The 112914-nt window shown below is 61.6% G+C and carries 105 protein-coding genes, 2 tRNA genes and 3 pseudogenes (2 of these 110 cut by a window edge); 64 read left to right on the forward strand and 46 right to left on the reverse strand.

The window, feature by feature from the left end; all coding sequences use genetic code 11:
• Window positions 1-329, reverse strand: the 5' portion of a protein-coding gene (locus tag ACS3WA_RS11035) for a DUF721 domain-containing protein (protein WP_438278571.1). It extends 154 nt beyond the left edge of the window; the window shows 329 of its 483 coding nt (coding positions 1-329); it begins with the start codon at window positions 327-329; its stop codon lies off the left edge, out of view.
• Window positions 330-505: 176 nt separating this feature from the next.
• On the opposite strand from ACS3WA_RS11035, the gene mutY reads away from it, so the two are divergent.
• Window positions 506-1666, forward strand: a complete 1161-nt coding sequence (gene mutY, locus ACS3WA_RS11040) for an A/G-specific adenine glycosylase (RefSeq protein WP_438278572.1) — start codon at window positions 506-508, stop codon at window positions 1664-1666.
• 81 nt (window positions 1667-1747) lie between these two features.
• On the opposite strand, the gene ACS3WA_RS11045 is transcribed toward mutY, so the two are convergent.
• Together ACS3WA_RS11045 and ACS3WA_RS11050 are read right to left on the reverse strand one after the other, a co-directional pair.
• On the reverse strand, window positions 1748-2434 hold the full coding sequence (locus ACS3WA_RS11045; RefSeq protein ID WP_438278573.1) for a glutathione S-transferase family protein: 687 nt from the start codon (window positions 2432-2434) through the stop codon (window positions 1748-1750).
• Between the two features lie 165 nt (window positions 2435-2599).
• Window positions 2600-3730, reverse strand: coding sequence for a site-specific DNA-methyltransferase (locus tag ACS3WA_RS11050; RefSeq protein ID WP_438278574.1), 1131 nt, complete (start codon window positions 3728-3730; stop codon window positions 2600-2602).
• A 504-nt stretch (window positions 3731-4234) separates the two neighbouring features.
• Between ACS3WA_RS11050 and ypfJ the strand changes: the two genes are divergently transcribed.
• From ypfJ to ACS3WA_RS11075, 5 genes are all read left to right on the forward strand, one after another.
• Window positions 4235-5152 (forward strand): KPN_02809 family neutral zinc metallopeptidase, encoded by a 918-nt coding sequence (gene ypfJ, locus ACS3WA_RS11055; RefSeq protein ID WP_438278575.1) that lies wholly within the window; start codon window positions 4235-4237, stop codon window positions 5150-5152.
• A 124-nt stretch (window positions 5153-5276) separates the two neighbouring features.
• Window positions 5277-5834 (forward strand): molybdenum cofactor biosynthesis protein B, encoded by a 558-nt coding sequence (moaB, locus tag ACS3WA_RS11060; protein ID WP_438278576.1) that lies wholly within the window; start codon window positions 5277-5279, stop codon window positions 5832-5834.
• Window positions 5835-5882: 48 nt separating this feature from the next.
• Entirely contained in the window at window positions 5883-7046 is a 1164-nt protein-coding gene (locus ACS3WA_RS11065; RefSeq protein WP_438278577.1) for a PA0069 family radical SAM protein, read from the forward strand.
• A 301-nt stretch (window positions 7047-7347) separates the two neighbouring features.
• A complete protein-coding gene (locus tag ACS3WA_RS11070; protein WP_438278578.1) occupies window positions 7348-8079 on the forward strand; it encodes a ribonuclease HII in 732 nt (243 codons plus the stop codon).
• Between the two features lie 141 nt (window positions 8080-8220).
• Entirely contained in the window at window positions 8221-9729 is a 1509-nt protein-coding gene (locus ACS3WA_RS11075) for a glycosyltransferase family 39 protein (protein ID WP_438278696.1), read from the forward strand.
• Window positions 9730-9739: 10 nt separating this feature from the next.
• Here the strand turns inward: ACS3WA_RS11075 and ACS3WA_RS11080 are convergent, their stop codons facing one another.
• Window positions 9740-10573 (reverse strand): uracil-DNA glycosylase, encoded by an 834-nt coding sequence (locus ACS3WA_RS11080; protein ID WP_438278579.1) that lies wholly within the window; start codon window positions 10571-10573, stop codon window positions 9740-9742.
• A gap of 187 nt (window positions 10574-10760) precedes the next feature.
• Here ACS3WA_RS11080 and ACS3WA_RS11085 point away from each other — a divergent pair, with 187 nt between their 5' ends.
• From ACS3WA_RS11085 to ACS3WA_RS11095, 3 genes are all read left to right on the forward strand, one after another.
• A complete protein-coding gene (locus ACS3WA_RS11085) occupies window positions 10761-12422 on the forward strand; it encodes an electron transfer flavoprotein-ubiquinone oxidoreductase (RefSeq protein WP_438278580.1) in 1662 nt (553 codons plus the stop codon).
• A gap of 188 nt (window positions 12423-12610) precedes the next feature.
• Window positions 12611-14392, forward strand: a complete 1782-nt coding sequence (locus ACS3WA_RS11090) for a tetratricopeptide repeat protein (protein ID WP_438278581.1) — start codon at window positions 12611-12613, stop codon at window positions 14390-14392.
• 52 nt (window positions 14393-14444) lie between these two features.
• On the forward strand, window positions 14445-15362 hold the full coding sequence (locus ACS3WA_RS11095) for a 4-(cytidine 5'-diphospho)-2-C-methyl-D-erythritol kinase (RefSeq protein WP_438278582.1): 918 nt from the start codon (window positions 14445-14447) through the stop codon (window positions 15360-15362).
• A gap of 186 nt (window positions 15363-15548) precedes the next feature.
• On the opposite strand, the gene ACS3WA_RS11100 is transcribed toward ACS3WA_RS11095, so the two are convergent.
• The 3 genes from ACS3WA_RS11100 to ACS3WA_RS11110 all read right to left on the reverse strand — a co-directional run bounded on the left by ACS3WA_RS11100 (window position 15549) and on the right by ACS3WA_RS11110 (window position 17567).
• Entirely contained in the window at window positions 15549-15881 is a 333-nt protein-coding gene (locus ACS3WA_RS11100; protein WP_438278583.1) for a cytochrome c, read from the reverse strand.
• A 12-nt stretch (window positions 15882-15893) separates the two neighbouring features.
• Entirely contained in the window at window positions 15894-17102 is a 1209-nt protein-coding gene (locus ACS3WA_RS11105) for a molybdopterin-dependent oxidoreductase (RefSeq protein WP_438278584.1), read from the reverse strand.
• Between the two features lie 216 nt (window positions 17103-17318).
• Entirely contained in the window at window positions 17319-17567 is a 249-nt protein-coding gene (locus ACS3WA_RS11110) for a hypothetical protein (protein ID WP_438278585.1), read from the reverse strand.
• A 366-nt stretch (window positions 17568-17933) separates the two neighbouring features.
• Between ACS3WA_RS11110 and ACS3WA_RS11115 the strand changes: the two genes are divergently transcribed.
• Window positions 17934-19550 carry a glycosyltransferase family 39 protein gene (locus ACS3WA_RS11115; RefSeq protein WP_438278586.1) on the forward strand — a complete coding sequence of 539 codons (1617 nt, stop codon included), beginning with the start codon at window positions 17934-17936 and terminating at the stop codon, window positions 19548-19550.
• A 1-nt stretch (window position 19551) separates the two neighbouring features.
• On the opposite strand, the gene ACS3WA_RS11120 is transcribed toward ACS3WA_RS11115, so the two are convergent.
• The 3 genes from ACS3WA_RS11120 to ACS3WA_RS11130 all read right to left on the reverse strand — a co-directional run bounded on the left by ACS3WA_RS11120 (window position 19552) and on the right by ACS3WA_RS11130 (window position 23312).
• Window positions 19552-20604 (reverse strand): YcjF family protein, encoded by a 1053-nt coding sequence (locus ACS3WA_RS11120; RefSeq protein WP_438278587.1) that lies wholly within the window; start codon window positions 20602-20604, stop codon window positions 19552-19554.
• The gene (locus ACS3WA_RS11125) at window positions 20601-22070 is read right to left on the reverse strand and encodes a YcjX family protein (protein WP_438278588.1); all 1470 of its coding nucleotides are present in this window, start codon (window positions 22068-22070) and stop codon (window positions 20601-20603) included. The genes ACS3WA_RS11120 and ACS3WA_RS11125 overlap by 4 nt, the downstream gene beginning before the upstream one ends.
• 387 nt (window positions 22071-22457) lie before the next feature.
• The gene (locus ACS3WA_RS11130) at window positions 22458-23312 is read right to left on the reverse strand and encodes an FAS1-like dehydratase domain-containing protein (protein ID WP_438278589.1); all 855 of its coding nucleotides are present in this window, start codon (window positions 23310-23312) and stop codon (window positions 22458-22460) included.
• A 182-nt stretch (window positions 23313-23494) separates the two neighbouring features.
• On the opposite strand from ACS3WA_RS11130, the gene ACS3WA_RS11135 reads away from it, so the two are divergent.
• The gene (locus ACS3WA_RS11135) at window positions 23495-24973 is read left to right on the forward strand and encodes a methyl-accepting chemotaxis protein (RefSeq protein ID WP_438278590.1); all 1479 of its coding nucleotides are present in this window, start codon (window positions 23495-23497) and stop codon (window positions 24971-24973) included.
• A gap of 115 nt (window positions 24974-25088) precedes the next feature.
• Entirely contained in the window at window positions 25089-26264 is a 1176-nt protein-coding gene (locus ACS3WA_RS11140) for an isovaleryl-CoA dehydrogenase (RefSeq protein WP_438278591.1), read from the forward strand.
• Between the two features lie 132 nt (window positions 26265-26396).
• Here ACS3WA_RS11140 and ACS3WA_RS11145 read toward each other — a convergent pair whose 3' ends face one another.
• Both ACS3WA_RS11145 and ACS3WA_RS11150 read right to left on the reverse strand, forming a co-directional pair.
• Window positions 26397-27206, reverse strand: coding sequence for a DUF2927 domain-containing protein (locus ACS3WA_RS11145; RefSeq protein WP_438278592.1), 810 nt, complete (start codon window positions 27204-27206; stop codon window positions 26397-26399).
• A gap of 175 nt (window positions 27207-27381) precedes the next feature.
• A complete protein-coding gene (locus tag ACS3WA_RS11150; protein ID WP_438278593.1) occupies window positions 27382-27945 on the reverse strand; it encodes a L,D-transpeptidase in 564 nt (187 codons plus the stop codon).
• Between the two features lie 220 nt (window positions 27946-28165).
• Between ACS3WA_RS11150 and ACS3WA_RS11155 the strand changes: the two genes are divergently transcribed.
• The 3 genes from ACS3WA_RS11155 to ACS3WA_RS11165 all read left to right on the forward strand — a co-directional run bounded on the left by ACS3WA_RS11155 (window position 28166) and on the right by ACS3WA_RS11165 (window position 30906).
• The gene (locus ACS3WA_RS11155; protein ID WP_438278594.1) at window positions 28166-29713 is read left to right on the forward strand and encodes an acetolactate synthase large subunit; all 1548 of its coding nucleotides are present in this window, start codon (window positions 28166-28168) and stop codon (window positions 29711-29713) included.
• A 176-nt stretch (window positions 29714-29889) separates the two neighbouring features.
• The gene (locus tag ACS3WA_RS11160; protein ID WP_438278595.1) at window positions 29890-30603 is read left to right on the forward strand and encodes a metallophosphoesterase; all 714 of its coding nucleotides are present in this window, start codon (window positions 29890-29892) and stop codon (window positions 30601-30603) included.
• Between the two features lie 45 nt (window positions 30604-30648).
• Window positions 30649-30906 carry a hypothetical protein gene (locus ACS3WA_RS11165; protein ID WP_438278596.1) on the forward strand — a complete coding sequence of 86 codons (258 nt, stop codon included), beginning with the start codon at window positions 30649-30651 and terminating at the stop codon, window positions 30904-30906.
• Between the two features lie 55 nt (window positions 30907-30961).
• Here ACS3WA_RS11165 and ACS3WA_RS11170 read toward each other — a convergent pair.
• The 3 genes from ACS3WA_RS11170 to ACS3WA_RS11180 all read right to left on the reverse strand — a co-directional run bounded on the left by ACS3WA_RS11170 (window position 30962) and on the right by ACS3WA_RS11180 (window position 33293).
• Window positions 30962-31036: transfer RNA gene (locus ACS3WA_RS11170), tRNA-Val, on the reverse strand.
• 216 nt (window positions 31037-31252) lie between these two features.
• Window positions 31253-32518 (reverse strand): hypothetical protein, encoded by a 1266-nt coding sequence (locus ACS3WA_RS11175; RefSeq protein WP_438278597.1) that lies wholly within the window; start codon window positions 32516-32518, stop codon window positions 31253-31255.
• 145 nt (window positions 32519-32663) lie between these two features.
• Window positions 32664-33293: a DUF1134 domain-containing protein gene (locus tag ACS3WA_RS11180; RefSeq protein WP_438278598.1), complete on the reverse strand. Its 630-nt coding sequence runs from the start codon at window positions 33291-33293 to the stop codon at window positions 32664-32666.
• A 113-nt stretch (window positions 33294-33406) separates the two neighbouring features.
• Here ACS3WA_RS11180 and ACS3WA_RS11185 point away from each other — a divergent pair, with 113 nt between their 5' ends.
• Window positions 33407-33913: a YHS domain-containing (seleno)protein gene (locus ACS3WA_RS11185; RefSeq protein ID WP_438278599.1), complete on the forward strand. Its 507-nt coding sequence runs from the start codon at window positions 33407-33409 to the stop codon at window positions 33911-33913.
• A 22-nt stretch (window positions 33914-33935) separates the two neighbouring features.
• Here the strand turns inward: ACS3WA_RS11185 and ACS3WA_RS11190 are convergent, their stop codons facing one another.
• Entirely contained in the window at window positions 33936-34712 is a 777-nt protein-coding gene (locus tag ACS3WA_RS11190; protein ID WP_438278697.1) for a 3'(2'),5'-bisphosphate nucleotidase CysQ family protein, read from the reverse strand.
• Window positions 34713-34916: 204 nt separating this feature from the next.
• Between ACS3WA_RS11190 and chpT the strand changes: the two genes are divergently transcribed.
• The 6 genes from chpT (at window position 34917) to ACS3WA_RS11220 (ending at window position 41589) form a co-directional block, all read left to right on the forward strand.
• Entirely contained in the window at window positions 34917-35564 is a 648-nt protein-coding gene (gene chpT / locus ACS3WA_RS11195; protein ID WP_438278600.1) for a histidine phosphotransferase ChpT, read from the forward strand.
• A 313-nt stretch (window positions 35565-35877) separates the two neighbouring features.
• A complete protein-coding gene (locus tag ACS3WA_RS11200; RefSeq protein ID WP_438278601.1) occupies window positions 35878-38589 on the forward strand; it encodes a hybrid sensor histidine kinase/response regulator in 2712 nt (903 codons plus the stop codon).
• Window positions 38590-38600: 11 nt separating this feature from the next.
• Window positions 38601-39071 carry a chemotaxis protein CheW gene (locus tag ACS3WA_RS11205; protein ID WP_438278602.1) on the forward strand — a complete coding sequence of 157 codons (471 nt, stop codon included), beginning with the start codon at window positions 38601-38603 and terminating at the stop codon, window positions 39069-39071.
• A 68-nt stretch (window positions 39072-39139) separates the two neighbouring features.
• Window positions 39140-39505 carry a response regulator gene (locus ACS3WA_RS11210; protein WP_438278603.1) on the forward strand — a complete coding sequence of 122 codons (366 nt, stop codon included), beginning with the start codon at window positions 39140-39142 and terminating at the stop codon, window positions 39503-39505.
• Window positions 39506-39574: 69 nt separating this feature from the next.
• A complete protein-coding gene (locus ACS3WA_RS11215; protein ID WP_438278604.1) occupies window positions 39575-40726 on the forward strand; it encodes a protein-glutamate methylesterase/protein-glutamine glutaminase in 1152 nt (383 codons plus the stop codon).
• Window positions 40723-41589 carry a CheR family methyltransferase gene (locus ACS3WA_RS11220; RefSeq protein WP_438278605.1) on the forward strand — a complete coding sequence of 289 codons (867 nt, stop codon included), beginning with the start codon at window positions 40723-40725 and terminating at the stop codon, window positions 41587-41589. Before ACS3WA_RS11215 ends, ACS3WA_RS11220 begins: the two co-directional genes overlap by 4 nt.
• 163 nt (window positions 41590-41752) lie before the next feature.
• Here the strand turns inward: ACS3WA_RS11220 and ACS3WA_RS11225 are convergent, their stop codons facing one another.
• From ACS3WA_RS11225 to ACS3WA_RS11245, 5 genes are all read right to left on the reverse strand, one after another.
• On the reverse strand, window positions 41753-42910 hold the full coding sequence (locus ACS3WA_RS11225) for a glutathionylspermidine synthase family protein (protein WP_438278606.1): 1158 nt from the start codon (window positions 42908-42910) through the stop codon (window positions 41753-41755).
• A gap of 27 nt (window positions 42911-42937) precedes the next feature.
• Window positions 42938-43333: a hypothetical protein gene (locus ACS3WA_RS11230; protein WP_438278607.1), complete on the reverse strand. Its 396-nt coding sequence runs from the start codon at window positions 43331-43333 to the stop codon at window positions 42938-42940.
• Between the two features lie 2 nt (window positions 43334-43335).
• A complete protein-coding gene (locus tag ACS3WA_RS11235; RefSeq protein ID WP_438278608.1) occupies window positions 43336-43740 on the reverse strand; it encodes a DUF350 domain-containing protein in 405 nt (134 codons plus the stop codon).
• Window positions 43741-44025: 285 nt separating this feature from the next.
• The gene (ctrA, locus tag ACS3WA_RS11240; protein WP_412772022.1) at window positions 44026-44727 is read right to left on the reverse strand and encodes a response regulator transcription factor CtrA; all 702 of its coding nucleotides are present in this window, start codon (window positions 44725-44727) and stop codon (window positions 44026-44028) included.
• Window positions 44712-44879 carry a hypothetical protein gene (locus tag ACS3WA_RS11245; RefSeq protein ID WP_438275318.1) on the reverse strand — a complete coding sequence of 56 codons (168 nt, stop codon included), beginning with the start codon at window positions 44877-44879 and terminating at the stop codon, window positions 44712-44714. The genes ctrA and ACS3WA_RS11245 overlap by 16 nt, the downstream gene beginning before the upstream one ends.
• Window positions 44880-45095: 216 nt before the next feature.
• On the opposite strand from ACS3WA_RS11245, the gene fliI reads away from it, so the two are divergent.
• Both fliI and fliJ read left to right on the forward strand, forming a co-directional pair.
• The gene (fliI, locus tag ACS3WA_RS11250; RefSeq protein WP_438278609.1) at window positions 45096-46421 is read left to right on the forward strand and encodes a flagellar protein export ATPase FliI; all 1326 of its coding nucleotides are present in this window, start codon (window positions 45096-45098) and stop codon (window positions 46419-46421) included.
• A gap of 105 nt (window positions 46422-46526) precedes the next feature.
• A complete protein-coding gene (gene fliJ, locus ACS3WA_RS11255; RefSeq protein ID WP_438275316.1) occupies window positions 46527-46949 on the forward strand; it encodes a flagellar export protein FliJ in 423 nt (140 codons plus the stop codon).
• A gap of 281 nt (window positions 46950-47230) precedes the next feature.
• Here fliJ and ACS3WA_RS11260 read toward each other — a convergent pair whose 3' ends face one another.
• The gene (locus ACS3WA_RS11260; protein ID WP_438278610.1) at window positions 47231-47431 is read right to left on the reverse strand and encodes a hypothetical protein; all 201 of its coding nucleotides are present in this window, start codon (window positions 47429-47431) and stop codon (window positions 47231-47233) included.
• A 322-nt stretch (window positions 47432-47753) separates the two neighbouring features.
• Window positions 47754-49988 carry a flagellar biosynthesis protein FlhA gene (gene flhA / locus ACS3WA_RS11265; protein ID WP_438278611.1) on the reverse strand — a complete coding sequence of 745 codons (2235 nt, stop codon included), beginning with the start codon at window positions 49986-49988 and terminating at the stop codon, window positions 47754-47756.
• Window positions 49989-50315: 327 nt separating this feature from the next.
• Between flhA and ACS3WA_RS11270 the strand changes: the two genes are divergently transcribed.
• The 4 genes and pseudogenes from ACS3WA_RS11270 to ACS3WA_RS11285 all read left to right on the forward strand — a co-directional run bounded on the left by ACS3WA_RS11270 (window position 50316) and on the right by ACS3WA_RS11285 (window position 54136).
• On the forward strand, window positions 50316-52424 hold the full coding sequence (locus ACS3WA_RS11270; RefSeq protein ID WP_438278612.1) for a TonB-dependent receptor plug domain-containing protein: 2109 nt from the start codon (window positions 50316-50318) through the stop codon (window positions 52422-52424).
• Window positions 52425-52604: 180 nt separating this feature from the next.
• Window positions 52605-52680 (forward strand) — tRNA-Ile (locus ACS3WA_RS11275).
• Window positions 52681-52827: 147 nt separating this feature from the next.
• Window positions 52828-53613 (forward strand): annotated as a pseudogene (locus ACS3WA_RS11280) (efflux RND transporter permease subunit); the annotation flags it as partial.
• A 103-nt stretch (window positions 53614-53716) separates the two neighbouring features.
• Window positions 53717-54136: a hypothetical protein gene (locus ACS3WA_RS11285; protein WP_438278613.1), complete on the forward strand. Its 420-nt coding sequence runs from the start codon at window positions 53717-53719 to the stop codon at window positions 54134-54136.
• 326 nt (window positions 54137-54462) lie between these two features.
• Here ACS3WA_RS11285 and ACS3WA_RS11290 read toward each other — a convergent pair whose 3' ends face one another.
• The 4 genes from ACS3WA_RS11290 to ACS3WA_RS11305 all read right to left on the reverse strand — a co-directional run bounded on the left by ACS3WA_RS11290 (window position 54463) and on the right by ACS3WA_RS11305 (window position 58143).
• Window positions 54463-54858, reverse strand: coding sequence for a response regulator transcription factor (locus tag ACS3WA_RS11290; protein WP_438278614.1), 396 nt, complete (start codon window positions 54856-54858; stop codon window positions 54463-54465).
• A 65-nt stretch (window positions 54859-54923) separates the two neighbouring features.
• A complete protein-coding gene (gene fixJ, locus ACS3WA_RS11295; protein WP_438278615.1) occupies window positions 54924-55538 on the reverse strand; it encodes a response regulator FixJ in 615 nt (204 codons plus the stop codon).
• The gene (gene fixL, locus ACS3WA_RS11300; RefSeq protein WP_438278616.1) at window positions 55528-57063 is read right to left on the reverse strand and encodes a sensor protein FixL; all 1536 of its coding nucleotides are present in this window, start codon (window positions 57061-57063) and stop codon (window positions 55528-55530) included. Before fixL ends, fixJ begins: the two co-directional genes overlap by 11 nt.
• 351 nt (window positions 57064-57414) lie before the next feature.
• Window positions 57415-58143, reverse strand: a complete 729-nt coding sequence (locus ACS3WA_RS11305; protein WP_438278617.1) for a CBS domain-containing protein — start codon at window positions 58141-58143, stop codon at window positions 57415-57417.
• 179 nt (window positions 58144-58322) lie between these two features.
• Between ACS3WA_RS11305 and ACS3WA_RS11310 the strand changes: the two genes are divergently transcribed.
• The 6 genes from ACS3WA_RS11310 (at window position 58323) to ACS3WA_RS11335 (ending at window position 63552) form a co-directional block, all read left to right on the forward strand.
• Window positions 58323-59159, forward strand: coding sequence for a universal stress protein (locus ACS3WA_RS11310; RefSeq protein WP_438278618.1), 837 nt, complete (start codon window positions 58323-58325; stop codon window positions 59157-59159).
• Window positions 59160-59277: 118 nt separating this feature from the next.
• Entirely contained in the window at window positions 59278-59748 is a 471-nt protein-coding gene (locus tag ACS3WA_RS11315) for an Hsp20/alpha crystallin family protein (RefSeq protein WP_438278619.1), read from the forward strand.
• A gap of 89 nt (window positions 59749-59837) precedes the next feature.
• A complete protein-coding gene (locus ACS3WA_RS11320) occupies window positions 59838-60278 on the forward strand; it encodes a CBS domain-containing protein (protein ID WP_438278698.1) in 441 nt (146 codons plus the stop codon).
• A 242-nt stretch (window positions 60279-60520) separates the two neighbouring features.
• The gene (locus ACS3WA_RS11325) at window positions 60521-61657 is read left to right on the forward strand and encodes an MlaE family ABC transporter permease (RefSeq protein ID WP_438278620.1); all 1137 of its coding nucleotides are present in this window, start codon (window positions 60521-60523) and stop codon (window positions 61655-61657) included.
• Between the two features lie 2 nt (window positions 61658-61659).
• Window positions 61660-62439 (forward strand): ABC transporter ATP-binding protein, encoded by a 780-nt coding sequence (locus ACS3WA_RS11330; protein ID WP_438278621.1) that lies wholly within the window; start codon window positions 61660-61662, stop codon window positions 62437-62439.
• 3 nt (window positions 62440-62442) lie between these two features.
• Window positions 62443-63552: an ABC-type transport auxiliary lipoprotein family protein gene (locus tag ACS3WA_RS11335; protein ID WP_438278622.1), complete on the forward strand. Its 1110-nt coding sequence runs from the start codon at window positions 62443-62445 to the stop codon at window positions 63550-63552.
• Window positions 63553-63743: 191 nt separating this feature from the next.
• Here ACS3WA_RS11335 and ACS3WA_RS11340 read toward each other — a convergent pair whose 3' ends face one another.
• Together ACS3WA_RS11340 and ACS3WA_RS11345 are read right to left on the reverse strand one after the other, a co-directional pair.
• Complete coding sequence (locus ACS3WA_RS11340) at window positions 63744-63959, reverse strand: hypothetical protein (protein ID WP_438278623.1); 216 nt, start codon at window positions 63957-63959, stop codon at window positions 63744-63746.
• Between the two features lie 79 nt (window positions 63960-64038).
• A pseudogene (locus ACS3WA_RS11345) lies at window positions 64039-64295 on the reverse strand (c-type cytochrome).
• 250 nt (window positions 64296-64545) lie between these two features.
• On the opposite strand from ACS3WA_RS11345, the gene ACS3WA_RS11350 reads away from it, so the two are divergent.
• Window positions 64546-65379, forward strand: coding sequence for a universal stress protein (locus ACS3WA_RS11350; protein WP_438278624.1), 834 nt, complete (start codon window positions 64546-64548; stop codon window positions 65377-65379).
• A gap of 105 nt (window positions 65380-65484) precedes the next feature.
• On the opposite strand, the gene ACS3WA_RS11355 is transcribed toward ACS3WA_RS11350, so the two are convergent.
• Window positions 65485-66522 (reverse strand): zinc-dependent alcohol dehydrogenase family protein, encoded by a 1038-nt coding sequence (locus tag ACS3WA_RS11355; RefSeq protein WP_438278625.1) that lies wholly within the window; start codon window positions 66520-66522, stop codon window positions 65485-65487.
• A gap of 239 nt (window positions 66523-66761) precedes the next feature.
• On the opposite strand from ACS3WA_RS11355, the gene ACS3WA_RS11360 reads away from it, so the two are divergent.
• The 3 genes from ACS3WA_RS11360 (at window position 66762) to ACS3WA_RS11370 (ending at window position 68879) form a co-directional block, all read left to right on the forward strand.
• Window positions 66762-67457: a helix-turn-helix domain-containing protein gene (locus tag ACS3WA_RS11360; protein WP_438278626.1), complete on the forward strand. Its 696-nt coding sequence runs from the start codon at window positions 66762-66764 to the stop codon at window positions 67455-67457.
• A 53-nt stretch (window positions 67458-67510) separates the two neighbouring features.
• Window positions 67511-67774, forward strand: a complete 264-nt coding sequence (locus tag ACS3WA_RS11365) for a hypothetical protein (RefSeq protein ID WP_438278627.1) — start codon at window positions 67511-67513, stop codon at window positions 67772-67774.
• Between the two features lie 703 nt (window positions 67775-68477).
• Window positions 68478-68879 (forward strand): transposase, encoded by a 402-nt coding sequence (locus tag ACS3WA_RS11370; RefSeq protein ID WP_438278628.1) that lies wholly within the window; start codon window positions 68478-68480, stop codon window positions 68877-68879.
• Window positions 68880-68909: 30 nt separating this feature from the next.
• Here ACS3WA_RS11370 and ACS3WA_RS11375 read toward each other — a convergent pair whose 3' ends face one another.
• Window positions 68910-69551: an AAA family ATPase gene (locus ACS3WA_RS11375; protein ID WP_438275288.1), complete on the reverse strand. Its 642-nt coding sequence runs from the start codon at window positions 69549-69551 to the stop codon at window positions 68910-68912.
• Window positions 69552-70063: 512 nt separating this feature from the next.
• On the opposite strand from ACS3WA_RS11375, the gene ACS3WA_RS11380 reads away from it, so the two are divergent.
• From ACS3WA_RS11380 to ACS3WA_RS11415, 8 genes are all read left to right on the forward strand, one after another.
• Entirely contained in the window at window positions 70064-71122 is a 1059-nt protein-coding gene (locus tag ACS3WA_RS11380; RefSeq protein WP_438278629.1) for a calcium-binding protein, read from the forward strand.
• A 218-nt stretch (window positions 71123-71340) separates the two neighbouring features.
• Window positions 71341-71970, forward strand: a complete 630-nt coding sequence (locus ACS3WA_RS11385; protein WP_438278699.1) for a class I SAM-dependent methyltransferase — start codon at window positions 71341-71343, stop codon at window positions 71968-71970.
• A gap of 179 nt (window positions 71971-72149) precedes the next feature.
• Window positions 72150-74384: a peptidase domain-containing ABC transporter gene (locus ACS3WA_RS11390; protein WP_438278630.1), complete on the forward strand. Its 2235-nt coding sequence runs from the start codon at window positions 72150-72152 to the stop codon at window positions 74382-74384.
• Window positions 74374-75723: an HlyD family type I secretion periplasmic adaptor subunit gene (locus ACS3WA_RS11395; RefSeq protein WP_438278631.1), complete on the forward strand. Its 1350-nt coding sequence runs from the start codon at window positions 74374-74376 to the stop codon at window positions 75721-75723. The genes ACS3WA_RS11390 and ACS3WA_RS11395 overlap by 11 nt, the downstream gene beginning before the upstream one ends.
• Window positions 75723-77765 (forward strand): tetratricopeptide repeat protein, encoded by a 2043-nt coding sequence (locus ACS3WA_RS11400; protein ID WP_438278632.1) that lies wholly within the window; start codon window positions 75723-75725, stop codon window positions 77763-77765. Before ACS3WA_RS11395 ends, ACS3WA_RS11400 begins: the two co-directional genes overlap by 1 nt.
• Before the next feature lie 273 nt (window positions 77766-78038).
• Window positions 78039-80243: a glycoside hydrolase family 99-like domain-containing protein gene (locus tag ACS3WA_RS11405; protein WP_438278633.1), complete on the forward strand. Its 2205-nt coding sequence runs from the start codon at window positions 78039-78041 to the stop codon at window positions 80241-80243.
• A 14-nt stretch (window positions 80244-80257) separates the two neighbouring features.
• The gene (locus ACS3WA_RS11410; RefSeq protein WP_438278634.1) at window positions 80258-81181 is read left to right on the forward strand and encodes a glycosyltransferase family 2 protein; all 924 of its coding nucleotides are present in this window, start codon (window positions 80258-80260) and stop codon (window positions 81179-81181) included.
• Between the two features lie 116 nt (window positions 81182-81297).
• Complete coding sequence (locus ACS3WA_RS11415) at window positions 81298-82425, forward strand: hypothetical protein (protein WP_438278635.1); 1128 nt, start codon at window positions 81298-81300, stop codon at window positions 82423-82425.
• Window positions 82426-82454: 29 nt separating this feature from the next.
• Here ACS3WA_RS11415 and ACS3WA_RS11420 read toward each other — a convergent pair whose 3' ends face one another.
• From ACS3WA_RS11420 to ACS3WA_RS11435, 4 genes and pseudogenes are all read right to left on the reverse strand, one after another.
• Window positions 82455-83423: a hypothetical protein gene (locus ACS3WA_RS11420; RefSeq protein ID WP_438278636.1), complete on the reverse strand. Its 969-nt coding sequence runs from the start codon at window positions 83421-83423 to the stop codon at window positions 82455-82457.
• 351 nt (window positions 83424-83774) lie between these two features.
• A pseudogene (locus ACS3WA_RS11425) lies at window positions 83775-83879 on the reverse strand (IS481 family transposase); the annotation flags it as partial.
• Window positions 83880-84072: 193 nt separating this feature from the next.
• Window positions 84073-84516 carry a hypothetical protein gene (locus ACS3WA_RS11430; protein ID WP_438278637.1) on the reverse strand — a complete coding sequence of 148 codons (444 nt, stop codon included), beginning with the start codon at window positions 84514-84516 and terminating at the stop codon, window positions 84073-84075.
• 249 nt (window positions 84517-84765) lie between these two features.
• Window positions 84766-85110 carry a hypothetical protein gene (locus ACS3WA_RS11435; RefSeq protein ID WP_438278638.1) on the reverse strand — a complete coding sequence of 115 codons (345 nt, stop codon included), beginning with the start codon at window positions 85108-85110 and terminating at the stop codon, window positions 84766-84768.
• A gap of 108 nt (window positions 85111-85218) precedes the next feature.
• Here ACS3WA_RS11435 and ACS3WA_RS11440 point away from each other — a divergent pair, with 108 nt between their 5' ends.
• Window positions 85219-85623, forward strand: coding sequence for a hypothetical protein (locus tag ACS3WA_RS11440; RefSeq protein ID WP_438278639.1), 405 nt, complete (start codon window positions 85219-85221; stop codon window positions 85621-85623).
• A 119-nt stretch (window positions 85624-85742) separates the two neighbouring features.
• Here ACS3WA_RS11440 and uvrB read toward each other — a convergent pair whose 3' ends face one another.
• The 3 genes from uvrB to ACS3WA_RS11455 form a co-directional block, all read right to left on the reverse strand.
• On the reverse strand, window positions 85743-88784 hold the full coding sequence (gene uvrB / locus ACS3WA_RS11445) for an excinuclease ABC subunit UvrB (RefSeq protein WP_438278640.1): 3042 nt from the start codon (window positions 88782-88784) through the stop codon (window positions 85743-85745).
• A gap of 68 nt (window positions 88785-88852) precedes the next feature.
• The gene (locus ACS3WA_RS11450; protein WP_438278641.1) at window positions 88853-89050 is read right to left on the reverse strand and encodes a cysteine-rich CWC family protein; all 198 of its coding nucleotides are present in this window, start codon (window positions 89048-89050) and stop codon (window positions 88853-88855) included.
• Window positions 89051-89190: 140 nt separating this feature from the next.
• Window positions 89191-89994 carry a PAS-domain containing protein gene (locus ACS3WA_RS11455; protein WP_438278642.1) on the reverse strand — a complete coding sequence of 268 codons (804 nt, stop codon included), beginning with the start codon at window positions 89992-89994 and terminating at the stop codon, window positions 89191-89193.
• Between the two features lie 375 nt (window positions 89995-90369).
• Here ACS3WA_RS11455 and ACS3WA_RS11460 point away from each other — a divergent pair, with 375 nt between their 5' ends.
• The 3 genes from ACS3WA_RS11460 to ACS3WA_RS11470 all read left to right on the forward strand — a co-directional run bounded on the left by ACS3WA_RS11460 (window position 90370) and on the right by ACS3WA_RS11470 (window position 93439).
• Window positions 90370-90726 carry a hypothetical protein gene (locus ACS3WA_RS11460; RefSeq protein ID WP_438278700.1) on the forward strand — a complete coding sequence of 119 codons (357 nt, stop codon included), beginning with the start codon at window positions 90370-90372 and terminating at the stop codon, window positions 90724-90726.
• A 149-nt stretch (window positions 90727-90875) separates the two neighbouring features.
• Window positions 90876-91466, forward strand: coding sequence for a GNAT family N-acetyltransferase (locus ACS3WA_RS11465; RefSeq protein ID WP_438278643.1), 591 nt, complete (start codon window positions 90876-90878; stop codon window positions 91464-91466).
• 278 nt (window positions 91467-91744) lie between these two features.
• Complete coding sequence (locus ACS3WA_RS11470) at window positions 91745-93439, forward strand: glycosyltransferase family 39 protein (protein WP_438278644.1); 1695 nt, start codon at window positions 91745-91747, stop codon at window positions 93437-93439.
• 151 nt (window positions 93440-93590) lie between these two features.
• Here the strand turns inward: ACS3WA_RS11470 and ACS3WA_RS11475 are convergent, their stop codons facing one another.
• A complete protein-coding gene (locus ACS3WA_RS11475) occupies window positions 93591-93836 on the reverse strand; it encodes a GlsB/YeaQ/YmgE family stress response membrane protein (protein ID WP_438275369.1) in 246 nt (81 codons plus the stop codon).
• A gap of 273 nt (window positions 93837-94109) precedes the next feature.
• On the opposite strand from ACS3WA_RS11475, the gene ACS3WA_RS11480 reads away from it, so the two are divergent.
• A complete protein-coding gene (locus ACS3WA_RS11480) occupies window positions 94110-94523 on the forward strand; it encodes a rhodanese-like domain-containing protein (protein ID WP_438278645.1) in 414 nt (137 codons plus the stop codon).
• A 130-nt stretch (window positions 94524-94653) separates the two neighbouring features.
• Window positions 94654-95514, forward strand: coding sequence for a 3-mercaptopyruvate sulfurtransferase (sseA, locus tag ACS3WA_RS11485; protein WP_438278701.1), 861 nt, complete (start codon window positions 94654-94656; stop codon window positions 95512-95514).
• 5 nt (window positions 95515-95519) lie between these two features.
• Here sseA and ACS3WA_RS11490 read toward each other — a convergent pair whose 3' ends face one another.
• Window positions 95520-96278, reverse strand: a complete 759-nt coding sequence (locus tag ACS3WA_RS11490; RefSeq protein WP_438278646.1) for a hypothetical protein — start codon at window positions 96276-96278, stop codon at window positions 95520-95522.
• Window positions 96279-96619: 341 nt separating this feature from the next.
• On the opposite strand from ACS3WA_RS11490, the gene ACS3WA_RS11495 reads away from it, so the two are divergent.
• Window positions 96620-97774, forward strand: a complete 1155-nt coding sequence (locus tag ACS3WA_RS11495) for a L,D-transpeptidase family protein (RefSeq protein WP_438278647.1) — start codon at window positions 96620-96622, stop codon at window positions 97772-97774.
• A 317-nt stretch (window positions 97775-98091) separates the two neighbouring features.
• Here ACS3WA_RS11495 and ACS3WA_RS11500 read toward each other — a convergent pair whose 3' ends face one another.
• Window positions 98092-98295 (reverse strand): hypothetical protein, encoded by a 204-nt coding sequence (locus ACS3WA_RS11500; RefSeq protein ID WP_438278648.1) that lies wholly within the window; start codon window positions 98293-98295, stop codon window positions 98092-98094.
• 231 nt (window positions 98296-98526) lie between these two features.
• Between ACS3WA_RS11500 and ettA the strand changes: the two genes are divergently transcribed.
• The 6 genes from ettA (at window position 98527) to ACS3WA_RS11530 (ending at window position 105884) form a co-directional block, all read left to right on the forward strand.
• Entirely contained in the window at window positions 98527-100179 is a 1653-nt protein-coding gene (gene ettA / locus ACS3WA_RS11505) for an energy-dependent translational throttle protein EttA (RefSeq protein WP_438278649.1), read from the forward strand.
• 30 nt (window positions 100180-100209) lie between these two features.
• Window positions 100210-100929 (forward strand): hypothetical protein, encoded by a 720-nt coding sequence (locus ACS3WA_RS11510; protein WP_438278650.1) that lies wholly within the window; start codon window positions 100210-100212, stop codon window positions 100927-100929.
• A gap of 180 nt (window positions 100930-101109) precedes the next feature.
• Entirely contained in the window at window positions 101110-103065 is a 1956-nt protein-coding gene (locus ACS3WA_RS11515; RefSeq protein ID WP_438278651.1) for an AI-2E family transporter, read from the forward strand.
• A gap of 76 nt (window positions 103066-103141) precedes the next feature.
• Complete coding sequence (tam, locus tag ACS3WA_RS11520; RefSeq protein ID WP_438278652.1) at window positions 103142-103912, forward strand: trans-aconitate 2-methyltransferase; 771 nt, start codon at window positions 103142-103144, stop codon at window positions 103910-103912.
• Window positions 103913-104040: 128 nt separating this feature from the next.
• Window positions 104041-104628: a TIGR00645 family protein gene (locus tag ACS3WA_RS11525; RefSeq protein ID WP_438278653.1), complete on the forward strand. Its 588-nt coding sequence runs from the start codon at window positions 104041-104043 to the stop codon at window positions 104626-104628.
• A gap of 23 nt (window positions 104629-104651) precedes the next feature.
• The gene (locus ACS3WA_RS11530; protein WP_438278702.1) at window positions 104652-105884 is read left to right on the forward strand and encodes a lytic murein transglycosylase; all 1233 of its coding nucleotides are present in this window, start codon (window positions 104652-104654) and stop codon (window positions 105882-105884) included.
• Between the two features lie 313 nt (window positions 105885-106197).
• On the opposite strand, the gene ACS3WA_RS11535 is transcribed toward ACS3WA_RS11530, so the two are convergent.
• Window positions 106198-106476: a hypothetical protein gene (locus ACS3WA_RS11535; protein WP_438278654.1), complete on the reverse strand. Its 279-nt coding sequence runs from the start codon at window positions 106474-106476 to the stop codon at window positions 106198-106200.
• 228 nt (window positions 106477-106704) lie between these two features.
• A complete protein-coding gene (locus ACS3WA_RS11540) occupies window positions 106705-107028 on the reverse strand; it encodes a hypothetical protein (protein ID WP_438278655.1) in 324 nt (107 codons plus the stop codon).
• Window positions 107029-107333: 305 nt separating this feature from the next.
• Here ACS3WA_RS11540 and ACS3WA_RS11545 point away from each other — a divergent pair, with 305 nt between their 5' ends.
• Together ACS3WA_RS11545 and bfr are read left to right on the forward strand one after the other, a co-directional pair.
• Window positions 107334-107597, forward strand: coding sequence for a (2Fe-2S)-binding protein (locus ACS3WA_RS11545; protein ID WP_438278656.1), 264 nt, complete (start codon window positions 107334-107336; stop codon window positions 107595-107597).
• Window positions 107598-107773: 176 nt separating this feature from the next.
• On the forward strand, window positions 107774-108256 hold the full coding sequence (gene bfr, locus ACS3WA_RS11550; RefSeq protein ID WP_292613819.1) for a bacterioferritin: 483 nt from the start codon (window positions 107774-107776) through the stop codon (window positions 108254-108256).
• A 64-nt stretch (window positions 108257-108320) separates the two neighbouring features.
• Here bfr and ACS3WA_RS11555 read toward each other — a convergent pair whose 3' ends face one another.
• A complete protein-coding gene (locus tag ACS3WA_RS11555) occupies window positions 108321-110414 on the reverse strand; it encodes a S9 family peptidase (RefSeq protein WP_438278657.1) in 2094 nt (697 codons plus the stop codon).
• 237 nt (window positions 110415-110651) lie between these two features.
• Between ACS3WA_RS11555 and ACS3WA_RS11560 the strand changes: the two genes are divergently transcribed.
• Window positions 110652-110918: a DUF2277 domain-containing protein gene (locus tag ACS3WA_RS11560; RefSeq protein ID WP_438278658.1), complete on the forward strand. Its 267-nt coding sequence runs from the start codon at window positions 110652-110654 to the stop codon at window positions 110916-110918.
• Between the two features lie 38 nt (window positions 110919-110956).
• Entirely contained in the window at window positions 110957-111397 is a 441-nt protein-coding gene (locus ACS3WA_RS11565) for a hypothetical protein (RefSeq protein WP_438278659.1), read from the forward strand.
• Between the two features lie 32 nt (window positions 111398-111429).
• Here ACS3WA_RS11565 and ACS3WA_RS11570 read toward each other — a convergent pair whose 3' ends face one another.
• Window positions 111430-111684, reverse strand: a complete 255-nt coding sequence (locus tag ACS3WA_RS11570) for a helix-turn-helix domain-containing protein (protein WP_438278660.1) — start codon at window positions 111682-111684, stop codon at window positions 111430-111432.
• A 496-nt stretch (window positions 111685-112180) separates the two neighbouring features.
• On the opposite strand from ACS3WA_RS11570, the gene ACS3WA_RS11575 reads away from it, so the two are divergent.
• Complete coding sequence (locus ACS3WA_RS11575) at window positions 112181-112615, forward strand: hypothetical protein (RefSeq protein ID WP_438278661.1); 435 nt, start codon at window positions 112181-112183, stop codon at window positions 112613-112615.
• A 60-nt stretch (window positions 112616-112675) separates the two neighbouring features.
• Here ACS3WA_RS11575 and ACS3WA_RS11580 read toward each other — a convergent pair whose 3' ends face one another.
• On the reverse strand, window positions 112676-112914 hold the end of the coding sequence (locus ACS3WA_RS11580) for a YiiG family protein (protein WP_438278662.1). The gene runs 709 nt beyond the window's last position; the window shows 239 of its 948 coding nt (coding positions 710-948); its start codon lies off the right edge, out of view — the gene reads right to left on this strand; the stop codon is at window positions 112676-112678.

Genomic DNA, 112914 nt, shown 5'->3' on the forward strand with positions numbered 1-112914 from the left:
TGCCGCAAGGCCAGCCGGCCAACCGCGTTCCAGCCGAAGAAGCGATTCACCCGTTGCAGGATGACGTCGGAGGCGTGCTGGATTTCCAGCGCCGCCGGACCTTCGACCCGCAGCACCAGCGTCGCCGGTCGCTCGGGCTGTCCCTCGACGGGGCGGGGCCACTGGATTTTCATCGGTTCGGAATGCGCGGCGATCTCGGGTCCGGCGATTTCCGCCCACCGCGTCACCAGTTCGCGCGTTGCAAAACCCTGCCGCGCATAGGCGTCGGAAAAGACATCGCCGAGCAGCGCGGACAACGGCTTGGCCGAGATCGGACCGGGCTTGGACATCCGCGCCTTATAGCATGTCGGCATCTGGTTTGGGATGCGGTGAAAATATGTCGTCATGGCCGGACTTGTTCCGGCCATCCACGTCTTGCCGGTCCAGAATGAATAAAGACGTGGATGCCCGCGACAAGCGCGGGCATGACGTGGAGAGGATTTCGTCGAACGTCTAGAGTCGATACATGGCGCTGTCCGTGGAAAACAATGAGCGAAGGAGCCGTTCCGCGCGGCTGCTCGCCTGGTACGACCGGAACCGCCGCCGTCTGCCATGGCGCGCGCTGCCCGGCGAAGCCGCAGACCCTTATCGGGTCTGGCTGTCGGAGATCATGCTGCAGCAGACCACGGTGAGGGCGGTCGGGCCGTATTTCGAAAAGTTCCTGGCGCGCTGGCCGGACATTGATGCGATGGCGAACGCGTCGCTCGATGATGTCTTAAGGATGTGGGCCGGGCTCGGCTATTATTCGCGCGCGCGCAATCTTCACGCCTGCGCCGTGGCGGTGCGGTGCGATCACGGCGGCGCATTTCCCGATACGGAAGAGGGCTTGCGCGTGCTGCCGGGAATCGGCGCCTACACGGCGGCGGCGATCGCTGCGATCGCGTTCGGCCGCCGCACCATGCCCGTCGATGGCAACATCGAGCGCGTGGTGTCGCGACTGTTCGTGATGGAGGAGCCGCTGCCGAAGGCGAAGCCGCGCATCCGGGAGCTTGCGGCGACGCTGCTGGGACCCTCGCGGTCAGGCGATTCCGCGCAGGCGCTGATGGATCTCGGCGCGACCATCTGCACGCCGAAGAAGCCGGCCTGCGCGCTGTGTCCGCTGGGCGATGATTGTGTCGCGCGGCTGCGCGGCGACCAGGAGACCTTTCCGCGCAAGACGCCGAAGAAGGCGGGCGAGTTGCGGCGCGGCGCGGCTTTCGTGGTGACGCGCGGCGATGAACTGCTGGTCCGGACGCGGCCGACAAAAGGTCTGCTCGGCGGCATGACGGAAGTGCCGACATCGGACTGGCTCGCCGCGCAGGATGATGCAACCGCACGGAAGCAGGCGCCGTCAATCGGCACCGCGCGCTGGCGGCGCAAGGCCGGCACGGTGACGCATGTCTTCACGCATTTTCCATTGGAACTGGCCGTCTATACCGCGACCGCTGCCGCGCGGACCCGCGCGCCCGATGGCATGCGCTGGACGCCGATCGCAACGCTGAAGGATGAAGCGTTGCCGAACCTGATGCGCAAGGTCATCGCGCACGGGTTGGAGCATGGTGCTGACCCGAAGGGCCGCGCCAGCGCAAAGGGGAAGCCGGTTTTCGGACAAGATCCTGCCCGGTCGAAAACAGGCGAGAAAATCTGACGTCGCCGTCCCGTCGCGCCGCGCAAGCAAAAGGCCCTCCGGCGTGCGCCGAAGGGCCTCGTTGCCGAAGATGAAAGCCGATCAGGCAACCTTGGTCGTCATATGGCGGTACAGGAAACCCTTGGCTTCGTCGTCGTTCTCGGTCTTGAAGGTGAACTTGTCCTTCAGCGCGATCGCCCTCGCCGCAGCCGGCCGCGCCGAGACCTCGTCGAGCAGCCGCTTGAAGTTCGGATATTTGGCAACGCCGCTCTCGCCGATCACGCGAGACGCCATGCGCGCCCAACCCCAGAACGCCATGTCGACGATGGTGTAGGTGTCGCCGACCATGTAGCGACTGCTGGCGAGATGATCGTCGAGAACCTTGTAGTGACGATGCGCCTCGAACAGATAGCGGTTGACCGCGTAGTCCATGCCTTTCGGCGCATAGTCCTTGAAATGGATGGCCTGGCCGCCATAGGGCCCGAGGCCGCTCGCGATGAACATCAGCCACGACAAGAGTTGCGCGCGATTTGCGGGCGTATCGGCCGGCATGAACTTGCCGGTCTTTTCGCCGAGATAAAGAAGGATGGCATTGCTGTCGAATACGAACACGCCGTCGTCATCGATCGCCGGCACCTTGCCGTTCGGGTTCACCTTCAGGAACTCCGGCTTGAACTGGTCGCCCTTGCGGGTATCGACCGGCACCAGCTCGAAGGGCAGGCCGGTTTCTTCCAGAAACAGCGCGACCTTGTTCGGGTTCGGCGCGCCGTTGAAATAGAACTTGAGCATCAAAAAATCCTCTGTTTGTTCTTGAACTGAATGGGGACGCGGGCGGATCGCCGCGATGGGCCATTCCATGCTCGGATTTTTCGAACGATGCAACGGGCGAATTTTATGATCGGCTGTGAGTCGGCTGCACGGCCCAGCCCCGTCAGGTCGATACGATGGGCGGTCTCAGTCGGCCACCATCCGGCTGCGGATTTCGGCGCGCAGCTCGTCGATCAATCTGAGGCCCTTGCTGGTCTCGATGTGCCAGAAGGTCCAGCCATTGCAGGCGCCCGCGCCTTGCGCCACCGCGCCGATGCGGTGGATCGACCCCACCTTGTCGCCGAGCATGATGGCGCCGTCGGCGCGCACCAGGGCGCCGTGCCGCTTTTTCGCATCGACGAGTTTCGCGCCGGGCGAGATCATGCCGCGCTCGATCAGTTCAGAGAACGCCACACGCGGCGCCTGGCGCGCGGTCATGAACGGGGCCAGGGTTGCTTCCGGCAGCGGTTCGACGGCCGCGATGCGTTGCTCGGCGGCGGCGGCATAGGTCCGGTCGCGCTCGAAACCGATGTAGCTGCGGCCGAGACGCTTGGCGACGGCTCCGGTGGTGCCCGTGCCGTTGAACGGATCGATCACGAGATCACCTGGCTTGGACGACGACAACAAAACCCGCGCCAGCAAACCTTCCGGCTTCTGGGTCGGATGCACTTTCTTGCCGTCCTTGCCCTTCAGCCGCTCGTCGCCGGTGCACAGCGGAATCAGCCAGTCCGAACGCGCCTGCACGTCCTCGTTGGCGGCTTTCAGCGCCTCGTAATTGAAGGTGTAGCCCTTGGCGTTCTCGTCGCGCGCCGCCCAGATCATGGTTTCATGCGCGTTGGTGAAGCGGCGGCCGCGGAAATTCGGCATCGGATTGGTCTTGCGCCAGACGATGTCGTTGAGGATCCAGAAGCCGAGGTCCTGCATGATCGCGCCGACGCGGAAAATGTTGTGATAGGAGCCGATCACCCAGATTGTCGCTTGAGGCTTCATGATGCGGCGGCAGGCGAGCAGCCAGGCGCGCGTGAAGTCATCATATGCGGCGAAAGACGAGAACTTGTCCCAGTCGTCGTTGACGGCATCGACGTGCGATTCGTCGGGCCGCTTCAGATCGCCCTTGAGTTGCAGATTGTAGGGCGGATCTGCGAACACCAGATCGACCGATCCGGATGGAAGCTTCGACATCTCGGCGACGCAGTCGCCAACGATGATACGCGAAGCGGGGGAGTCAAATTTGGTGCGGGGCGCCTTTGCAGACGCCCCGCGACGCGACACGACCATGACTCACATACTCTGACTCAGGCGACGCTGTCGGCGACGCGGGACCAAACAACCGACTGGCGCTACAGTGACCTGCCAAAGTAAAAATCGACTTAATTGCAGATGCCTTTCGTTGATTGCAGACGCGTTTTCGCCACGTGGCGCGCAGAGCTTCGCAACGTGATGCGCAGAACCGATATCGTTTTTCACTTATGTGCGCGTTGTGGTCGCAGTCTTCGTCGTCAACATCGTCGGACCGTACGTTGCGTGACGCTCAGACTGAGCGACGAGAAACAGGAGCGGCGGAGGCGTCGCCACCGGGGTTTTCGCAGCCCCGCCACGCGATCATGCGCGAACGCCGCGGTTCGGACTCGTTTTCGATGTTCCAATAGTCGGTCAGGCGAAGTCCGACCTGAACCGCACTAGGCAATTATTGCCGGGCAGGCTATTGATTAATGAAGTGGAAATTTTACGTTGGCGTCGCCGGGTCGCGGTGATGTCGCGATCGAAACGAGGACCGACGCCATGCGTGATGACGATTTTCGCCGCAGCGACAACATCGACGATCGTCGCGACGGCGGCGGTGGCGGATTTGGCGGCGGCGGTGGCTTCGGCCGGGGCGGCCTCGGCATCGGCACCATTCTGATTCTTGGCCTGGTCGGCTACGCATTCGGCATCGATCCGCGCATCCTGATCGGCGGCGCGGAAATCCTGACCGGCGGCGGATCGGCCCCGAGCTATCAGACCGACAACCGCCCTTCCAAGACCGGCGCGCCGACCGATGACATGGGCAAAATGATATCCGGCGTGCTCGGTGAAATCGACGACCGCTGGAGCGAGATCTTCAGGGCCAACGGGCAGAGCTATTCGGGACCGCGCATCGTGCTGTTCCGCAACGCCACCAACGGCGGCCGCTGTGGCATGGCGCAGTCCGCGATGGGCCCGTTCTACTGCCCGCCCGACAAGCAGATATTCCTCGACACCAGTTTCTTCAAACAGGTGGAAACGCGCTTCCATGGCTGTTCGGGCAGCGCCTGCAGGTTCACCGCGGCCTACATCATTGCGCACGAGGCGGGGCACCACATCCAGAACCTGCTCGGCATCCTGCCGAAGGTGACGCGGTTGCAGCAACAGGCCGGTAGCAAGGCCGAGGCGAACGCGCTGCAGGTCAAGGTGGAACTGCAGGCGGATTGCCTGTCCGGCGTCTGGGTCAACCGCGAAGAGAAGAAACGTCCGGGCTTCCTCGAACCCGGCGATATCGACGCCGCGCTGACCACGGCGTCGGCGATCGGTGACGATACCTTGCAGCGGCAGGCGACCGGCCACGTGGTGCCGGATTCCTTCACGCATGGTTCCGCGGCGCAGCGCAAGCGCTGGTTCATGACCGGCTATCAGCAGGGCACCGTGCAGGCCTGCAATACCTTCGCTGCGGATAGTTTGTGAGTTAGAAGTCATCATGTCATGATAGTCATGGCCGGGCGTGTCCCGGCCATCTACGTCTTTTTCGTCGAGAAGATGTTGAAGACGTGGATGCCCGGCACAAGGCCGGGCATGACGGAGCTCCGCCATGCCGTCCATCGACGAGACAAAAACCTTCATCCCGCTCAACATCGCGGTGCTGACCGTATCCGACACCCGCTCACTCGCTGACGACAAGTCGGGTACGACGCTGGCGGATCGGTTGACCGCCGCCGGTCACAAGCTCGGCGCGCGCGAGATCGTCACCGACGATGTCGAGGCGATCCGCGCCGTGATCAAAAAATGGATCGCTGACGCGAATATCGATGTCGTCATCACCACCGGCGGGACGGGGTTCACCGGGCGTGACGTCACCCCCGAGGCCGTCGAGCCGCTGTTCCAGAAGCGGATGGACGGTTTCTCGATCGCCTTCCACATGCTGAGCCACGCCAAGATCGGCACCTCGACGATCCAGAGCCGCGCCACCGCCGGCACGGCGGGCTCGACTCTCATCTTCTGCCTGCCCGGTTCGCCGGGCGCCTGCCGCGACGGCTGGGACAGCATCCTCGCGCACCAGCTCGACTACCGCACGCGTCCGTGCAATTTCGTCGAGATCATGCCGAGGCTCGATGAACACCTGCGCCGGCCGAAGGCCAAGGGCGCTTAGGCGCAGCATTGTTCTTGATTTGTTCTAGTTTGGTGCTATGCTCTCTCAATGAGCAGAGCATCGGCTTCCATACTCAAGCGTCCGCCGGTCACGTTGCCCCCCGGACCGGCCGACGCCGCGTCACCCTTCGTCGAGCTTGAGGTCGCGATCGATCGCGAGCGCAGGAGGGGACGCGGCGCGCAGTCGAATGCCAGCGGCCGATACGAGATCGAAGCGCGCACCGCCTTCGACGACGGCTGGCGGAGCCTCGACGAACTGCCGCCGTTCAAGACCACGGTCGCGATCGACACCGCGCGAAAAGTCATCACCCGTAACGACTCGCCCGACATCAGCTTCGATCGCTCGATCAATCCCTATCGGGGCTGCGAGCACGGTTGCGTCTATTGTTTTGCACGGCCGACCCACGCCTATCTCGGCCTGTCGCCGGGGCTGGATTTCGAATCGAAACTGTATGCGAAGCCGGATGCCCCGGCCTTGCTGGAGAAGGAACTGGCAGCGGACGGCTACGAGCCGAAGATGATCGCGATCGGGACCAATACCGATCCCTACCAGCCGATCGAACGCGACCGGAAGATCATGCGCGGCATTCTCGAAGTGCTGGAGCGTGCGTCGCATCCGGTCGGCATCGTGACGAAATCGGCGCTGGTGACGCGCGACATCGACATCCTGTCGCGCATGGCGAAGCGCAATCTCGCCAAGGTGGCAATCTCGGTGACCTCACTCGATCCCAGGCTGGCGCGCGCCATGGAGCCGCGCGCATCGACGCCCATGAGGCGGCTGGAGGCGCTGCGAATGCTGTCGGAGGCCGGTATTCCGACCACGGTGATGGTGGCCCCCGTGATTCCGGCGTTGAACGACTGCGAGATCGAGCGGATTCTGGATGCCGCGGCCCATGCCGGCGTCAGGGAAGCGAACTATGTGCTGCTGCGCCTGCCGCTGGAAGTGCGCGATTTATTTCGCGAATGGCTGATGGCGAACTACCCCGATCGCTACCGCCATGTCTTCACGCTGATCCGCGACATGCGCAACGGCCGCGACTATGATTCGCAGTGGGGCACGCGGATGAAGGGCGCCGGGCCGATGGCCTGGATGATCGGCCGCCGCTTCGAGATCGCCTGTGAAAAACTCGGCCTCAACAAAAAGCGCTCAAAACTGACGACGGACCATTTTGCCAAGCCTCGAGGCAGCGGACAGCAGTTGAGCCTGTTTTAGAGTCTTCCTGCGTCCGATCGAGGCATCATCGTCATGTTCGGATGTGATCCGGGCATCACTCCCATTCTCCCCCCGCAGGCGGGGGAGGGATAAAGGGAAGGGGATGGATCGCCGGTACCATAGGCAAGCGGAAGCGATGCCGTTCTTCGTACAGGCAAGCGGAAGCGACGCCGTTCTTCGCATAGGCGAGCGGAAGCGACGCCGTTATCCAACGGCTAGGCCCGCGATGACGCACCGGAATTGCGGGCATGGCGTCCGGTTCCTGGTTGCGCCGGCGGGTTGGTTTTCGCACCATCCCCCTATGATTCGGGATCCGTCCAGGGACAAGCCGGGAAAACGGCCGGCTATTGCGCCGCCGAGCTTTCGGCGCGAGCGTGCGCTCATCAAGCGTGGCGTGTGGCCGGTCGCGGGTTGCGACGAGGCCGGCCGCGGGCCGCTGGCGGGACCGGTGGTCGCAGCCGCCGTGGTGCTCGATCCGAAACGAATCCCGAAAGGCATCGACGATTCCAAGCGCTTGACTGCGGCGCGGCGCGAGGAGTTGTTCGAGGAGATCACCGCATCCGCGTCTTTCGCGGTGGTTTCCGCCTCGAGCGCGCGAATCGACCGCGACAACATCCTGCGCGCGTCGCTTTGGGCGCTGGCGCGCGCGGTCCATGCGCTGCCGGACATGCCGCAGCATGTGTTCGTCGACGGCCGTGACCGGATCGAGATCACGTGCGGATGCGAGCCGGTGATCGGCGGCGACGGCCTGGTATTATCGATCGCGGCCGCCTCGATCGTCGCCAAGGTCACGCGCGACCGGCTGATGTGCAAGCTGGCGCAGGACTGCCCGGGTTACGGTTTTGAGTCTCACAAAGGCTACGCGGTGCCCGAGCATCTCGATGCGCTCGACCGCCTGGGGCCGACTCCGCATCATCGCAGCTTCTTCGCGCCGGTCGTGGCGGCGCGCGAACGCCACCGTGCTGTGGCGATCGGGGAAAGCGCCGCCGCGAGCGAGACATCGGCCGGTATATCGATCGAGGCGGCGGTCTGAGACCGATCCCATTTTGCCTGGCCGGTTGCCTGGCCGGCTCACGCGCTTTATCACTCGCAGGCATCGAGAGCTTGGCTTCTGATTCAATCAGAGGCGAAAATGCTCTGGAACCTCGCAAGACCCGCCGCCACCAGGCCCTTCATGCGCTTCACCTCGCTGGTTGTCGAACTGATCCGGGCCCGGCCGCTGCTGGTGTTCTGGATCGTGGTGCTGCTGCAGGCGGCGATATGGCTCACGGTGCCGCTGCTGCTGTATCGAGGTCCACCCGGTGATCTCGCAACCGCGCTGGCGTTCGGCCGCGAATATCAGGTCGGGACGGATCTCGGGCCGCCGCTGGCGTTCTGGCTCGGCGACATCGCCTATCGCGCCGCCGGCAACCACATGTTCGGCGTCTACGTGCTGTCGCAGCTCTGCTTCATCGTTGCATTCCGGGTTCTGTATGAGCTGGCCAGGACCATCGTCGGCAGCCAGCAGGCGGTTCTCGCCATCCTGCTGACCATGACGGTCACCGCGTTCGGAGCGCCCGGCCTGACGTTCGGCCCGCTGGTGCTCGCCTTTCCGTTGTGGGCGTTGCTGTTGCTGCATTCCTGGCAGATCGTCGCCCAGGGCCGCCGCAATGCCTGGTTCGCGCTGTCGATCGAAGCCGGTGTGCTTTTGCTGACCACGCCGGCGGCGGTCGGGTTGTTGCTGGCGCTCGTCGTGTTCGCCCTGGCGACGGAGCGCGGCCGAAACGCCCTGGATTCGGTCGAGCCGCTGTTCGCACTGCTGGTGATCGCGGTGCTTGCATTGCCGTACCTGATCTGGCTGGTGCGGGCCGACGCGCTCGGTGCTCCACCTTGGCCTGACTTTTTTGAACTGCACCTGCGGTTGTTGCGCTGGGGTGAATTGCTCTTCTCTCTCGTGGCGGCGATGGCAGGCCTTGTTCTGCTGGTCGTCCTCAATTCCAAATCCGTCAATTGGAAGCCTGAAGACGCGCCATCGATCATCCGGCCGCCGGTCGATCCGTTGGCGCAGAATTTCGTCTACGTCTTCGCGCTTGCGCCGGCGCTCGGCGGAAGCCTGGTCGCGGCGCTGTTCGGAATCGATCACGTCGTCGGAGGCGCGGCGATTGCGCTGTCGATGTCGGGTCTTGCGGTGGTTCTGCTGTCGGGCGAGGTGATTCATCTGCGCCGCCTGCGTGTGCTGCGCGTGGCGTGGCTCGCCGCCGTGGTGGCTCCGGCGCTCGCGGTGATCGCGACCATCATCGTTCAGCCGTGGTTCGCGAGCACCGAAGTTGCGACATCCATTCCTGCGTCGGCGATCGGTCGTTTCTTCGGCGAGAATTTCCAGCGCCGTACCAGCCGGCCGCTGCAGGCGGTCGCCGGCGATCCGCAACTCGCAGCATTGGTCGCACTTGGTCCGTCGCGGCCGCATCTCCTGCTCGATGCGACTCCCGAGCGCACGCCGTGGATCACCCTGGAGACATTCAACGAACTTGGCGGCGTCGTGGTCTGGCGCGCATCCGATACCGCGGGCACGCCGCCCGATGCCATCGCGCAGAGATTTCCCGGCATCGTTCCGGAGATTCCACGGGCGTTCGATCGCCTCGTCAACGGCCGGCTTCCCGCGTTGCGGATCGGCTGGGGCATTGTCCGGCCGAAAGCGCCATGACGAAAGAAAGCTATGAAGCCGTCTCTTCCAGCGCCTTATCTCCCAGCGCTCTGGCGATCGCGCGCAGATCGAGCCACGCCATGCGCTTGTAGGACGGCGAGCGCAGAAGATACGCCGGATGGAACGTCGCCATAGCGCGGATCGTTCGCGTGCCGGTGTCGTAGTCGAACCATTTGCCGCGGGTCTTCATGATGCCCTCGCGGGTCTGCAGCAGCGTCTGCGTTGAGGGATTGCCGAGCGTGACCAGAACGTCGGGGTTCACCAGTTCGATCTGGCGCCGTATGAACGGCAGGCAGATCTGGGTTTCCTGCGGGGTCGGGGTCCGGTTGCCGGGCGGGCGCCATGGAATGACGTTGGCGATGTAGACGTCGCTGCGCTTGAGGCCGATCGCCGCGATCATCCGGTTGAGAAGCTGGCCTGAACGGCCGACGAAGGGCAGGCCCTCGATATCCTCGTCGCGTCCCGGCGCCTCGCCGACGAACATCAGCCGCGCCTGCGGATTGCCGTCGGCGAACACCAGCCGCGACGCGGTGAATTTCAGCGCGCAGCCCTCGAAGCCGTCGAGCAATGTCCGCAGCGCTTCGAGTGAGGGCGCGGTACGGGCGGCCTCGCGCGCGGTTTCGATGGCGATCTCGGGCGGTGGTGCAATCCCGGCGCGGGGCGCGGCCATGGCCGCGCGGTCGGGCGGTTGTCGTGCCGGAGTGGGGGGCGTTTCGGCGGGCGGAGCGATCGGCCCACCGCTGAACAGGCGATCGACCGGTTCCTCCTCAAGCGCACAATCCACCCCCGCCTCTAGATAAAAGGCGATGAGGTCTCGGACGGTGGGTGCGGGATCGGAGGTCATGAGGCATCCACGTTTTCGCCGGAAACAACACTGGCGGGGGTCCTGCGCCGAAAGCCGGAGGGGGTTTTCCATGGTTGTTCTCAGGCAAAAAATCGGAAACAACAAGGCTTGAAGCATCCAGACTTGAGGCGAATCCAGGCCCTGGATGCACGACGGACGCAGAGAGCGCCGGTTGCGGAAGCAGACCATGAGCAGTAACGAAGTGCCGCCCCGTGAATCCATGGATTTCGACGTCGTTATCGTCGGCGCGGGACCGTCGGGCCTGTCGGCTGCGATCCGGCTCAAGCAACTCAATGCCGATCTCAGCATCGTCGTGGTCGAAAAAGGGTCCGAGGTCGGCGCGCATATCCTGTCCGGCGCGGTGATCGATCCGGCCGCGCTCGACGCCCTGGTGCCGGACTGGCGCGCCGACGCCGACTGCCCGCTGAAGACGCGGGTCAGGGACGACCGGTTTTTCTGGCTGACGCCGCATCGCGCGATCCGGCTGCCCGGTTTCCTCATGCCGCCGCTGATGAACAATCATCGCTGCTACATCGGCTCGCTCGGCAACCTCTGCCGCTGGCTCGCGCAGAAGGCGGAGGCGCTCGGCGTCGAGATCTATCCCGGCTTTGCGGCGACGGATGTGCTTTACGACGACAGCGGCGCGGTCCGCGGCGTCGCGACCGGCGACATGGGCGTCGCGCGCGACGGCTCGCACAAAAGCTCCTACGTGCGCGGCATGGAACTGCGCGGCAAGTACACGCTGTTTGCGGAAGGCGCCCGCGGCAGCCTGTCCAGGCAGTTGATCGCGGGGTTTGGACTCGACAAGGCCTGCCAGGCGCCGAAATTCGGCATCGGCCTCAAGGAGGTCTGGCAGGTCGATCCCGCCAGGCACAGGAATGGACTGATCCAGCACTCCTTCGGCTGGCCGCTCGACAATTCCACCGGCGGCGGCTCGTTCCTCTATCACTACGACGATGATCGCGTCGCGGTCGGCTTCGTCGTGCACCTGAATTACGACGATCCGTACCTGTCACCGTTCGAGGAATTCCAGCGGTTCAAGACGCACCCTTCGATTCGCGGCGTGTTCGAGGGCGGCAAGCGGCTCGCCTACGGTGCGCGCGCCATCACCGAGGGTGGCTATCAGTCGGTGCCGCGGCTGACGTTTCCGGGCGGCGCGTTGATTGGCTGCGCGGCCGGTTTCGTCAACGTTCCGCGCATCAAGGGCGTCCACAACGCGATGGGCAGCGGAATGCTGGCTGCCGAGCACGTCGCCGCGGCGCTCGAAGCGGGGCGCGCCAACGACGAGATCGCCGGTTACGAGAATGCGTGGCGCGAATCCGCGGTCGGCAGGGACCTGTTCAAGGTCCGCAACGTCAAGCCGCTGTGGTCGAAGTTCGGCACCATCATTGGCGTGGCGCTCGGCGGGCTCGACATGTGGACCAACACCCTGTTCGGCTTTTCGCTGTTCGGCAGCTTGTCGCACGCAAGGCCGGACCGCAAGACGCTCGATCCTGCGAGGGCGCACGCGCCGATCGCTTATCCGAAGCCGGACGGCAAGCTGACTTTCGACAGGTTATCCTCGGTGTTCCTGTCCAACACCAATCATGAAGAGGACCAGCCGGTTCACCTGAAGGTCGCTGATATGACGCTGCAAAGGACCTCGGAGCACGACGTCTACGCCGGACCTTCGGGCCGTTACTGTCCTGCCGGTGTTTATGAATGGATCGAGGAGGACGACGGTCCGCGCTTCCAGATCAATGCCCAGAATTGCGTTCACTGCAAAACCTGTGACGTGAAGGATCCCAATGGAAACATCACCTGGGTTCCCCCCGAGGGCGGCGGCGGCCCCAACTACGAGGCGATGTGACCACGATTCCGTGAAGGCCTGACCGCCTTGACTTTTTAAGTGATCCGTTGATTTCCAGCGGTCGCAAAGGCACTCGCGCAAAGCCGATGTGAATGTTAGAAGCGGGCGTTGCGATGCGAGCCGGCGGCTTGCCCGCATCCGAGACCGCCAAAAGGTCCGTCGTGAAACCTGGAGCTGAGCGAATCCCGATGTTGTCCATTCGTTTCAATCGCTTGGCGATCACCCTTGCCGCCGCGTCCTCGTTCGTGCTGTCTGGCCCGCTGGCGGCGCAGACGCCCGACCATCCGACCGATACCGCGCAGTTTCCCAGTGCGCGGGATTTGCGCAGCATGACCAAGGCGGGCAGCTATCTCGCCGCGCGTCATGCCAGTGTGGAGCGCGACGCCAAGTCCGCGGCGGCGTTCTATCGCACGGCGTTGCGCACCGATCCGAAAAACAACGAGCTTCTTGATCGTGCGTTCATCTCGTCGCTGGCGGAAGGCGACATCGGTGCCGCCGTGAACCTGGCCGACCGCATTCTCACCGTCGACAAATCCAATCGCGTCGCCCGGCTGGTCGTCGGCGTTCATAATCTCAAGTTGAAGAAATATGCCGCCGCCCGGAAAAACATCAATCAGTCGATCCGCGGGCCGATCACCGATCTGGTGGCGACGCTGCTGTCGGGTTGGGCCGACTACGGCGCCGGCGATACCAAGCAGGCCGTCGCCAATATCGACGCGCTGACCGGTCCGGAATGGTACCCGATCTTCAAGGATCTGCATTCGGGGATGCTGCTCGATCTTGCCGACCGGGAAAAGGAAGCCGGCGTTCGCCTCGAGCGCGCCTACAAGCTCGACGATTCCGCGCTCCGCGTGGCCGACGCCTATGCGCGTTGGCTGTCGCGCAACAAGGACGATGCGGCGGCGCTCGCGGTGTATGAGTCGTTCGACAAGAAACTGCCGCGGCACCCGCTGATCCTGGAAGGCATCAGGGAGACCAAGGCCGGCAAGAAGCTGCCGCAGCTCGTCAGTTCGCCGCAAACCGGCGCCGCCGAAGCTCTTTACGGCATTGGCGCGTCTCTGACCCGGCGCGGTGGCGAGGATCTGGCGCTGGTCTATCTGCAACTCGCGCTTTATCTCGCGCCCAATCATCCGATGGCGCTATTGTCGCTCGCCGATCTCTATGAATCGGTGAAGAAACCGCAGATGGCCATCGGCGTCTACGAGCGCGTGCCTGCCGATTCTCCGCTGAAGCGAAATGCGCAGGTTCAACTCGCGACCGACCTCGATGCCGTCGATCGCAGTGACGAAGCGATCAAGATTCTCAAGGATGTCATTGAGCAGGACCCGAAGGATCTGGAAGCCATCATGGCGCTCGGCAATGTCGAGCGCGGCCGCAAGAAGTTCGCCGATTGCGCGAAAACCTACACCAAGGGTATCGACGTGATCGCCGAGGCCAAGGACAAGCCGAACTGGGTCTATTACTATTTCCGCGGTATCTGCGAGGAGCGTTCGAAGAACTGGGACAAGGCCGAAGTCGACATGAAGAAGGCGCTCGAAATTCAGCCGGAGCAGCCGCATGTCCTGAACTATCTCGGCTATTCCTGGATCGACCGCGGCACCAATCTCGACGAAGCCATGAAGATGATCAAACGCGCCGTCGATCAGCGGCCGGACGACGGCTATATCGTCGACAGCCTCGGCTGGGCCTATTACCGCATCGGCAACTATGAGGAGGCGGTCAAGACGCTCGAGCGCGCGATCAATCTCAAGCCCGAGGATCCGACAGTGAACGATCACCTCGGCGACGCTTACTGGCGCGTCGGCCGGACGCTGGAGGCGAAATTCCAGTGGTCGCACGCGCGAGACCTGAAGCCGGAGCCGGACGATCTGCCGAAGATCGAGGCCAAGATCGAACATGGCCTGCCGGCGGACGACACGCCGTCTGCGGCATCGGCGGACAAAAAGAAGGAAGACGGCAAGGGCGGTTGAGCGCGGCAAAAATCATTTGATTCGCGCGCGGTTTTTGGATTTGACATCCGCCATGATCGTCACCGGCATCACCAGCATGAAATCGACCGCACCGGCGCTGAGCGCGCGCGCGCGCGCCAAGGTCAACCTGACGCTGCGGGTCCGGGGGCGGCGCGTCGATGGCTTTCACGATCTCGAAAGCGTGGTCGCATTTGCCGATTGCGCCGACCGCCTTACCCTGACGCCGGGCGCGAACCTGTCGCTTGTCGCCAGCGGTCCGCGCGCGCAGGAGTGCGGCGCGGTTGCGGACAATCTCGTGCTCAAGGCGGCGCGGTTGCTCGGCGAGCGGGTCGCACACCTGAAGACCGGCGTTTTCGCGCTGGACAAGCATTTGCCGGTCGCGGCCGGCATCGGCGGGGGCTCGGCGGATGCGGCTGCGGCGTTGCGGCTGCTCGCGGACGCCAACGGCATTGCGCTCAGCGATCCGGCATTGATGGAGGCGGCGCGACTGACCGGCGCAGACGTGCCGGTTTGCGTCCGCTCGGAAGCCTGCGTGATGACGGGCGTCGGCGAAGTCCTGCAGCCGCTGGGTTTGCCGGCGATGCCGGCCGTGCTGGTCAATCCGCGCATTGCCGTCGCAACGAAGGACGTCTTCGCAGCGCTCGGCCTTCGGAACGGCGAACTGCACGCCGGCGCCTCCGATGGGATCGAGGCGATCGCATGGCCGGAGACCGGCGCGTCGATCGGTGACTGGCTCGCGATGCTGTCCGGCGGCTCCAATGATCTCGAAGCGCCCGCGATCCGCATTCAGCCGGTGATCGGGGAGGTGCTCGCGAGATTGCGGGCGACCGGCGCGCGGTTGTCGCGGATGTCAGGCTCGGGCGCGACGTGTTTTGCAATCTTCGGCGACGAGGCGGACGCGCTCCGCGCCGCGCAAACGATCCGGCGCGATCATCCGCAATGGTGGGTCCACGCCGGGACGCTGAGCTAGATTTATAGTGTTTTCGAACGAAGCATACCCTCGAGCTTGATCCCGGCGGTGATTCCGGTTCGCGTGAAGAAAACGCATCAACACAACGATCCAGAGCTTCGCTTCTGAGTCCATCAGAAGCGAAAGTGCTCTCGGGCACGAGCGATCCGCGGAGTCTTGGATTTCCGCTGAATACCGCCCCCGGCATCAATAGGTCGCGGTCAGATAATCGACGATCTTGCCGACGTCGTCCTCGGCGATCGGCGCGCCATACACCTTGATCATCTTGTTCACCTCCGCCTGCCAGAAATCCTTCTTGAATTTCGGGCCGCGCGGCTGGGTCTGGACGTAATCCGCCGAGTGACAGGCCGTGCAGTTGGCCTTCACAACGTCGAGATTGGGTCCGGGCTTGAACTCCGCCGCTTTGTCCGGAAGCTTGTAGGAAATCGGCTTGGCGCCGGCCGCGGTGGGACCGAAAGCGCCGCTGCTCCCGGCCAGTCCGATGGCGGCGGCGAGAGCAAGAAGAACTGGACGCTTCATGACTTTTCTCCCTCAGGCCGCCGTCACGTGGACGGTCTCGATGACGTTGCGCATGTAACCGGCCGGATTCCATGTGGCCTCAGACGGCTGCACCTGGCCGCCGTTGCTGGTCGCGCGGACCTTTAATTCATGCGGACCGGCGGTGAGCTTGACCGGAATCTTCCATTCGCGGAACGAGTATTTGCCGTAGTCGCGGCCGAGCCGCGCGGTCTTCCAGGTTTTGCCGCCATCGATCGACACCTCGACCTTCTTGATTCCGGTGCCGCCGTCGAATGCGATCCCCTTCAGAAGCTTGCCGCCGATTCCGACTTTTGCGCCGTCGGCGACATTGGTGATGAAGGAGCGGACGTTGAACCTGTTGATTGGGACAGTCGCCTTCGGCGCGGTGCCCGGCTCAACGCAGGCGCAGGCGTTGTCCGGAATGCGGTAGGCCGTCTTCATCCAGAAATTGTCGTAGATGCTGTTGATGACGGTGATCTCGTTGAGATGCTTGACCCAGTATGTGCCGTAATATCCGGGAACGACGAGCCGAAGCGGAAAGCCGTTCAAAAACGGCAAATCCCGTCCGTTCATGAGATAGGCCAGCATGACCTCGCCATCACGTGCGTGGTCGATGTCGAGCGCCTTCGCAAAATCCGGCGTCTTGTCGCTGACGGGACCGTCCATGCCGTTGAATACGACCTGCTTTGCGCCTTGCTGGACGCCGGCCTGGTCGAGCACGGTCTTGAGCGGCACGCCGCGCCAGCGCGCGTTGCCCATCGCTCCGTTACCGGACTGTCCGCCGGCGACGCGCGGATTCGAGAATCCGCGGCTGTTGCCCGAACACTGATTGACGGCGACGATCTCCGTCGCCTTCATTTTTTTGATGTCCTTGAGCGACAGCTTGAGCGGATGATCGACCTTGCCCTTGATCTCCAGCGTAAACGTGTCGGGATCGATGTCGAGCGGAAGGCCGGCGAGGTGATAGCGGACAAAGAAGGCGTCGTTCGGCGTGATCGGACCTTCGTTGAAAACGGAGAATGGCGTTTCGAGTTGCGGCGGGCGGCTTGTCTGGCCGATCATCAGGCGTTTCTGCGGATATTTCACCAGCGGACGTTCACCGTTCTCGAACGGCAGGGTCACGCTGTCGAGCGCGAAGGCCTTGAAAGGGGTCAGGCTGGCGGTTGCGCCGAGCGCCAGTCCGGCGCCGACGCGTTTCAGCATCTCTCGTCTGTCGAGCATGGCTTCCTCCGAAGCTTTACGGTCGAGGCCCGTCATCACGGGTCATCGCTCGGCAAAGTTTCGCATCGCCAGACCGCAAGTCAATTGATGCTTTCGAGGGAGAGCACGCCAAATCGACGAGTTGCCCCGCCGTCTGCGCGGGCGGATGATACCGCTGCCGACACCCGAAACCCCGGCTGCCGGGCAGCCGGGGCTTTGACTGAGTTGGACAGCGGATCAATCGCAGACGTTGATGGTGCGCAGACGGAAGCCGAAGGGGGTCGGCACGCGCCGCACCACATAGCAGCCCTCGTCATAGCCACCGATATAGGCGACGCCGAAGCCGTGGCCGTAATGATGACCGAAGTGGCCGAAGTGGTGGTGATGATGCCCGCCCCAACCGTGCGCGGAAGCGGCTGAGGGCGCCAGCGCCATCGCACCAAGGGAAGCAGCGGCAACGAGTCCAAGAGCAAGTCTACGAGACATGATCGTTCTCCTTAAATGAAGCGCGTGATGCGCAGGTTTCGGTTTCAATTCGCGTTCTGGTTTCCAGTTGCGGGCTCGTGCGTGCCCGTCGCAAGTTCGTCGCATGCTTTCAAAATGCGGTTCGAAGAATCCGGCGAAGTAAAACCGACAATTTTCTGAATGGACGTTCAGACGAGCGGGGATTTCGGCCGGACGGGTGTGCGAAATCTCACACAGCGCGAATGCGTTCAAAAAATATGCGCAAACCGGTGGATCCAGCCTCGCCGGGCGCCGGATTGACACCGGAAGCCGAGTGGTCAAAAAAACGAGAAAGCTGTCCGGAGAACCATGCGGGGATGTGCGCTGAGCATTGTCCCCGACATCCATATGACAATCGCAGAACTCGATAAATCGGGGTTGCAACCGGAACGTCCGGCGCGTTCGTCGCTGCTGTGGGTCGTGGCGTTGATCGCTGCGATGACCGTGATGCGATGCATCTTTGCCGCCGCGCTGGATCTGCGCACCGACGAGGCCTATTACTGGACCTGGTCGAAGGAAAGTGCGCTGTCCTTCCTCGATCATCCGCCGATGATCGCGTGGTTCATTCGGTTCGGCACAGCGATCTTCGGCGACACCGATTTCGGCGTCAGGTTCGCCGGACTGCTGGCGATGCCGATATCGCAATTGCTGCTCGCCGATATCGTCCACCGCGTCACCCGCGACATCCGGGCCGCCATACTGGCGGTTCTGATGATGGAAGCGGCGTTGTATTACGGCCTGCTGATGGCGAAGGTTGCGCCCGACGTCGCGTTGATCCCGTTCGAACTGGCGCTGGTGTGGTCGCTGGTGCGGCTCACCGAGAGCGGCGACGCGCGCTGGTGGCTTGCCGCCGGCTTCTTCGGCGGCCTGGCGCTGTTGTCGAAGCTGACTGCATTGATGCTGGTCCCCGCCGTTGTTCTTTTCATTATCGTGCCGGACTGGCGCTCACGCTGGCTGCGCAGTCCGTATCTGTGGGCCGCGCCATTGATTGCGGTTGCGGTATTCTCGCCGGTCCTGATCTGGAATTGGATGCACGACTGGGCCTCGTTCAGGTTTCAGTTCGTACGCGCGACCGCCGCGCATGACGTCACGCTGCGCACGCTCGGCGACTATCTCGGCCTCCAGTTCGGTCAGGTCGGGCCGATCCTGCTGCCCGTGGTGCTGTTTGGCGTGGCGGTCACGGCATGGCGCGGGTTTCGGTATCGTGATCCGGTTTCCGTGCTGCTGTCGGCGGCCGTGCTGGTGCCGTTCGGCTATTTTCTCTGGAAATCGCTGACGCTTCGCGTCGGCGACACCTGGCCGATGTTTATCTGGCCGCTGGGATTCGCCGCAACCGCAATCGACATCGCGAAGCGATCGCGCGAAAAATGGCCGGCGTGGATCGCAAGATCGTCCGCCTTCTGGGTCAACGCCGCGATCGCCTCGGGTCTCGTCCTCGTCGTCGCGGTGTTCCTCTATTACGTCGTCAGCCCCTGGAATTTCATCGGCAAGACCGATCCGATCGGCGGTGAAGCTGGCTTCGCGCAGGTCGCGAGCCGCGCCGAAAGCGAATTGCAGGCCACCGGGGCGACATGGATCGCGACCGACGATTACCGGATCTATGCGATGTTGCGCTGGCATCTGAAGGATCGCGTGCCGGTGATCCAGATCAACGAACGCAGCCGCTTCATGGGTTTTCGCGATCCCGGTTTCGACCGGATTGCCGGGCATGCCGGGCTGTATATCGCCCGCGAGCAGGATGGTGCATCTCTTCTGTCCTCGACCGGCGCGGTGCTGACGCCGTTGGGTCGGGTCCAGCGGACCTGGCGCGGCCGGATCATGGACACCTATGTTCTGGAAAAGCTGACGGGCTGGACGCCTGATCTCTCGCCGCCGCCGGACTCGCGGTTCTACAAATGGCGGCAACTGGCGGAGCGCGAGACAGGTCGTCGTTGTCTGACGCTCGCCGCCATCGTGGAGCGATAGTTCAGTCGTTGCTCCCGCGCTTGCGCAACAAGTCTTTCACGAGATCGCCGAGCGCGGGCCGCGGCAGCGCGGTGAACGGCATCGGGCGGGTGACGTCGATTGCCGCAAGGCCGAGGCGCGCGGTCAATAGTCCGTTGAGGACGCCTTCGCCCAGGCGCGTCGACAGCTTCGCGGCGATGCCATGGCCGAGCATCTGCTGGATCAACGTGTCGCTGGCGGCCATGCCGCCGGTGATGGCGAGATGCGCGATGACGTGGCGTATCAGGCGGATCATCCCGAGCGTGCCGGGCCGTCCGCCATAGAGCCGCGCAAGCTGCCGCACCAGCCGCATCGCCGCTGCGAAAACGAACAGCACATCCACCACCGCGCGGGGACTGACCGCGGTCACGATCGACACGCGCTGCGCCGCTACCGACACCAGTCGGCGCGCTTCCTGATCCAGCGGCGCCATCAGTTCGCGCTCGGCGAGTCGCACCAGGTCCGCGCCGTCGATGATGTCGGTGCCATGGTTTCGCAGCGCGGCCCGCGCCCGCGCAAGATGCGGATTGTCGTGGGCGAGTTTCACCAGATCGCGCACGACCGTTTTCGCTCCGGTGCGATCGTCGGCGGCGATGGCGGCCAGCGCGCGCCGATGCAGGTTCTCGATGGTGGCGAGACGGGCGAGGGCGGCGATCTCGCGCGCTGCGATGACGATCGATGCGACCACGAACAGCGCCGCCAGCATCAGCCCGAGGAAACCCAGCCCCTCGCTGCGTGCGAACAGATCGTGGATCAGGTTGATGGCGCCGAGCACGGTGCCGAGCGCGATGAAGCCGGCCAGCGACGACCAGAACAGCACGCCCCAGCGAAATCCCTTCCGCGCCGGAACCGGAAGTTTTTCCGGCGCTTCCTCCTCCGGCAGCAATATGGGCTCGGGCTCCGGCTCGGCTTCCGGCGTGATGCTGATGCTGCCGCGCGCGGGCCGGCTCGCCGCCTCTTCGGGATCCAGCACCACAACGAGCGGATCGTCGAGCTTGAATGTCACGGGGCGGCGCAGGCCGGAACGCTCACTCATTGCAGTCGGTCTCCGATCAGAAACTGAAGCGCCCGGTCGAGGCGGATATGGGGCAGGGCCGGATCGCCCGTTCCGTTGCCCTGGAGGCGCGGCGGGCGAAAGCGCAGAAAGCGGAAATCAGCCTGGTCCATCGCCGACGTGGACAGCCCGCGGAATGCGCCGTTCCCGCTGAAAAGATCCTTGAGATCGGTCGGCAGGTCGCCCGGAAATGTCGCGACCTCGGTGTTGCCGTCGAAGGTCTGGTCGTTGGCGAATTCGCCGGCCAGGGGGGTACCGAGGATGGACGGCAGGTTCTCGCGACCGCATCGCACCTGCGCCTCGCGAGTGGAGCGGACGGCCGCAAGCGCGACAACGTCGATGGCGGCGCCTGCGACTTCGGCGCGTGCGGCGGCGCGCTCGACGACGCGACGCAGGATCGCCTCGAGCCGGTCATGGCTGGTGTGGTGCAGATGATCGGCCTTGGTGGCGGCGAACAGGATGCGATCGATCCGCGGCCGGAACAGCGTGCTCAGCAGCGTCGAACGGCCGACGCGGTAGCAATCCAGAATTCCGGCGAGCGCGGCTTCGAGGTCGTACAATGCTTCGGGTCCGGCATTGAAGGCGGAGAGCGTATCGACCAGCACGACCTGGCGGTCGAGCCGGGAAAAATGGTCGCGGAAAAACGGCCGGACCACGAGGTCCTTGTAGGCCTCATATCGCCGCCGCATCATTGTCCAGAGCGAGCCATCGGGCGCGATGCCGCCGGCGGGCAGATCGAGTGGCGCGAAGGTGAGCGCGGGCGAGCCTGCGAGGTTGCCCGGCATCAGGAAACGGCCGGGCGGCAGCAGGCTCATGGCGAAGCGCTCGTCGCGGCAGCCACGGAGATAATCGGTGAACAGCCGCGCGGCGACGAGCGTCGCCTGCTCGTCCTCGCGGGCCGAGGGCCGGAGCGTTGCGAGATGCGCGTGCCACGCTTCTGCGAGCCGCGCGCGCGGCTGCTGCCGTGACAGCGCAAGGCTTTCCGCCGACCATTGTTCGTAGCTCTTGTCGAGCAGCGGCAGGTCGAGCAGCCATTCGCCGGGATAGTCGACGATATCCAGCGTCAGCGTCTGGTCCGAGCCGTTTTGCCGCTGATAGCCGATCACGAGCCGCAACTCGCTGATATCGACCGTCGAGTTCGGCCAGCGCCGTTCCGCGACCAGCGTGTGGACGTGTTGCTCATAGTTGAAGCGCGGCACCGCGTCGTCCGGCTGCGGAGCAAGCTGCGCGCGCGCGATGCGACCGCTGGCGAGCGATTCGAAAACCGGAAACCGGCCGCCACGCGACAGACCATGCACCAGCGCGGTGATGAACACCGTTTTGCCGGCGCGCGACAGCCCCGTTACGCCGAGCCTGATCGTCGGGTTGAAGAAATTTTCGCCATAATCCAGCAGCGCGCGGGCCGACAGGCGCGCTTCTTCAACGATATCGGAAAAGCTGGAAGCCATGTCGATGCAATGTCGATCCCGAACTATGGATTGGCGTGCAAATTGCGCCTGCGCAACCGGAAGGTGGCGATTGTCGGTCGAAAATCAAGTTTCGGCACTGAGACGAGCGGTACATCATTTGTGTTCAGATTTCGTTGACGGGTGGACTGGCTTGCATTGTAGCGCCTTTCCGCTGGCGCAAGACACCGAAAATGTAGCCTGGGACAGAATTGGCGGCGTCGCCAACTAGATCAAAAGGCTAAATCAAGAGGCTGAATCAGGCCTCGTTTGCGAACCCAGATGTGAAGATTTGCTTCGCGGGCCTTCGCGCGTCATGGCTGACGATCCTCTTCACCGCTTCCCTGCAAAAGATGCGGCAGTGCGAAGTGAGGGCGGAACGAAAGGGTCTCACCATGTTGCAGTGCCCTTCATGGTGGGCATGCCGGCTGCATTCGCAATCCAGAGCTCCATGCTGTCGCCGACCGCGCCGGCATTGACGCTGAACTCGCCACCGTCGAACAGCGGCTGCAGGCCGCGATAGGTGAAGATCTTCGGCGCTTTGCCGCCGTGCAGCTTCGCGCCGAATTCGATCAGCAGCGAGGCCTGCAGCGGACCGTGCACGATCAGGCCCGGATAACCTTCGATCCGGGTGGCGTAGTCGCGATCGTAGTGGATGCGATGGCTGTTGAAGGTCAGCGCCGAATAACGAAACAGCAGCACCGGATCGGCGACATGGGTTTCGCGGTTTACCGGCGTCGATGCCGGCGCGGGCATTGCCGGCGCGGCGTTCTTGCTGTCTTTCGGCATCTCCCGATAGACGATGTCCTGGCGTTCGCGGACTGCCGGACCGCGCTGCGTTGCAAATACGTGATCGAGCGCCACGAAGCACAAAGTCCCGGTGCCGCCGGTCTTGACCGTCACGTCCCTGATCGTCGAGGTGCGCGTCACGGCGTCACCGACACGCAGCGGCTCGACGAAATTGATTTCGCCGCCCGCCCACATCCTGCGTGGCAGCGGGACCGGCGGCAGAAAGCCGCCGCGCTTCGGATGGCCGTCGGGCCCGACATCGGACATCGCCACCACCGGCGGCGACAGACACCAGTGCATCGCGACCGGCGCGGCGTCGCCTTCCTTGGGAGCGCCGATGTCGAGGAATAACGCCGAGCGCAATCCGGCGGCCAGATGCGCCGTAACCACGTCGGTCTTTTCCTCGGAGCGGCCGATCCACTGCCGCAAATGATCGAGATCGAGCTTTTCGGTCATTTCACCGTCGTCACTGATGCGGCCCCCTCCGGATTGGCACAAGCCCAAGGCATAAATTTACCACCCGATACGCTGTTTGCCCGAAGGCTCGTCACGAGAAAAATCTAACAACCTGAAATTGCAATAAATAATACTTAACTACTTTCCGGATATGTTGCCGCTCGACATGGGGGACGGCTCATATGAAGTTTCTGGCATCCCGCGACGCGCAGGCGCAACTCGACGCGCTCGACAGGTCCCAAGCAGTGATCGAGTTCGATCTCGACGGAACGATCATCACCGCGAACGCGAACTTTCTCAACGCGATGGGATACACGCTCGCGGAAATCCGCGGCAAGCATCACAGCATGTTTGTCGACCAGCAACGCCGCGACAGCCACGAATATCGCGAATTCTGGGACGCTCTGAGACGCGGTGAATATCAGGCTCAGGAGTTCAAGCGCGTCGCCAAGGGCGGGCGGCCGATCTGGATCCAGGCGTCCTACAACCCGCTGCTGGATCGTCGCGGCAAGCCCTTCAAGGTGGTCAAGTTCGCCACCGATGTCACCCAACGCAAACTGCGGAGCGCCGATTGCGAAGGCCAGCTCAAGGCGATTCACAAGGCGCAGGCGGTGATCGAATTCAATCTCGACGGCACCATCATTACCGCGAACGACAATTTCCTGAAGACCCTTGGTTATCGGCTGGACGAGATCCAGGGGCGGCATCACCGGATCTTCATCGAACCCGCCGAACGCGACGGTGCGGCCTACAAGGCATTTTGGGACTCGCTCCGGCGCGGCGAATATCAGGCTGCCGAGTACAAGCGGATCGGCAACGGTGGCCGGACAGTCTGGATTCAGGCGTCGTATAACCCCATCCATGATGCGGAGGGCGCGCTGATGAAGGTGGTCAAGTTCGCCACGGATGTGACGGCGCAGGTTGAAGACCGCATGCGCCGCCTGGACTTGCAGAAATCCATCGACACCGATCTCGGCCAGATCACCGAGTCCGTTGCCGCGACCTCGCAGCGCGTGACCTCGGCGGCCGATGCGTCCACTCAGGCCTCCTCCAACATGCAAGCGGTTGCGGCCGGCGCGGAAGAACTCGCGGCATCGGTCGGCGAGATCAGCCGCCAGGCGGCGGACGCGCTTGCGATTTCCCAGCAGGCCGTTACGCAGGCCAACGAGACCAGTTCCATCGTTTCCGGTCTTTCAACCGCGGCGCAAAAAATCGGCGACGTTGTCCAACTCATCAACAGCATTGCCGAACAGACCAATCTGCTGGCGCTCAACGCCACCATCGAGGCGGCGCGCGCGGGCGAAGCCGGTCGGGGTTTTGCGGTGGTCGCCTCGGAAGTGAAGAGCCTGGCCTCGCAAACCGCCAAGGCCACCGATGAGATCAGCGGCCAGGTGGCCGAAGTTCAGAATACCACCGGCGGGGCGGTCGCAGTCATCGAGGCCATCACCCAGACGATTTCGCGCATCAATGAAATATCGGCGGCCATCGCCGCGTCGGTGGAAGAACAGGCGTCCGTGACGCAGAGCATCTCGTCCAACATGCAGGTCGCGGCCAAGGGAGTTGCGGACATCACCTCGAACATGAGCGAGATCGCCCATGTCACGCAGTCCGTGGATACCGCGACCCGCAAGGTCAAGGATGCATCGCGCGCGCTGGCGTAGCGGCGGCATCGAGCGACGAGCGCTGTCGCACCCTTCTCTCGATGCGATCGCCATGGCATGGTTGCTCCCGGAAAAAGTGCGACCTATCTTTGGTCGCGCGTGAGGGAGAACCTCCGTGACTGGTTTCAACAGCGCTGGCGACTTCAACTTCGACCTCGGCGAAACTGCGGACGCGATCCGCGAGACGGTTCGCGATTTTTCTGTCAACGAGATCGCGCCGCGCGCTGCCGAGATCGACAGGACCAACCAGTTCCCGCGCGACCTCTGGCCCAAACTGGGTGCGCTCGGGCTGCACGGCATCACGGTCGAGGAGGAGTATGGCGGCGCCGGTCTCGGCTATCTCGAGCATTGCATCGTCATGGAGGAAATCTCGCGCGGCTCGGCTTCGGTCGGGTTGTCCTATGGCGCGCATTCCAATCTCTGCATCAATCAATTGCGTCGCAACGGCAGCGAGGCGCAGAAGCGCAAATATCTGCCGAAGCTGATTTCCGGCGAGGACGTCGGGGCGCTGGCGATGTCCGAGACCGGCGCCGGTTCGGATGTCGTGTCGATGAAGACCCGCGCCGACAGGAAGGGCGGTCGCTACATTCTCAACGGCAGCAAGATGTGGATCACCAACGGACCCGTCGCGGAAACGCTGGTGGTCTACGCCAAGACCGACGCCGCCGCGGTCGCGCGCGGCATCACCGCCTTCATCATCGAAAAGGGGTTCAAGGGATTTTCGACTGCGCAGAAGCTCGACAAGCTCGGCATGCGCGGGTCCGACACCTGTGAACTGGTGTTCGAGGATTGCGAGGTGCCCGAAGAGAACGTACTCGGCAACATCAATGGCGGCATCAGCGTGCTGATGTCCGGCCTCGATTACGAGCGTGCCGTGCTCGCCGCCGGACCGCTCGGCATCATGCAGGCCTGCATGGACGTGGTGATGCCCTATGTGCATGAGCGCAGGCAGTTCGGTCAGCCGATCGGAAGTTTCCAGTTCGTGCAGGGCAAGGTCGCCGACATGTACGTCACCATGAATGCGTGCCGTGCCTATGTCTACGCGGTGGCGAAGGCCTGCGATCGCGGCGAGACCACGCGCGAGGATGCGGCAGGGGCTATCCTTTACGCGGCGGAGAAGGCGACGCAGTGCGCGCTGGACGCGATCCAGTTGCTCGGCGGTAATGGTTATATCAACGACTATCCGACCGGACGTCTGTTGCGCGACGCCAAGCTCTATGAAATCGGCGCCGGCACCAGCGAAATTCGCCGTATGCTGATCGGCCGCGAACTGTTCGAGAAGAACGCGTAGCTATTCGTCATTCCGGGGTGCGACGCAGTCGCAAACCCGGAATCCAGCACCGAGGTAAATGTTGTGTTGCTGGATTCCGGATCGCCACTAAAGCGGCGTCCGGAATGACGGGGATTCGCGATAAAAAGCCGATCACTCCAGCGGCAGGTCGTTGACCTTGGCAACCCACGCCCGCACATCGATCATGACCTGCGGCAGCACCGCCCTGGTCTCCTGCACGGTCATGCCGGCCTTGATGCGCGGATCGTAGAGGATGTTGAGGATGTACTGGTCGTAGATGTCGAAGAAGCCCATCTGGACGTCGTCGTTGAACATGGTCCACGGCACGGAACTGGTGTCGTTGATCGGGCCGAGCGACTGCAGCAGTTCCTCGTAGGCGCAGTCGAGGAAGACGAAGTCGCCGTTGTCGACGGTCAGGATCACGTCGGAATGCTCGATCTCGAATGCCTCGTTCTTGCGAAAACCGGAGAGGCATTGGGGATCGAGCGAGGTGTGGATTTCGCGAGCGCGCCTGGCGCCGTAGAGCCCGGCGATCGTGCGATCGAGGTTGCGGTCGCGGACCAGCCGGACGGTGACGTTGGCGGCATCGGTGCTGTCCGCCATGGCGATGTCCAGATGCCGGACGCGCCTTGCGATGTCGGCGACGACTTTCGCCAGTTGCGCCTTCCGGTCGGCACGATTGACGCCCTCTGCGAATACGCGCACCGGCACGTCATATTTGCGGATGCGGTCGACCCGGCCGGCCAGATGGTACTCGGCGCCGAAGGCGATTTTGAAGAACCCGTCGAGAATCTCGCTGTCGGTGAAGACCTTTTTCTCGGCGTGCTGACGCCCGGCAACTCCCGCAAACTCGGCGAGGGCGGGTCGCAAGGGGGCATGCGCGACGCAGACGGCCGCTCCGATCAAGGTGGCGGCAACAAGCCTGAGCGAAGCGATATGCATCGCGGCCAGCCTCCCTCAACCAACCCGCGCGGGGGCGCGCAAATGTCATTCTCGCGCGCACGTCTCTTAGATCCGTGCGGCTTATCCGGGTTACAATGATTCCGGATCGAACCAATTCGGAATCATGAACGCGATCAATTCATCTATCGGGACGTGATGCGGGTAAATCACTCCGCTAGTTATTGACGACGACCGTCGTGCCGACCGACACGCGATCATAAAGATCCTTCACGTCCTCGTTGGTCATGCGGAAGCAGCCGGACGACACGGCCTGACCGATCGTCTCCGGTTCGTTGGAGCCGTGGATGCGATAGAGCGTCGAGCCGAGATACATCGCGCGCGCGCCGAGCGGATTGTCGATACCGCCTTTCATGAAACGCGGCAAATCAGGACGCCGGCGCAGCATCTGCGCGGGGGGCGTCCAGCTCGGCCATTCCTTCTTGGCGCTGATGCGATGGACGCCGCCCCAGCGGAAACCGTCGCGGCCGACGCCGATGCCGTATCTCAGCGCCTGGCCGTTGGGGAGAACGAGATAGAGCCGCCGCTCGCTGGTGCTGATGACGATGGTGCCGGGCGCATACCGGCTTTGGAAATAGACAACCTCGCGAGGGATCGGATTTGCGGAGGTAAAATTGGGACTGAAATCCATGAAGTCGCGCGTATCGACGTATTGCGCGAAAGCGGACCTCGCATTGAAGGCAAAGGCGGCGGCAATCAAAAGAGCCAAAACGCGCGTCATTGTATCCTCATTGATCAATCTCGTTGCGAGACAGGGCACAATTCGTCCGGTTTCGCAAGGCGCAGTCGCGTGAGGAGGATTCTTCCCGCGTAAACGTTGCGAAAAGGTATCAACATCCTCATGGAGTGGATTTGACACGCGGCACCTCGCGAGCCTTTGACGCACGGCTGGAACGATGTTGATCTCGGCTTCGTTCGAAGGACAGGAGCGGAGCGCAAGGATGAACGGTGCTGAAAGCCTGGTGCGGACGCTGGTCCAGGGCGGCGTAGACGTCTGCTTCGCCAATCCGGGCACGTCCGAGATGCATTTTGTCGCGGCGCTGGACCGGGTGGAGGGCATGCGCTGCGTACTCGGGCTGTTCGAAGGCGTGGTCACCGGTGCCGCGGACGGCTATTTCCGCATGAAGGGCGTGCCGGCCTGCACCCTGCTTCATCTCGGTCCGGGTCTCGCCAATGGCCTCGCCAACCTTCACAACGCCGGGAAGGCCGGTTCCGGCATCGTCAACATCGTCGGCCAGCATGCGGTTGACCACATCGGATACAATGCGCCGCTGACATCGGATATCGAGGGGCTGGCGCGGCCGATGTCGGGTTGGGTCCGCACCGCGCCGAATTCGAAATCGGTCGCCTGCGATGGCGCGGCGGCGATCGCGGCTGCGAAAAGTTCACCGCCGCAGATCGCGACGCTGATCCTGCCCGCCGATACCGCGTGGAACGAGGCCGACGGTATCGCCGCGGTGCCCGAGAATTCGCAGCGCCCGGGCTATTCGCAGCCCGCGGTCGATGCCGCGGCGAGGATCCTGCATAGCAACGGCCCAGAGACTCTGCTGCTGCTCACAGGCAGCGCGCTGGGCGAGCAGGGGCTGGCGCTGTCCGGCATGATCGCGGGCAGGACCGGCTGCAAGGTGATGGCGCAGACCTATAACGCGCGCATGGCGCGCGGGCGCGGCCGCTTTTCCATCGACCGCATTCCCTATGTGGTCGAGCAGGCTTTGCGCGTTCTGCAGCCCTTCAGAACCATCATACTGGTCGAAGCCGACGATCCCGTCGCGTTCTTCGCCTATCCGGACAAGCCGAGCCTCTTGAAGCCGGAGGGCTGTTCGGTGCACCCGATGACGGCGCGGGGCGACAATTCAGTGGCCGCGCTGGAAGCGCTGGCGGACGCCGCGGGCGCACGGCGAGCGGATATGAGGCCGCAGAAGCCGGTTGAACTCATAGCGCCCACCGGACAACTCGATCACGCCTCCATCGCGCAGGCGATCGCGCTTGCAATTCCGGAGAATGCCATCGTCGTCGACGAGTCGATCACGACGGGTCGCGGATTCTTCCCGCCGACCGCGACCGCTGCGCCCCATGACTGGCTGCAGAACATGGGCGGCTCGATCGGCTTTTCCACGCCGGTGGCGACCGGCGCGGCTGCGGCCTGTCCCGATCGCAAGGTGGTCTGCCTGGTCGGCGACGGCAGCGCGATGTACACGCTGCAATCGCTATGGACACAGGCGCGCGAGGGCCTCGACGTCACCACCGTCGTTTTCTCAAATCGCATGTATCAGATCCTGCGCGGCGAGTTCGACGGCGTCGGCGCCGGAGAACCCGGCGAGCGGGCGATGGACATGCTGAGCCTCGATCGCCCAGGCCTCGACTGGGTGTCGCTTGCGAGAGGCATGGGCGTGCCGGGCCGGGCCGTGACCACGGCGGACGACTTCAACAAGGCGCTGGCCGAGGCGATGGCGGAGAGGGGGCCGCGCCTGATCGAGGTACGGATGTGAGACGCTGTAGCGCGTCGGTAAAGATCGGCTGATACGACAGAGCTATTCCGGCTTTGATGGAATCAAAGCCGAGCTCTAGCTTTTGTTTGACGCGTTTTCTTCACGCGAACCGGTATCCACTTCGCTTGAAAACGCTATAAACGCGACAGGGACGCGCGTTGCGTGCGAGAGCTCCAATGAGCCTGACCTATGTCATCCCCGACGTTCATGGCCGCTTCGATCTGCTCAGCGAGGCGTTGCACCGGGTTCATGTCCACGCCGCCGGCAACGGCGGCACGCTGGTGATGCTCGGCGATTACGTCGACAAGGGACCGCACAGCAGCAGGGTCATCGCAAGGCTGCGACGCGGAATGCCGGACGGCTGGAGCTTCGTTCCTCTCAAGGGCAATCACGATGCGATGATGGTCGCCGCGTGGCGCGATCCGGCCCAAATGACGCGGTGGCTCGAGCACGGCGGCGACGCGGTTCTGGAATCCTACGGCGGCGATCCCTTTGTGATTCCGGAAGCCGACATCGCCTGGCTGGAGGCGCTGCCGCTGATGTATGTCGATGCGCATCGCATCTATGTTCACGCCGGGCTCGATCCCGGCGTTGCCCGCGAGGCGCAGCCTGAGTCCACGCTGCTCTGGAAACGCTATCCCAAAGGCGATGCAGCCGGCTTCGAGGGCCGCCATGTCGTGCACGGACACAACTCGTTTGCTCAGGGCCCGGAGTTGTATGGAGGCCGCACCAATCTCGACACCAGGGCATGGCGTACCGGTCGTCTGGTGACCGGCGTGTTCGACGACGCGTTGCCCGGTGGCCCCGTCGATTTCATCGTGGTTCAGCTTCCGGCACAGGAACTCCAGGGATCGGGAGGCGCGGCCGGCTTCTTTCGTGGGATACCCTGATCGTTTATCTTGACGGCGGTGCGCAACGCAGGTCTTTCGTGTGACATGGACAAGGTCTCGGACTCGGTCACGAAACTGCAGGCGACGTTCCGCATCAAGGTGAACGGCGAGTCCGTCGCCATCGCCACTGTGGGGCAGGCCTATGATTTCATCACGCGCCTCAGCACCGCCGAATGGGGCGAGTTTAGCGCCCTGCACGAGGAGGCGCGCGCCGCGCTGGAGGCTGCCGCGGACGACGCGATGCTCAGCCGCAAGGCCACCGACGCGCTGCGGGCCCTGTTCGCGCGAACTCATCTGCTGTGAGCGCTCGGGGACCGGACCAAGGCTTGCGGTGCGGCGACAATCCATGCCGGGCAAATGGTGGGCGCACAAGGGATCGAACCTTGGACCTCTCCCGTGTGAAGGGAACGCTCTCCCGCTGAGCTATGCGCCCTGATCGTCAATCGCCGGACCTAGTTTCGGCCGGCCCAGCGACGACCGAAGCCGCGATTTAGGAAATGCGGGGTGGGGGTGTCAAGCGAACCGTGCGCCTGCGCCGGTTGTTTAATCCTGCGATAGCGTATTCAACGAAGCGGATGCTCCCGGTTCGCGCCAAGAAACGCATCAAAAAGCGAGAGCCGGTTTAGATTTCATCAAAGCCGGAATAGCCCTAACGCCCGCCGCGGGAAGCCTGGGATTGCAAGGCCCGGATGCGGTCGGCCAGAGAGTCGGCGGAGGGTATCGCGCCGTTGCCGGCTGCGCCGTTTGCGGCTTTCGTCGTCCTGGCCGGCGTTGCGTCAGCCGCCAGGATGGCCTTGATCGGCGAATCCGGTCCCTCGATGGTCATGGCCAGCCTTGAGACCTCGGCGGCGATGTCGTTGATGCGCTCGCGCAGCAGTGCGTTTTCCATCTGCTCGGCCGTGCCGGAGGATGCCGCCTGCCGCTGGATCACGGTGATGTCGCGCTGAAGCTTGGCCCGCTCATCGTGGGCGGCGCGCAGCGCCCGTTCGGCTGCGATCATTTCGTTGCGCAGTCCGTCGATGAGCGGAGACTTGCCGCCGTTCAGCGATGCGATCTCCTCGCGCAATTCGCTGATCGTGAGTTGCGCCGCCGCATTGGCTTTGCGCAACGGACCGTTCTCCTTGTCCCGCTCGGCCAGGGTCTTGGTCTGCGCGGCAAGCTGGCCGTCGAGTTCTCTGACACGGCTGCCGAGCCGTTCCGCTTCCTTGGTCTTGTCGATGAGCTGGCTGTCGATGGTGACGATGCGCTGGCTCAGATTTTCCACGTGTCTGCGCGCGTCGTCGCGCTCCCGGGCGTTGACGGCGGACACGTCGCGCTGCCGTTCGAGCAGCGCCTGCGTATCGGCGAGTTCCTTTTCGACCTCGCTGATCCGGCCATTCAATCGCTCGACCTGCGCGCGCACCACGAACAGCTCGGCCTGCCGGCTCTCCGCCGTCAGAGAGCGATCCGACAGTTCCTGACGAAGCCGGGCGAGTTCGGCCTGGCTTTGGACGAGGGTCTGCTCGGCGCTCTGCAAAGTTTCGGCCTTTGTGACAAGCTCCTGTTCGGTGGATTGCAGATGCGCGCCGACCTTCTGCTCATGCCCCTCGAGTTTGAATATCGCGGCGTTCTTCTCGCCAAGCTCGACCTTCAGCCGGTTGATTGCGTCGGCCTTTTTGCCGAGTTCGGCGGACTGGCTGGCGGTCTTTCTCTTGAGTTGTTCGACGCTCATTTCCAGTCGCCTTGCCGACATCGCGAATTCGGCGCGCAACTGATCCTTATCGGCCTGGATTTCGGCCATCGACAGCGGCGTCGCCGCTTCGAGACGTTTGGTGGTGAGGCGAACGGCGCGGTTGTGCACGAGCGGCATGATCATCAGTCCGCACAGCATCGAAACCAGAAAACCGATCGCCAGATACATGATCGGCTCGACCATGGGGGGCGCTCCACAAGCCGGATAAGGATTCGGCTACCATGCCATGAGCGGCCGGCAAAACACCAGCGTCACGCCACGCAAGGCATTTTCCGGTCAGGCGGAATCCGGTTGGCCGCAAGAAAACATGGACGCTGGCATCAGGGCGTCAGAACGGGTTCCAGGTCGCCTGCGGCGTAAACTTCAAATAGCCGATATTGGCGCCGAGCCGCAGCCCGAGACCGGAGCGGATCGGCACCAGCACGATATTGTTCGCGGTCAATGCCGTCATGCCGAAGCCGCCGACGATGTAGGCGGAGCCTTCGATGCCCGCAAAGCGCTGATAGATCGCATTGGTGGCCGGCAGGTTGTAAACCAGCGTCATGGTTCGGGCGCCGTCGCCGCCCCAGTCGAAACCGACCGACGGACCCTGCCAGTAGACTTTCAGGTCACCGGCATTCTTGGTGTAGAGGGTGCCCTCGCCGTAGCGCAGGCCAGCGACGAAGGCGCCCGAGCCTTCCTCGCCCAGGATGTAACCGTTTGGCAGGCCCCATTGGCTCACGGCGCGTTCGATGACGGAGGCGAGGCCCCGAGAGACGTTGCCGAAGAACCGGGTCCCGGATTTGAGCAGTTCGTCCGACGAATAGTTGCCTGGGCCGGCGTGCCGTTGCGGCGGCGGCATTTGCTGGCCCGGAGGCGCATCGTAGGGCGGCGCTGACTGCTGGGCGGGTGCCGGCACGATCCAGAACGTCGTCACGGCAGCGAGCGCGACCGCTGCAAGGCGTGAAATCAAAGTCATGGAAGTCCCCCCAAGGTAGCGAAACTTGTCGCTGCGTCTTTAACCCGATGCTGATAGACGGTCGGTATGACGCGGCGATCGTCCCCTCGACTCACACGTTATCCGCATCAACTATGACGGCACGGCGGCAGGAAGGAAACGGCTTGCGCCTCGCGGCAGTCGCGATCGCCTTGCTGGGGTGTGGGTTGGCCGGCGCCAGGCTGGACCTTGCAGCCAGGGCGGCGACCTCGGAGCGGATCGTGGCCGACCGTTATACGGGTCTGGCGATCGGCGGGTTCGATCCCGTGGCTTTCTTTACCGACGGCCGCGCAGTGCAAGGCGACCCCGCCTTCGAGGTGTCGCAGGGCGGTGCCGTCTGGCGCTTCAGCAATCCCGACAATCGGGCGTTTTTTATCGCGAATCCGGATGTGTATAGCCCGCGTTTCGGCGGCTATGATCCGGTGGACATTGCGCGGGGGGTGACTTTCGCCGGAACCGCACGGCTCTGGCTGATTGTCGGCCACCGGCTTTACCTGTTCGGCCATGAGGACACCCGCGCGGCTTTCGCGGCCGATCCGGCGCGCTATCTGCACGACGCGACGCGGCGCTGGGCCGTGCTGAAGGAAACGTTGGCGCAATAGATGCAGGAGATGGCAAGCCGCGTCAGGGAGCGGCGGAGGGGTCGCCCCAGGCGATAAACTCCGGCACCAGAAATCCCTCGTGCGATTGACCGAAACGCAACGGCGCGCCGCTGCCGTCCGTGACCTTGCCGCCGGCGGCGACGACCAGCGCATGACCCGCCGCGACGTCCCATTCGCAGGTCGGGGCGAGACGGGGATAGATATCGGCTCCGCCCTCCGCGATCCGGCAGAACTTGACGGCGGAGCCGAGCGGCCGGCGTACCGCGCCAGGCCGGCCGTCGATGAAGGCGTCCGAGCGGCTGTCGCCGTGGGAGCGGCTGACGGCGGCGATCCATGCTCCGTGGCGAGGATACGGCCGGGTTGTGATCGGCGCGGCCGCGCCGACGTCGCCGTCAACCGTGACCGCGAGGCGCTGCGCGCCATGGCCGACAAGGCCTCGCCAGATCGAACCGAGCGCGGGCGCGCCGACGATGCCCAACAGCGGCACTCCGTCCGTCACGATCGCCAGATTGACGGTGAATTCGTCGCGGCCGGCGATGAATTCCCTGGTGCCGTCGAGCGGATCGATCACGAAGAAGCTGCCGGCATAAGTCGGCGCGGCAGGATGCACGCGTTCTTCCGACAGCAGCGGAATATCGGGACGAAGCCGCGCAAGCCCGTCGGCGATGATCCGGTCGGAGGCGAGGTCCGCCTCGGTCACGGGGGACCCGTCGGCCTTGCCGCTGATCGTCATGCGATCGCGATTGACCGAGAGGATGGCCGCGCCCGCTTTCGCCACCAGCGTGGTGAGTGGGTTCATCAGCGCCGCGGCCGTTTGAGCGTCGATCACCGGCACGTTCGAAGCGTCCTTGCGTGGCGCGGCAAAGCGGCGGCGACCGCCTTTCGGTGGCAGCAGGGGCTCCGGCGGTGTATCAAGCCACCACGATCGTTTGATTCGCCATGTCCGCGCGCTGCAAGTCCGCTTGCTGCGGATTTGCCGAAACGGATCCCAGGAGCAGGTATTATGTCTGGCACGTCGTCTCCCGGTCCCGTTCCCGATACGCTCGAACTCGCAGCACTGCTGTGTTCGCGCGTCTGTCATGACCTCATTAGTCCGGTTGGCGCAATCGTCAACGGGCTCGAGGTGCTGGACGACAATCCGAAGCCGGACGATCGCGAATTCGCGCTCGATCTGATTCGCAAGAGCGCCAAAACCGCCTCGGCGCGGCTGCAGTTCTGTCGTCTCGCATTCGGCGCCGCGGGCTCGGCCGGCGCGCAGATCGATCTTGGCGATGCGCAGGCCATGGCGAAGGGCCATTTCGAGGACGGCAAGATCACGATCGCCTGGAATCTCCCACGCCTGCTGTTGCCGAAGAACAGGGTGAAACTGCTGCTCAACTTGTTGGTGATCGCGCAGCAGATGATCCCCCGCGGAGGCGTGCTGAGCGTCGATCCGCTTGGCGACGGCGAAGCGATGGGCTTTCAGATCACTGCCGCGGGAATGAACGCTCGCGTATCGCAGAGCGTCGTCGATCTTCTGTCGTCTGGCACTACCGGCGCCGTCGATGCGCATGCGATTCAGCCCTACTACACCCGTCTGCTTGCTGAGGCCTGCGGTATCAACATCTCGATCGTCCCCGACGGTGAGAAAGTGATTGTAAGCGCCCGTTGAGTTCGGCGTCGCCTGATAAGGTGAACGAATGGTTTCCGGGTTTGCGGAGATCAGCGTCAGGGTTTTGATCCGTTTACCAAGCGTGTTACTTTTCGCTGCTAAATCAAGGTCAAACGCCTTGTATCCGGATCAGGCAAAATCCTGACGGATGCAGTGACCTCGCTCGAAGGCGTGTCGCGACGAGTCCGCCGCATCGATCGTTGCTGCATTCTTTTCCGCTTGCTCAACCAATATTAAATGCTTTGGGTTGAAACTGGCCCGGCCGCGAAAAGGCGCGACGACGTCGCCCCGGCAGTTCGAGGGCCAGAAGGCAATGGATGATCTCCTCCGCGAATTCCTGACCGAGACCAACGAGAGTCTGGATACCGTCGACAATCAGCTCGTCAGCTTCGAGCAGGATCCGAACAACGCGAAGATATTGGATAATATCTTCCGGCTGGTCCACACCATCAAGGGGACATGCGGCTTTCTGGGCCTTCCGAGGCTGGAGGCGCTCGCCCATGCGGCGGAAACGCTGATGGGCAAGTTTCGCGACGGCATGCCGGTGACCGGCGAGGCCGTGACGCTCATTCTCTCCACCATCGATCGCATCAGGGATATCCTGGGTCAGCTCGAGGCGACCGAAACCGAGCCGGAAGGATCGGATAGCGATCTGATCGAGTTGCTCCATCACATGGCCGAGCATGGCGCTTCCGAAGCTCCCGCTCCCGCTCCCGAGCCCGCCGCCGAAGCGCCCGCCCCCCAGACGGCGGGTACGCTCACTTATCAAATTCTCGAACGTCAGCTTCGTCCGGGCGAGGTATCGCTCGATGATCTCGAGCGCGCGTTCCGGGAGACGGAGGTCGAGTCGGCCGCGTCTGCCGCTCCGCAGCCCGCTCCCGCTCCGCAGCCGGCATCCGGGGCGCCCGCGCCGGCCGCCGCTCCGAAAGCTGCCGTCAAGGCGGCGCCCAAGAAAGCGGAAGACACTCCGGAAAGCGATCGGGTTTCTCACCAGTCGATCCGCGTCAACGTCGATACGCTCGAGCATCTGATGACGATGGTGTCCGAGCTCGTATTGACGCGCAACCAGTTGCTCGAGATCAGCCGCCGCCACGAGGACAATGAATTCAAGGTGCCGTTGCAACGGCTGTCCAACGTCACCGCCGAGCTGCAGGAAGGCGTCATGAAGACGCGCATGCAGCCGATCGGCAACGCCTGGCAGAAGCTGCCGCGTATCGTGCGCGATCTGTCGAGCGAACTCGGCAAGCAGATCGAACTCGAGATGCATGGCGCCGACACCGAACTCGACCGTCAGGTTCTCGATCTGATCAAGGATCCGCTGACGCACATGGTGCGCAATTCCGCCGATCACGGTCTCGAAACGCCGGCGGAACGGCTCAAGGCGGGCAAGCCCGAACAGGGCACCATCCGCCTTCTGGCCTATCATGAGGGCGGTCACATCATCATCTGCATCGCCGACAATGGCCGCGGTCTCAATACCGAGCGCATCAAGGCCAAGGCGATTCAGAACGGCCTCGCGACCGAGGCCGAACTCGAGAAGATGACCGAGGCGCAGATCCACAAGTTCATCTTCGCGCCGGGGTTCTCGACCGCGGCGGCGGTGACCGCCGTTTCCGGGCGCGGCGTCGGCATGGACGTGGTGCGTTCCAACATCGACCAGATCGGCGGCACCATCGACGTCAAGTCGGTGGCCGGCGAGGGCTCGAGCATTACCGTCAAGATTCCGCTGACGCTGGCGATCGTGTCGGCGTTGATCGTGGAAGCCGCGGGCGAGCGTTACGCGATACCGCAGCTCTCGGTGGTCGAGCTGGTGCGCGTGCGCGCGGATTCGGAGCACCGTATCGAACGTATCAAGGAAACTCCGGTCCTGCGGCTGCGCAATAAGCTGCTGCCGCTGATGCACTTGAAGAAGCTTCTGAAGATCGATGATGGCGCATCCAGCGATCCGGAGAACGGTTTTATCGTGGTCACGCAGGTCGGAAACCAGACCTTCGGCATCGTCGTGGACGGCGTGTTCCATACCGAGGAAATCGTGGTCAAGCCGATGTCGACCATGCTGCGGCACATCGGCATGTTTTCGGGCAACACCATTCTCGGCGACGGCGCGGTGATCATGATCATCGACCCGAACGGCATTGCGCACGCGCTCGGCGCATCGGTCGCGACGCAGCAGGAAATCGCCGACGAGCGCGGTGCGGGCGCCAGCGACGCCGAGCAGATGACGTCGCTGCTGGTATTCCGCGCCGGATCGGACCAGCCCAAGGCCGTGCCGCTCGCACTCGTCACGCGACTGGAGGAGATCGGCGTCGACAAGATCGAGATCTCCGACGGTCGCTATATGGTGCAGTACCGCGAACAGCTCATGCCGCTGGTGCAGATGGAGGGCGTTTCGGTCGGGACCGAGGGGTCGCAAGCCGTCCTGGTGTTCGCTGACGAAGGACGGGCGGCGGGCTTGGTGGTCGATGAGATCATCGACATCGTCGAGGAGCGGCTGAACATCGAGGTGGCGAGCAATCAGCAGGGCATTCTCGGCTCCGCCGTCATCAAGGGCCGGGCGACTGACGTGATCGATATCGGTCATTTCCTGCCGATGGCTTTTTCCGACTGGTTCAAGCGCAAGGAGATGCGCGCCGACGCCGCCACGCGGTCGGTGCTGCTGGTGGATGACAGCGCCTTTTTCCGCAACATGCTGGCGCCGGTTCTCAAGGCCGCGGGATATCAGGTGCGCCTTGCGACCAACGCGCAGGAAGGTCTCGTCGTTCTGCGGTCGGGTCAGGAGTTCGACGCGATCCTCACCGACATCGAAATGCCTGACATGAACGGTTTCGAATTCGCGGAGACGGTGCGCTCCGATCGCCGTCTCAGCGGAACTCCGATCATCGCGCTGTCGTCAATGATTTCTCCGGCCGCGATCGAGCGGGGACGTCAGGCCGGCTTCCACGATTACGTCGCCAAGTTCGACCGTCCCGGCCTCATTGCGGCGCTGAAGGAACAGACCGCCGAAACCAACCGGGCAGCGGCATGAAGGATCACGGCATGACCATGGTAAATCAAGGCAGCGAAAGCGCGTTTACCGAATACGTGACCGCGACGATCGGCGGGCAGTTGTTCGGGCTTCCGATCTCGCGGGTGCAGGACGTGTTCAAACCCGAACGCCTGACCCGCGTGCCGCTGGCATCGAACGACGTGGCGGGCGTCTTGAATCTGCGCGGCCGCATCGTCACCGCGATCGAAATGCGCGCGCGACTTGGCCTTCCGAAGCAAGAGGCCGATCGTCCGCCAATGGCCGTCGGCGTGGAACTGCGGGGCGAGTCCTACGGACTTCTGATCGATTCGATCGGCGAGGTCATGGCGCTTCCGGATGACAGCCGCGAGGTCAATCCAGCCAACCTCGATGCGCGGATGACGGAGATGTCGGCGGGTGTGCATCGGCTGGATGGACAATTGATGGTCGTTCTCGATGTCGATCGGATTTTGGAGATCGCGTCTGACAAGCTTGCGGCTTGAGACCGGCGGTAAGTGGAGTCATCGGGAAAGCGTCCCGTCATGAAGATTGGAAAGAAGCGGAGGCCGAAATGAAAACGTGTCTGGTCGTGGATGATTCAAGCGTTATCCGTAAGGTCGCGCGGCGTATCCTGGAAGGCTTCAATTTCCATATCGTCGAGGCGGAGGACGGCGAGAAGGCGCTCGAGGCCTGCAAGCGCGAGTTGCCGGATGCCGTGCTGCTGGATTGGAACATGCCGGTCATGGACGGCTACGAATTCCTTCGCAACCTGCGCCGGATGCCCGGCGGTGATCGGCCGAAGGTGGTGTTCTGCACCACGGAGAACGATGTCGCGCATATCGCGCGCGCGCTTCATGCCGGCGCCAATGAATACATCATGAAGCCCTTCGACAAGGACATCGTGACGGCGAAGTTTCACGAAATCGGTCTGATCTGAAATTAGCCGCGCCGTACCGGATTGCCCGGCGCAGAAATCGTCTTTGTCCGTGGTTGCGTCTGGTGGGTCATGAGTACTGCTTTGGCAAGTCCGGCGGCTTTGGATTCGGGACGGCAGGAGCCGTTGCGCGTCATGGTGGTCGACGACTCCGTCGTCATTCGCGGGCTGATTTCCCGTTGGATCGAGGCTGAGCCCGACATGAAGGTCGCGGCTTCGCTGCGCACCGGGCTCGATGCGGTCAGCCAGGTCGAGCGTGCCAATCCCGATGTCGTCGTCCTCGATATCGAAATGCCGGATCTCGACGGCATCTCGGCGCTGCCGCAACTGCTGGCCAAGAAACCCGACCTCATTATCATCATGGCCTCGACGCTCACCCGCCGCAACGCGGAGATCAGTTTCAAGGCGATGGCGCTCGGCGCGGCGGATTACATTCCGAAGCCGGAGAGCACCCGCGAGATCGCGGCGGCCGATATCTTCAAGCACGACCTGATCCAGAAGATCCGGAACCTCGCGGCGAAGCGTCGTCGTCCGGCGGTGGTTGCAGCTCCGCCGCTGGCGCCGCACGAACCAACTCTCACTCAGGCCGCTCCTGCGCCGGCACAACCCGCACCGCTCCTGCGTCCCTTCGGTCCGCTGCACCCGCGCGTGCTGCTGATCGGTTCGTCCACGGGCGGGCCGCAGGCGCTGATGACGCTGGTGGCCGGAATAGGGCCCGTGATCGACGCCGTTCCGGTGCTGATCACGCAGCACATGCCGCCGACTTTCACGACCATTCTCGCGGAACATCTGGCGCGGGTCGCCGGACGTCCGGTGCAGGAGGGCGTGAACGAGGAGGTCGTGAAGCCTGGACGGATCTATTTAGCGCCGGGCGGTTGCCACATGCGCGTGGCGCGAAAGGGCGGAGGCGGGATCATCGCGCTCGACGACGGTCCGCCGGTGAACTTCTGCAAGCCGGCTGTCGATCCGCTGTTCACGTCGGCGATCGACATCTGGCAGGGAGGCATTCTGGCCGTCATCCTGACAGGGATGGGATCGGACGGAATGCGCGGCGGCAAGCAGATCGTCGCCGCGGGAGGAAGCGTCATCGCGCAGGACGAAGCAAGCAGCGTGGTGTGGGGAATGCCGGGCGCCGCCGCCCAGGCCGGAATTTGCGCGGCTGTTTTGCCGCTTCAACAAATCGCACCGAAACTCGTTCGGTTGTTTGCGGGAGGCCATTCGTGACGCCGCTTGATTTTGAGTATCTGCGCAAGTTCCTGAAGGACCAGTCCGGACTCGATCTCGCTGTCGACAAGCAATATCTGGTCGAGAGTCGTCTGACGCCGCTTGCGCGCAAGGCCGGTCTGCCAGGCATCAGCGACCTCGTGCAGAAGATGAAGAGCGGTGCCGGACCGCTGAGCGTTGACGTCGTCGAGGCGATGACCACCAACGAAACCTTCTTCTTTCGTGACAAGACGCCGTTCGAACACCTCCGTGACACCGTGATCCCGGCGCTGGTGCAGGCCCGGGCAGCTCGCCGCAGCCTGCGGATCTGGTGCGCCGCCGGTTCGACCGGACAGGAGCCGTATTCGATCGCGATGTGTCTCAAGGAATACGGTCCGGCGCTGGCGGGATGGCGTACCGAGATCGTCGCCACCGATCTGTCGAACGAGGTGCTCGAAAAGTCGCGGGCCGGCCTCTACAGTCAGTTCGAGGTGCAGCGCGGGTTGCCCATTCAGTTGCTGATCAAGTATTTCAAGCAGGTCGGCGAACTCTGGCAGCTCAACGCCGACATTCGTGCGATGGTTCAGCACCGGCAGCTCAACCTGTTGCAGGATTTTTCCCACCTCGGCACGTTCGACGTGATCTTCTGCCGCAACGTGCTGATCTACTTCGATCAGGAGACCAAGGTCAGCATTTTTCAGCGGCTTGCGAAGCGGATGGAGAGCGATGGTTTCCTCGCGCTCGGCGCCGCGGAAACCGTGGTCGGGCTGACCGACGCGTTCAAGCCTCATCCGGACAAACGCGGTCTCTATCGGCCCAATCACGTCACCGCGCCGTCGCTGGTTCCGGGCATGCTGGCGGCCAAGTCCGCAGCCCGCGCGTAGCGGCCAACCGACAACATTCCATCCAGGTCATTCCGGGCGCTCGCTTGCGAGCAGGCCCGGAATCCCGCTTCGGATTGCATATAGAGATTCCGGATCACCGCTCTCGGTGCGAACACAAGGCCTTCGTCGCCTTCGCGTCAGGAATGACGGCGCCCCGCGCGCCTCACAGGATCGCGTGCGGCAGAAAGCGCGACGTGTTGCCCGTGATCGGGTGCGCGTCCTCGCGGATCGAGAGCCCGCAAGCCCGATCGCCGACGATCCAGCTTCCAATGACCGGATACACGCCTTCAAAGCTTGGGAGGAGCGCCGAGGCTTGCCGCACGAAACCTTCGCTGCCATAGGGGCCGCTTTGCTGGTCCAGCGCCGTTCCATCGCAGACCAGTTCGACGTTGGCGCCTTCACGGGAGTAGATTGGCTTGCGCACATAAGAGCTGCCGAGTCTGCTCACCTCGGCGTCCTCTTCGAAATAGGCGGGCAGCAGGTTGGGGTGGTTGGGAAACATCTCCCACAATAACGGCAGAATTCCCTTGTTGGAGAGCACGACCTTCCAGGGCGGCTCGATCCAGCGTGTCGATGCGGTCCGAATCCGGGAGCCGAAGCTGTCGCGCAGCATCCATTCCCAGGGGTAGAGTTTGAACGCAAGCTCAATGCGGCGATCGTCGAGATCGACGAATTGGCAGGCGCTGTCCACGCCGATGCTTTCGATCTCCAGCGAAGTGGTTTGAAGGCCCGCCTGCCGGGCGGTGTCTTCGAGATAGTTCAGCGTCACCGCATCCTCGGGGTTCTCGTAAAGCCCGGTCAGGTGCAGATGGCCGTTCGGTGCGATCTCGCGCCAACGCGCAATCAGCTTGTCATGGATGGAGTTGAACTGATCGGCTCCGTTCGGGATGATCTGGCGCTCCATCGCCTGCTCGAGCCAGGTCCATTGAAACACCGCGGCCTCGAACAGCGAGGTGGGCGTATCGGCGTTGTATTCGAGCAGTTTCGCCGGACCCTGACCGCTGAAGCAGAAGTCGAAGCGGCCGTAGAGCGTGGCGTCGCCGCGCCGCCAGCTATCGGTGAGGATCGGCCAGCAGGCCTGCGGAATCCTGAGGCGGCGCAGCACGCTTTCGTCATTCATCGCGCGCTTGACCAGTTCGAGGCACATGGAATGGATTTCGCCGGTCGGCGCTTCGATCCCCTGTTCGACTTCCTCGAGCGTGAATGCGTAATAGGCGCGCTCGTCCCAGTAACGCTCGCCGTCGAGCGTATGAAACGCGAAGCCTGCGTTCTCGGCCGTGGTTTGCCAGTCATTGCGTTCGGGGCAGACGATGCGTTGCATGTCGAAGCTCGCAATCCGGAAGGCGGGTCAGCCGCCGCCGGAGAAATGAGACGAGATTGCATGGGCGAAGCCGCCGAAGCCTCCGCGTGTGATGGGGCCGCCGCCGGTTTCGGAGGATGATGAGGAATGGCTGGAGGAAGAATCTCCGCCGTAATAGCCTGATCGCGACGACCAGCCGCTCCCGTGTCCGCCGCTCGATGAACCCGAATTGCAGGCCGTAGCGGTCTGACCGGGCGTTGCGGACGCCGCGACGCCGGGACGGTTGGACTCGCAATTGTCGTGCGGCATCAGCGCATAGGCGCCTGCGCCGACCGCGAGCGTACCCATCACCAGCAGCGCGACACGCCCGGAGCGTTTTGGCGGGGGCGGTTCGAGCGGCGGCAGACGCCGTTTCCCGAACGGTTCGGCGGGAGGACCAGCCATGGTCAATAGACCATCGATGCCGCGTTGACCGCGCCTGCGGCGACCGACGACAGGCCCAGCCAGATCGAGGGCGCGAGTTCGCCGGCGGCGATCCGGCCTGACAGGTTGGGCACCGGAATTTTCACGATATAGTAGACAGCGATCTGCACGATCAGCGCGATCATGCTCCAGATCAGGCAGTCGATCACGTTGACGGTGTGCATGATCGCGCTGACCACCGGAATGACGAAGCCGATCAGGCTGAGCCCGAGCGCGATCGCGGCGGCAGGGTTGTTGTCGCAGATCAGCTTGAATTCGTCGTGCGGCGTGACGCGCGTATAGACGAACAGATACAGCAAGACCGCGATCAGGCCCGTGCAGAAATACAGCAGGAAGGCCGGCAGCCCGGCCAGCGATTGCAGGATCATGTCAGCCCCCGTGGATAGGCCTCAGCCCGGATCATCAGTCATGCCGTCAGTCGAGACAACCCGGCGACGGGTTCATGCAGCGAGACGCCCGGCAGGGTAGGGACTTAATATTGAACATCCCTCACCAACCGTCTCCGCTATGCTTCGCCGGTTCACCTCTCCCGGCGCGAGGGGTGAGAAATTCGACATTCCGATTTCATCTCGGGACAATGAGCCGGGCACAGACCGACAAACAAAAACCCCGCCAATTGCGGCGGGGTCAGTCTGGGAGGAACGGTGAATTGGTCAGGCCGGAATGCGGACGTCGTCCTCATGCGGTTCGCGCAAGACGTAGCCGCGGCCCCAGACCGTCTCGATGAAGTTGCGTCCTTCGGAGGCGTTGGCAAGCTTCTTGCGCAGCTTGCAGATGAAGACGTCGATGATCTTCAATTCCGGCTCGTCCATGCCGCCATAGAGGTGGTTGAGGAACATTTCCTTGGTCAGCGTGGTGCCCTTGCGCAAGCTGAGCAGCTCGAGCATCTGGTATTCCTTGCCCGTGAGGTGCACGCGTTGGCCGCCGACTTCCACCGTCTTGGTGTCGAGATTGACCACGAGATCGCCGGTCTGGATCACCGACTGGGCATGTCCCTTGGAGCGGCGCACGATCGCATGAATGCGGGCGACCAGTTCATCCTTGTGGAAGGGCTTCGTCATGTAGTCGTCGGCGCCGACGCCGAGACCCTTGACCTTGTCCTCGATGCCGGCGAGGCCGGAGAGGATCAGAATGGGTGTCTTGATCTTGGAGACGCGAAGCTGCTTGAGCACGTCATAACCGGACATGTCGGGCAGGTTCAGGTCGAGAAGGATAATGTCGTAGTCGTATAGTTTGCCGAGATCGACGCCTTCTTCGCCGAGATCCGTCGTATAGACGTTGAAACTCTCGGATTTGAGCATCAGCTCAATCGACTGCGCGACGGCGCTATCATCCTCAATCAGCAAAACGCGCATGCCAGTCCCCTAATCGTCGCCGCGCCGGGCGTCAGGCCGGCCGCAATACTTGCGGCACTGGAAACGCCTTTAAGCAACTGATTCGGATCCTGACCGCGTATGGTTAACAAAAACTGATTCTGTTGTGCAAGATCAAACGGTGCAATTTTCATCGAATCGCCCTAAGATGTTGCATAGAAGCAGCTTTTCCTACCCGCTTGCGCTCAGGTTCCACATTAAGAGCCAGACCTAACCGACTCCCGCGACTCGCCTTCATCCTGAAGACAGGCGCGCTCAGTCACCAAAGACAATGACGCAATGATTAACGATGCGGGTAAACACGAGGTTAAAGGGGGTCTGCTAGTGCGAGGAAACTTAAGGTTTTCGCGATGAAGGGCCTCGCCGAGCAACTCGGCGATATCGAGCGCGTCAATACTTATGGCCGCGTGGTCGGCGTGCGCGGGCTCATGGTGGAGATTGCAGGCCCCATTCACGCGATGTCGGTCGGGGCTCGCATCGTGATCGAGACCGGCGGCGACCGCGTCATTCCGGCGGAGGTGGTCGGCTTCAGCGGCGACAATGCCGTGGTTATGCCATTCGCCGGCCTCGACGGGGTGCGGCGCGGCTGCCGCGCCGTGATCGCCAATGCCTCCAGTCAGGTGCGTCCTTCGGCCGCGTGGCTCGGCCGCGTTCTCAACGCCATGGGCGAGCCGATCGACGGCAAGGGGCCATTGTCACAGGGGCCAGTGCCGGTGCCGTTCCGCAATTCGCCGCCGCCGGCGCATTCGCGCAGGCGAGTGGGCAAGCCGCTCGATCTCGGCGTACGCGCGCTGAACACGTTTTTGACCTGCTGCCGCGGCCAGCGGCTCGGTATCTTCGCTGGTTCCGGCGTCGGCAAATCGGTGCTGCTGTCGATGCTGGCGCGCAACGCGGACGCCGACGTGTCGGTGATCGGACTGGTCGGCGAACGCGGCCGCGAGGTGCAGGAATTCCTGCAGGACGATCTCGGCGAGGAAGGACTCGCGCGATCCGTGGTCGTGGTCGCGACCTCCGACGAGCCCGCCTTGATGCGGCGGCAGGCTGCCTATCTGACGCTCGCCATCGCGGAATATTTCCGCGACGAAGGCAAGGACGTCATGTGCATGATGGATTCGGTGACGCGGTTTGCGATGGCGCAGCGCGAAATCGGATTGTCGACCGGCGAGCCGCCGACCACGAAAGGCTACACGCCGACAGTGTTCACCGAACTGCCCAAACTCCTGGAGCGCGCCGGCCCCGGCGCCGACAAGGGGACCATCACCGGCATTTTCACGGTGCTGGTGGATGGCGACGACCACAACGAACCTGTGGCGGACGCGGTGCGCGGCATTCTCGACGGCCACATCGTGATGGAGCGGGCCATCGCCGAGCGCGGCCGTTATCCCGCGATCAACGTCCTGAAGTCGGTGTCGCGCACCATGCCGAAATCCGCCGATCCGGCCTTCCTGCCGGTGATCACGCGCGGGCGGCAGGTGATGGCCACCTATTCCGACATGGAGGAACTGATCCGCCTCGGCGCCTACCGGGCGGGTTCCAACGCCGAGGTCGACGAGGCGATCCGGCTCAATCCTGTTCTGGAGGATTTTTTGCGCCAGGCCAAGGACGAGGTGACCAGCATCGAGGACGGCTATCTGCGGTTGCAGCAAATCCTTAAGACCTTGGAAACGGAAAGCTAACTTTGTCGGGTCATCATCCGCTTGTTATCAGAGAGGTGCCGGCGAGGCCCGCAAGCGGTGCCAGTGTGTCCTGCTCGGATAGGACTTCTGGAGGAGTACGAGTCGATGAAGTCGCGTGAAACGCTGATCCGTCTGAGAAAATTCCAGGTCGAGGAGAAGCGACGGAGGGTGGCCCAGATCGAGAGCATGATCGCTGACTTCCAGCGCATGTCGGTCGATCTGGAGCGTGAGATCGAAATCGAGCAGGAGCGCGCGGGGATCAACGATCCAGCGCACTTCGCCTATCCGACCTATGCCAAGGCGGCGATCCAGCGCCGCGAAAACCTGACCCGCTCGGCGGACGAATTGCGCGTCCAGCTCGAAGAAGCCAGGATAAACCTTGCGGAAGCCTTCGAGGAACTGAAGAAGGTCGAGTTGCTGGACGAGCGGGATCAGGCGCGCGAGCGCGCGGAAGAGAGCGCCCGCGAGCAGGCCGATCTCGACAGCATCGGTTTGATGCGGGCGCGCATGAACGCCGCCATTGCCTGAACCGCAGGTCGAGAATTCACATTTGTCGAAACCCGGGCCGCGTTGCCCGGGTTTTGTTATGTGCGAGGCCTGCACCTCGATCACGAGGCAGGGCAACGATGCTGGATTGGCCTGAACTGGACTGGAGACCGGTGCGCCGACGTTTCATTGGCGCAAAAGAAAACGCCCGTGGGGGGCGGGCGTTTTCCATCGTAGTCCACTTGGGGTGAGTGGGGTCCTCTACGACTCACGCGGCGACTTCGGGGGGCAATGTAAAGAAGCCTCGTGATTCCTTAAATTCATCAGCGAACCACCATTGTGTCGGAACTTGTGATCGCCATCGGCTTGCCGACCTTGATGACGCGGGCAGTCTGCGTAAAGCCGTCGTCGGCATTCATACGCGCCGAAATGGCAAAACCGGCTACCGCGATCCCTGCGACGAGAGCGACCACCACGATCTTCAGGTGGGTCATCCGATCCGCGCTGTAAATCGAGTGGTTCATTGGAAGCCTCCCGGCGTTAAACTTCCTTTGGAGATGTGTCTCGGTCGTCCGTCTACAGGTTCATGGTTTCGCGCCCTTAAAACGTAGGAAGCGCCCGCGACGTTCCGAAGAGGCCATCACAAAGCCGTGAAAAGGTGTGAAGCTGCGCGATCAAATCGCCCCGAAACCTGCCCATCAATTGGTGATTATGCAATTGTTTCAGCGTTTTAACGTTAAACCTCCGTTGGATCGCGTGGCCGGCAGTCGGTTTCGGCCAGTCAGATTTAAATCACTTGTCTGATGCCAAAATGCCGCATCCCCCGCGACCGCGATTCGGCGGCGATCAGATGCTGCCGACGGTCTTGAGCCGGGCACGCGGATGGATTTCCGCTTGCGAGAGCACGGGGGTCTGGGCGCGGAACCGCTCGACCAGAGAACGGACGAACGGCCGGATCGCGGCCGAGGTTACCAGCACCGGCGCTTCGCCTTCGCGGGCCGCCTGTTCGAAGCGGTCGCGCACCGCGGTCATGAATTCGGACAGCTTCGAGGGCTGCATCGCAAGGCTGCGCTCTTCGCCCTGGCCGATGATGGATTCGGCAAAAGCCTGCTCCCATTTCGCCGACAGCGCGACCAGCGGCAGGTAGCCGTTGACCGAGGTGTTCTGGGCGCAGATCTGGCGCGCGAGGCGGGCGCGCACATGTTCGACCAGCGTCGTCGGGTTTCGCGAGAAGGCCAGCGCGTCGGCGATGCCTTCCAGGATCGTGGAGAGATCGCGCACCGAGATGCGCTCGGCAAGCAGCAGTTGGAGCACGCGCTGGATGCCGGAGATCGTGATCTGGGCGGGAACGATGTCCTTGACCAGTTCGCCTTGTTCCTTGGGCAGATCCTTCAGAAGTTTCTGCACCTCGCCGTAGGAGAGCAGGTCCGACATGTTGGTCTTGAGCAGTTCGGTGAGGTGGGTCGAAACCACGGTCGCGGAATCGACGACTGTATATCCTTTCAGCGAAGCCTCTTCCTTCAGTGAGGCATCGACCCAGGTCGCCGGCAACCCGAAGGTCGGCTCGGTCGTGTGGATACCGGGGACGTCGACCTGATCGCCGGAAGGGTCCATTACCATGTACTGGTTCGGCCAGATCCGGCCGGAGCCGGCGTCGACCTCCTTGATTTTAATGATGTACGTGTTGGCCTCGAGCTGCACGTTGTCGAGGATCCGCACCGCCGGCATCACGAATCCCATCTCGATCGCCAGCGACCGGCGCAGTGCCTTGATCTGCTCGGTGAGTCGATCCTGGCCATCCGGGCCGTTGACCAGCGGCAACAGCGCATAACCCAGTTCGATCTTCAGATCGTCGATCTTCAACGCCGTCGAAATTGGCTCCTCGGCGGCCGCCTGCGTCGCCGCGGCCTTCGCTTCGGAGGATGCCGCCGCTTGCGCTTCCGCCGCCGCGATGCTGTGACGTTTTCGCGAAGTCCAGGCCAGCGCCGCGGCGCCGCCGCCAAGTGCGAGGAACGGCAACATCGGAATGCCCGGCAATATTGCCAGCATCAGCATCACGCCGGCGGACATGCCGAGCGCCTGCGGATAGCCGGAGAGCTGTTTCATCAACGCCTTGTCGGCGGCACCGGTGACGGCGGCCTTGGAGACCAGAAGACCGGCGGCGGTGGAGACGATCAGCGCCGGAATTTGCGTGACAAGGCCGTCGCCGACGGTCAGCAGGGTGTAGCTGTGCGCCGCATCGGCGAAGCTCAGGCCCTGCTGTGCTATGCCGATGATCATGCCGCCGATGATGTTGATGAAGACGACGAGCAGGCCGGCGACCGCATCTCCGCGCACGAACTTCGAAGCGCCGTCCATGGCGCCGAAGAAGCCGCTTTCGTCCTCCAGCGCTTTGCGCCGTTCCTTGGCGGTCTTCTCGTCGATCAGGCCGGCGGAAAGGTCGGCGTCGATCGCCATCTGCTTGCCCGGCATGGAGTCGAGCTGGAAGCGCGCCGCCACCTCGGCGATGCGGCCGGAGCCCTTGGTGATGACCACAAAGTTCACGATCACCAGGATCGCGAATACGATGATGCCGATGACGAAGTTGCCGCCCATCACGAAGTTGCCGAACGCCTCGATGACGTGACCGGCGGCGGCCGAGCCTTCGTGCCCATGTGACAGGATCAACCGCGTCGAGGCGAGGTTGAGCGACAGCCGCAGCATGGTCGCAATCAGCAGCACGGTCGGAAAAGATGAAAACTCCAGCGGCGCCTGGATGAACAGCGCGGTCATCAGGATCAGAATCGACAGTGTGATCGAGATCGCCAGAAACAGGTCGAGGATGACAGACGGCAGCGGCAGGATCAGGACCACAAGAATGGTCAGGATCCCGAAGGCGAGCGCGAGATCGCCGCGCCGCAGCATGGTCCCGATCTGGCTGAAGCTCGGAAAACCCGAGACCGAGACCTCCGCCCCCTGACCCGCCGTGATGCCCGCCATCGTCGCCGTTTCCCCTCGCGAATGCCGTTCGCGCGCCCCGAGCGTCTGCGCGGCGGCCGAAGGGCCGCCGTTCCGTAAGTGGGGTACCGCACTGGCGTCCACGGGATCCTCCCGTTTTACGCGGCTGACGACACTCGACTTCACCCGGATTCCACCCGGCAAAATTTGCCCAGCGTATGGTTAGCGAAGGGTTAACGTTTCCGGTGGAGACACCGGTTTTTGACCGCTGCGGATGGGAGCGGGTGCGGGCAGCAGCCGGCGGCGGGTCAATCCGTGCGGCGATTTTCGTTATCAATCGTTGTTGGTAGCGTTATATATGCGTCAATATGCCACTATGCCGGGCTCCGCCTTCCTCGATATCAGTATATTCCGTTATATACAGCGAATCTGAGGGGCGAGGGGGCGGGCGTGAGACCATCAACGAGGTTCATGGGCAGGAGCGCGCTCCTGTCATCGGTAGCCGTTGTCGCGATGTCGGTCGGCGCCGAAGCGCAGGATCGGGATGGAGTTTATCAGCTCGGCGAGATTTACGTCTCTGGCGCAGGGCAGGGCGGAACTGGTGTCGGCGGCTCGACGATAACGCGCGAGCAGACATGGACGTTCGACAAGCAGACCCTCGAACAGGCTGTGAACCTCGTGCCGGGCGTTGTCAGCACCCAGTCCACCGCCGGTCAGCGCAACGAAACCGATATCTTCGTGCGCGGCTTCGGACGCTGGCAGGTGCCGTTGATGATCGACGGCGTGCGCGTCTATCTGCCCGCCGACAACCGGCTCGATTTCAGCCGCTTCCTGACCAACGACATCGCCGAAATCCAGATCCAGAAGGGCTACGCCTCGGTGCTCGACGGCCCCGGCGGCATGGGCGGCGCCATCAACCTGGTGTCGCGCAAGCCGGTAAAACCGTTCGAGGGCGAGTTCAGCGGCGGCGCCGCGTTCGATAACCGCGGCGCGTTCGAGGGCTGGAACAGCTACGCGATGCTCGGGTCGCGCCAGGAGAAATTCTACGTTCAGGGCAGCGCCAACTATCTCAATCAGGACTTCTGGTCGCTGTCGCAGGGCTATTCGCCGTATCCGGCGCAAGGTCCTTATGCCGGCTCGCTCGAAGACGGCGGCAGGCGCAACGGGTCCGATACCCGCGACTGGCGCGTCAACCTCAAGGCCGGTTTCACGCCGAACGCCACCGACGAATACAGCATCAACTTCATCAAGCAATCCGGCGAAAAGGGCGCTCCTCTCAACGTCTACAACAATCCGCCGTCGAGCCAGAACAGCTACTGGCGCTGGCCGGCGTGGGACGTTCAGAACCTCGCATTCATGTCGAACACCCAGCTTGGCGATGCTTCCTACGTCAAGACCAAGCTTTACTACAACACATTCTACAATTCGCTTTCGGCGTACGACAACATCTCCTATACGACGCAATCGAGTAACGGCCGCTTCAACAGCTATTACGACGACAACGCACGCGGCGGCTCGGTCGAGGCCGGCACCGAGTTGATTCCGATGAACACGCTGAAGGCGGCGTTTCATTATCGGGAAGATTTCCATACCGAGTGGAATCACAACCAGCCGACCCTTCCGTCCGGAGGGTTTGTCGAGCCGAAGCAGAATCAGGCGCAGACGACGTGGTCGGCCGCGCTGGAAAACACGTTCCACGTCAGGCCGAACTTCGATCTGGTGGGTGGCATCAGCTATGACAAATACTGGATCGACAAGGCGGAGGAATTCAACAGCAGCAACGGCGGCTTCATCTACGAATACCCCAAGGGCGGGTCTGACGCCTTCAACTGGCAGACCGCGGCGATCTGGCGCTACAGCGACACCGGGGAACTTCATTTCAGCGTATCCGACCGCACGCGCTTCCCGACCATCTTCGAGCTTTACAGCCAGCGTTTCGGGACCGCGATTCCCAATCCCGACCTCGGTCCCGAGCGCGCCACCAATTATGAACTGGGCTGGAAAGGCCATGTCACCGCGAATCTGCGGGCGACGGCGGCGGTCTTCTATAGCGACGTGCGTGACCTGATCCAGGCGGTTCGGGTCAGCCCGACGCAGTCGCAGACGCAGAACATCAACCAGGGCAATTTCTACGGCTTCGAGATGTCGTTCGAAGCGCAGTTCTCGCCGCAGTTCGCGCTCGGCGGAAACTATACTTTCATCGAGCGAGACGTCAGCGACGTGTCCGTTCCCGGATTCAGGCCGAGCGGCGTGCCGACCCACAAGGCGTTCCTCTATGCCACATGGCGGCCGATCGATCGGTTTACCATCACGCCGAGCGTTGAGATCGCCAGCGACCGCTGGAGCGACGTCGTCGTCGGCACTCAGGCTCAAAACGCGCCGATCCGCGCCGCCTTTCCCGATCTCTATATCCGCACCGGGGCCTATACGCTCGCCAACGTCAACGTCAGCTACAAGCTGATGGAAAATGTCGAACTGGCGGGCGGCGTCAAGAACCTGCTCGATCAGAACTACGAACTGGCCTGGGGCCTGCCGCAGCCGGGGCGCACGTTCTATGTGAAAGCCCGGGCAACCTTCTAGCGGGTGCGGCGGTCGCGGCCAGGAGATGCGCGCCGGGCCCTCGGCGCGCATCTTCCTTTGTATTTTCAGGTCCTTTCACCATGGCGGGGGGCTTCCGGGCTGAACGCCGATTGCCGCGCGGCGTCCGACCTTGTAAAGGATGCCTGCGCCGAGGGCGGTTGCACGCGCGATCTCCGGCCCGGGCCTGTAGCTCAATGGTTAGAGCCGGCCGCTCATAACGGTCTGGTTGCAGGTTCGAGTCCTGCCGGGCCCACCATGCACATCAGACATGTGCGGGCACTTTGAAACGACTCGATTTCGTTTTGAAAACGACTCGATCTTAGATTCCCCTGAAACGCCTATGGAATTTCTCCTCGATTTCTTCGCCGATTTTTGAGCTCAGAAGAAGTCAGGGGGGTCTAATCAGCTTCGTTGGGTTCTTGGCCGACCGCAGTCCCACCTTTCGCCTACGGAGGAAACCATGAAGCAAGGGGCCAACCAGATCAGCCGCGAGAACGGCAAGCGCCGCGTTGTCACCACCGCCGAGGTCCGCGGGCGAGACATCGGGTCGCTGGTCGCTGAGGCCCAAGCGAAGGTTGCCGAAGAGGTGAAGCTGCCGCCGGGGAGCTACTTGGTCTGGGGCGGGCAATTCGAGAACTTCTCAGTCGCGCGCCAGCGGCTCGCGCTTGTCGTCCCCGCATGCTTCGCCATGATCTTCCTGCTCCTCTTCGGCGCCTTGGGGTCGGTGGGCGATGCACTCCTCGTCTTCAGCGCCGTGCCGCTCGCGTTGACCGGCGGGATTGCTGCGCTGTGGCTGCGCGGCATGCCATTCTCTATATCTGCCGCAGTCGGCTTCATCGCCCTGTCGGGCGTGGCCGTGCTCAACGGTCTGGTGATGTTGACCCAGATCCGGTCACTGATCGATCGCGGCGTGCCGCTTGTCCAGGCAATCTATGACGGAGCGCAGACGCGTTTCCGTCCCGTCGTAATGACGGCGCTGGTGGCGTCGCTCGGCTTTGTACCCATGGCGTTAGCGACAGGAACAGGCGCGGAAGTGCAGAAGCCCCTGGCAACTGTCGTCATCGGCGGACTGCTGACCGCAACGATGCTGACGCTTGTGGTGCTGCCGGCGCTTTATACCCGTTTCGCGCCGCGACGTTTGGAACTGGATAATGCGAACAGAATTGCGACGAGTCGCGCAGCCGAATAGGATTGGAGCTTTCCGCGATTTCAATCCTTGAGAACCTGTTGCCATTTCTATGCGGCGCAGGTCATTGCGTTGACTTTGCGTTTGGCCCCTGCTGACCTTCAACATGGCAGGCAACAAGGTGCGCTACGAAGCGGCATGTGCACGTGTTTCTGAAATTGTCTTCGTGGAGGACCGAATGATCGTCCGCATCCTCTTATTGGTGTGTTCTCTCCTACTTGCGAGCGAGCTGCCCGCTGCATCCCAACAACCCAAGGATGATCCCTGGAATCCTCAGCACATAGATGCACTGCCGCCCGACATCCGTAACTATATAGCGGCAATCTGCAAGGGGCCGGCCAAGGCGCAGCATGATTTCGCAACCTATTCTCCAACTGAGAGGCGTTGGCGAATAAACCTCGAATATCTTCAATGCGATGGTCTCCGTGATTTCCGACAAGGACACCGATGCCTCGACCTAGATTTCATCCAGGTAGGCCCACGATTCCGGCTTGCATCAAAGCAATATCGTGAATGCGGCTTCTGAAGCGGAGGCCGCATGGCGTCGGCTACGACCTTTGCAATCATTATGCCTGTCATCGCAATCTCGATCTGGATTAAATCGCAGATAGTCAGAGATGTAGTGGCGCAACGGTGTACCGTCCTACCGGTGTCATCATCTGTGGCCCCATTTATCCTCATCAGCCTTGCAAGATGATGGTCGCCCTAATGGCCGCGTGGTGTAGTCGTGGAAAATCAACGAGATGCCCGAGTCGCTTTCAAAGTGCCCCCACAAGACAGTTGTCGGGAGGCTGCGATTTATTTCGCGGTCCCGCGGCTTGCAGGAAACCGTCGCTAACGTCAGCGGGATGTTTAATCGTTCGGGTATTGGCGAGAAATGGCCTCCCGAACGCACGTCACGAGGCTGCCCTCCAGATGAGGCTTGAACAGGATATGCGCTATACCGGCGGCCGCCGCCTTCTCCGCCATGTGCCGGTTGGGAGAGCCGGTGATAAGAACAATCGGTGCCGCGACATTTTGTTGACGGAGGCGCAGCGCCACGTCCAGTCCATCCATCCGGGGCAGTCTGTAATCGATCACCAGACAATCGACATCGTGCGGGTCAACGGAAGCCAATAACGTCACGGCCGCGCTGAACGTACGAACCTTGAATCCATGTGTTTCGAGAAGAAATCGCAATGACTGAAGCACGGCGGGATCGTCATCGAGAATGCAGATTTTGTGTTTTGCGATTGCGATCTCTGCCATCTGATGCCGCGAATCCAATAGGCGATCCACAATACGATCAGAGGAATGCCGCGGCTTGATTTACCTCAATCGTTCAAGATGCCGGCGCGCAGGGCAAGCCGGATCAACTCGGACAGGTTATGTGCCTGCATCTTGGTCATGACATTTGCCCGGTAGACCTCGATCGTCCGGGGACTGATATTGTGTTCACGGGCTATCAGCTTGTTGGACAGCCCCGCGACTAGGCCGTCCATGACCTGACGTTCGCGCTTGCTCAGACTCGCGATCCTTGATGCGATCTCAGCCGAGACGGCGTCGCTCTTCGCATGATCGGCGCTTTGGATGGCCGCCTCGATCATTCCAATCAGCCGTTCATCTTCGAATGGCTTTTCGACAAAATCGACCGCTCCCAATTTTATCGCCTCAACGGCGAGGGGAATATCCCCGTGTCCGGTCATGATAATGACGGGAAGGGGCGACGCATTGGCTTTGAGGCGTCGAAGCAGATCCATTCCGTCGATGCCGGGCATGCGGACGTCAGACACGACACAGCCGAAATGGAGGCCGGCATGAGCACCGAGGAAGTCTGCGGCAGTGTCGAACAGCGTGACTTTGAAACCCGCCGAGCCAAGCAGGAAATCGAGCGAGTCCCGCATCGTAGGATCGTCATCGATGACATAGACATTTCCGTTATGCGACATCGGGCAAATCCTCGGTCGAAGCCATGGGCAGGGTCAGTCGGAAGGTGGCGCCGCCGGAATCGTTCGTTTCGGCCCACATTCGGCCGCCGTGAGCTTCCACGATCGACCGGCTGATGGAGAGTCCCACTCCCATGCCGGTTTCCTTGGTCGTGAAGAAAGTCTTGAACAGATTTGCAGTGGCGACCTCACTGAAGCCATGGCCGGTGTCCGATATGGACAGTTCGACCATCTCGTCGGAGACCTTTCTGCTGGCGGCGACAAGTTCCCGTTTTGGTGATTCCGCCATCGCCTCCAGGGCGTTTCGAAACAGATTGACCAGGACCTGTTGGATCTGCACGCGATCGACCAGGACGCGGTCGCATTTTGCATCCAGTTCAAGCCGCAGCATGGCGTTCTGTTCACGGACGCCGGCGAGACCGAGAGCCCCGGCTTCTTCCATCAGCTTCGTCAGGCTTTCGACGCGTTTCTCTGATTCCCGGCGGGAGACGAAATCGCGCAACCGCCGAATAATCTGGCCGGCGCGAATGGCCTGATCTGCGGCGCGATCCAGTGCCGTTTCGATCTTTGAGACGTTCGGGTCGTTACTCGCCGCCAGAAGACGGCGAGATCCCTTCATGTAGTTGCTGATCGCAGTCAACGGCTGATTCAATTCGTGCGCAAGGGTCGAGGCCATTTCACCCATCGCACTCAAACGGGACATGTGAATCAGTTCGGACTGCAGTTCCTGTAGTTTTGCCTGGGTTTGCTGATGCTCTGTAAGATCGCGAACAAACCCGGTAAAATGTCGCTTTCCACCGGAGTGCATCTCGCCGACCGACAGATGCATTGGAAAAGTAGCCCCGTCTCGGCGTTTACCGGTAACAATCCGTCCGATGCCGATGATGTGCCGTTCGCCGGTGGATTTATAGCGGGCCAAATAGCTGTCGTGCAGGCTGCTGTCCGGTTCAGGCATCAAAATGCTGACATTCCGGCCGATGGCTTCATGTTCTGAGTGGCCGAACAGACGTTCGGCTGCGGTGCTGAAGTGCTGCATGATGCCGTGATCGTCGATAACGATCATGGCATCGGGAATCGTATCGAGGATCGAACGCAGATGATCCTCGCGCGCGAGCAGGGCTTCTTCGATCAATTTCTGATCGTCGACATCGAGCATGACGCCACTCAGGCGCCGCGGCACTCCATCGTCGTTGATGACGAGACCGCCACGCGCCCGAACCCAGCGACTTCCTTCCGATGTCTCACGGAGCCGGTACTGAATGTCGAACCTGCACCCGGTCTCGATCGAGCGCCGGATAGCCAATTCGGTGCGCGCGCGATCTTTCGGCTGAAGCAGGGAGAGAAAGAGATCGTAGCTGACCGGGGTGTTGTCCGAGACGCCAAAAAGCCGGCGTGTCGGGCCGGACCAGAACAGTTTCCAGGTCGAGAGATCGAGATCCCAGATGCCAACTCCGGATTTGTCGATTCCGCGTTGCAACTCTTCGTCACGAAACAGGCTGTTCAGGGGCGGCAGATCATCACTCGTCACGGTTCACTTCCCGCACGGCAAGTAAAGCTTCGTGAGCCTTCGCAGTCCCAGCTAATGAGGCTCAGCCGGGATCGTGGCCGCTACTTATGGTAGGGGCGAAAGGCCCAAGGCTGAAGGATAAGACTTTGTCCGGCCGAAAAACACCAAAAAATGCTGTGCTGTTGCAGCCAGCCTTGGCCTGGTGCGGAGGAGGGCAAGAGCCGTCACCTCTCGTGCCGAAAAGAAATGAGTGATGTTCTGGTCAGCCCGCAGCGCCAAAGGTGACGCAGGCTGGCGACATGCAGCAAAGACCAGAATAGGCGACCGGTTGCTCGCGCTTTATATTATCGATCGCGGTTCGCGATTCTGTACTCAACCCGTGGCTGCCAGTTTGTTATCTTCGGAAGAATTCAAGTACAATCCGGACATCGGATCGACCCAGCAAAGGTGATCGTGAACTTCTTTCACGCCGGCGACATTTTCCGCCGCGACAACCGCAGCCTGCCGGGCCCGTTCGTCGATAATGGCCCCGCTGAGATGGACGGTTCCGCCGTGCACAATGACGCTCAGCCCGAAAGGACACCAGGCGCTGGCCTCGATCGAGGTCATGATGCGGTCGCGAATATGGTCATCATCTGCGGTCGGATCTGGAATCTCGCGAGCAAGCCCCGCGACGGCCTGAAGCAGGTTGGAGCGGGTCACGATTCCGACAATCTGGTCGTCCCGCATCACCGGCAGCCGCTTGATGTCGTGCTTTTCCATCAGGGCCACAATGTCTTCCAGCAACGTATCTTCCGACACCGTGAATGGATTCGGTGTCATGATTTCACCGACTTTGCGGCCCTGCTCGTGAACGAAATCTGAGGCTTCTCTGCCGGTACCGAGCAGCAACTTCAGCCATCGCGCCCTCTTGCGCTGCGTACCGATCTCGATGCGGCGAATGAAATCACCTTCCGAAATAATGCCGACCAACTTTCCTGCTGCGTCAATCACCGGAAGGCCGCTAATGTGTTGTGTGAGCATAGTCTTTGCGGCAGCGACGATGGTCGTATCAGGGCTGACCGTGATGACCCGTCTGGTCATGATCTGGTGAGCGCGCATGTCGATGCTCCGAGGCTTGGATGAAGCTGTCGAAATGCTACCGCCATTGAGTCGAGCCGGCTTGACCTAGGTCAAGCCGGCTCATTCGCAGGCTTGATCTGGATCATTTCCGCCCTGCCGTTTCGGATCCATGCATGGATAATGTGATTTGATACTGAGCCGTAGTAAGGAAGGGAAGAATGACCTACGCGACGATCATGGTTAGCCTTGCGTCCGATCAGGCGAACGAGCGCTGCCTTGCCATAGCCAGGGAAACGGTCGAACGATTTGATGCGCGAGCTATCGGAATCGCGGCTGCGGAGTTCAGCCCGCCGCTCTATTTCACCTCGGGCGAACAAGCCGACAAGATGATCGAGCAAGGTCGGAACGCCATCAGGATGCGATTGTCGGAACTCGAGGCCGAGTTTCGAGAGGCCATGGGTCCGGGCGCGAAACACGTCGAATGGCGTTCCAATATGGAGACGCCTACTCGGTTTATTGCGCGCGAAGCGCGTACCGCCGATATCATCGTGATCGGGCAAAGCCGGGACGGCGCGTTTACAGATCCGTTTGCGAGGGCAAATCCCAGCGACCTGGTCATGCAAGCTGGAAGGCCGATACTCGTTGTCCCGGAGGCAGCTGGCTGGCTCGATTTGCGAAGCGTGCTGGTCGCGTGGAAGGACACCCCGGAAGCACGACGGGCAATCGTCGATGCGCTTCCGTTACTTCGCAAAGCCAAAGACGTGACAATCGCCGAGATTGTCGAAAACGGCGGCAGCCGCGAGGCCGCGTTGAACCGCACTCAAGATGTGGTCACGTGGTTGTCATATCATGACATTGCAGCGAGCGCACTTGTTCAAGAAGAGAGTTCGACGCGGGATGCGGCGACCGCACTGGATGGAATTGCATCCAGTGTTGGAGCGGGCGTGCTCGTTGCGGGGGCCTATGGCCATTCGCGATTGCGTGAATGGGTACTCGGTGGCGTGACGCAGCATCTTGCGACTGAATCGACGCGTTGCGTGTTGCTGTCGCGCTGATCTGCGCCGGATCTCGTGGCCGGCTTCAATGGCCACCCTGTTTGACCTCGATCAAAGTATTTCCGCCGGCGCGTGGTGAGATAAGGCCGCTCAGGACTCATTGTTTGGAGGATCAATCATGATGAAGTCGCTCATCCCGATAGGGCGGGATAGTTCCCTGACGCGGACCGACGCAAATCCGTTGGCGCTGCTCCAGCAAGAGATGGACCGGCTGTTCGATGGCTTCAATAAAAGCTTCACCGGTCTGTCGTCACGGACGCTGATGCCCAGCATGGATATTGCCGAGACCGACAAGGAGATTGAATTAACCGCGGAACTTCCCGGCCTGGAGGAAAAGGACGTTCAGTTGAACGTCGTGGACAATCATTTGACGATCCGCGGCGAGAAGAAGAACCAGCGGGAGGAAAAAGAAAAGGACTATCATCTTGTCGAACGGAACTACGGTTCCTTCGTGCGGACTGTCGAACTGCCGCCGGGCGTAGACCTCGAGAGCATCAAGGCGGTGATGTCGAAAGGTGTCCTGAAGGTCACGGTGCCCAAGCCGGCACCCGCGCAAGCCAAGAAAATCGAAGTCAAGGCAGCCGCCTGACTTGAGAAGCTGGGCGCGCGAGCGGCGTGCTGCGCGCGCCCGAGCTACAACTCGCCATAGATTTCAGACGTAGCGGATTGGGTGACATCTTGTATCAATTTATCGAACAGATCGTCGACCGTTACATGACGCGCGACGTCAAGACGGTGTCGTGCGAGGTCACGATGGACGAACTCCACGATCTGTTCGCCAGTGATGATTTCAATGCCTATCCTGTCGTCGACCGGCAGGAAGTCGTCGGCCTGGTGACGAAGTTCGACTTCCTCAAATGCTTCGCCCTTACGCTGAGTTCGATGGTCCCGCGCTATGACCAACTTATGAAACGAACCGCTTCTGATGTGATGATTCACGAATTTATCTATGTGGGCGCGACGACGAAGTTGGTGCGTGTATTGCAGTTAATGGTCGAGCATCGGCTTCGCAGCATTCCCGTTATGGCTGCCGATCAGCATTTGGTCGGCATCATTTCGCGCGAGGATATCATGCAAGCTTTGCGCGACTGCACGCGTGGCGACAAGCGCACTCTCTGATTGAATAGTTCTCTGGCTCTGAACTTGTCGGCCTCCAATGTCGAGGAGGCGCCGCTTGCTCCCTTGTGACTGATCCAGCGTCATTCTGTTCTTTTATGAACCGGAGGCGAATCGACATGGGCGGCGGTCATGCCCGTGATTGCGTCAAATGCCATTCAACGGGATGCCGTGACGGTTTGAGGCAGGTCAACGTCCATTCTCGTTTGCAGGTTTATGGAGGGACGGCGAACTGGAGATTTGCATTGGCGACGGTACCCCGATTGGCGGCCATATCAAGAGAGGATACGGTCGAGTTGCACCCGGACGGTTCCTGGATCGCGGCGAATGTCACCACCCTGGAAGCGCTCACGGAAACCGCCGGGCCGCAGGTCGAGCGGGCCAAATCGCTGAAAATGGACATGAGCGGCCTCAGCGAGCTCGACACCCTGGGAGCGTGGCTGCTCGAAAAATTGTCGCGCCGATTAGCGTCTGCCAATCATCCGGTCGAAGTCGTCGGCGTCTCCGAAAACTACGTTGGGCTGATCGAGGAGGTCCGGCATGTCAACCGGCACAATCCTCCACCACTCAAGGCACGCAATCCCGTGATCGCCAGAGTGGAGAAGATCGGTCGCGCTGCCTGGGGGTCCAGCGAAGATGTCGCCGTGTTCCTGCAAATGCTCGGCGCGCTGTGCGTCGCATTGCTCGGCATCATTCGCAGGCCGCGTTCGCTGCGGTTCACCTCGCTGGTTTACCAATTGTATCGGGTCGGCTGGCAGGCCATTCCCATCGTCCTGCTCATCACGTTTCTGATCGGCGCGATCATCGCTCAGCAGGGCTTTTTTCATTTCCGCAAGTTCGGTGCCGATTCCTACGTCGTCGATATGGTCGGAATCCTCGTTCTGCGCGAACTCGGCGTTCTGATCGTCGCGATCATGGTCGCCGGCCGATCCGGCAGCGCTTACACAGCCGAGCTCGGCTCCATGAAAATGCGCGAGGAAATCGACGCGCTATCCACCATGGGTCTCGATCCCGTCGTCGTTTTGATCTTGCCGCGTGTTCTTGCGCTTGCCGTGGCGCTGCCGATTCTGACGTTCGTCGGATCGATGGCCGCGCTTTATGGCGGCGGTCTGGTCGCATGGTTCTACGGCGGCATGGGTCCGGCCATATTCATCGCGCGGCTGCATGACGCCGTTTCCGTGACGCATTTCGAGGTCGGCATGATCAAGGCGCCCTTCATGGCGCTGGTGATAGGCATCGTGGCTTGCAGCGAGGGCCTGCGCGTCAAGGGCAGCGCCGAGTCGCTTGGCAAGCAGACGACCACTTCGGTGGTGAAGTCGATCTTCCTGGTGATCGTGCTGGATGGGTTGTTCGCGGTATTCTTCGCGTCGATTGGAATGTAGCGATGGATGCATCGGCTGGGGAGTTCGCAATTCGTGTCAACGGCCTCGTCGTTGCTTTCGAGCGCCGCGTCGTCATCGATCATCTCTCGCTTGATGTGCGCCGTGGCGAGATCCTTGGCCTTGTCGGTGCGTCGGGCGGCGGCAAGTCGGTGTTGATGCGTAGCATCATCGGCCTGATCCCGCGACGGGACGGCGAGATCGAGGTAATGGGCACGAGAATCGGCTCGACGCATGACCGCGGAACGCAAGCCGCCGCCGGCAAATGGGGCATCCTGTTCCAGCAGGGGGCGCTGTTCTCCTCGCTGACGCCGCGGCAGAATATTCAGTTTCCGCTGCGTGAGAATCTGGTGCTGTCAGATGCGCTGCTGGACGAGATTGCCACGGCCAAGCTGGAAATGGTCGGCCTGACCCCGGAGGACGGCGACAAGTTTCCCTCCGAACTGTCGGGCGGCATGACCAAGCGCGTGGCGCTGGCGCGCGCTCTGGCGCTCGACCCGGCGATCGTCTTTCTCGATGAGCCGACCTCCGGTCTCGATCCGATCGCGGCCGGCGATTTCGATACCCTGATCAAGACATTGCAGAAAACGCTCGGCCTGACGGTGTTCATGGTGACGCACGATCTCGCCAGCCTGAACACCGTCTGCGACCGCGTCGCGGCGCTGGCGGACGGCAGGATCGTCGCCATCGGGCCGATGCGTGAGCTGCTGCAATCCGAACATCCGTGGGTGAGAGCCTACTTCCATGGCAAGCGCTCGTTGATGCTGCAACCGAAGGCGAGTTGAAAGATGGAAACCCGTGCCCCCTTTGTCGTCATCGGAGCGTTCGTGCTGGCAGCTATCGCGGCGGTTTTCGGCTTCGTCTATTGGCTCCACAATACCGGCGGCATCGGCCCGCGAACGACCTACCACGTGCAATTCGAAGACTCGGTACCGGGCCTGTTGGTTGGTGCGGCCGTCCTCTTCAATGGCATTCGTGTCGGCGAAGTGACTGCGCTCAGTCTCGCTCCGGACGATCCGCGCCGCGTCGATGCGGCGATCGCCGTGACATCGACGACACCGGTTCGGTCCGACACCAAAGTCGGCCTCGAATTTCAGGGCCTGACCGGCGTTCCGGTCATTGCGCTGGAAGGTGGTCGGTTGCTCGGCGCCGCCGGCCCGGTTCCGACATTGATCGCCGAAGCCGATGCGGGCCAAAGCATGACACAGGCTGCGCGCGATGCGTTGCGGCATGTCGATGCGGTGCTCGCGGAAAATGCGGAGCCGATAAAAAGCACCATCGCAAATTTGCAGGTCTTTTCTGAAGGACTGGCGCGGAACACCGGCAAGCTCGATGGCATCGTGGCGGGCCTTGAACGCATGACAGGCGGAGGCGCTTCGCAGCCGCAAAAAACCACCTACGACCTACGTGCGGCGGCTGACTTTCCACACTCGCCTGCCGGAACTCTCAAGAGCCGACTCGTCATTCCAGAGCCGACTGCGGTGATCAAGCTCGATACGCAGCGCTTTCTGTTTTCGCCGGCGAGGGAATATCCGGATTTCGCAGATGCGATGTGGGCCGACAGCATTCCAAAGTTGCTGCAGGCGAAACTGCTCGAGAGTTTTGAAAATTACGACATCGCCCATGCACCGCTGCGCTCAATGGATGGCGTGCAGGCGGATTATCAACTCGTGATCGACGTCCGGAGCTTCCAGATCTCGACTGAACCCGAACCGGCTGCCAATATCGGATTGTCGGCTCGAATCCTGAACAAGGACGGCAAAGTGGTCGCGGCGCGACTGTTCCAGGATACGCAGAAGCTGGATAAAATGGAGCCTGCGGCGGCCAGCGCAGCATTCAACGAGGCATTCGGGCGGATCGCGAAGGACATGATCGCGTGGACCGTTAAGGCGTTGTAGCGGTCAGTGGCGGCATGGAGAATCGCGGGTTGGCGGGCGCTTGGGATCGCCGCCGCGATTCTTTGACCTGGATCAGCATCGCTGCGAACCGGCCCCGTAATCTGCACAAACCTGAAAGGGGCTCGGCATAAGGAGTCGCAACGATGGCATCGACCACACAGGACCATAACGGAACTTGCACGCGGTGCGGTTCACGCTTGATCCATCTCGAGTGGGAGGAGCGTCTTGATCCGCACCAGTTTCAGCAGCTTTGGAGATGTTTCGATTGCAGGAATGAGTTCGTCACCCTTTGCGCTTCTGAAGAAGGGAGGGTACCCGGCGCCGACATCATCGAGCCATTTTTCACGAGTCTGGTGGTCGAATAGACGCCCGGCTGCGACGATCATTTTTGGAAGCCCTGCCTTCAATGAATTGCGTCTCGGCCAATGAGATCGCGCAATTCATCGGCGGATAACTTGCATCATTCCTTGCCTTCAACAGCGAGGACTACTCCAGAGATTTGAGAAACATAATAAAATCGTTGATCTGATCGGGTTCGAACTGGAATTGTGGCATGCTGGATGTCCAGTCGTGATTCCTTCGGCAAGGGCTTCCTCGAGCGTTTCGACAGGATAGCGCTCATGCAGGCTACGGAACGGCGGCGCAATCCGAAGCGGGCTGGGACTCACCTTGTCGATAGCGTGGCACCCCGCGCAATAAAGCTGCGCCAGGCGTCGACCTTGCTCGACGTTGGCGGCTTCCATGCGCTGGGCCGATACCAAAGTGAAAATCACGGACACCGCCAGAAGCAACGAAGAGTTGGCAATACGCATTGTCACTTCCTGCAGAAAAAATTGAATTCGGCGATACCTTCCTAACAGAGCACGTTCGGATCTCGTTGACCTGGGTCAAGGCAACACTCAGAAGCGTGCGTTTTGCCTTGAGGTACGTCAATTCGATCTGGCGTCATTCTCATATCTTGTTTTTCGAAACAGGCCTGTTGGGAGGATTCGTATGATCAAGGACATCATTCTCCATCTGGAGCGCGATCCGTCCCGGGATGTCGTTCGCGACTTTGCGGCTTCGACAGCCGAGATGTTTGCCGCTCATCTGACGGGAGTCTCCTTTGCCTTTGCGGCGAGTATTCCGAACTATATCGTTCCGAATTTCCCCGCAGGCGTTCTCGCCGACCTCTTTGCCGAAAGCGAGACAGCGGCGCGCGGCGCGATCGACCGCTTTGAGGTCGCCATGAAGCATAGCGGTCTGTCGGCCGAGCCGCGGCTTGTCCTGCAGACTGAATTCGGACCGCCCGAAACGTTTTCAAAGATGGCACGATGTTTCGATCTGAGCATCATCATGCAATCGGACGATTATAGTGGAATCAACAACAGCGATTTGATCGAAGCGACGCTGTTTGATTCTGGCCGGCCGCTTATCGTCGTTCCTTACATCCAGCAGGAGGGGTTGAAACTCGACCGGATCGTGTGCTGTTGGGATGGGAGCCGCGCCGCGGTGCGTGCCATCAATGATGCGCTGCCCTTGTTGAGGAAAGCCAACATCGTCGAATTGTTCATCGTCGAAAACGCGAAGACCGCTGACGAGAATATTATCGGCGGCATTGAGATCGGACGGCATCTGGCCCGTCACGATATCAAGATCGAGGTAAGAAGAACGCCCGCCGCGGACATCGATGTGCCGAATGTCATACTGTCGCATGTTGCCGATAGTTCGGCGAGCATGCTCGTGATGGGCGGCTACGGACATTCCCGTCTGCGCGAATTCGTTCTTGGCGGAGCAACACGCGAAATACTGTCTGCGATGACGGTTCCGGTTTTCATGTCGCATTAGGTGGATTCATCCCCGCGACTGAGCTGCGCATGCGGCGCGAGGCTGCCTTCGTGAGGTGGCTGCGCGAGCAAGTCCGCTTTTGATTTCGTCGAAAGCGGACAAGCTCTAAGCCGTGATGATCACTTTCAGCGCGCCGGTATCGGCGGCACGGCCGAATGTATCGTAGGCTTCCAGAATCTGGTCGAGGGAGAAGCGATGGGTAATCAACCGGGCGGGATTGACCTTATTCGATCGGACGGTCTTGAGAAGCATCGGGGTCGTGACCGTGTCGACCAGTCGGGTCGTGATTGAGATGTTGTGCGACCATAATCGCTCGAGATGCAAGTCGACCTTGCTGCCGTGCACGCCGATGTTGGCGATAATGCCGCCGGGAGCGACGATATCCTGGCACAGCACAAAGGTGGCAGGAACGCCGACGGCTTCGATCGCCGTATCCACGCCTTTGCCGCCGGTCAATGCTTTCACTTCGTCGGCAGCCGTTTCACTCGCGCTGTTGATGGTATGTGTCGCCCCGAATATCTTGGCGACCTCGAGACGTTTGGTGTCGAGATCGATCATGATGAGTTCGGCGGGAGAATAGAACTCCGCTGTCAGCAAGGCGGCCAGACCGATCGGCCCGGAGCCGACGATTGCGACGGTTGACCCGGGCGCCACCTTGCCGTTCAGAACGCCGCATTCGAAGCCGGTCGGCAGAATATCGCTCAACATGACAAGCGCTTCTTCGTCGGCATCAGCCGGAATGTGATAAAGGCTGGTGTCGGCATGCGGGGTCCGAACATATTCCGCTTGTGTCCCATCGATCTCGTTGCCAAGGATCCAGCCGCCGGTGGTGCAATGGGAGTAGAGACCTCGGCGACAGTATTCGCATTTGCCGCAGGAGGAAATGCAGGAAACCAGGACATGGTCTCCCGGTTTGAAGGTCGTGACGCCGGCGCCCACTGCATCGATGATCCCGACACCTTCGTGCCCGAGGATGCGGCCGGGCGCGCAGGTTGGCACGTCACCTTTCAATATATGCAGGTCCGTGCCGCAGATTGTCGTCTTCACCATCTTGACGATGGCGTCTCCCGCAGATTGGATTTCCGGCTTGGGACGATCTTCGAGCGTTTTGTGCCCGGGTCCATGGTAGACAAGCGCTTTCATGGAAATGTTCCGATTCGATAGTTGCCTGTTCGTTCGATAAGAGCCGGTCCACCACGCCGCGCGTTGATTTCGATCAAGGCTGATCTTCTATTCGGGCCGGCTTTGGCGGTTAGTCCCGCGCCGGAGTTCCAAGCACCTCCGTAGAAGCCCCTAGGAGGCTGCCCTTAGGATATCGACCGAAATATTCCGGCGCACACGTCTCGGGTAAACCAAACCATCCGCACCAAGGAGATGGTGACATGCATACCCAGACAATCGCTTCCCCGACTGCCCAGGCTCTCAACATCTCGCATGTCGTGGCGACTGAATCGGCCGACCAATTCAGCGCCATAGCTCGTTGCTCGGGAGTGGTCGCGAGCGAATTTTCCTACAAAAAAGAGGAAGAAATTTACGGTGAGGGCGAGCCGTCAGAATACCTTTACCAGATTATCTGCGGTGCAGTTCGTACCTATAAACTCCTAAGCGACGGGCGAAGGCAGATCGGCGCGTTCCACCTGCCGGGCGATGTTTTTGGTCTCGACCCCGGCTCCGAGCACCGCCTCACCGCCGAAGCGATCGTCGATACCACCGTCCGCCTCGTGTCTCGCCGCAGCCTCGAGAAGGCCGCAGCATCGAATGCCCAGGTTGCCCGTAATCTCTGGACGTTGACGGCAAGGGATCTCCGGCATGCCGAAGATCATATGCTGCTTCTTGGCCGCAAGACTGCGATGGAGCGCGTGGCCACTTTCCTTCTGGAAATGGATCGCCGGCTCGCCAAGGCCGGCATGATGGCGCTCCCGATGTGTCGTCGCGATATTGGCGATTATCTCGGTCTGACGCTGGAGACCGTCTCGCGGGCGCTCTCGCAACTCAGCGATGATGGCATCCTGATTTTCTCCAGCGCTCGCCAGATCGCGTTGCGTAACCGGCGGCGGCTATCCGCCATGGAGGCCTGAGGGCACCGAGCCGCGGTTCACCCGCTCCATCCCCAAAAGACGAGGAGTTTCCCATGAACGACTATCGCGTCTCTTTCTACAAGAACCTGCTGAATTCGAACGGGCATAATTTCAAGTGTCTTCAGCGGCAGATCGATGTTCAATCAGATGATCCCTCCCACGCGCTGATTCTGGCGGAGCAGAAAATCCGCCATGAGCGACTGAACGTCGACTGTGCCGAGGTGACGTATCTGCCAGCCGAACCTTATGGATACGCGTATCCGTCTCGTCCTTGTGCCCTTGGCGCATTGGATGCTGCCGGAATGTCAAATTTTTAGCGTCTGACGCTGGCCATGTGTCGTTGCGTGGCCTGGCGCTGCGGGAGCCCATTGCCATCATGGAGCCGACGAGCACGCGGCAAGCTCGTTGATGGCCGCAAGTCAAAGTTAAAAAATAAGGTAAAAAATTACTGTCTGACCGGGTTCGGCTCCCGAGCTTCGCAATATCCTCGCCCGGCGGTCGCATGATGAACAAACGATCGCGAATCGGCTCTCAGTCGCTGCTGGGGCACCGGGGCCGCGGAAATGGGCCGAACAGCGCGTCGGGCCGAGTAGCCGCCGGTCCGTCAAACGCATGTTGCGGATTTGAAAGCGTGCAAATCCTCCAATGCGATGTTGAAAAACCGGATCGGGACCGGTTTAGTGACCCATAACTCGATTAGATGTGATATTTTGTTAAAAAGTAGTATTTATGTGTTCGTTGTATAATAATGGCGACGATGGTGACGCGGCCGATGTTAAGCCATCCGTTGATCGGACGGCGCCGAGCGTTGGCAAGTGGTTGTCTGCAAATTTACGTTGCATTGCAACTAACACCAAAGGCTAACTTGCGCGAATACCGGATGATGATCGACACTGCGGCAGCGCTGAATTGCCAATAATTTCTGTTGTGGCGTTATTTCCAACAATATTTACATTGGTTCTGGCGTCGGCTTAGGCGAGTCGTTAATGGACGGCGAACCGAGCGCATTTGGACGGTAAGATGAAGAAGCATTCGCACGAGGAAATTCTTTTGAAGCTGGCCCGGGCCGACGAACTGGCTCGCGCCGGCAATTCCCAGGTGGACGTTTGCAAGGCGCTCGGCGTGAGCGTGATGACGCTGCACCGGTGGCGGAAGCTTCCCTTGCCCAGGCCGGAATCGGCCATTTCGCAGAATCACGCCGATGACCACGACCGCAGGGCGCTCGCCGGTTCGCCGGCAGTGGACGAGATGCGCCATGTGCTGGAGGAGCTCAAGCTCGAGAACCAACGGCTTCGAAAGATAGTGACGGATCTCTTGCTTGAGAAAATGAGGCTGGAGGAAACCGCGGTGACCGCCTCGTCCCGCCCATCAGGCACGCAGAACGTCATCCAGACTTTGCTTGGTCCCGCTGATTCCAGGTAACTTCATCAAGCCGAAGCGGTCGGGTTTGCTCTATTCCTCCCGCTCTGCCCGTTCGATCGTATCCGCGAGCTGCTGAATTTCCTGGTCGGCCGCATCTCCCGGCATGAAGCTTGTGACCGACTGACCGTTGGTGAAGCAGCGGACGAAGGCGGCGCGGGCGGCGATCGACGGCGCGACGATCTCGCCGAATCCGCTCAATTCATCGATCAGTTGCCGTCCCTCAAGCGTGCGGCGGTCGAGTCTGTTGGGCACGAGGATCACCTTGATTCGATCTCGCCGGTGTTTCCGCGCGGCGTCGATGATCGCAAGGGTCTGCAGCGTCGCGTCGAGATCGAGACCTGACGGCGTGCAGGGCACCAGGATCAGATTGGCCAGTGCGATCGAGGCGCCCATCTCGCGCGCATTGGGAGCCGTATCGATGACCACGACGCCGGCTTGAATGCTGCGTACCTCCTGGGCCCAGGCGGACACGGACGTTTGCTCCAAAGCCATTTCATAGACGGGGAATTCAAGATTGCCCGGCTCAGCCCATTGCGAAGCGGAGCGTTGAGGATCGCTGTCGACCAGCGCGACCTGATGCCCGCGGCGCGCGAGGGCGGCAGCGGCGCAGACCGCAATCGTGGTTTTGCCGACACCGCCTTTGCGCTGGGTAACCGTGATAATCCTCCGCATCGGTCCGGAAAAGCTCATATCGGCGCCACAATAACGAAATCTCACATTTCTTTGTCAATAAAGTTCGCCGGCATTACCATTCATTAACCGACAATCACAATCGACGACGGTATGAAATCGGCTCGCGGTCCGTCTTCTCACGCATATCTCAACGGCGAATTGCGAATGACAGTTCCGGAACGGGAACGAACCGGGCAAAAACGCGGGCGATATCCTTTGTAAAGCGGCCTTAAAGCGACCTTGGAGGCTGTCGGGACCGTCTGTACCGGATGATAAGAGTAAAATGTATGTTAACAGCCCGTGAATTTGACCCCTTGACTCAGGCAGTCTCACGCAACTAACATAACAAATATCGCGGTGCATCATAACACATAATGTGATGGTGCATTCAGCACGGATCACTTCCTGGTTCAAGCATACAGCACCTTCAAGCCGCAGCATATTAGCGTCGATTGGCGTCGACCGGGGTATCTGCTTCGCTATAGATCTTGGGAATCCAGTCAGAGGGTGCCATGGCCATTTCCTACCTGACGAAGACCGAGCTGGATCATTTCGTCCAGCATAACGGAAATATCGAGGCGGGCGTAAGATCAGCGCTGATCGACTCGCTCGAACAAAGCGGCGTCTTCCATCAGACTGAGGATGGCACAAGGGGATGGTTGGAGTCCGGACCATTTCACGGCGGACCGGTTCCGCCGATCGTTCAGATTCTGGACGTGTCGCAGTCGGCGAACGTCCAGACTAATCCCAACCTGAAGGCGATCGTTCTGGACGATCACAGCGCCCGACTGAATGTGACCGGCGGTGACAACGACATATTCGTCGCGGCCGGCAGAGGGTCCGACACCATCAATCTGCACGACAGCGGCAACGACACCGTCTATGGCGGTAGCGGCAACGACGTGATCCGTGGAGGTCACGGTGACAGTTCGCTGTTCGGTGGCGCCGGCAATGACAGCATATTCGGGGGCACCGGTACCGATACGCTGGATGGCGGCGCCGGCAACGACTATCTCGTGTCGGGGGCGCTGGCGTCAGGCGGCGGCGGCGGCGGTCATTCGCACGATGCCAACGCGGGTGGTCACTCGCACCACGGCGGTCACGGTCACCCGCATGGCGGTCCGGGCGGTCATACGCAGCTTGCCAGTGCGGACAATGATTTCCAAGGCGGCGGCGGCAACACGGGCGGGCACAGCACGCTTCTCGGCGGCGCTGGAAACGACACGCTGGTCGGCGTGCAGGGCGACGTCATGCAGGGCGGTGCCGGCAACGACCAGGTCTGGCTACGTGACGGCGGCGCTCATGGCGCCAACTCGACGCTGGAGGGCGGTGCCGGCAATGACACCTTCCATATCCAGACGCACCACGGCAACGATACGATCTTCGGCGGCGGCGGCAAAGACACTGTCGACTTCGCCGATCGCTCGATCTTCGACCTAACCAAGATTGACCCCGATTCGAGCACCAACACCTACACGCTCCACTTCAGCGATCACCAGACGATTGCGGTCAGCGGAGTTGAAGAACTTCACTTCAGCGACCAGATCGTCACCCTGCCGAAGCTTTCGTAATTCGGCCGCTAAAGACGTAACATTTGCGAAAGCCCCGCTTCTTCCGGCGGGGCTTTTGCTTTTGAGAGGTTCTGTAGACTCGATGTTAGGGATACGGAAATGCTTTGGTGGCCAATCATGCCTTTGTGAGGCCACATCGATAGGGTGATGGTAGTCGGCCCCGGAGCCGTCTCGTTCAACCCGCCTTCCGATAGCTCCAATCGGGATGTTAGGAGCCGATCTTGTCCGGTATCAAGCACTTGCTCAATGCGGGCTCCGGACCTGGACCGGCGCGACGAATTGCTCGAATGATCCATGAGCAGGAGTTGAAAGAGGTGCGGTTCGACATCGATCCCGGCGTCCAACCCGACGTCGTTGGTTCGGTCCTCGAACTCGAGAAATCCTTCGAACCGCAGTCGTTCGACATGATCTGGTCGTCGCACGTTCTTGAACACCTCTATGCTCACGATGTTTTTCCCACACTGCGCCAGTTCCATCGGATTCTGAAGGACGATGGGTTTGCCCTGCTGATGACCCCGGATCTCGAAGCCGTAGCTCATTTTATCGTCGAGCAGGGTATTGCGGCCGTCGCCTATCAATCTCCGGCAGGTCCCATCAGGCCCCTCGACATGCTTTACGGCCATTCCCGCGCGATCGAGGAAGGGCACATGCATATGGCTCATCGCACCGGATTTACGGCCGAGCGGCTCGGCAATCTGCTGTTGATGGCGGGCTTTCCCACCATCTCGGTGGCGACGGAAAATTTTGAGGTCTGTGCCCTGGCGCTGATGCCCGAGGCGAATGACGCGGCCATCAAGAAGACATTGTTAGAAAGCGGCTTTAACTTTCAGGAAGAAGTGACAGCCTAGTTCCGTTAAGTCGCCGGCCCGGCCATCGAGAATTGCCGATCCCAGCGCCCTGGCGCCAATCGCCAAATGTTCGTGTTTCCGTCACTTTTATTGTATCTAATGTTATTGATATGGGCGTGTTATCATTCAATCCGGAATGATACGCTCTGAGTGGACAATAACAGACAGACCGGACTTTCATGATCGCGCAATCCGTCGCCGAGAATGCCGATATCGATCCGTTGCTTCCGTCCGGACTCGAATGTCTGGTCATCGTCGCACGACAGCACGGGCTGCATCTCACCTCGACGCAGCTTATCAAGGACAACCTTCTCAGCGGCGAGGAGGTGCTTCCCGGCCGGCTTGTCCGCTGCGCCGAAAAGGCCGGCATGCGATCGAAGCACGTTCAACTCGATTGGGACGGACTTTCTCATCTGAAAAAGGCGCTCCCGGCCATCGTTGGTCTGCGCAACGGAAGCTTCATGGTGTTGTTGCGCGTCGATGGAGACGCCAACAATACCCGCATCGCGCTGAGAGACCCGAACGCGGCGGAAGACGCGCTGCTCGTGATCGATCGGCCCCGTTTCGAGGATATCTGGTCCGGGGACGTCATTCTCGCCAAGCGCAACTACGATATATCAGACGAATCCCAGCCCTTCAGTTTCGGCCTCGTTGCGGCATTGATATTTCGCGAGCGGCGCATCGTCCGGGACGTGGCGGTCGCCGCGCTGGTTCTCGGATTCCTCGGCCTCGCGCCCATCATGTTCTGGCGTTTGCTGTCGGACAAGGTAATCTTCTATCACGCTTATAATACCTTCTACGTGCTTTGCCTTGCGATGCTGGTCATCATCGCCTTCGAAGCGATGTTTGCGTTCCTCAGGCAAATCCTTGTTCATCACCTGACGACCAGGCTTGACGTCAAGCTGTCCACCTACGTTTTCGAAAAGGTCCTCAATCTTCCCATCGACTATTTCGAGCAGACTGCGGTCGGTCTCATCGCGCGCGATATCCGGGAAGTGTTTCGCATTCGCTCGTTTCTGATGGGCCAGTTGTTCGGCACGCTGCTGGATTCGACGACGCTGTTTTTCTTCCTGCCCGTCATGTTTTTCTTCAGCCCGATCATGACCCTGGTTGTCCTGGCGCTGTCGGGGCTGATCGTCGGATGGCTGATCCTGATGCTTCCGACATATCGCAAGGCGTCACATGCGGTCCTGGTCGCGGAAGGCGAGCAGGGCGCGTTTCTGGTTCAAACGCTCAACGGCATCCGGACGGTGAAATCGCTGGCCCTCGATTCGCGGCAGCGCCATTTGTGGGACGTGCTGGTTGCGCGTGTCGCCAAGGCGCGGTTCTCGGAGGGAATGACGGGAAACGCGATCCAGGCGGTGGTGCGTCCGCTGGAGCGGCTTGCGGTGAGCGGTTCCTATGCGCTCGGCGTCTATCTCGCGCTGACGAACAGTGATCCTGTTTTCATCGGGGCGTTGTTTGCATTCCTGATGCTGTCGCAGCGGGTGTCGGCTCCGCTGATGCAGATGGCCCAGTTGATCAATCAATACGATGAAGCGCGCAGCGCGGTCGCGACCGTCCGCAACCTCGTGAACCAGCCTGCCGAGGAGGGGCGTTCCGGACATGGCGTCCGCTCCCCGATCGAGGGCAGGGTGGAATTTTCAAATGTCACCTTCAGGTATAAGGGTGCCGTCTCGCCGACGCTGAATGGCGTTTCCTTTGAAGTAACCCGGGGAACGACGCTCGGCGTGATGGGCAAGAGCGGTTCCGGCAAGACCACGATCACGCGCCTCCTGCAGCGATTGCATTCCGACTACGACGGACTGATCAAGATCGACGGGATCGACGTCCGCGAATACGATGTGGATCATCTGCGCAGGAACGTCGGCATCGTTCTGCAGGAAAACTTTCTTTTCAGCGGGACGATTCGCGAGAACATCTGCGCAGCCGTGCCGGACGCCACTTTCGATGACGTCGTCAAGGCGGCGCGACTGGCGGGCGCGGAGGAGTTCATCGACAAGCTGCCGCGCGGTTATGAAACCCGTGTCTATGAAGGATCGCCCAATCTCTCCGGAGGGCAGCGGCAGCGTCTTGCGATCGCCCGAGCGCTGATCGTCGATCCGCCGATTCTTATCCTTGACGAGGCCACGAGCGCGCTCGACGCCGACAGCGAGGCCATCGTGAACAGCAACATTACGCGGATAGCGAATGGCCGGACGCTGATCATTATCTCTCACCGGTTGTCGTCGCTGACCGCGGCGGACGCCATCCTCGTGCTCGACCGGGGTGTGGTCGACGATATCGGGCGCCACACGGAACTGCTGGAGCGGAACGATATCTACAGTTCGCTCTGGTATCAGCAGAACACCCATCTCGTGCCCGCGGTCCGTAGCGACAAGCCGAAACTCCGGAGCCCGACCCTTGTCCCATAGCCAGGCTTCGCTCGCCACCGTTCGCCAATTCCAGTCAGAGACGGACGCGATCCGGGAGGCGGCCGAGCCGCTCGCCGCGCGCGCCACGCTGTTCGTGCTTTCCGCATTCCTTGTTTCGATTGTCGCAATTCTGTGCCTGACGCGGATCGACCGCGTCATCACCAGCCTGAATGGCAATATCGTGCCGGCCGGTCATATCAATGTCCTGCAGGCGCTGGATCCATCGATCATCAAGACGATCAACGTGCGGGAGGGCGAGCAGGTCCACACAGGGCAGTTGCTCGCCACGCTCGATGCGACCTTCACCTCCGCCGACTTGACGCAGGCGAAGTTGCAGATGGCGAGCCTTGAGACGCAGGTGGCGCGTGACGAGGCCGAGTTGAACCAGAAGCCGCTCGTATTTGCCGACAAGTCGGATCCGGACTTCCAGAAATATGCCGCCCTGCAGAAGGCGCTCTACGGACAGCGCGTGGCTCAATATACCGCCCAGATCAACAGTTTCGAGTCGAAGATCAAGGAGACCCAGGCGACGATCGAGAAGCTTCGCGGCGACGATGTCCGATATCGGCAGCGCGACGATGTTCTGGAAAAGATCGAGAAGATGCGCACGACGCTTGCGGAGCACGGCACGGGATCTCAGCTCAACATGTACGTCTCCCAGGACGCCCGGCTCGAATTGCTGCGGACACTGGAGAATACGCACAATGGCCTGATCATGGCGCAGAATACGCTGGGATCTGTCATCGCCGACCGTGACGCCTTCAAACAGCAATGGTTCGCGCAATTGAGCCAGGACCTGGTGACGACGCGCAACAAGCTCGACGAAGCGAGGGCGACCTACGAAAAGGCGCTCAAGCATCAGAACCTGGTGCGCTGGACCGCGGCCGAACCCTCGGTGGTGCTGACGATGGCAAGGCTTTCGGTCGGCTCGGTGCTCAAGCCTGGAGATCCCTTCATCACGCTTATGCCGATCGACACCAAGCTCGAAGCCGAAATCAGGATTTCCTCGCGCGATGTCGGATTCATCCGGGCTGGCGATCCCTGCACCATAAAGGTCGACGCCTTCAATGCAGCCGAGCACGGTACTGCGGCCGGAAATGTGCGCTGGATCAGCGAGGGCGCGTTCACGACGGATGATGACGGTAAGCCGCTCGACTACACCTACTACAAGGCGCGCTGCTCGGTGGACTCCTACAACTTCAAGGACGTGCCCAGCAATTTCCGTCTGATTCCGGGCATGACCCTTCAAGGGGATATCAATGTCGGCACGCGTTCCGTCGCGATGTATCTGCTCGGTGGAATGCTGAAGGGCATTCACGAGGCTATGCGTGAACCATGATGCTTTCGCCGCAATCGCTTCTGGATTGGATTCGTCCAGCATCCGCAGCGTCACGCCCTGGTCCTTTTGAGCAGGGAGTGGCTGCGTATGAGCGCGGTAAATACCTGGAAGCGATCAAGTGCTGGAAGCTGGCGTCAGAGGCCGGCGAGGCCGAAGCGGGCTACCGGATAGGGATGCTCTATGTGAAAGGCGAGGGAGTTGTCAGGAGCGTTCCGGATGCCGTGGCCTGGTACGAATGGGCAGCTCAGTTGGGCAACGTCGAAGCGCAGTTTCAACTCGGCCTGATCTTTCTGCACGGAGACAAGCCGCTGCTCGGTCCCTATCGCCACGAAACCTGGCGCAGATCTTCCGCCGTTCGGCTGGGCGAAAAAGCATCGGACATCCATCATCTCGTATTTCCGTATGGAACGATCGTTGAAAGGGATGTCGAGGCGTCCTTCGGCTGGATGTCGGCCGCCGCGGAAAGAGGCAAAGCAGAAGCACAGACCGTCCTCGGCAACATGTACTGCGAGGGACTCGGTTGCGAGAAGGATTTAGGTGCGGCGCTCGGATGGTATCTGGCCGCGGCGGAGCAGAACTGCGCCGCCGCGGAATTCGCGCTGGGCGACGTCTTCTATCAAGGCAAGGGCGTTCCCGTCGATTTCGAACAGGCGGCGGTCTGGTATCGCAAGGCGGCCGAACGGGATCATGTCAGAGCGCAGGTTGCGCTTGCGTTCATGAACCTGAAAGGAACGGGTATGCCGGAGACTCCGACGGAAGCCGCTCGCCTGTTCCATAACGCGGCCAAACATGATGATGCGATCGCGCTCTACAATATCGGCCTGTTGCGTCTGAAAGGTCATGGTGTCGCGAAGGATGTCGACCGGGCCGAAACGGCGCTGCGCAAGGCGGCGCGCAAGGACTACTTTCCCGCAATTCAGGCTTTGGCCGATTTTTATTCGCACGGCGCGGGCGCCGAGCCCGATTTGAGGGAAGCGGCCGTCTGGTATGAAAAGGCTGCCGAGCGTGGTGACGTGCAGGCGCAGTTTTTCATGGGTCGCTTCTACGCGACGGGCACTGGCGTCGGTCCGAATATCCGTCAGGCAGCGAAATGGTTCGAGCGCGCGGCCGGCAATGGCCATGCGACCGCCGCGTTCAACATCGCCATCTTCTATCTCAACGGCTCCGGCGTCGAACGCAACGTGAAAGCGGCTATCGAGTGGTTCGAACGCGCATCCGAAGGCGGCATCCGCGCCGCGCAGTTGCAACTCGGCAAGCTGTATTCGGCGGGCAACGGAGTGCCGCGCGATCACAAGCGCGCGGGAGAGTGGCTCAGCAAGGCGGCTGCGGGCGGAGACCCGGACGCCAAGCTGTCCTATGCGCTTTTCCTGCTCCATCAGGAAGACGGACCGACCGAACGGCTTGAACAGGTGCGCGCGCTGTTGAGCGAGGCGGCTGAAGCCGGTCATGCGCCGGCTGCATTTCAACTCGGCGTTTTGGAAATGGGCAGGTTCGGGGGCGCCGCGAATGCCGAAGCTGCCGTTTCGTGGTTCACCCGCGCTGCCGGCGCCGGTCATGTCGATGCTCAATACACATTGGCGCTACTGTATCTCGATCAGGAGAGTGCCATGAGCGATGCGAAGGCCGCCGCGGCGTGGATGACCAAAGCCGCGCAGGCCGGCCATGCTGGCGCGCAGTTTCATCTCGCGGTGATGTATTGCACCGGTGCGGGCGTGGCCCAGGATGTGGTCCACGGCGCGAGCTGGTACGAAATGGCGGCGCGCCAGGGACACAAGGTTGCCCAATTCAATTTCGCGGTAATGCTTGGAAAAGGGCAGGGATGCGAGGCAAATCCCGAAAAGGCGGCCGAATGGTTCAAGAAGGCGGCCGAGCAGGACATGGCGGAAGCGCAGGTTGCGCTCGGCGATGCGTTGATGTCGGGAAGCGGCGTTGCGCAAGACCGCGATGCGGCGGCGCACTGGTACCAGCAGGCAGCGCGTAAAAACCACGAAGTAGCCGTGCGTCGTCTAAACGCGATCGGCGTGACGCTGGTCGATAGTTGAGCGTCGCTCGGCGTCCGGATTGCTGAAGTTTGGTGCAGCATTGTGTTTATTGCCGAGAACGAGGATCTCACTTGCGAGATGCGAGTGGATCGTCTTCGAACCGGTAACCGATGGGAAGCTGAGCTAGAGCGGATGAAGGAAAAGCGTGCAGCGATTTTCCTCCTGCGTCCCGCTTCTTAAAATATTGAAATCGATCACGTCGATGAATTTGGATCGTTTCGATCTGAAAATCATTGTGATCTGGTGGGTCCGAGGGCAGGGGATCGGAGTATGATGAATAAGATTGCGGAGCGCGATGTCAGGAATGCGAAGGGCATGCGGCCCGTCGCCAATCCTATTTCGCAAGAAGAAAACCTTCAAAGCGTATTCCTTGATCCGGACCTGAGCGATCTGGAGTCGGGCGCACGTCTGCGTGGCGCGATACTTGAATATTCCGGCCGGGAAATTTCGGGCTGGATCGTCGATGCCAGATCGCTCACGGCATCTGTCTCTCTTTCTCTCTTTGTCGGATCCCATGCGATCGAAGAGACCAAGACCGATCGCGCGGCTCCCGCTGCGATCGGTTCGAAAAAAACAATCGGCCGGCCCGGCTTCCGGATCGATTTGGCGACCGTGGGTGCGCGTCGACGTTTGGCGCGCGCGCTCAGACACACTCTGGTGGAGCGAAGTCAGCCGCAGATTTATCTTCGCGTCAGCCTGGACGACGGCGAATTTTTCGAGATCCCGCTGTTTGACAACATCGCGCCCGACGAACTGGTCGTCGCGCTGGGATTCTCGAGTGACGACTGCTCTGATCTGCTGATACCGAACAACAACAAGACGGTTCCGGGAGCGCCGGATCCTGCCGGGAAACAGGTGCGGCATGTCTGTTTCTATCTCCCGCAATTCCACTCGTTCGCGGAGAACGACCGATGGTGGGGCCCCGGCTTTTCCGAATGGACAAATATCGCGCGCATGCGTCCTCAGTTTCCGACGCATCAATCTCCCTGGCTGCCGGCGGACCTCGGCTTCTATGACGTAAGATTGAAGGAGACCCGCCGGCAACAAGCCGAATTGGCGCGCCGCTACGGTATCCATGGTTTTTGCTATTACGTTTACTGGTTTCAGGGGCGCAGACTTCTCGAAAGACCGCTGGAGCTCCTTCTGGAGGATGGAGAACCAGATCTGCCATTCTGCATATGCTGGGCGAACGAGAACTGGTCGCGCCGTTGGGACGGCTCGGATGCCGAGGTTCTCCTCGGACAAAATCATTCGCTGGATGACGATGTTCGCTTTATCGACGATATGGCGAAGCTCCTGCTTGATGAACGTTACATTACGGTGGACGGCCGCAAGATCATCCTCATTTATCGCCCCTCGCTCTTGCCGGACAGGCAGCGTCTGTTCGAGATCTGGCGTGAGAGAGCAAAGGAATTGGGAATCGGAGAGATTCTGATCTGCAACGCCATGACGTTCGGAGAGTTCGACCCGCGCGACCTCAACTGTGATGCGGCGGTGGAGTTTCCGCCGCATACCGTTTCGACGATGGAGCAGCCGCTGCCGGAACTGGGCGCCCCGCCGAGCTTTACGGGAAAGGTTTACGACTATGTCGACGCTGTGCGCTCATCGTTGGGCAAGACGTACGATTTTCCCTATTTCCCGGCCGTCATGCCGCGCTGGGACAACACGCCCCGCAAGGGTTCGCGCGCGCATATCTTCAACAGGTCGAGTCCGGAGGCGTTCGAAGTATGGCTGCGGGATGCCGCCGGCCGGGCAAGGAGAGGCCAATTTGCCGAGCCGATCGTCTTCATCAATTCCTGGAACGAGTGGGCCGAGGGAGCTCATCTGGAACCGGACTCGCGTTACGGGCGAGCATTTCTGGAGGCGGTGAGACGAGTTTCATCCTCTGAACCGATCTCGACCCAGGTTCGTTCAAATCCGGATCTGCTGGATTGCCTGAGCCGGCAAGAGCTCGAGGTAGCGGTGAAAGAGGCGGCCACTCACGTTCAACTGCTCGCTACCCTTCATCGGTCGGAGATGATCTATTCGGGATTGCAGCACATACGCAGCGGCATTCCCGTGGAGGCTCGAGGCGCGTCCGAGAACCCGCCGGAATCGTTGCTCGTTATCGAGAACATCAATTCCCAAATCAGCGAGCGGGTGGTGGTCGACCCACGATCGACGGTCCTCGTGCGCGGCTGGGTATGGGCGGGCGGCACATTCGAGGCGACGAAGCACAGAATATCGTTTCTGCTCCTCCTCTCCGCCGATGCTGAAAAGCAGGATCATAGCGGTTACTGTCTGGTGGTGGACTGGCACGAACGCTTGGACGTCAAGGACTATATGCAGGTGAAAAGCCGGGATTGTTATTTCGGTTTCCAGCTCGCCTTTTTCGTCCGCGACATACCCGACGGCGAATACCAGATCGCTGTTCTGGAAGTGGGCGAGGGGGACCGCGCGCTCGTCAGGTCCAATCATTCGATCATCGTTCGACGTTGAGTTGAGGGACCCATATGCTGGCCAGCGTCGTCGTCGCTTGCTACAAGCACGAAGCCTACATCGAAGAATGTCTGGAGACCGTTTATCGGCAGACGTTCCCGGACATCGAGATCATTGCCGTCGACGATCATTCGCCCGATAGAAGCTTTGAAATCGCGCAGCGGATATTCAAAAAGAAATCCTTCGCCAAGCGCTTTGTGTCCTGCTCGCTTCTGAGAAATCCTCTCAACCTCGGCGCGCACTGCACCTGGAACAGGGCGTTGTCGCTTGCGAAGGGCGACATGATCTTCTTTCTGAATTCCGACGACGTCTTTTCAAAGGATCGCATCCGGATATTCGCCAGTCAGTACGATAACGAGAAGTATTTCTTCGGCTTTTCCGCCGTTGAACCGATCGATGAGCGTGGCAAGCGGATAACGACCCATCAATTTCCGACGAGCCTTCGCTACGCCATCGACCGGGCCCGGATAACCGGCTCCCCGCTCTCCTGGGCGTTTCTGGATTCGCAGATCGCCGCCTCAACCGGAAATTTCGTATTGAGCCGGGAGTTGCTGAGGAAGGTCGGACTGATGTCCGACCTGAAGTACTGTCACGACTGGGAGTTTGCGCTGCGCGCCGTTACCGTTGTCGAGCCCAGATATGTGGAATCCGACCGCTATATGTATCGGCTCCATTCGTCGAACAGCTTCCGAAGTCTGAGCAATGTCGCCGAAAGCGAGACCAGGGCCTGCATGTCGTCGTACTGCGTCAATGCGATAGCCCGACGACCGATCAATAGAGCCTGTCTCAGTCCGATAAACTTCGGCGAGGCATTCTACAAGTTCATCAAGCTCCATCCGAACTTCAATTATTGGGTGAAGCAATTGTACGCGCCCTATCAGCCCGACCATCGAACCGCGGACTGGAACGAATGGACCATGCCGCTCGCCTGGCGATAATCCCGGCGTGGCCGGTTTAAGACGGCGCAAAGGATTATGCGGAGCGTCTCTTCCTTCCAGAATGCCGGATCTTCCGGTCTGCTCGGTCAAAACACTAAATTGCGGAGTGCCACGCTATGAAAGTGTTTTCACGACGGGAATTTCTTATATCAAGCGCCGTCGCCATGCTGCCTGTTCGCGCGAGATCGGCTCAGAGGCAGGTTGTAGAGATCGGGATCATTCGTTGGGACGCATGGTTTCCCGGGAGTCCGTATTCGAAAGTACTGGCGGAGCCTCGTTGGCAAGGGCGCCTGCCCGATTTCACGAAGGGAAATGGCAAGGACATATGCATCTGCGGAAGTGATCCAAAGACTCTTGCTGCAGAGGCCAAGGAAGCCCTGGACAGTGGCATAACTTACTTTGCCTTCAACTATTACTTTCCGGAAGATGGGTCTGGGAATTTTAGTCAGAACTGGCAAGGAATGGGACAGGCGCTAAGGTCTTTCCAGAAACTGGATACCAAGCTCAGATATTCTTTGATATTCGACGCCCGCTTTGCGATGTTCAACAATCCCAAATACCGCTCAAACGTCGTTGACGAACACGTCGCCGCATTTGCCTCCAGGAACTACCTAAGGACTCAAAGTGGAAGGCCGGTAATATATATATTGATGCAGAACCATAACGAATTTCGCCCGAACATGCCTCATAGAGATCGGATCGAGGAGTATTTTTCCCGCCTCAAGTCGAAATGTGCTGAACGCAATTTGAAAAGTCCGTATCGCGTTGTGGTCACGTTCAGTCCGACCGATGCGCGAACGCTCATATCGATGTTCGGCTTTGATGCGGCCACATCCTATGGAAATCCGCGTGGATCGCAGAAAACGCCGCCGGGGCATGAGCTGCCATTTTCCAATTGCGCGAATGGCAGCCGTCGATATTGGGAGACGGCAAGATCGATCTCAATTCCGTTTATCCCTCCCGTTTCCCTGGGGTGGGATTATCGGCCCAACCTGGATGAACCAAATCTGGCGAAAGGTCGAAATGTAGCGGGCGACTACTGCGATGCTCCTTCCGATCAAGAAATAAAAAGTCTTGTGAGGGACGCGTGTGACATTGCGTCAGAGTCAAATGCCAGCTTCCCCTCTATACTGATTTATGCGTGGAATGAATATACCGAGGGAGGGTGGATTGCTCCGACAAAAGGCGAGGGCCGGAGACGTCTTGACGCGTTGAAATCAGCGTTGTCGTCCCGGAGTAAATAGACGCCTTGTTGGGATCCAAGGCAGTGCGATCATAACTTCAAGACGTTTCTCGCTATCTTGTCTCCGTTTTGGACGAAGTATTTAAGCGCGTCTTGATCAGTTTTGGAGTTGAACTCGATAGTTCCGGAGTCCTGTAGACGCATGGAATGCAAAGGGATCTCCTTGGTCGGCGCGTGTTCGGTACCTTTCTGAGCAATCAACTGCTTTAATTCGGAAACATAGAGCTGGATGTTATAGCTGTCTTTCTCCGTTGCTCCGCGAGCGACAATCTCTTCGGGCGTTTCCCCCGTTTTCGCAAAACCTCTCGCAATGAGCTTATTGACGTTTGTGACGATGCGCTGCTCGGGGTAAAGTTGGGTCATGTGTTTAACAAATAGCCGGGTCGAAAGCGGACCAGCGAAACACTCTCGTGGAATCTGGGTGTTGTGACCGATGGTGCCGGCTTTACCCTTGGGCCAATTCCTGACGATCGGTTTGCCCCACATCAAACCGTTATGCAGGTTCGTCGCACTTGGTCCGAGATAGAACATGTCCGAGGAGAGCGGTACGTTATATATCCACGTGGACGTAAAAACCGAAGTTGTCGGATTGTCCTGCAACAGTGCCTGCACATCGAACGACCATTTTGATGCGTCTGAATCGACACAAACGAGAAACTCGTCTGTATCGAGAAAAATCAGGCTGTCTGACGATTTGTAGACGGCGTCATAAAGCGCGTCCATCAGGACGTGATCATGGAGGTCATTGTGAAAGCCGGAGTACTGGAAGATCAAAATGTCCGGGCCGATCTGGTCGTAGAAATCCAGGACTTTCCGATCGGTAGACATATTGTCTATTATGATAAGCGCTGACCTGGGGACTATGCGCGAGTGATGCTCGACCCAGGCAGCCAGATGAAAGGGATCATCTTTGGTCTTCAGCATAATACGAAGATAGGATTCGGTTTCACAGACGCGCTCTAAAATTTCCGCTTTCTGCGTCGCCCAGTTCAACGGCATTTCTGCTCCAATCCGTTGGTCCCCCTATATGGGATGGCATTTGTGAAACATTTCGAATCTATGGGGACCACCCAGGGGTGTCAACATTTCGAATGTTACGATTGATAATGATAACGCGCGCGGATGAAGCACGAACAGTTATCCGGTTCTTTCCCTGGCCAAACACAATCACGCAGGCTGGTGTGCAGGGCGACTTTGGCCGGGCACGCGCATTTCATTCCGCGATCAGCAGCTATCGAAAAAGCTCGGAAGCGGTGCGCCATCATCGATGCCGAGGAGTTCCTCCATCCCGTCAGCGAGAACGCGTCAGATGCGGGATGACGTCCTAGTGCGAAACGAGACGTCGTTCCAGAGGCCGAAGCGCCGCGCAAGTTCCGCGGCTGAAGCTTGCGATCGCGGCAGCTCCGATCGAACGGCGTGCGTGGCCGTGGCGCTCCCGTGAAGAACCTGAGCTATAGCGCGTCCACCTCTGACGACGATAATGACGCCGTCAGCCCGCGGGACTAAAATACCTCAAGCCCCGCTTCTGACGGGATCAGAAGCGGGGCTCTGGATTTTTGTTTTGCGCATTGTCCTGAAGCGAACCGATATTCACCCTCGAATCAAGTTCGGGGACATGCTTCGAAAACGCTATGACGAGACGCGAACGCTAGTCGTTCCGCAGGTTTTCGGCTGTGCGCTTCCACTGCGCGACGTTCTCAGCGATCATCCGCGTCGACTTCATCGCAGCCTGACTCAACTGGGCATAGCCCGAAATCTCGCGCTGGACGCGCTGTCCTTCCGCGTGCAGCAGGTCGCGCAGGCTTTCAAGCTCGGTGACGAGATTCTCGATCTCGGCGAGCGACGTTCCGGCCACGCGCTGGATCAGCGAATTGACGTTATTCACGGTCGCTTCCGTGCTCGCCTCCAGCTTCGTCTCGGCGGCCGGAGGAGCCCCGGCGGCGGGCCGGCGCAGATAGGCGATGTCGTTGCGAACGAAATCGCGGATGCCGGCTTCGACTTCCGAGACGGCGGCGAGGTTGGTGTCGGCCTCGGTCGTGCTCGATTCGGTCTGTTCGGACGAAGTGGCTGGTGTGGCTGGATTGGCGTTCATCGGCTTGTTCCCTGTTTCGCGTTGAGCGAGCGCGGATGTCCCCCCGCACGACGAGTCTCTAACATCCTATCAGCGCTGCAGATTTTGACAACATCGCGGCCAATCTGCGGCGAGCCTTGTTCATTCCCCAAAATCGGATTCATTCCCCAAAATCGGACCTGGCTCCCGGCAGGCTTGCCATTTGCGGTTGAGGCTGCGGTTAAGGAGAGGAGGTGAAGCGGGATGAGGGGGTGAAGGGCCGCGAGCGGATCAGGACTTCGAGGATTTCGCCGGTTTCGGCGTCGCCGTTTTGGCGGGGGCTTTTTTCGGGGCTGCAGGCGGTCGCGTCGCGAGGGTATCAGCCGTTCGCCGCATCGCGCGCGCATAGCTGTCGGCGGCGTTGTCGGCCGACATTTGCAGCCGTCTCACGGCCGCGGTCCCTTCCTCGAAGACCTGCTTCGCCATCTCACGGAAGCGCTGCTTGCCGGCGGTATCCTTCGCCTTGGCGGCGAGGGCGAGGTAGCGTGCGCGCCGCGCCTTCACTGCCGTCGTCAGGCTCTTGTGCTGCTGCCTTGCAAGCTTGCGGATGATGACGTCGAGATCGGCGTCGGCCATGGAAGTCATGTCCCTGATTGTCGCGAAAGTCGGCGGTGACGTAGCAGGGGGGCGGAGGAATGACAATCGGGGTTTGCCCTGCGGGTCGCTGTCATTGAGAGGTTTTGAATGTCGAAGAGTTTTTCGCCAAAGGTGACGACGCTGCTGATCGGTGTGCCGCTCGCGCTTTCGGGCTTTGCGTTGTGGGTGACGTTCGCGCTGTGGCCGGCGCGGCCGGGTGCGACCCTGCTCGTGCGCGAGGCGTGGGATGCGCCGCGCTTCTGGACGCTGGGCGTACCGTTGCTTCTGCTGGTCCAGGCGATCGCCGCCGGTGCTCATGATGGCGTAGCAATCGGGCGCCTGCCGCTATGGACTCTCGGCGGTCTCTTTGCCGGCATTGTTCTGCTCCGTCCGGCGGGTAACGATCTCGGCTTGCTGCCGCTTGCGGTGATCCTGATCGGCGCGCCGCTCTATGGTGCGCTGTGGGTGGCCGGCGTAGTCGGACGCTGGATCGTGGATACGATACGAGGCTAGTCACGGCCGCTTGCGTCAAAACGATCCGACGATGCGAGCGTCATCCTCTGTTTTCTCGCGTTGAGGAGTGCGCCTCGCGCGCTCGCACTCACCCTCCCGCTTGCAAGCCGCCCGGTCTGTCACCTCTTCTTCCATCCGCCCCGCTTCCCGGGCGCGCCGCCGGTCGAGCGCGGGCGAGGGCCGAATTCCGGGCCTGCTTCGCGGGACGAGGTCGGCTGATAGATTCGGCTTTCCGTGCCGGGTCCCATTTCGTCCAGCGTCGGCTTGCGCGGCTTCGAACGCCCCTCGGTAGGCTTCACCTCGTGCCAGGTGGCGATGCCCATCTCGTCGAGCGAGGGTTTGTGGATCTTGGATGAGGAGCGCGCCGGCAGATTCGCCGCGTCGCCATACTTCTTCTTGCCGGCGTAGGTGCCTGCCTTCGCCGCGACGCCGCGCTGCTTGATGGTGGGATCGTCCACCACCGCCAACTCTGTGGCACGCAGCCGCTTCACCTCGTCGCGCAGCCTTGCGGCTTCCTCGAAGTTCAGGTCCGCGGCGGCCTCGCGCATCCGCGTTTCCAGATCGGCGAGAACCGCCTCGAAATTGTGGCCGATCGCGATCGCGTCATCGGACCAGGAATTCCCCTTGCCGCCGTCGCCGATTTCCACCAGCACATGATCGCGCTCGTAGACGCTGTTCAAGATGTCGCCGATGGATTTCTTGATGCTCTCCGGCGTGATGCCGTTGGCGGTGTTGTACTCCACCTGCTTCTCGCGACGGCGATCGGTCTCGGCGATGGCGCGCTGCATCGATCCGGTGACCTGATCGGCATACAGGATCACCCGGCCGTCGACGTTGCGCGCTGCGCGACCGATGGTCTGGATCAGCGACGTCTCGCTGCGCAGGAATCCTTCCTTGTCGGCGTCGAGGATCGCGACCAGCGCGCATTCGGGAATGTCGAGACCTTCGCGCAACAGGTTGATGCCGACCAGCGCATCGAAAGCGCCGAGCCTGAGATCGCGGATGATCTCGATGCGTTCGATGGTGTCGATGTCCGAGTGCATGTAGCGTACGCGGATTCCCTGCTCGTGCAGATATTCGGTGAGGTCTTCGGCCATGCGCTTGGTCAACACGGTGATCAGCGAGCGATAGCCTTTGGCGGCAGTGGCGCGCACCTCGCCGACGAGATCGTCCACCTGCGTCCGCGCCGGGCGGATGTCGACCGGCGGATCGATCAGGCCGGTGGGACGGATCACCTGCTCGACGAATACGCCGCCGCTTTCGTTCAGCTCCCATGAGGCCGGCGTGGCCGAGACAGCGACCGTCTGCGGCCGCATCATGTCCCATTCCTCGAAGCGCAGGGGGCGGTTGTCCATGCAGGAGGGCAGGCGGAAGCCGTATTCAGCGAGCGTCGCCTTGCGACGGAAGTCGCCGCGGAACATGCCGCCGATCTGCGGCACGCTGACATGGCTCTCGTCGGCGAAAACCAGAGCGTTGTCGGGGACGTATTCGAACAGCGTCGGCGGCGGCTCGCCGGGCCGCCGGCCGGTGAGATAACGCGAATAGTTCTCGATGCCGGCGCAGCTTCCGGTCGCCTCCATCATTTCCAGATCGAAGGTGGTGCGCTGCTCCAGCCGTTGCGCTTCCAGCAGGCGACCCTGCGCGTGCAACTGGTCAAGCCGCTGTTTCATCTCGATCTTGATGTTCTTGATCGCCTGCACCAGCGTCGGCCGCGGCGTCACATAATGCGAGTTGGAATAGACCTTGATGAAGTCCAGTTCGTCCTGCTTGTGGCCGGTGAGCGGATCGAACTCCTCGATGCTCTCGACTTCGTCGCCGAACAGGTTGACACGCCAGGCCCGGTCCTCGTAGTGCGCCGGGAAAATGTCGATGGTGTCACCGCGCACGCGAAAAGTACCGCGGGTGAAGTCGGCCGAGGTGCGCTTGTACTGCAGCGCCACCAGGTCGGCGATGAGCTGGCGCTGATCGATGCGCTCGCCGCGCCTCAAGGCGAACGTCATCGCGGTGTAGGTTTCGACCGAGCCGATACCGTAGATGCACGACACCGAAGCCACGATGATGACGTCGTCGCGTTCGAGCAGCGCCCGGGTCGCGGCGTGGCGCATGCGGTCGATCTGTTCGTTGATCGAGGAATCCTTCTCGATGTAGGTGTCGGTGCGCGGGACGTAGGCTTCCGGCTGATAGTAATCGTAATATGAAACGAAATACTCCACCGCGTTGTCGGGAAAAAAGCTCTTGAACTCGCCGTAGAGTTGCGCCGCCAGCGTCTTGTTCGGCGCGAGGATCAGCGCCGGGCGCTGCGTCGCCTCGATCACCTTGGCCATGGTATAGGTCTTGCCGGAGCCGGTGACGCCGAGCAGCACCTGGGTGCGGTCGTTGCGGTTGATGCCTTCGACCAGCTCGCGGATCGCCTGCGGCTGGTCGCCCTTCGGCTCATAGTCCGACTTGATCTCGAAGCGGACGCCGCCTTCGCTCTTTTCGGGGCGTGGCGGACGGTGCGGCGTCCAGACCTTCAGCGAGCCGTCATCTTTCTTGAACTCGGGACGGCCGTCGCGCAGCAGCGTCTCCAGCGATTCCGCGGTCGCCTTGACGCCGAGGCCTTCCATCTTGCTGCGAGGCGGCCGCGCCAAAGCCTCTTCATCATCCTCCGCGGTCGGCAGACCGAGTTGCCGCGCCAGTTCCGGATCGAGTGTCGGGATCGTCGCTGATGTACCGTAAATCGCCTGCGGCGCTTCCTCGAAGCCACTCCCTTTCTTGACCTCCCCCTTGAGGGAGGAGGTCGACGAGCGAGGCATCTCCTCGACAGGCGACCCGAGAGCGCGAGCCTTGCTCGTCTCGACCTCTCCCGGAGAGGGCGAATTCGTCGCATCCCGCTTTGCCGTCGCATCACCCTTGCCGCGCGTCGATTTCCGCGCGCGATGCGCGGCCGCCTCGCCGCCCGAGCGGCGATCCCATGAATTGTCCGGCGGCGGCTGCAACCCGGTGCCGGAGCCGAGGCCGGCGTCGCCGCGATTGATCGCCGGATTGAGCAGTTGCGCGAGCGCAGGCCCGATCGGCTGCACCTCGGGACGATGCGCCTTCGATTTCGGGGTTTTGGATTTCGGAACCCGGGATCCCGGCGCTTTGCCGGATCGTTTCGGAGGATCGGAAGTGTTGGCCATGCCGGCAATATGGGACGAGTCCGGCCCGCACGAAAGGGCGCATTCTCACGGATGCGCAAACCTCGGGATCATGCCGATGCTGATGAGTGCGCCGCCGCCTTTCGCAGGCAATTGCGGCACAGGCAGTCGCCGCCCTGGGCCGGCATCGGCAGCCGCGCCGTTTCCTCGGCGCACCAGCAGTTCCCGGACAGGTCGCACCCGAATTCCGTTCCGCATCCGGAACAGACGAGACGGCGTTGGTTCTGTTGTCCGATCTGATGGGTCATGAACAAGGATGCTCTTCATGCCGGGTCAGGAGGTTCGACAACCATACTCCCGGAATCATTGGTCGTGAAAGCGAAGAGCTAGATCTTTTACAGCGCGAAATTGAGGTACTGATCGAGCGCGGCGTCCCCGAGCCGCTGTTTCATTCCGCCGCGCGCAGATGATTGATCAGGGAGCGATGCGCGCCGCCGCGCAGCGCCAGGTAATAGTCGGTATCTGCCGGATCGTCGGTACGACGAACGAGATCGGTCACCGGAGTATAGCTCAGCATCCGGCCGCCGTCCGGAAGCGCCGTGCAGCAGAAGCGCAACACCTCGCCGCTCCTGAGCTTGATGTTGATCGGGGTCTGGTCGCCCGCGCGCATCATCTTGGTGCGTTCGGCGATGAAATGGTTGAGTTCGTCCTCGGGCAATTCATACGCGCCGGTATCGCGCCCATGGTACATCAGCGCAATGAATGGCGGTTTGCTGTCGGCCTTCTCGTCCGGGAGCGCGAAAAAATTCCGGAAGGCGCGGTTGATGAATTCAGCGCGCGTGTCCGCGTCGAGCAGCACAATGCCGATGTCGATCCGGTCGAGGGCGGCGGACAGCCGTGCCGCGGTCGCATGCTGCTCGCGCCATCTGAGCACATTCATCATCCGCCGCCGCAGCAACCCGGTGATGACGGCGGTGCCCACGGTGGTCACTGCCAGCAGCGCCAGATGTGGGAGATAGGCGGAATGGATGGCGCCATGGTCCGCAAGGAAAGGGGTGGAGGCGACGAGGGCGATGGCGGCGCTGAGCAGGCCGGATGTCGTTCCTCCGAGCGAGGCTGCGAGCGCGACAATGCAGACAAACAGCGCCGCCAGGTCCGGAATGGTAACGGCATTGCGCTCAACAAAGATGGACGTGATCGCCACCAGTGTCGCGAGAGCGGGGCCAAATATGGTTCGCCAGTCGAAGCCCATTGCTGTTTCTCGGAACGAAAAATGAGGATAAGCCCGCTTCGACGATAAGTGGTTGCATGGCCGGCAATGTTTTCGTCGCCAGCGTTAATTGCATCTAACGCGGCGGAATCCGTTTGTGATGATTTGAAATCAAATGCGGCGTTGTCGGAACCCGAGCCCACCTCGCGAGGATCGAGCTCCGATGGTGTTGCAGCGGAACTGCAGTCCATGGCGACCATGCGGCGCCCGAGACAAATTGTTGGGATCATTCCAGATATGGCGGATCGCGGACCGCAGTGGCTTCGCCGCACATTGCCGCATCAGGCCCACGGCTCTCGCGCTCGTCGTGCCGTTCTGCAAAGGTCCGGATCGAATCATTATCGTGACGGAGTGCAGATGACCGGCCGAAGCCCATCATGGATCCTGATGATCGCCACCGCCTTCGTGTTGCGCGTCGGCGCGACCCAGGCCCAGGACGTTCCTGGTATCGAGATTTGTACCGCTGAAAAGAAAATGGAGCGGCGGACGAGTTGCCTGCAGAGCAACGTCAACTTCCTGCAAGGGACCATCAGCAGACTTGTCACCGACAGCGGACAGAAGATCGATGCCGCCAACCGGAGGATCGAGGCGCTGGAAAGCACGGTCGCGGAATTGCGCAAGACCGTCGCCGAACTTCAGAACGCGCAAAAAAAGCAGCCGTCGCCGCCGGTGAAGGAGGGCGCAAAGGACAATGGGAAGGCGAGCGGGAAGTAGTCCATGCGTTCTTTCGAAAGGGACGATCGTCCGCATTTTTCTCTGAGCAGGACTGGCGGAACGCGGAGCCGGAAATAAATTGGTTTTGCCGATGTGTCGCGATCTCGCCAATGACATGGCGATGACGGTACAAGTTTGCGGAGTAAACCATGTCCTGGCTACAGCCCGTCACGCTCGAAGGGCCTTATGCGCGGCTTGAGCCGCTGTCGCACGATCACCGTGGTCCTCTGGTCGAGGCGGTAAGAGACGGCGAGATCTGGAAGTTCTGGTACACCTTCGTTCCCGTGCCGGAGAAGATGGGCCCCGAAATCGAGCGGCGGTTATCGCTGCAAGCCTCCGGCACCATGCTGCCGTTCACCGTGCGGGACGCCGGGGGCCGGATCGCCGGCATGACCACCTACATGAATGTCGACGCCGCGAACCGCCGTGTCGAGATCGGCTCGACCTGGTATGCGAAGCGGGTTCAGCGCACGGCCGTCAATACTCAGTGCAAGCTGTTGCTGCTCACGCACGCCTTCGAAAAGCTGGACTGCATCGCGGTGGAATTCCGCACCCACGTTTTCAATCATGTCAGCCGGCGCGGCATCGAGCGGCTTGGCGCCAGGCAGGCCGGCACCCTGCGCAACCATCAAACGTCGCCTTACGGGTTACGGGACACCGTCGTCTACAGCATCCTTCCGGCGGAGTGGCCGACGGTGAAAGCGCGTCTCGCCTACGAGCTCGATAAAAAACATCGATAGCTCATCACAAAAGCGGTCTCCATCCTGCGTCGCGGTAAAGCTCGAACTCCACAAGGCCACGCCGCGTGTCTTTTGTCGGCAGGCCATTTCAGGCCGTGCCGCTTGCCAAAATTGCCTGGGCCGGGCAAAAGCAAGACCTGCGCGGCCGGGGCGCGCCGTCGAAAATCGTCAGTTGCCGCATGAGAGCATGATCCCGAAAAGTGGAAACCGGTTTTCGGAGTCTGATTCATCGCAGTCGAAACAGACTCTGACGCGACGGTGCAGCAGGATCCTCCGTCATGATTGAAGTGGCTCGCGATCTGGTGGGGAATATCGAGCGGTCGCTCGCTCCTCCCGGCGAGCGATCAAAGGTGCCGCGCGGATTGCGCATGATCGCCGGGCGGGATTTGTACGACCTCGGTTCGCTCGTCCTGCTCGCCATGCTGGCGATCCTCGTCCTGACAACATTCCGCGACTATGCGGTCACCAACGATGAATGGATCCAGCATCGTTATGGCGAACTGATCGTCGCCTACTATCGCAGCGGTTTCGCCGACCGCTCGCTCTTCCATCTCTATAATCTCTACCTCTATGGCGGACTGTTCGATTCCCTCGCTGTTCTGCTTGGCCACGTTGTTTCCCTCGATATCTTTGATCTGCGGCACCTGATGAGCGCCGCCATCGGTGTCGGCGGACTGGGTGCGGCGCTCGCAACCGCGCGGTTGATCGCCGGCTCCCGCGCCGGATTTCTGACGGGCGTGGCGCTGGCGGTGTGCGGATCGTGGTACGGCACCATGTTTCACCACACCAAGGATATCCCGCTCGCCGCGGCGATGGCCGGCGCGGTCTACTTCCTGGCGCGGGCAGCCCGCGACCTGCCGCGTCCGCGGCTTCGTCATGTCGTCGGCTTCGGCGTGCTGACGGGCGCGGCACTCGGCGTCAAGGTACTGGCGCTCCTGCTGGTTTGCTATGTCCCCGTCGCGATCGCGCTCAATTCGCCCGCGCACTGGGTCCGCGCGCCCCGGGACGCGATGTCGTTCATGGCCGCATCGCTGTTGCGATTCATACCGGCTCTCTTGATTGCTTACGGGATCATGATCGTCGCCTGGCCGTGGTCGGCGCTGGCGCCGCTCAATCCGATCCGCGGGCTCATCAGCTTCGGCGATTTCGGCTACGACATCCCCACCGTGCTGGATGGGCACATCTATCGCATGGCCACGGTGCCGCGCTGGTACGTGCCGACCTATCTTCTCATCAAGGTGCCCTTGCTGATGCTGGCAGGAACGGCGCTGGCGCTGATGTTCGCGGCTGTTCCTGTTTTCGCGCGGGAAGCGGCAACGGACCGCCGCCGCCGCGACGTCGCGTTAATCACGTTCGCGGCCTTCTTCCCGCTGCTCTGCGAGGCGGTCGCGCACGGACCCGCATTCTGCGGCCTGCGTCATTTTCTGTTCGTGCTACCGCCGATGGCCGTGCTGGCGGGGGTCGGGCTGGATGCGGTGGTCGCGCGGGCTGCGGCCTGGCGTCGGCAGGTTGCGGCGGCATTGCTGGCGGTGATCGCCGCCGGGTTTTCCTGGAACGCGCTCACGCTCTACCGGCTGCATCCCTATGAATACGTTGTCTATAACCCGCTCGTGGGCGGGCTCGCGGGCGCATCGCGACTCTACGTGACCGATTATTGGGCGACGATCATGCCCGAAGCGGTCGACGGGCTGGAAGCCTATCTCGCCAAAACCGAGCCGGTCGTGAGCCGCGACGCGCATCACGCCTACACCGTGGCGTTCTGCGGCGAGCGTGCGGCGTTCCTGAAGAAGGCGAGGCCCCATCTACACTGGGCGAAGGTCTGGGAAACCGCCGATTTTTTCATCGCACCAACCCACATGAACTGCGATCTGAACAGCCCAGGCAAGGTGGTTGCAACGGTCAAGCGCCTTGGCGTGCCGCTGGGTTACGTCAAGGATCAAAGGATGATGATCGCACAGCGGCGCAGGGGTTGAGCGACAGAAGCCGCATCTATTGCTGCTCGATGCCGAGAAAAAGCAGGTTGGTGTTGGAGAAGCGGCTTGCGTTTATCGTCGTTCAAATCGTGACCTCACACCGGAAAACGGTCGCTGTTGTCGGCGACCGTTTTTGTGGTGCGGATTGCCGTCAGGCGCGTTTGATGAACGCCACGACCAGTAGAACGATGATGGCGCCGATGGCCGCATTGATGACCTGGGCGAAGAAGCCGCCGCCGATCAGGACTCCGAACAGCGGCAAAATCCAGCCGGCGACGATTGCGCCGATGATGCCGATGATGATGTTTCCGATCAGCCCGAAGCCTCCGCCTTTTACGATCAGGCCAGCCAGCCAGCCCGCGATCGCGCCGACGATCAACCACACGATAACGCCCATAAATCGCTCCTCCTGAAATGCCGCTCTCATCGGCATTTCCTTGATGTTCGCCTGCTTATATCGCGTTTGGCAATAGGCCGAGCGGCAGATCAATTCTAGATAAAAAAGCCGGCAGGTCCAGGATATCGCCTGTTGCAGTTACCTTACATCCGGGGGTGAGCATTGCGTTAAGCATGATTTGCCTGGCACCCCGATTGTGCGAGGATGCTTCGCATCGTTTGTCCAATCCGAGCTTTCCCCGTGACACGGGGGAAGGAAAGGCCGGAGGTAAAAATGACCCAGACGATCACGCGCGGCATCAAGTCGTTGCTTGAAGAAGCCAACAAGGAAATCGAGACCATGAGCGTGGCGGACGTCAAGGCGGCTGTCGAACGCGGCGATGCCGTTCTCGTCGACATCCGCGATCCGCGTGAGCTCGAGCGCGAAGGCAGGATTCCCGGCTCGTTTTCCTGTCCCCGCGGCATGCTCGAATTCTGGATCGATCCTGAAAGCCCTTACGCGAAACCGATCTTTCAGGAGAACAAGAAGTTCATCTTTCACTGCGCTTCGGGCTGGCGTTCGGCGCTGGCAGCGAAGACCGCGCAGGACATGGGCATGAAGCCGGTCGCGCATCTCGGCGGCGGTTACAAAGCCTGGCGCGATGCGGGGCAAGCGGTCGAGAGTGTCGAGCCAAAGGCGAAGGCGTAACATGTCCAGTCATGCCCGGCCTTGTGCCCCGCGCGCCGATCTTCCGGGAAGAAGATGGATTGCGGGGACAGGCGACGCCGTTCTCCGGACGGCCATGCACGGCAATGACCTGCAAGCGGAATACCTGACCATGACCTCCACCGCCGACGATCCTCTCGTTTCCACCGAATGGCTGGCCGCGCGTCTCGGCGATGCCGGGCTCAGGGTGGTCGACGCCTCGTTCAAGATGCCGGGCGTTCTGCCGCTGCCGGTCGATGATTTTGTCGCCGCGCATATTCCCGGCGCGGTGTTCTTCGACGTCGATGCCATCTCCGATCGCGCCTCGCCTTTGCCGCATATGTATCCGGATGCCGCGCAGTTTGCGCGCGATGTCGGCGCGCTCGGAATTTCTTCCGGCGATACGGTCGTGATTTATGATGCCGGTGGCTGGGTCGCCGCGCCGAGGGTGTGGTGGATGTTTCTGTCTTTCGGCCACGGCGATGTCCACGTGCTCGACGGCGGCCTGAAGAAATGGCGCGCGGAGGGTCGCCCCGTCGAATCCGGCGCGGCGTCGCCGAAGCCGGGCCACTTCACGGCGGCGTTCGATCCGGTCCGTGTGCGCAGCAAGGTGCAGCTTGTGGACAACCTGTCATCGCACCGCGAGCAGCTCGTCGATGCGCGTGCCGCCAATCGCTTCGAGGGCAGCGTCGCCGAGCCAAGGGCGGGCTTGCGTTCGGGGCACATTCCCGGCAGCCGCAACCTGCCGTATAGCGCGCTGTTCCACGCCGAGACCGGCACCATGAAGCCGCTCGACGAGTTGCGCACCGCCTTTGCCGGCACCGGCCTCGATCTGGCGAAACCGGTCGTTACGACCTGCGGCTCCGGCGTATCGGCCGCGGTGCTCACGCTTGCGTTGTATCGCCTCGGCGTCCGCGGTTCGGCGCTCTACGACGGATCGTGGTCGGAGTGGGGATTGCAGGATGGCCCCCCGATCGCGACCGGCCCCGCCTGACTCTCTCACTCCAGGGCGAACGGCGATGCGGGCTGCGACGCGGGACTCGGGGCCGCCGGTCGCATTTGCGGTCGCTGGACCACATGGCGGCGATGGGCTCGTTTGGCGACGGCCGGCTTCGCGGATGATCGTTTGGCGACCGGCGACGCCTTATCGGCGGTCTGCGCCAGCTGTGTGGGACGGTGGCCCGGCAGGGGCGGCTTGAAATGCGCTCCGAACGGCGACGTCATCGTTTCGGCGACGTCGGACGCACCTGCATCGGATTTGGATGCGTCGGATTTCGCGACATCCGGCTTCGCGAGATCGGGTTTCGCGGACCCGGTTTTCGTGGCATCGGTTTTCACGTCCTCGATTTTTTCAGCGTCCGGTTTGACGGCATCTTTAGCCTCGACCGGCGCCTCGGCTCGCGGCAACTCCGACGGCTTTTCCGCGACGGCTTCGGTGGAGGGCGCCGGGGCTGCCGCGTGTGGCGCGGCAGTATCGGACGACGCCGGGGAAGCCGCGGGCGCTGTGCCGTCGGCTGCGGCCGAAGGTGCATCGGCGGCAGGAGGCTCGGCGGCAGGTGTGTCGACCTGCAGCACCGCCAGCGTCGGCTGTTGCGCCTCCTCTCGCGATCCGAACGTGACTTCAGGCATCTGCTTGAGTGGCAGGCTTGCGAACTCTTCGTGTGTCGCCCGCAGCAGGGCTGCGGCACCCAGGCCGAAGACCACCATCGAGACGGCCAGTACGATTGCGACGAACAGGAAGCGCAAGCCGGGCAGCATGGATGTTGGGTTCCGCTATCGCCGCGCGGTTGAGCGACGTGATCGAGCCATCGGAACGCGGCGGGATACGCGCCTGATCGATGTGCGCGCCAGCCGGTTCCAGCGAATCAAGCGTTTTGAGAATACCGCAACAGCCGATCAGGTGCGCCAAAAATCGCCGCGACGAACGCCGGCTTTGTCCGGCGCGCCGGAACAAGTGAGGCTTGGAGGTCACGCTCGCCGGCGATTTCGCAATTATGATCGAATTAGGACGCTTTTGTCGGAATTGTCTTGAATGCGCCGCTATCCTGCGCGAAGTGGCCGTTAACGATCCGGTGGTTTGTCGGGCTTATACAAGGGCAATGATGATCAAGCGCATTCTGACGGTTTTTGCGACGGTCCTGGCTGGCGCAGCGGGAACCTCACTCGCCTCCGCCCAGGGGTATCCGCCCGCGCCGGGCACGATCTATTCCGCATCGCCTCCCGCTTACCCGGGCGAGTCCTCATATCCGGCGGAAGATGGACGCCCGGCTGCGATGGACGGGCTTCCTGATTTCGATTCGGCCGAGGATCAGTCGCCGCACCCGCACGATTCCGCCGCGCTCCCTGCCCCGGGTCCGATCATGTCGCCGGAGGATCCCCGTTACGGTAGCCCTGCATCCGCTCCGACCTATCCAAACGGCGGCATGGCGCGTGGCCCGGTGATGTCGCCGGATGATCCGCGTTACGGTCAGCCCGGTCCCGCGCAGTATCCGACACGTTCGCCGGAAACGGTTGCCTCGACGGGTGGGCCGACCGCAGGCTTCGCGCCGCCGGCACCGGTTGGCGCGGACGGCAGGCCCGCTCCGTTGTCGGCGCTGCCGCCGGACGAGCAGCCCGAAGCCGATCAGGGTGGCGAAAAGCAGTTGGCGCCGAGGCTGCGTCGTCAGGAAGTCACGTTCGCGACCAAGGAGCCGGCGGGGACCATCGTCGTCGATACCTCGAACACGTATTTGTACTATATTCTCGGCAATAATCGCGCGATCCGCTACGGCGTGCGCGTTGGCCGCGATGGCTTCACCTGGACCGGCGTGCAGAAGATCAGCCGCAAGGCCGAGTGGCCCGACTGGCATCCGCCGACGGAAATGATCGAGCGCCAGCCTTACCTGCCGCGCTTCATGGCCGGCGGACCCGGCAATCCGCTCGGCGCCCGCGCGATGTATCTCGGCTCGACCGTTTATCGCATCCACGGCACCAACCAGCCCTCGACGATCGGCAAATTCGTATCGTCGGGTTGTATCGGGATGCTCAACGAGGATGTCTCGGACCTGTTCGATCGCGTCAAGGTCGGCACCCGTGTCGTGGTGCTGCCGGGCGGTCCGCCGCATACAGACACGACGGCTTCCACCCAGCCTGCCGCGGGTCAGCCGCCGATGTCGAACGCAGCGCCCATTCCGCAGCCGCCGCTGACGGCGAGCCTGCCGGGAACCCAGCCGGCCACCGTCGCGCCGCTGCCGGCGCCGGTCACGATCCGGTAGCCACCCGCGCTGCTTGAGATCGCCAGACGCGCCCGGCGGAATGAGGCAGGGCCTTCGCAGCGACGGTTCTGAAGGTTTATGAGTTCTCCTGCGGCCGTCCTATCGCGGCCGGAGCCCTGATGCCTGCGCGCTCTTGAGCCACGCGGCAATGTCCTCGATCATCTCAACGTAATAGCGTCGGTAGTTTTCCGGAACGGTGTCCGATCTGGCGCCGACGCGCGAATGCGCCGTCGGAGCAGTCTGGTCGACAACAGGTCCGCGCGCGGTCGTTCGCGCGATGCCATTGCGTGGCGTGAGATCGCAGCTGCGCGGCCGGTTCATCGGGAACCGGCGGGCGGATGTTGACCGTGCTTGGCATGCCAGGCAGGTCCGGGTCCGCGCATGTAGTGCAATTCGGGCCGGTAGGGATTGAAAGCGGTCGCAACGAAGTCGTGCCAGAAAGCGCGAATCCCGTGAAACTCTCCGCGGTCGTCCCGTTTCTCGGTTCGGTCAGAGGCTGAGGCCGTTACGCTGGTCGCCATGGTCGTTTCTGCCGTTTGGCTCGCAAGCTTCCTGCTGGAAGACTGCCGTGATGTTGCCGACCCCGCCATTCTTTGGTGGATTCAATTAAAAAGAAGTTCGAATGAGACCGCGAAAAATGCTCTTCTCGTCAAGCTTTCCGGATGGTTAAGCCAAGGTTGCCCTTTGGCTCTCACGCCGCTACATCAGCGGCAGCAACTCCCCCTAAAATTGCAACGCTTTCAAGGATCACGATGGCGCGCCAGTTCGTCTACTTCATGCAGGGCTTGTCCAAGACCTATCCGCCGAACCGGAAGGTGCTGGATAACATCCACCTGTCGTTCTATCCGGACGCAAAGATCGGCGTGCTCGGCGTCAACGGCTCGGGCAAATCGACTCTGCTGAAGATCATGGCCGGGATCGACAAGGACTACACCGGCGAGGCGTGGGTCGCCGAAGGCGCCCGCGTCGGCTATCTCGAGCAGGAGCCGCAACTCGATCCCGCCAAGTCCGTGCGCGAGAACGTCATGGAGGGCGTCGCCAAGCAGAAGGCGATCCTCGATCGCTACAACGATCTCGCCATGAACTATTCCGACGAGACCGCCGACGAGATGACGAAACTGCAGGACGAGATCGAGGCGCAAGGCCTGTGGGATCTCGACAGCAAGGTCGATCAGGCGATGGACGCGCTGCGCTGCCCGCCGGATGACGCCGACGTGACGAAGCTGTCGGGCGGCGAGCGTCGTCGCATCGCGCTGTGCCGCCTGCTGCTCGACCAGCCGGAGCTGTTGCTGCTGGACGAGCCGACCAACCATCTCGACGCCGAGTCGGTGTCGTGGCTCGAAGGTCACTTGCGCAACTATCCCGGCGCGATCCTGATCGTCACCCACGACCGCTACTTTCTCGACAACGTGACGGGCTGGATCCTCGAGCTCGATCGCGGCCGCGGCATTCCTTACGAAGGCAACTATTCGTCGTGGCTCAGGCAGAAGCAGAAGCGCCTCGCGCAGGAAGGCCGCGAGGATGCCGCGCATCAAAAGACGCTGGCGCGCGAGCAGGAGTGGATCGCGGCTTCGCCGAAGGCGCGGCAGGCCAAGTCCAAGGCGCGCTACCAGCGCTACGAGGAGCTGCTCGCCAAGGCCAGCGACAAGCAGACCCAGACCGCGCAGATCATCATCCCGGTGGCCGAACGGCTCGGCAACAACGTCGTCGACTTCGAGGGCCTGACCAAGGGCTTCGGCGACCGGCTGCTGATCGATAACCTGACCTTCAAGCTGCCGCCGGGTGGCATCGTCGGCGTGATCGGTCCCAACGGCGCAGGCAAGACCACGCTGTTCCGCATGATCACCGGCCAGGAGAAGCCGGACAGCGGCACCATCACTGTCGGAGAGACCGTGCATTTCGGCTACGTCGATCAGTCGCGCGACGCGCTCGACGGCTCGAAGAACGTCTGGGAGGAGATTTCCGGCGGCAACGACCAGATCCTGCTCGGCAGGAAGGAAGTCAATTCGCGCGGCTACTGCTCGGCGTTCAACTTCAAGGGCGCGGACCAGCAGAAGAAGGTCGGTAGTCTGTCGGGCGGCGAGCGCAACCGCGTGCATCTCGCCAAGATGCTCAAATCCGGCGCCAACGTGTTGCTGCTCGATGAGCCGACCAACGATCTCGATGTCGATACGCTGCGCGCGCTTGAAGAGGCGCTGGAGGATTTCGCCGGCTGCGCCGTCATTATCAGCCACGACCGCTGGTTCCTCGACCGCATCGCGACGCATATCCTCGCCTTCGAGGACGACAGCCATGTCGAATGGTTCGAGGGCAACTTCCAGGATTACGAGAAGGACAAGATGCGCAGGCTCGGCCAGGACAGCGTCATCCCGCACCGTGTGAAGTACAAGAAGCTAACGCGGTGAGGGGAGGATAGCGCGGGGGAGCCACCGATCATGACAGCCGTTCTTTCGGGCCGATCGTTCGGGTGGCAGGTCGTTGTCAGGATCGGCATTTTCCTGACATTCCTGATCGGTCTTCCGCTCACGCTCTATGTGCTGGATCGTCTCAATGGCGCTGAAGACGCGGCTGGCGAGGCCGTCTCACTCGTCACGGCCACGCCGTTCGGTTTCTTACTGTTCCTCCTCCTCGTTGCCTCGCTGGTCCGGCCGAGCTGGCGGCGGATGAAAGCGCTGGGCTTGCCCGGCTGGTCCGGGCTGGTCGTCCCGTGGCTGCTGTTTGCCGACATCAGCTACATCGTCTCCAGTCAAGGCGGATTGGGATTCTCGAGCAGCACGCTGGATGGACGAATACCGCTCTATGCGATCACGGCTCTCGGCCTCATCCTCGCCATGGTCTGCGCCCGTCCGCCAGCCGAGGCGTCTGACGGTTTCCTCCGTCTCGGGCTTGCGGGCAGGATCGCGGCCATTTTGATTGCGCTGATCGTTTTGCGCATCCTGTTCGATTTCGGAATGGCGAGATGGCTCCACAGCGTTTTATTGCAGCCGGAGGAATATGCGCCACCGGCGGCGTTCACGATCCTCATGAGGTCGTCGTATTGGACCTATATGATCGGCCCCTACATCTGCCTGATGCTTTTGGGCGTCGCGTCCTGGTGCGTGATCCTCTCACGCCGCGACCCCCATCTGGTTACCGCACCAAACCCTCCTGAGTAGGTTTTGACAGCGGGTCAGGAAAAGGACGGGGCAGGGGGTCCTGCCGTCTCCGTCGCGCCCATGGAACCAAAACGGCCCGGCGATCATTGATGATCCTGAATATTCGGGGTCATGCCGGCTGTGAGTCTGGATCTGGACGCGAGGGTGACGCCACGGAGAGCCGGTTTCGGCGACGGGGCGATGGCATCGGCCGTTATCGCCGCCCTCGTGATCTGCGGGCTGTATGTCGGCCGCGAGATTTTCGTCCCCATTGCGCTGGCGGTGCTTCTGAGCTTCGTGCTTGCTCCGCTGGTGGAAATTCTGGAGCGATGGCATTTTCCTCGCGCCGCCAGCGTGCCGGTCGTGGTCGTGGTCGCCTTTATCGCGATCTTCGCGCTCGGCAGCCTGATCGCGAACGAGGTCAGGCATCTGGCCGAGGGCCTGCCCCGCTACCAGCAGACCATGCAGCAGAAAATCCAGTCGCTGCGGGCGTTGACCTCGACAGGGGCGCTCGATCGCGCGGCGGATATTCTTCAGACGCTGGGCAAGGAAATCAACGTACCGCAGACGCCGTCAACGGCGCCGTCGCTGTCGTCTGAAACGCCCGGCGAGGCAAAGCCGATCCCGGTCGAGGTGCGTTCTCCGCCGCCGTCCGCCCTCGAAAGCATCCTGGCGCTCATCAGTCCGCTGCTGCACCCGCTGGCGACGGTGGGCGTCGTCATCGTGTTCGTGGTCTTCATTCTTTTTCAGCGGGAGGACCTGCGTAACCGGGTCATCAAACTGGCAGGCTCGAACGATCTGCAATCCGCGACCGCGGCGATCGACGACGCGGCGGGTCGCCTCAGCCGTTTCTTTCTGATGCAGGTTGCGCTCAACACCAGCTTCGGCGTGCTGGTGGGCCTCGGCCTTCTGGTGATCGGCGTTCCCAGCGCCATCCTCTGGGGAATCCTGGCTGCGATCCTGCGGTTCGTGCCCTATGTCGGCGTCTTCATCGCGGCGTTCTTTCCGCTGACGCTGTCTGTGGCGGTCGATCCCGGCTGGTCGATGCTGCTATGGGCGGGCGCGACCATTTTCCTGACGGAACTCATGATCGGCCAGGTGTTCGAACCTTTGCTCGTCGGGCACAGCAGCGGATTGTCTCCCGTGGCCGTTGTCGCCTCGGCGACGTTCTGGACCGCGCTGTGGGGGCCGATCGGCCTTGTCCTTGCGACTCCATTGACGGTGTGCCTCGTCGTGCTGGGCCGCCACGTCGAGCATCTCAGGTTTCTCGACATCCTTCTCGGCGATCGTCCGGCGTTGTCTCCGCCGGAACTGTTTTATCAGAGGATGCTGGCCAACGATCCGGCCGAGGCCGTCGATACGGCGGAAGAGTTTCTGAAGGAGAGTTCGCTCGCCGAATACTACGAGACCGTCGCGTTGAAGGGATTGATGCTGGCGCAGGCCGACCTCAGGCGCGGCCGGTTGGTGCCTGATCGTCTGGCCGAAATCAAGGATAGCGTCGCCGAGGTGGTCGACGATCTCTCCTCCGAGTTCGATGACGTTCCGACCGGAGGCCGGACGAAGGAAGCGGAAGCCGCCGACGCGATTGAAGAAACGGCCAATGCGCCGATGCCCGAACTTCCATTCATTATTCGCGAAGGCCTTCCGCCGGACTGGCAGTCCGAATGTCCGGTGCTGTGCGTCGCCGAACGCAGCGATCTCGACGAGGCGGCCGCGATGTGTCTCGCCCAGATCCTGTCGAAGCATGGTCTCGAAGCGCGGGCTGCGAGGAAGGAGGAAACCTCGACAAGCGGAATATTCCGGCTTGCCGGCTCCGGCGTGAGACTGGTGTGCGTGTCGACCCTGGAGGACGGGAGCACCGCCCACACCCGCCATCTCGTGCGCAGACTGCGGCGCAAGATGCCGCAGGCGCGCATCCTTGTCTGTTGCTGGGGGCGGACCAACACCGGGATGACCCGCGATCACCTCAACGCCGACGCCGTGGCGGACAATCTGGGGGAAGCCGCCGCCTATTGCCTGTCGCTGGTCGAGCAAACTGCCGCGCAGGACAACGGCGCCAGGCCGCGAGCCGCATCCCGGCCGGCCGTTTCCGGGCGGGGGGCCGAGCGGAAGGCAGGGCGGCCCGAGCGAAAGGCGGACCGCGCCGGACCTTCATGACGTCCGCCTGCCGCCGCGATCGGTGTTGACTTGCCTGGTCCCGCTTGTTGGTGTGAAAGGAGCTTGGAGAGAGGCGATGGACGACTGGAGTGCCGAGCAATACCTGAAGTTCGAGGACGAACGAACGCGCCCGTCGCGCGATCTGCTGGCGCAGGTTCCGCTGAGCGCGCCGCGCAAGGCCGTCGATATCGGCTGCGGTCCGGGTAATTCCACCGAACTGCTGGTCGAGCGCTGGCCGCAGGTTGAGATCATCGGCATCGATACATCCGCCGATATGTTGCGGCGGGCGCGCGAGCGGCTGCCAGAACAGACGTTCATCGAAGCCAACGTCACGCACTGGGTTCCGCCGGCGAACACCGATCTTCTGTTCGCCAATGCGATCTTCCAGTGGGTGCCGGATCACCTGCGCCAGTTGCAGCGCCTGCTCGAGGCCTTGCCGTCAGGCGGCGTGCTGGCGGTGCAGATGCCGGACAATCTCGACGAACCCAGTCACGTCATGATGCGCGAGGTGGCTCATTCGGGACCGTGGCGGGAAACACTTGCGAACGCCGCGCGGGCGAAAGACAGGCTGTTGCGGCCGGGCGGCTACTACGACGCGCTGCGGCCGCTGTGTCGGCGCATCGAGATCTGGCATACCATTTATAATCATGTCCTGGCGGAGGCTGCGGCGATCGTCGAATGGGTGAAGGGCACCGGGCTGCGGCCCTTCCTCGATCCGCTCGAGCCTGCCGAGAGAAAGGAATTCCTGCGCGAATACACCGCGCATATCGCCGCCGCCTATCCGTTGCAGGCGGACGGCAAGGTGCTGCTGCGCTTTCCGCGTTTCTTCCTGGTCGCGATCAGGTGAGGCCGCGAGCCACGCGATTGCAGGACACGGAAGCGAACGCCGCGCTGCATTTTGCCGCGGTGCATCCTCTCGATTCCGTCATGGCGAATGGAATAGAAGGCTTCTCCCTTCCACGATGAGACCGCGTGATGTCCCCGACGCCTGAATCTCCGCAAATTGTGAAGAGGGCCGCCCTGCGCCCGTTGCCGATGCTGATCTTTTCCTCGCGCTGGCTGCAGTTGCCGCTCTATATCGGCCTCATCATCGCCCAGGGCGTCTATGTCGTCCTGTTCCTGAAGGAGTTGTGGCATCTTATCGCGCACTCCTTCGATTTCACCGAGCAGCAGATCATGCTGGTGGTGCTTGGCCTTATCGACGTGGTGATGATCTCGAATCTTCTGGTGATGGTCATTGTCGGCGGCTACGAGACCTTCGTGTCGCGACTTAATCTCGAGGGCCACCCGGACGAGCCGGAGTGGCTCAGCCATGTCAACGCCAGCGTTCTCAAGATCAAGCTGGCGATGGCGATCATCGGCATCTCGTCGATTCATCTGCTGCGGACCTTCATCGAGGCTGGAAACCTCGGCAGCGCGGCGCGCCCCACGAATTACACCGAAAGCGGCGTGATGTGGCAGACCATCATCCATCTCGTATTCATCGTTTCGGCGATCGGCATCGCGCTCGCGGATCGCATCTCGAGCGGGTCGAACGGGACGCACGGCCAGGCGGAGCATTGAGCATGGCGGCTGCCGGCTGGAATATGCTGCGGCGGCTTGCGATCGCGATCATGGTCGTGCTCGCTCTCGGTGTCGGAGTGCCGCCGGCGCAGGCGGCCGATGCCGGCTTCACGCAGTTCATCGCTTCGCTGTGGCCCGAGGCGCAACAGGCTGGCGTCTCGCGCGCGACCTTCGATGCCGTGACGGCGACATTGGAGCCTGACTACAAGCTTCCCGACCTGATCCTGCCCGGCCGGCCCGCGACCGGCGCGCCGTCGCAGGCGGAATTCGTCCAGGTGCCGGCAGATTACATCAAGGAGGGCAGCATCGCGCGGCTGGCGACTGAGGGGCAGCGGCTGATGCAGAAATATCGCCCGACGCTGAGCGCGATCGAAAAGCGGTTCGGCGTGCCGGCGCCGATCATCCTTGCGATCTGGGGCCGCGAAACCGATTACGGCCGCTACACGCTGCCTTACGACGCGATGCGCGTGCTGGCGACGCAGGCTTATGTCGGCCGCCGCAAGGACCAGTACCGCACCGAATTCATCGACGGGCTGCTGCTGTTGCAGCACGGGGATGTCTCGCGCAAGAACTTCCGCGCATCGTGGGGCGGCGCCACCGGCCTCACGCAGTTTCTGCCGTCCGAACTCGCCAAACACGGCGTCGATTTCGACGGCGATGGCCGCGTCGATATCTGGACCTCGGTGCCCGATGCGCTCGCCTCGGCCGCACAGCAACTGGTCAACAAGGGCTGGCAGGCGGGCGTGCGCTGGGCCTACGAGGTGCGCGCACCGGCGAACGTGGATTGCACGGAGGGCGTGCCGGAGGTGACCAGGCCGATCGGCGAATGGCTGCGCGAGGGATTTTTGCCTGTGCGGGGACAACAACTGACCGCAACGGAGCGCGCGCAGGGCGCATCGCTGCTGCAACCTGAAGGGATTTATGGCCCCTCGTTTCTCACCACCAAAAACTACTTCGTCATCAAGGAATACAATTTCTCCGACCTCTACGTGCTGTTCGTCGGCCATCTCGCCGATCGCATGACGAGTCCGCTGCCGTTCGCGACGCCGTGGTCGGCATCGACCCAGTTGCGAAGCCGCGACGTCGAGGCGATGCAACGCCATCTGACGCGGGTCGGCCTGTACAAAGACAAGATCGACGGCAAGGCCGGGATGCTGACGCGCGCAGCCCTCGGCGCCTACCAGAAATCGGCCAAACTCAAAGTTGATTGCTGGCCGAGCGATGCGGTGCTGCGCGCAATGAATGGCGCGCGCTGACCTTGAGCGTTTCCCGTTTCGACGAAACGCGGTCACCTGACGTCATTGCGAGCGAAGCGAAGCAATCCAGCCTTCTTCCGGAGCTTTCTGGATTGCTTCGGCGCGAGGCGCCTCGCATGACGGCACTTGATTCCATGTAACGATGAATGACTATGGAGCGCTTTCGAGCGAAGCATGTCCTCGGGCTTGATCCGAAGATGGTTTCGGTTCGCGTGAAGAACCGCGCCAGACACCAGGCGCTGAACGTCATCGACAAAAGAAAAACCCGGCCAGGAGGCCGGGTTTCTGAAGTCGTATCGTTCGAGGGTCCGGATCAGTCGCAAACCCGGATGCGGCGGAAGCGCCAGCCATATCCGTCCCAGAACCTCTCGCGCACCATGTGGCATGGTGGTTCTTCCACATAGACCGGAGCCGGCGCGGCATAGGCCGGACGGCTGTTGGCAATTGCGCCGCCGATAAGGGCGCCGCCGATCAAACCTCCAGCGATACCGGCTGCGACGTCGCCGCCGCCCGCATGTGCCTGCGGAGCCGTCGCTACCGAACCTCCCGCAACCGTAGCAGCCGCGAGAAGGGCGAAAACTGTCTTCTTCATCTTGAAGTCTCTCCTGAGAGTAGCACCACGACCGGGCGCAGGTTTAAAGCAACTTGCAACGCCGCCGTTCAATCGGCTGTCCCACCCCGAAGCGCCTGACATCAACCCGATGCAAACGTTCGCAAGTCAGTTGGCCGAAATAACGGCTTTTTCAGGCCATCACGCTCAGCCTTCCGGAAAACGCCGATAGTACAATCCGGAAATTGATTCGATAAGGCCGCCGCTGAATCAGCCGCACACCCGTACCCGCCGAATCCGCCAGCCATAGCCGTCCCAGAAGCGCTGGCGCTGCCAATAGCAGCCGGGCGCCGCGACATAGCCCGGGCCGTAATAGCCGTAGCCGGGGCCATAGTATCCGTATCCCGGACCGTAATATCCGGGGCCGTAATAATAACCCGGTCCGGCCAGCGCTCCGCCGAGGATGGCGCCGCCGATCAATCCGCCAACGACGCCGGCAGCGACGCGGCCACCGCGTGCTTCGGCGGCTTGAGGCGCGGCAACGGCCGTGACCAGCGCGGCGGCAGTCGCCAAGGCCAACATTTGTCTCTTCATGGCTTCACCTTTTCTCCTGCGTCCATCCACAACAATCTGGGTGCTGTGGATGGACGATTTCACATCCGGTTTGAACGATTAATGAACGTGGCGGCCCGATGATGCCACGATCCGGAATTTAATGTGAAAATTTGATTATGTATTTCAGTAGGTTACATCATATCGGGAAGAAGGGCGGCGAGATCTGGCTGCATCGCTCCTCCGGCAGTTTGGAATAGCTTCAAAAAGCCGGTTTTCCCTTTGCGTTTCGCGACGTGCTCCAACAATATTGGCCCGGGTCCGCGTGCCACTATTGGGTTCCGTTTATGATTGTTTGTTCCTGTAACGTATTGACCGATCACGATGTTCGCTCCGCCGTAACAGCACCGGACGACCTGCGTCGCTCTCCCCGGCAGGTCTACGGATGTCTCGGATGCAGTGCCGAATGCGGTCGATGTGCCCGAACGATCAGATCCATCATCAAGGAAGCGCTGGGCGCTTGTGCCCGGAAATGTTGCGAAGGGTGTCCCCACTCCGCAATGCACGCAGAAGTCGAGCAAATTCAAATTCAGACCGAAATCACCCTCTGACGTCCCATTACCACATCGCCGAAAGCCTTTTTGGCCTCGCTTTGCCGGCGGATGGCTGACCGTCCTTTCTTGGGGGTTGTTGCGCTGCCGAATCTGATTTAGAAGTATTCTAAATTAGGTCGGCGGGCGCGACGGCCGCCTGCCAGCATCAAAACATATAGAACAGGAGCTGCTCCATGAAGGGCGAACCGAAAGTTATTGAATACCTGAACAAGGCGCTTCGCCACGAACTGACCGCCATCAACCAGTATTGGCTGCATTACCGGTTGCTGGACAACTGGGGCATCAAGGATCTTGCGAAGAAATGGCGCGCCGAATCCATCGAGGAAATGGAACACGCCGACAAGCTGATCGACCGCATCATCTTCCTTGATGGTTTTCCGAATCTGCAGGTGCTCGATCCCCTGCACATCGGCCAGAACGTCGGCGAGGTGATGGATTGCGATCTCAAGGCGGAATATTCGGCGCGCGCGCTTTATGAAGAGGCCGCGACCCACTGCCACAGCGTGAAGGACTACGTCACCCGCGACCTCTTCGAGAGCCTGATGAAGGACGAGGAAAGCCATATCGACTTCCTCGAAACCCAGATCGATCTCATCAAGAAGATCGGCGTCGAGCTTTACTCGCAGAAACATATCGGCGAAATGGATCACGACTGATCGCGAGCTTCCGCTTTCCGAAAAAGCCGGCGCCTTCGAGCGCCGGCTTTTTTTGCGTCTGTCGTCAGTCCGCTGACGCCTGGTCGCGTTTCACCGCCCACAGGGCGAAGGCATAGGCGAGGGCAACCTCATCAAGGCGGTCGAAGCGGCCGGAGGCGCCACCATGTCCCGCGCCCATGTTGGTTCGCAACAGAACGGGGCCGCCTGACGTCATGGTGGCGCGCAGCCGCGCGATCCATTTCGCCGGCTCCCAATAGGTGACGCGCGGATCGGTCAGTCCGCCCATGGCGAGGATCGCCGGATAGTCCTTCGCCGCGACGTTCTCGTAAGGCGAATATGACAGGATGGTGCGGAAGTCCTTGTCGCTTGCAATCGGGTTGCCCCACTCGGGCCATTCCGGCGGGGTCAGCGGCAGCGTGTCGTCGAGCATGGTGTTGAGCACGTCGACGAACGGCACCTCCGCGACGATGCCGGCGAACAACTCGCCGGCGCGGTTGGCGACCGCGCCCATCAGCATGCCGCCGGCGCTGCCGCCGTGGCCGACAATGTTCTTCGCCGACGTATAGTTCGCCGCGATCAGCGCGCGGCCGCAAGCGGCGAAATCGTCAAAACTGTTGGTTTTCTTCTCGCGCTTGCCGTCGAGATACCAGCCCCAGCCCTTGTCCGCGCCGCCACGAATGTGGGCAATGGCGTAGACGAAGCCGCGGTCGACCAGCGACAGCCGGTTGGCCGAGAATGACGCCGGCATCGCAAGACCGTACGAGCCATAGCCGTAGAGCAGCAGCGGCGCGCGGCCGTTGCGCGCAAAATCCTTGCGATGCAGGATCGACACCGGCACCTCGGCGCCGTCGTCCGCCTTCGCCATGATGCGTGTGGTGGCGTAGTTTGCAGGATCATGTCCCGACGGAATCTCCTGGCGCTTGCGTAGCGTGCGCGCGCGGCTCGCCATGTCGTAGTCGAACACTTCAGTTGGCGTCGTCATCGACGAGTAGCTGAAGCGCAGGGTGGTGGTGTCGAATTCGTAGCCGCCGTGGGTGTCGAGCGAATAGGCGGCCTCGTCGAAGGCGATTGCGTGTTCGTCGCCGGTCGCGAGGTCGCGGATCACGATCGACGGCAGCGCGTTGGCGCGTTCGAGCCGCACCATGTGGCCGGAATAAACTTCCAGATCGAGCACATAGGTGCCGGGACGATACGGGATCAGGTCGCGCCAGTTCGCACGTTCGGGCGCAGAAAGCGGCGCGGTCACGACCTTGAAATCGATGGCGCCGTCGGCGTTGGTGAGGATGAAAAGCTCGTCGCCGCGGTCGGCGACGGAATACTGCACGCCGCCCTCGCGCGCCGCGATCAGGCGCGGCGGTTCATCGGGCCTGGAGAGATCGATCAGCCGCTGCTCGGAAGTTTCATGATCGCCGCCGGCGATGACGCAGAAGCGGCCGCTGGCACTCTCATGAATATGTGTGAACCAGCCTGCGTCTTTCTCCTCGTAAACCAGCACGTCGTCGGATTGCGGCGTGCCGAGCCGGTGGCGATAGACCTGCATCGGGCGGTGATTATCGTCGAGCTTGACGTAGTAGAAGGCGCGTGAGTCCGCGCTCCATACCACGCCGCCGTCGGTCTCCTCGATGACGTCAGCGAGATCGGCGCCGCTGTCCCAGTCGCGGGTCCGGATCGTGAAGTACTCCGAACCGCGATCGTCGGCGCTCCACGCTTCAAGGCGATGGTCGGGGGAATGCCTGACATCACCGAGCTTGAAGAATTTCTTGCCTCCGGCAAGCGCGTCGCCATCCAGGAGGAAGCGGGCGTCGCCGCCGTCGCGCGGCTGCCGCCCGATCATGCGGTGCTGGCCGCCCTCGCGGTATTTGGTAAAATAGGCGAAGGGCCCATCGGGCGAGGGGACGGTGGAATCGTCCTCCTTGATGCGGCCGCGCATTTCCGCGACGAGCTGCTTTTGCAGTGGCTCGGTCGCAGCGAGCAGGGCGCTCGAATAGGCGTTCTCGGCTTCCAGATAGGCGCGGATGTCCGGCGCCAGCAAGGACGGTTCGCGCAGCACCTGCTGCCAGTTCGCGTCCTTCAGCCAGGCATAGTCGTCGGTCACGGTGATGCCGTGATGGGTGGAGGTGTGCGGCCGGCGTTCGGCCTTGGGGGGCGTCGATGTCATGATGCTGTTCATAGAGCGTTTTCGAGCGAAGTGGAATCCGGTTCGCGTGAAGAAAACGCGTCAAATCAAAAAGCTGGAGTCCTTCACCGTTTCCGTGAAATGGTGAAGACTCCAGGAGGGCTGAACCGCGGCGGCAAGCGATTGCCGGCGTATCCTGACAGCGGGATGCCGGTGGCGGCACTGGCCGTGACGCGGTATGATCCGGCTTCGCGAGGGGCTGAGCCGGAGACGAGCCTCATGTGCCGTAACATCAAGACGCTGTTCAATTTCGAACCGCCGGCAACGGACGAGGAGATTCATGCCTCGGCCTTGCAATTCGTGCGCAAGCTTTCAGGCTTCAACAAGCCGTCGGCGGCGAACAAAGCGGCGTTCGATCGCGCCGTCCATGACGTCGCGCACGCCGCGCATCATCTGCTGGCGTCGCTGCACACGCAGGCGCCTGCGCGCGACCGCGCGGTGGAAGCGGAGAAGGCACGTGAACGCAGCCGGACGCGGTTCGGCTGATCGTGCCGGCGCTTAATGGCGATAACGAAGGGTGCAAGATGAAATACCTGAATTGTCTTGTCGGCGCGCTCTGTCTGGCCGGACTGCTTTGCCCGGCAATGCCGTCTTCGGCCCGCGCCGCGACGTCGGAACGGTTCGGCATGGGCGGCTGGATCAAGGACTTTCAACCGGAAATCGACCGCGTCAACGCCACGGGCGAACTGTTCCGTATCGAGGGACACTGCCAGTCGAACTGCACGCTGTTCCTCGGCGTACGGAATGTCTGCGTCGAGCGTAGCGCGCGACTTCTGTTTCATTCGGGGCATGATCGCCAGCGGCGGATCAACGCTGCATCGACGCGGCGCATGCTGAATGCCTATAATCCGAAACTGCGTCAGTATGTGATGGACCACCACTACATGGACACGCTGGAATTCCACGCCATCTCCGGCGCGGATATCATCGACAAGTTCGGCTATCGGGAATGTCCGCGCCGGTAGAGGCTCCCCAACATCGCGCCGCCCGCCAACCGTCAGCCGTGATCGGGCACATCCAACCCCATGGCTTCATATTGCCGGATCTTGTTGCGCAGCGTGCGCACCGATACGCCGAGAACCCTTGCGGCGCGCGTGCGGTTGCCGTCGCAACGCGCAAGCGTCTGCAACACAAGCTCCCGTTCGACTTCGGTGACCGTGGCGCCGACCAACAGCGGAATCACCGCATCCGGCGTGAGCGCAGCTTGAGCCTGCTGCGGACGTTGCGCGCCGGATTGCAAATCCTGGGTCATCAGTCCCTCCCGAAGCTGCTTCCATTTCCGAGGAAGCCGACTGGATTGAGACCCCCATCCCCGGCCATATGGCTAATGATATGGTTACCAGATTCTTAACAATTGATGTGATCGCGGGGCAAGCTGAAAAACAAGGGAAATTGCTCGATTTTGACCGCGAGAAATGCGCGTAACAGTAGAATGTGATGCGCAAAACGGAATTTAACGCGAATTGTGTTTCCGTTCATCGCAAGCACCGATTGCGGCCTCATGCAGAGGCGAATCGCTGTCCCGGTCGAAGGCAGCGCAACGCACGTCACGGTCTATCTCCCGGCCGCCATCGCCGTTACGAAACCGGACAGCACCGCGCAGCGGCTGTGACGCTGTCGCTGCGATCGCGAATGGTCTCGCGAAACGTGGATGCGCCGATGCCGGCGATTGCGCTTGCCGCGTTCGCTCCTTACGCTTGCGAGCCATCCGAATCATGTTCTTCCTTCGAACTCCGGAGAATGCTCCCATGCCGTCAACATCCCGGCTTCGCGCCGTTATGATCGCGCTGGTCGTCTGCCTTGGCCTGTGCTCCACAGCCCGCGCCGACAGCGGCACGGTGACGCTGACGATCTATAAAGGCGGCTGGATCATCGGCGCGTCCGGCGGCGGCGGCACGCTCACCTTTCACGGCCGACGCTATCCGCTCTCGATCGGCGGCCTGGACTATGGCCTGGTGTTCGGAGGATCGAAGACCGTGCTGCACGGCCGCGTCAGCCGCATCAATCGTCCTTCGGATGTCGCCGGCGTTTATGGAGCAGCCGGCGCTGGCCTTGCCATCGGCGGCGGCGCCCGCGCCATCGTGCTGAGCAACCAGAAGGGCGCGGTGCTGGAACTGTCCGGCCGCCAGTTCGGCCTGATGGCCAACGCCGATCTCTCCGGGCTTGCGATCACGATGCGATAGCGACGCGGGCGCGCGTCAACACATAGGGCGACGCGCCGGCGCGGAACGCTCGCGGTCGGCTCAGATGGTGACGCCGCGGTTATAGCTCTCGATCAACTGGTTGTAGTCGCGGAGCAGCCGCGGCGGCGAGCCCTCGACCATCCAGCCGCCGCCGCCACCGAGCATCATGCGGTCGCCCTGGCTGTAGGGCACCTTGTCGCGGATGCGGCGCATCAGTTGCTTCGCCGAAGTGAGATATGACTTGGCGTTGTTCATGAAGAACGAGCCGAGTTTCGCGTCGCCGTTCTTGCCCGAGGCCT

Origin of the sequence: Nitrobacter sp., from assembly GCF_051535235.1 — a bacterium.
GTDB lineage: Bacteria > Pseudomonadota > Alphaproteobacteria > Rhizobiales > Xanthobacteraceae > Nitrobacter.

Coding starts and splice junctions, on each gene's coding strand:
- mutY (WP_438278572.1), top strand. CDS start 506: ATGGCGCTGTCCGTGGAAAACAATGAGCGAAGGAGCCGTTCCGCGCGG.
- ACS3WA_RS11045 (WP_438278573.1), bottom strand. CDS start 2,434: ATGCTCAAGTTCTATTTCAACGGCGCGCCGAACCCGAACAAGGTCGCG.
- ACS3WA_RS11050 (WP_438278574.1), bottom strand. CDS start 3,730: ATGGTCGTGTCGCGTCGCGGGGCGTCTGCAAAGGCGCCCCGCACCAAA.
- ypfJ (WP_438278575.1), top strand. CDS start 4,235: ATGCGTGATGACGATTTTCGCCGCAGCGACAACATCGACGATCGTCGC.
- moaB (WP_438278576.1), top strand. CDS start 5,277: ATGCCGTCCATCGACGAGACAAAAACCTTCATCCCGCTCAACATCGCG.
- ACS3WA_RS11065 (WP_438278577.1), top strand. CDS start 5,883: ATGAGCAGAGCATCGGCTTCCATACTCAAGCGTCCGCCGGTCACGTTG.
- ACS3WA_RS11070 (WP_438278578.1), top strand. CDS start 7,348: ATGATTCGGGATCCGTCCAGGGACAAGCCGGGAAAACGGCCGGCTATT.
- ACS3WA_RS11075 (WP_438278696.1), top strand. CDS start 8,221: ATGCGCTTCACCTCGCTGGTTGTCGAACTGATCCGGGCCCGGCCGCTG.
- ACS3WA_RS11080 (WP_438278579.1), bottom strand. CDS start 10,573: ATGACCTCCGATCCCGCACCCACCGTCCGAGACCTCATCGCCTTTTAT.
- ACS3WA_RS11085 (WP_438278580.1), top strand. CDS start 10,761: ATGAGCAGTAACGAAGTGCCGCCCCGTGAATCCATGGATTTCGACGTC.
- ACS3WA_RS11090 (WP_438278581.1), top strand. CDS start 12,611: ATGTTGTCCATTCGTTTCAATCGCTTGGCGATCACCCTTGCCGCCGCG.
- ACS3WA_RS11095 (WP_438278582.1), top strand. CDS start 14,445: ATGATCGTCACCGGCATCACCAGCATGAAATCGACCGCACCGGCGCTG.
- ACS3WA_RS11100 (WP_438278583.1), bottom strand. CDS start 15,881: ATGAAGCGTCCAGTTCTTCTTGCTCTCGCCGCCGCCATCGGACTGGCC.
- ACS3WA_RS11105 (WP_438278584.1), bottom strand. CDS start 17,102: ATGCTCGACAGACGAGAGATGCTGAAACGCGTCGGCGCCGGACTGGCG.
- ACS3WA_RS11110 (WP_438278585.1), bottom strand. CDS start 17,567: ATGTCTCGTAGACTTGCTCTTGGACTCGTTGCCGCTGCTTCCCTTGGT.
- ACS3WA_RS11115 (WP_438278586.1), top strand. CDS start 17,934: ATGACAATCGCAGAACTCGATAAATCGGGGTTGCAACCGGAACGTCCG.
- ACS3WA_RS11120 (WP_438278587.1), bottom strand. CDS start 20,604: ATGAGTGAGCGTTCCGGCCTGCGCCGCCCCGTGACATTCAAGCTCGAC.
- ACS3WA_RS11125 (WP_438278588.1), bottom strand. CDS start 22,070: ATGGCTTCCAGCTTTTCCGATATCGTTGAAGAAGCGCGCCTGTCGGCC.
- ACS3WA_RS11130 (WP_438278589.1), bottom strand. CDS start 23,312: ATGACCGAAAAGCTCGATCTCGATCATTTGCGGCAGTGGATCGGCCGC.
- ACS3WA_RS11135 (WP_438278590.1), top strand. CDS start 23,495: ATGAAGTTTCTGGCATCCCGCGACGCGCAGGCGCAACTCGACGCGCTC.
- ACS3WA_RS11145 (WP_438278592.1), bottom strand. CDS start 27,206: ATGCATATCGCTTCGCTCAGGCTTGTTGCCGCCACCTTGATCGGAGCG.
- ACS3WA_RS11150 (WP_438278593.1), bottom strand. CDS start 27,945: ATGACGCGCGTTTTGGCTCTTTTGATTGCCGCCGCCTTTGCCTTCAAT.
- ACS3WA_RS11155 (WP_438278594.1), top strand. CDS start 28,166: ATGAACGGTGCTGAAAGCCTGGTGCGGACGCTGGTCCAGGGCGGCGTA.
- ACS3WA_RS11160 (WP_438278595.1), top strand. CDS start 29,890: ATGAGCCTGACCTATGTCATCCCCGACGTTCATGGCCGCTTCGATCTG.
- ACS3WA_RS11165 (WP_438278596.1), top strand. CDS start 30,649: ATGGACAAGGTCTCGGACTCGGTCACGAAACTGCAGGCGACGTTCCGC.
- ACS3WA_RS11175 (WP_438278597.1), bottom strand. CDS start 32,518: ATGGTCGAGCCGATCATGTATCTGGCGATCGGTTTTCTGGTTTCGATG.
- ACS3WA_RS11180 (WP_438278598.1), bottom strand. CDS start 33,293: ATGACTTTGATTTCACGCCTTGCAGCGGTCGCGCTCGCTGCCGTGACG.
- ACS3WA_RS11185 (WP_438278599.1), top strand. CDS start 33,407: ATGACGGCACGGCGGCAGGAAGGAAACGGCTTGCGCCTCGCGGCAGTC.
- ACS3WA_RS11190 (WP_438278697.1), bottom strand. CDS start 34,712: ATGAACCCACTCACCACGCTGGTGGCGAAAGCGGGCGCGGCCATCCTC.
- chpT (WP_438278600.1), top strand. CDS start 34,917: ATGTCTGGCACGTCGTCTCCCGGTCCCGTTCCCGATACGCTCGAACTC.
- ACS3WA_RS11200 (WP_438278601.1), top strand. CDS start 35,878: ATGGATGATCTCCTCCGCGAATTCCTGACCGAGACCAACGAGAGTCTG.
- ACS3WA_RS11205 (WP_438278602.1), top strand. CDS start 38,601: ATGACCATGGTAAATCAAGGCAGCGAAAGCGCGTTTACCGAATACGTG.
- ACS3WA_RS11210 (WP_438278603.1), top strand. CDS start 39,140: ATGAAAACGTGTCTGGTCGTGGATGATTCAAGCGTTATCCGTAAGGTC.
- ACS3WA_RS11215 (WP_438278604.1), top strand. CDS start 39,575: ATGAGTACTGCTTTGGCAAGTCCGGCGGCTTTGGATTCGGGACGGCAG.
- ACS3WA_RS11225 (WP_438278606.1), bottom strand. CDS start 42,910: ATGCAACGCATCGTCTGCCCCGAACGCAATGACTGGCAAACCACGGCC.
- ACS3WA_RS11230 (WP_438278607.1), bottom strand. CDS start 43,333: ATGGCTGGTCCTCCCGCCGAACCGTTCGGGAAACGGCGTCTGCCGCCG.
- ACS3WA_RS11235 (WP_438278608.1), bottom strand. CDS start 43,740: ATGATCCTGCAATCGCTGGCCGGGCTGCCGGCCTTCCTGCTGTATTTC.
- ctrA (WP_412772022.1), bottom strand. CDS start 44,727: ATGCGCGTTTTGCTGATTGAGGATGATAGCGCCGTCGCGCAGTCGATT.
- ACS3WA_RS11245 (WP_438275318.1), bottom strand. CDS start 44,879: ATGAAAATTGCACCGTTTGATCTTGCACAACAGAATCAGTTTTTGTTA.
- fliI (WP_438278609.1), top strand. CDS start 45,096: ATGAAGGGCCTCGCCGAGCAACTCGGCGATATCGAGCGCGTCAATACT.
- fliJ (WP_438275316.1), top strand. CDS start 46,527: ATGAAGTCGCGTGAAACGCTGATCCGTCTGAGAAAATTCCAGGTCGAG.
- ACS3WA_RS11260 (WP_438278610.1), bottom strand. CDS start 47,431: ATGAACCACTCGATTTACAGCGCGGATCGGATGACCCACCTGAAGATC.
- ACS3WA_RS11270 (WP_438278612.1), top strand. CDS start 50,316: ATGGGCAGGAGCGCGCTCCTGTCATCGGTAGCCGTTGTCGCGATGTCG.
- ACS3WA_RS11285 (WP_438278613.1), top strand. CDS start 53,717: ATGGCAGGCAACAAGGTGCGCTACGAAGCGGCATGTGCACGTGTTTCT.
- ACS3WA_RS11290 (WP_438278614.1), bottom strand. CDS start 54,858: ATGGCAGAGATCGCAATCGCAAAACACAAAATCTGCATTCTCGATGAC.
- fixJ (WP_438278615.1), bottom strand. CDS start 55,538: ATGTCGCATAACGGAAATGTCTATGTCATCGATGACGATCCTACGATG.
- ACS3WA_RS11305 (WP_438278617.1), bottom strand. CDS start 58,143: ATGCGCGCTCACCAGATCATGACCAGACGGGTCATCACGGTCAGCCCT.
- ACS3WA_RS11310 (WP_438278618.1), top strand. CDS start 58,323: ATGACCTACGCGACGATCATGGTTAGCCTTGCGTCCGATCAGGCGAAC.
- ACS3WA_RS11315 (WP_438278619.1), top strand. CDS start 59,278: ATGATGAAGTCGCTCATCCCGATAGGGCGGGATAGTTCCCTGACGCGG.
- ACS3WA_RS11330 (WP_438278621.1), top strand. CDS start 61,660: ATGGATGCATCGGCTGGGGAGTTCGCAATTCGTGTCAACGGCCTCGTC.
- ACS3WA_RS11335 (WP_438278622.1), top strand. CDS start 62,443: ATGGAAACCCGTGCCCCCTTTGTCGTCATCGGAGCGTTCGTGCTGGCA.
- ACS3WA_RS11350 (WP_438278624.1), top strand. CDS start 64,546: ATGATCAAGGACATCATTCTCCATCTGGAGCGCGATCCGTCCCGGGAT.
- ACS3WA_RS11355 (WP_438278625.1), bottom strand. CDS start 66,522: ATGAAAGCGCTTGTCTACCATGGACCCGGGCACAAAACGCTCGAAGAT.
- ACS3WA_RS11360 (WP_438278626.1), top strand. CDS start 66,762: ATGCATACCCAGACAATCGCTTCCCCGACTGCCCAGGCTCTCAACATC.
- ACS3WA_RS11365 (WP_438278627.1), top strand. CDS start 67,511: ATGAACGACTATCGCGTCTCTTTCTACAAGAACCTGCTGAATTCGAAC.
- ACS3WA_RS11370 (WP_438278628.1), top strand. CDS start 68,478: ATGAAGAAGCATTCGCACGAGGAAATTCTTTTGAAGCTGGCCCGGGCC.
- ACS3WA_RS11375 (WP_438275288.1), bottom strand. CDS start 69,551: ATGCGGAGGATTATCACGGTTACCCAGCGCAAAGGCGGTGTCGGCAAA.
- ACS3WA_RS11380 (WP_438278629.1), top strand. CDS start 70,064: ATGGCCATTTCCTACCTGACGAAGACCGAGCTGGATCATTTCGTCCAG.
- ACS3WA_RS11390 (WP_438278630.1), top strand. CDS start 72,150: ATGATCGCGCAATCCGTCGCCGAGAATGCCGATATCGATCCGTTGCTT.
- ACS3WA_RS11400 (WP_438278632.1), top strand. CDS start 75,723: ATGCTTTCGCCGCAATCGCTTCTGGATTGGATTCGTCCAGCATCCGCA.
- ACS3WA_RS11405 (WP_438278633.1), top strand. CDS start 78,039: ATGAATAAGATTGCGGAGCGCGATGTCAGGAATGCGAAGGGCATGCGG.
- ACS3WA_RS11410 (WP_438278634.1), top strand. CDS start 80,258: ATGCTGGCCAGCGTCGTCGTCGCTTGCTACAAGCACGAAGCCTACATC.
- ACS3WA_RS11415 (WP_438278635.1), top strand. CDS start 81,298: ATGAAAGTGTTTTCACGACGGGAATTTCTTATATCAAGCGCCGTCGCC.
- ACS3WA_RS11420 (WP_438278636.1), bottom strand. CDS start 83,423: ATGCCGTTGAACTGGGCGACGCAGAAAGCGGAAATTTTAGAGCGCGTC.
- ACS3WA_RS11430 (WP_438278637.1), bottom strand. CDS start 84,516: ATGAACGCCAATCCAGCCACACCAGCCACTTCGTCCGAACAGACCGAA.
- ACS3WA_RS11435 (WP_438278638.1), bottom strand. CDS start 85,110: ATGGCCGACGCCGATCTCGACGTCATCATCCGCAAGCTTGCAAGGCAG.
- ACS3WA_RS11440 (WP_438278639.1), top strand. CDS start 85,219: ATGTCGAAGAGTTTTTCGCCAAAGGTGACGACGCTGCTGATCGGTGTG.
- uvrB (WP_438278640.1), bottom strand. CDS start 88,784: ATGGCCAACACTTCCGATCCTCCGAAACGATCCGGCAAAGCGCCGGGA.
- ACS3WA_RS11450 (WP_438278641.1), bottom strand. CDS start 89,050: ATGACCCATCAGATCGGACAACAGAACCAACGCCGTCTCGTCTGTTCC.
- ACS3WA_RS11455 (WP_438278642.1), bottom strand. CDS start 89,994: ATGGGCTTCGACTGGCGAACCATATTTGGCCCCGCTCTCGCGACACTG.
- ACS3WA_RS11460 (WP_438278700.1), top strand. CDS start 90,370: ATGACCGGCCGAAGCCCATCATGGATCCTGATGATCGCCACCGCCTTC.
- ACS3WA_RS11465 (WP_438278643.1), top strand. CDS start 90,876: ATGTCCTGGCTACAGCCCGTCACGCTCGAAGGGCCTTATGCGCGGCTT.
- ACS3WA_RS11470 (WP_438278644.1), top strand. CDS start 91,745: ATGATTGAAGTGGCTCGCGATCTGGTGGGGAATATCGAGCGGTCGCTC.
- ACS3WA_RS11475 (WP_438275369.1), bottom strand. CDS start 93,836: ATGGGCGTTATCGTGTGGTTGATCGTCGGCGCGATCGCGGGCTGGCTG.
- ACS3WA_RS11480 (WP_438278645.1), top strand. CDS start 94,110: ATGACCCAGACGATCACGCGCGGCATCAAGTCGTTGCTTGAAGAAGCC.
- sseA (WP_438278701.1), top strand. CDS start 94,654: ATGACCTCCACCGCCGACGATCCTCTCGTTTCCACCGAATGGCTGGCC.
- ACS3WA_RS11490 (WP_438278646.1), bottom strand. CDS start 96,278: ATGCTGCCCGGCTTGCGCTTCCTGTTCGTCGCAATCGTACTGGCCGTC.
- ACS3WA_RS11495 (WP_438278647.1), top strand. CDS start 96,620: ATGATGATCAAGCGCATTCTGACGGTTTTTGCGACGGTCCTGGCTGGC.
- ACS3WA_RS11500 (WP_438278648.1), bottom strand. CDS start 98,295: ATGGCGACCAGCGTAACGGCCTCAGCCTCTGACCGAACCGAGAAACGG.
- ettA (WP_438278649.1), top strand. CDS start 98,527: ATGGCGCGCCAGTTCGTCTACTTCATGCAGGGCTTGTCCAAGACCTAT.
- ACS3WA_RS11510 (WP_438278650.1), top strand. CDS start 100,210: ATGACAGCCGTTCTTTCGGGCCGATCGTTCGGGTGGCAGGTCGTTGTC.
- ACS3WA_RS11515 (WP_438278651.1), top strand. CDS start 101,110: ATGGCATCGGCCGTTATCGCCGCCCTCGTGATCTGCGGGCTGTATGTC.
- tam (WP_438278652.1), top strand. CDS start 103,142: ATGGACGACTGGAGTGCCGAGCAATACCTGAAGTTCGAGGACGAACGA.
- ACS3WA_RS11525 (WP_438278653.1), top strand. CDS start 104,041: ATGTCCCCGACGCCTGAATCTCCGCAAATTGTGAAGAGGGCCGCCCTG.
- ACS3WA_RS11530 (WP_438278702.1), top strand. CDS start 104,652: ATGCTGCGGCGGCTTGCGATCGCGATCATGGTCGTGCTCGCTCTCGGT.
- ACS3WA_RS11535 (WP_438278654.1), bottom strand. CDS start 106,476: ATGAAGAAGACAGTTTTCGCCCTTCTCGCGGCTGCTACGGTTGCGGGA.
- ACS3WA_RS11540 (WP_438278655.1), bottom strand. CDS start 107,028: ATGAAGAGACAAATGTTGGCCTTGGCGACTGCCGCCGCGCTGGTCACG.
- ACS3WA_RS11545 (WP_438278656.1), top strand. CDS start 107,334: ATGATTGTTTGTTCCTGTAACGTATTGACCGATCACGATGTTCGCTCC.
- bfr (WP_292613819.1), top strand. CDS start 107,774: ATGAAGGGCGAACCGAAAGTTATTGAATACCTGAACAAGGCGCTTCGC.
- ACS3WA_RS11555 (WP_438278657.1), bottom strand. CDS start 110,414: ATGACATCGACGCCCCCCAAGGCCGAACGCCGGCCGCACACCTCCACC.
- ACS3WA_RS11560 (WP_438278658.1), top strand. CDS start 110,652: ATGTGCCGTAACATCAAGACGCTGTTCAATTTCGAACCGCCGGCAACG.
- ACS3WA_RS11565 (WP_438278659.1), top strand. CDS start 110,957: ATGAAATACCTGAATTGTCTTGTCGGCGCGCTCTGTCTGGCCGGACTG.
- ACS3WA_RS11570 (WP_438278660.1), bottom strand. CDS start 111,684: ATGACCCAGGATTTGCAATCCGGCGCGCAACGTCCGCAGCAGGCTCAA.
- ACS3WA_RS11575 (WP_438278661.1), top strand. CDS start 112,181: ATGCCGTCAACATCCCGGCTTCGCGCCGTTATGATCGCGCTGGTCGTC.